This is a genomic window from Streptomyces sp. 71268 (assembly GCF_029392895.1).
Lineage (GTDB): Bacteria > Actinomycetota > Actinomycetes > Streptomycetales > Streptomycetaceae > Streptomyces.
This window is the reverse complement of record NZ_CP114200.1, coordinates 4656501-4771843: the sequence shown is the minus strand read 5'-3', so window position 1 is coordinate 4771843 and position 115343 is coordinate 4656501. Positions and strand designations below refer to the sequence as shown.

At 72.6% G+C, this 115343-nt stretch carries 97 protein-coding genes, 3 rRNA genes and 6 pseudogenes (1 of these 106 only partly in view); 48 read left to right on the top strand and 58 right to left on the bottom strand.

The window, feature by feature from the left end; genetic code table 11:
- The 4 genes from OYE22_RS18690 to OYE22_RS18675 all read left to right on the top strand — a co-directional run.
- Positions 1-189 carry the final stretch of a DUF488 domain-containing protein gene (locus OYE22_RS18690; protein ID WP_277321468.1) on the top strand. Its footprint begins 249 nt before the window's first position, so only the last 189 of its 438 coding nucleotides appear in the window; the start codon falls outside the window, past its left edge; it ends in the stop codon at positions 187-189.
- A 151-nt stretch (positions 190-340) separates the two neighbouring features.
- On the top strand, positions 341-937 hold the full coding sequence (locus tag OYE22_RS18685; RefSeq protein ID WP_277321467.1) for a helix-turn-helix transcriptional regulator: 597 nt from the start codon (positions 341-343) through the stop codon (positions 935-937).
- Between the two features lie 196 nt (positions 938-1133).
- Positions 1134-2063, top strand: coding sequence for a hypothetical protein (locus OYE22_RS33450; RefSeq protein ID WP_348652223.1), 930 nt, complete (start codon positions 1134-1136; stop codon positions 2061-2063).
- 234 nt (positions 2064-2297) lie between these two features.
- The gene (locus OYE22_RS18675) at positions 2298-2633 is read left to right on the top strand and encodes a DUF2516 family protein (RefSeq protein ID WP_176166184.1); all 336 of its coding nucleotides are present in this window, start codon (positions 2298-2300) and stop codon (positions 2631-2633) included.
- A gap of 162 nt (positions 2634-2795) precedes the next feature.
- Here OYE22_RS18675 and OYE22_RS18670 read toward each other — a convergent pair whose 3' ends face one another.
- Together OYE22_RS18670 and OYE22_RS18665 are read right to left on the bottom strand one after the other, a co-directional pair.
- Positions 2796-4067, bottom strand: a complete 1272-nt coding sequence (locus OYE22_RS18670) for a fused response regulator/phosphatase (RefSeq protein WP_277321466.1) — start codon at positions 4065-4067, stop codon at positions 2796-2798.
- A 568-nt stretch (positions 4068-4635) separates the two neighbouring features.
- Positions 4636-5826: an NlpC/P60 family protein gene (locus tag OYE22_RS18665; RefSeq protein WP_277321465.1), complete on the bottom strand. Its 1191-nt coding sequence runs from the start codon at positions 5824-5826 to the stop codon at positions 4636-4638.
- Positions 5827-6636: 810 nt separating this feature from the next.
- On the opposite strand from OYE22_RS18665, the gene pstS reads away from it, so the two are divergent.
- The 4 genes from pstS to pstB all read left to right on the top strand — a co-directional run bounded on the left by pstS (position 6637) and on the right by pstB (position 10905).
- Positions 6637-7755: a phosphate ABC transporter substrate-binding protein PstS gene (pstS, locus tag OYE22_RS18660; protein ID WP_277321464.1), complete on the top strand. Its 1119-nt coding sequence runs from the start codon at positions 6637-6639 to the stop codon at positions 7753-7755.
- A gap of 132 nt (positions 7756-7887) precedes the next feature.
- Complete coding sequence (gene pstC / locus OYE22_RS18655; protein WP_187063274.1) at positions 7888-8895, top strand: phosphate ABC transporter permease subunit PstC; 1008 nt, start codon at positions 7888-7890, stop codon at positions 8893-8895.
- A 97-nt stretch (positions 8896-8992) separates the two neighbouring features.
- Complete coding sequence (pstA, locus tag OYE22_RS18650) at positions 8993-10072, top strand: phosphate ABC transporter permease PstA (RefSeq protein ID WP_277321463.1); 1080 nt, start codon at positions 8993-8995, stop codon at positions 10070-10072.
- A gap of 56 nt (positions 10073-10128) precedes the next feature.
- A complete protein-coding gene (gene pstB / locus OYE22_RS18645; RefSeq protein WP_277321462.1) occupies positions 10129-10905 on the top strand; it encodes a phosphate ABC transporter ATP-binding protein PstB in 777 nt (258 codons plus the stop codon).
- A gap of 422 nt (positions 10906-11327) precedes the next feature.
- On the opposite strand, the gene OYE22_RS18640 is transcribed toward pstB, so the two are convergent.
- Complete coding sequence (locus OYE22_RS18640) at positions 11328-12326, bottom strand: inorganic phosphate transporter (protein ID WP_277321461.1); 999 nt, start codon at positions 12324-12326, stop codon at positions 11328-11330.
- Positions 12327-12332: 6 nt separating this feature from the next.
- Entirely contained in the window at positions 12333-12953 is a 621-nt protein-coding gene (locus OYE22_RS18635) for a DUF47 family protein (RefSeq protein WP_176162428.1), read from the bottom strand.
- Positions 12954-13248: 295 nt separating this feature from the next.
- Between OYE22_RS18635 and OYE22_RS18630 the strand changes: the two genes are divergently transcribed.
- Entirely contained in the window at positions 13249-13662 is a 414-nt protein-coding gene (locus tag OYE22_RS18630; protein WP_277324197.1) for a metal-sensitive transcriptional regulator, read from the top strand.
- A gap of 88 nt (positions 13663-13750) precedes the next feature.
- Here OYE22_RS18630 and OYE22_RS18625 read toward each other — a convergent pair whose 3' ends face one another.
- The gene (locus OYE22_RS18625) at positions 13751-13969 is read right to left on the bottom strand and encodes a hypothetical protein (RefSeq protein WP_277321460.1); all 219 of its coding nucleotides are present in this window, start codon (positions 13967-13969) and stop codon (positions 13751-13753) included.
- Between the two features lie 164 nt (positions 13970-14133).
- On the bottom strand, positions 14134-15117 hold the full coding sequence (locus tag OYE22_RS18620; RefSeq protein WP_277321459.1) for a hypothetical protein: 984 nt from the start codon (positions 15115-15117) through the stop codon (positions 14134-14136).
- A gap of 165 nt (positions 15118-15282) precedes the next feature.
- Here OYE22_RS18620 and OYE22_RS18615 point away from each other — a divergent pair, with 165 nt between their 5' ends.
- Positions 15283-15483 (top strand): hypothetical protein, encoded by a 201-nt coding sequence (locus OYE22_RS18615; RefSeq protein ID WP_277321458.1) that lies wholly within the window; start codon positions 15283-15285, stop codon positions 15481-15483.
- Between the two features lie 215 nt (positions 15484-15698).
- A complete protein-coding gene (locus tag OYE22_RS18610) occupies positions 15699-17300 on the top strand; it encodes an FAD-binding oxidoreductase (protein WP_277321457.1) in 1602 nt (533 codons plus the stop codon).
- Positions 17301-17379: 79 nt separating this feature from the next.
- Here the strand turns inward: OYE22_RS18610 and OYE22_RS18605 are convergent, their stop codons facing one another.
- Together OYE22_RS18605 and OYE22_RS18600 are read right to left on the bottom strand one after the other, a co-directional pair.
- Positions 17380-18132 (bottom strand): phosphatase PAP2 family protein, encoded by a 753-nt coding sequence (locus OYE22_RS18605; RefSeq protein ID WP_277321456.1) that lies wholly within the window; start codon positions 18130-18132, stop codon positions 17380-17382.
- Positions 18133-18425: 293 nt separating this feature from the next.
- On the bottom strand, positions 18426-19406 hold the full coding sequence (locus OYE22_RS18600; protein WP_277324196.1) for a bifunctional lytic transglycosylase/C40 family peptidase: 981 nt from the start codon (positions 19404-19406) through the stop codon (positions 18426-18428).
- Between the two features lie 372 nt (positions 19407-19778).
- On the opposite strand from OYE22_RS18600, the gene OYE22_RS18595 reads away from it, so the two are divergent.
- The 6 genes from OYE22_RS18595 to OYE22_RS18570 all read left to right on the top strand — a co-directional run bounded on the left by OYE22_RS18595 (position 19779) and on the right by OYE22_RS18570 (position 26389).
- Positions 19779-19985 (top strand): DUF397 domain-containing protein, encoded by a 207-nt coding sequence (locus OYE22_RS18595; protein ID WP_348652222.1) that lies wholly within the window; start codon positions 19779-19781, stop codon positions 19983-19985.
- A 380-nt stretch (positions 19986-20365) separates the two neighbouring features.
- Positions 20366-20674 carry a hypothetical protein gene (locus tag OYE22_RS18590; protein ID WP_176162433.1) on the top strand — a complete coding sequence of 103 codons (309 nt, stop codon included), beginning with the start codon at positions 20366-20368 and terminating at the stop codon, positions 20672-20674.
- A gap of 506 nt (positions 20675-21180) precedes the next feature.
- Entirely contained in the window at positions 21181-22059 is an 879-nt protein-coding gene (locus OYE22_RS18585) for a hypothetical protein (RefSeq protein WP_277321455.1), read from the top strand.
- Entirely contained in the window at positions 22049-23344 is a 1296-nt protein-coding gene (locus OYE22_RS18580) for a hypothetical protein (RefSeq protein WP_277321454.1), read from the top strand. Before OYE22_RS18585 ends, OYE22_RS18580 begins: the two co-directional genes overlap by 11 nt.
- 2 nt (positions 23345-23346) lie before the next feature.
- Positions 23347-24894 carry an SCO6880 family protein gene (locus OYE22_RS18575; protein ID WP_277324194.1) on the top strand — a complete coding sequence of 516 codons (1548 nt, stop codon included), beginning with the start codon at positions 23347-23349 and terminating at the stop codon, positions 24892-24894.
- A 10-nt stretch (positions 24895-24904) separates the two neighbouring features.
- On the top strand, positions 24905-26389 hold the full coding sequence (locus OYE22_RS18570) for an ATP-binding protein (protein ID WP_277321453.1): 1485 nt from the start codon (positions 24905-24907) through the stop codon (positions 26387-26389).
- Here OYE22_RS18570 and OYE22_RS18565 read toward each other — a convergent pair.
- The gene (locus OYE22_RS18565) at positions 26386-26556 is read right to left on the bottom strand and encodes a hypothetical protein (RefSeq protein WP_277321452.1); all 171 of its coding nucleotides are present in this window, start codon (positions 26554-26556) and stop codon (positions 26386-26388) included. The two genes, OYE22_RS18570 and OYE22_RS18565, sit on opposite strands and share 4 nt — an antisense overlap.
- Before the next feature lie 734 nt (positions 26557-27290).
- Here OYE22_RS18565 and OYE22_RS18560 point away from each other — a divergent pair.
- A pseudogene (locus OYE22_RS18560) lies at positions 27291-28178 on the top strand (hypothetical protein); the annotation flags it as partial.
- A 50-nt stretch (positions 28179-28228) separates the two neighbouring features.
- Here OYE22_RS18560 and OYE22_RS18555 read toward each other — a convergent pair.
- The 4 genes from OYE22_RS18555 to OYE22_RS18540 form a co-directional block, all read right to left on the bottom strand.
- Positions 28229-28765, bottom strand: coding sequence for a GNAT family N-acetyltransferase (locus OYE22_RS18555; RefSeq protein ID WP_277321451.1), 537 nt, complete (start codon positions 28763-28765; stop codon positions 28229-28231).
- Positions 28766-28871: 106 nt separating this feature from the next.
- A 5S ribosomal RNA gene (rrf, locus tag OYE22_RS18550) occupies positions 28872-28988 on the bottom strand.
- 74 nt (positions 28989-29062) lie between these two features.
- Positions 29063-32187, bottom strand: a 23S ribosomal RNA gene (locus OYE22_RS18545).
- Positions 32188-32508: 321 nt separating this feature from the next.
- Positions 32509-34035: ribosomal RNA gene (locus OYE22_RS18540) — 16S ribosomal RNA — on the bottom strand.
- Together the 16S, 23S and 5S rRNA genes form the textbook arrangement of a ribosomal RNA operon.
- Positions 34036-34812: 777 nt before the next feature.
- Between OYE22_RS18540 and trpS the strand changes: the two genes are divergently transcribed.
- Positions 34813-35940 carry a tryptophan--tRNA ligase gene (trpS, locus tag OYE22_RS18535; protein ID WP_277321450.1) on the top strand — a complete coding sequence of 376 codons (1128 nt, stop codon included), beginning with the start codon at positions 34813-34815 and terminating at the stop codon, positions 35938-35940.
- Positions 35941-36026: 86 nt separating this feature from the next.
- Here trpS and proC read toward each other — a convergent pair whose 3' ends face one another.
- The 4 genes from proC to OYE22_RS18515 form a co-directional block, all read right to left on the bottom strand.
- Positions 36027-36833 (bottom strand): pyrroline-5-carboxylate reductase, encoded by an 807-nt coding sequence (proC, locus tag OYE22_RS18530; RefSeq protein ID WP_277321449.1) that lies wholly within the window; start codon positions 36831-36833, stop codon positions 36027-36029.
- Between the two features lie 321 nt (positions 36834-37154).
- Positions 37155-39290, bottom strand: a complete 2136-nt coding sequence (locus OYE22_RS18525) for an MMPL family transporter (protein WP_277321448.1) — start codon at positions 39288-39290, stop codon at positions 37155-37157.
- 602 nt (positions 39291-39892) lie between these two features.
- Positions 39893-40183 (bottom strand): hypothetical protein, encoded by a 291-nt coding sequence (locus tag OYE22_RS18520; RefSeq protein ID WP_176162441.1) that lies wholly within the window; start codon positions 40181-40183, stop codon positions 39893-39895.
- Positions 40184-40197: 14 nt separating this feature from the next.
- The gene (locus OYE22_RS18515) at positions 40198-40710 is read right to left on the bottom strand and encodes a winged helix-turn-helix domain-containing protein (RefSeq protein WP_277321447.1); all 513 of its coding nucleotides are present in this window, start codon (positions 40708-40710) and stop codon (positions 40198-40200) included.
- A gap of 228 nt (positions 40711-40938) precedes the next feature.
- Here OYE22_RS18515 and OYE22_RS18510 point away from each other — a divergent pair, with 228 nt between their 5' ends.
- Positions 40939-41517 (top strand): nuclear transport factor 2 family protein, encoded by a 579-nt coding sequence (locus OYE22_RS18510; RefSeq protein WP_348652221.1) that lies wholly within the window; start codon positions 40939-40941, stop codon positions 41515-41517.
- A gap of 85 nt (positions 41518-41602) precedes the next feature.
- On the opposite strand, the gene OYE22_RS18505 is transcribed toward OYE22_RS18510, so the two are convergent.
- Positions 41603-42193, bottom strand: a complete 591-nt coding sequence (locus OYE22_RS18505; protein ID WP_277321446.1) for a hypothetical protein — start codon at positions 42191-42193, stop codon at positions 41603-41605.
- A 96-nt stretch (positions 42194-42289) separates the two neighbouring features.
- Between OYE22_RS18505 and OYE22_RS18500 the strand changes: the two are divergent.
- Together OYE22_RS18500 and OYE22_RS18495 are read left to right on the top strand one after the other, a co-directional pair.
- Positions 42290-43066 (top strand): annotated as a pseudogene (locus tag OYE22_RS18500) (serine/threonine-protein kinase); the annotation flags it as partial.
- Between the two features lie 112 nt (positions 43067-43178).
- Positions 43179-44624 (top strand): PQQ-binding-like beta-propeller repeat protein, encoded by a 1446-nt coding sequence (locus OYE22_RS18495; RefSeq protein ID WP_277321445.1) that lies wholly within the window; start codon positions 43179-43181, stop codon positions 44622-44624.
- A 145-nt stretch (positions 44625-44769) separates the two neighbouring features.
- Here OYE22_RS18495 and OYE22_RS18490 read toward each other — a convergent pair whose 3' ends face one another.
- Positions 44770-45126, bottom strand: coding sequence for an SH3 domain-containing protein (locus OYE22_RS18490; protein ID WP_277321444.1), 357 nt, complete (start codon positions 45124-45126; stop codon positions 44770-44772).
- A 139-nt stretch (positions 45127-45265) separates the two neighbouring features.
- Between OYE22_RS18490 and OYE22_RS18485 the strand changes: the two are divergent.
- Together OYE22_RS18485 and OYE22_RS18480 are read left to right on the top strand one after the other, a co-directional pair.
- Positions 45266-46081, top strand: a pseudogene (locus OYE22_RS18485) (serine/threonine-protein kinase); the annotation flags it as partial.
- Positions 46082-46421: 340 nt separating this feature from the next.
- A complete protein-coding gene (locus OYE22_RS18480) occupies positions 46422-47924 on the top strand; it encodes a PQQ-binding-like beta-propeller repeat protein (protein WP_277321443.1) in 1503 nt (500 codons plus the stop codon).
- A 48-nt stretch (positions 47925-47972) separates the two neighbouring features.
- Here OYE22_RS18480 and OYE22_RS18475 read toward each other — a convergent pair whose 3' ends face one another.
- Both OYE22_RS18475 and OYE22_RS18470 read right to left on the bottom strand, forming a co-directional pair.
- Positions 47973-48554 (bottom strand): hypothetical protein, encoded by a 582-nt coding sequence (locus tag OYE22_RS18475; protein WP_277321442.1) that lies wholly within the window; start codon positions 48552-48554, stop codon positions 47973-47975.
- Positions 48555-48744: 190 nt separating this feature from the next.
- Complete coding sequence (locus tag OYE22_RS18470; protein WP_277321441.1) at positions 48745-49314, bottom strand: hypothetical protein; 570 nt, start codon at positions 49312-49314, stop codon at positions 48745-48747.
- Between the two features lie 205 nt (positions 49315-49519).
- Between OYE22_RS18470 and OYE22_RS18465 the strand changes: the two genes are divergently transcribed.
- From OYE22_RS18465 to OYE22_RS18450, 4 genes are all read left to right on the top strand, one after another.
- Complete coding sequence (locus OYE22_RS18465) at positions 49520-50854, top strand: tetratricopeptide repeat protein (protein ID WP_277321440.1); 1335 nt, start codon at positions 49520-49522, stop codon at positions 50852-50854.
- Positions 50855-50911: 57 nt separating this feature from the next.
- Positions 50912-51169, top strand: a complete 258-nt coding sequence (locus OYE22_RS18460; protein WP_348652220.1) for a DUF397 domain-containing protein — start codon at positions 50912-50914, stop codon at positions 51167-51169.
- Positions 51170-51429: 260 nt separating this feature from the next.
- Positions 51430-52161, top strand: a complete 732-nt coding sequence (locus OYE22_RS18455) for a GntR family transcriptional regulator (RefSeq protein ID WP_277321438.1) — start codon at positions 51430-51432, stop codon at positions 52159-52161.
- A 183-nt stretch (positions 52162-52344) separates the two neighbouring features.
- A complete protein-coding gene (locus OYE22_RS18450) occupies positions 52345-52554 on the top strand; it encodes a DUF397 domain-containing protein (protein ID WP_277321437.1) in 210 nt (69 codons plus the stop codon).
- Between the two features lie 87 nt (positions 52555-52641).
- Here OYE22_RS18450 and cutA read toward each other — a convergent pair whose 3' ends face one another.
- From cutA to OYE22_RS18435, 3 genes are all read right to left on the bottom strand, one after another.
- Entirely contained in the window at positions 52642-52968 is a 327-nt protein-coding gene (gene cutA / locus OYE22_RS18445) for a divalent-cation tolerance protein CutA (RefSeq protein WP_277321436.1), read from the bottom strand.
- Between the two features lie 103 nt (positions 52969-53071).
- Positions 53072-54388, bottom strand: coding sequence for an MFS transporter (locus OYE22_RS18440; RefSeq protein WP_277321435.1), 1317 nt, complete (start codon positions 54386-54388; stop codon positions 53072-53074).
- A gap of 187 nt (positions 54389-54575) precedes the next feature.
- Positions 54576-55307, bottom strand: a complete 732-nt coding sequence (locus OYE22_RS18435) for a GntR family transcriptional regulator (protein ID WP_277321434.1) — start codon at positions 55305-55307, stop codon at positions 54576-54578.
- 248 nt (positions 55308-55555) lie between these two features.
- Here OYE22_RS18435 and OYE22_RS18430 point away from each other — a divergent pair.
- Together OYE22_RS18430 and OYE22_RS33445 are read left to right on the top strand one after the other, a co-directional pair.
- Positions 55556-56098: pseudogene (locus tag OYE22_RS18430) on the top strand (YbhB/YbcL family Raf kinase inhibitor-like protein); the annotation flags it as partial.
- Positions 56075-56590 carry an SRPBCC family protein gene (locus OYE22_RS33445; protein WP_348652273.1) on the top strand — a complete coding sequence of 172 codons (516 nt, stop codon included), beginning with the start codon at positions 56075-56077 and terminating at the stop codon, positions 56588-56590. The pseudogene OYE22_RS18430 and the gene OYE22_RS33445, both read left to right, overlap by 24 nt.
- An 80-nt stretch (positions 56591-56670) precedes the next feature.
- Here OYE22_RS33445 and OYE22_RS18425 read toward each other — a convergent pair whose 3' ends face one another.
- From OYE22_RS18425 to OYE22_RS18395, 7 genes are all read right to left on the bottom strand, one after another.
- Entirely contained in the window at positions 56671-57045 is a 375-nt protein-coding gene (locus OYE22_RS18425; RefSeq protein ID WP_277321433.1) for a DUF4190 domain-containing protein, read from the bottom strand.
- Between the two features lie 135 nt (positions 57046-57180).
- Positions 57181-59043 (bottom strand): dihydroxy-acid dehydratase, encoded by a 1863-nt coding sequence (gene ilvD, locus OYE22_RS18420; protein WP_277321432.1) that lies wholly within the window; start codon positions 59041-59043, stop codon positions 57181-57183.
- Between the two features lie 193 nt (positions 59044-59236).
- Complete coding sequence (locus OYE22_RS18415) at positions 59237-59881, bottom strand: TetR family transcriptional regulator (RefSeq protein WP_176162457.1); 645 nt, start codon at positions 59879-59881, stop codon at positions 59237-59239.
- Positions 59878-60723 (bottom strand): sugar phosphate isomerase/epimerase, encoded by an 846-nt coding sequence (locus tag OYE22_RS18410; RefSeq protein WP_277324191.1) that lies wholly within the window; start codon positions 60721-60723, stop codon positions 59878-59880. The genes OYE22_RS18415 and OYE22_RS18410 overlap by 4 nt, the downstream gene beginning before the upstream one ends.
- A 148-nt stretch (positions 60724-60871) precedes the next feature.
- A complete protein-coding gene (locus OYE22_RS18405) occupies positions 60872-61834 on the bottom strand; it encodes a Ppx/GppA phosphatase family protein (RefSeq protein ID WP_277321431.1) in 963 nt (320 codons plus the stop codon).
- 171 nt (positions 61835-62005) lie between these two features.
- Positions 62006-63112: a MerR family transcriptional regulator gene (locus OYE22_RS18400; RefSeq protein WP_277321430.1), complete on the bottom strand. Its 1107-nt coding sequence runs from the start codon at positions 63110-63112 to the stop codon at positions 62006-62008.
- Between the two features lie 3 nt (positions 63113-63115).
- Positions 63116-63859 carry a HEAT repeat domain-containing protein gene (locus OYE22_RS18395; RefSeq protein ID WP_277321429.1) on the bottom strand — a complete coding sequence of 248 codons (744 nt, stop codon included), beginning with the start codon at positions 63857-63859 and terminating at the stop codon, positions 63116-63118.
- A gap of 112 nt (positions 63860-63971) precedes the next feature.
- Here OYE22_RS18395 and OYE22_RS18390 point away from each other — a divergent pair, with 112 nt between their 5' ends.
- Positions 63972-64859 carry a hypothetical protein gene (locus OYE22_RS18390; protein ID WP_277321428.1) on the top strand — a complete coding sequence of 296 codons (888 nt, stop codon included), beginning with the start codon at positions 63972-63974 and terminating at the stop codon, positions 64857-64859.
- Positions 64860-64976: 117 nt separating this feature from the next.
- Here the strand turns inward: OYE22_RS18390 and OYE22_RS18385 are convergent, their stop codons facing one another.
- Entirely contained in the window at positions 64977-66785 is a 1809-nt protein-coding gene (locus OYE22_RS18385) for a sigma-70 family RNA polymerase sigma factor (RefSeq protein ID WP_277321427.1), read from the bottom strand.
- 399 nt (positions 66786-67184) lie between these two features.
- Here OYE22_RS18385 and radA point away from each other — a divergent pair, with 399 nt between their 5' ends.
- The 3 genes from radA to OYE22_RS18370 all read left to right on the top strand — a co-directional run bounded on the left by radA (position 67185) and on the right by OYE22_RS18370 (position 70826).
- Positions 67185-68597 (top strand): DNA repair protein RadA, encoded by a 1413-nt coding sequence (gene radA, locus OYE22_RS18380; protein ID WP_277321426.1) that lies wholly within the window; start codon positions 67185-67187, stop codon positions 68595-68597.
- A 117-nt stretch (positions 68598-68714) separates the two neighbouring features.
- On the top strand, positions 68715-69839 hold the full coding sequence (gene disA / locus OYE22_RS18375) for a DNA integrity scanning diadenylate cyclase DisA (RefSeq protein ID WP_176162463.1): 1125 nt from the start codon (positions 68715-68717) through the stop codon (positions 69837-69839).
- A gap of 456 nt (positions 69840-70295) precedes the next feature.
- Positions 70296-70826 carry a hypothetical protein gene (locus tag OYE22_RS18370; RefSeq protein WP_277321425.1) on the top strand — a complete coding sequence of 177 codons (531 nt, stop codon included), beginning with the start codon at positions 70296-70298 and terminating at the stop codon, positions 70824-70826.
- Positions 70827-70895: 69 nt separating this feature from the next.
- On the opposite strand, the gene OYE22_RS18365 is transcribed toward OYE22_RS18370, so the two are convergent.
- Both OYE22_RS18365 and OYE22_RS18360 read right to left on the bottom strand, forming a co-directional pair.
- On the bottom strand, positions 70896-71942 hold the full coding sequence (locus tag OYE22_RS18365) for a hydroxyacid dehydrogenase (protein ID WP_277321424.1): 1047 nt from the start codon (positions 71940-71942) through the stop codon (positions 70896-70898).
- Positions 71943-72417: 475 nt separating this feature from the next.
- Positions 72418-73290, bottom strand: a complete 873-nt coding sequence (locus OYE22_RS18360) for a hypothetical protein (protein WP_277321423.1) — start codon at positions 73288-73290, stop codon at positions 72418-72420.
- 464 nt (positions 73291-73754) lie between these two features.
- Between OYE22_RS18360 and OYE22_RS18355 the strand changes: the two genes are divergently transcribed.
- The 6 genes and pseudogenes from OYE22_RS18355 (at position 73755) to OYE22_RS18330 (ending at position 79891) form a co-directional block, all read left to right on the top strand.
- On the top strand, positions 73755-74831 hold the full coding sequence (locus OYE22_RS18355; RefSeq protein ID WP_277321422.1) for an A/G-specific adenine glycosylase: 1077 nt from the start codon (positions 73755-73757) through the stop codon (positions 74829-74831).
- A gap of 344 nt (positions 74832-75175) precedes the next feature.
- Positions 75176-75670 (top strand): annotated as a pseudogene (locus OYE22_RS18350) (SigE family RNA polymerase sigma factor); the annotation flags it as partial.
- A gap of 458 nt (positions 75671-76128) precedes the next feature.
- Positions 76129-76803 carry a hypothetical protein gene (locus tag OYE22_RS18345; protein WP_277321421.1) on the top strand — a complete coding sequence of 225 codons (675 nt, stop codon included), beginning with the start codon at positions 76129-76131 and terminating at the stop codon, positions 76801-76803.
- 8 nt (positions 76804-76811) lie between these two features.
- Complete coding sequence (cseB, locus tag OYE22_RS18340; protein WP_277321420.1) at positions 76812-77522, top strand: two-component system response regulator CseB; 711 nt, start codon at positions 76812-76814, stop codon at positions 77520-77522.
- A gap of 1 nt (position 77523) precedes the next feature.
- Positions 77524-78822 carry a two-component system sensor histidine kinase CseC gene (gene cseC, locus OYE22_RS18335; protein WP_277321419.1) on the top strand — a complete coding sequence of 433 codons (1299 nt, stop codon included), beginning with the start codon at positions 77524-77526 and terminating at the stop codon, positions 78820-78822.
- 181 nt (positions 78823-79003) lie between these two features.
- Positions 79004-79891: an NmrA family NAD(P)-binding protein gene (locus OYE22_RS18330; protein ID WP_277321418.1), complete on the top strand. Its 888-nt coding sequence runs from the start codon at positions 79004-79006 to the stop codon at positions 79889-79891.
- A 64-nt stretch (positions 79892-79955) separates the two neighbouring features.
- Here OYE22_RS18330 and OYE22_RS18325 read toward each other — a convergent pair whose 3' ends face one another.
- A complete protein-coding gene (locus tag OYE22_RS18325) occupies positions 79956-80156 on the bottom strand; it encodes a DUF397 domain-containing protein (RefSeq protein ID WP_277321417.1) in 201 nt (66 codons plus the stop codon).
- 12 nt (positions 80157-80168) lie between these two features.
- Positions 80169-80381, bottom strand: coding sequence for a helix-turn-helix transcriptional regulator (locus OYE22_RS18320; protein WP_277321416.1), 213 nt, complete (start codon positions 80379-80381; stop codon positions 80169-80171).
- 377 nt (positions 80382-80758) lie between these two features.
- Between OYE22_RS18320 and OYE22_RS18315 the strand changes: the two genes are divergently transcribed.
- Both OYE22_RS18315 and OYE22_RS18310 read left to right on the top strand, forming a co-directional pair.
- Positions 80759-82063 carry a hypothetical protein gene (locus OYE22_RS18315; protein ID WP_277321415.1) on the top strand — a complete coding sequence of 435 codons (1305 nt, stop codon included), beginning with the start codon at positions 80759-80761 and terminating at the stop codon, positions 82061-82063.
- 68 nt (positions 82064-82131) lie between these two features.
- Complete coding sequence (locus OYE22_RS18310; RefSeq protein ID WP_277321414.1) at positions 82132-82635, top strand: hypothetical protein; 504 nt, start codon at positions 82132-82134, stop codon at positions 82633-82635.
- A gap of 67 nt (positions 82636-82702) precedes the next feature.
- Here OYE22_RS18310 and OYE22_RS18305 read toward each other — a convergent pair whose 3' ends face one another.
- Positions 82703-83449, bottom strand: a complete 747-nt coding sequence (locus OYE22_RS18305; RefSeq protein ID WP_277321413.1) for a M23 family metallopeptidase — start codon at positions 83447-83449, stop codon at positions 82703-82705.
- Between the two features lie 737 nt (positions 83450-84186).
- Between OYE22_RS18305 and OYE22_RS18300 the strand changes: the two genes are divergently transcribed.
- Complete coding sequence (locus tag OYE22_RS18300; protein WP_277321412.1) at positions 84187-87492, top strand: NACHT domain-containing protein; 3306 nt, start codon at positions 84187-84189, stop codon at positions 87490-87492.
- Between the two features lie 163 nt (positions 87493-87655).
- Here the strand turns inward: OYE22_RS18300 and OYE22_RS18295 are convergent, their stop codons facing one another.
- On the bottom strand, positions 87656-90181 hold the full coding sequence (locus OYE22_RS18295; RefSeq protein WP_277321411.1) for an ATP-dependent Clp protease ATP-binding subunit: 2526 nt from the start codon (positions 90179-90181) through the stop codon (positions 87656-87658).
- Positions 90182-90725: 544 nt separating this feature from the next.
- Here OYE22_RS18295 and OYE22_RS18290 point away from each other — a divergent pair.
- Positions 90726-91385: an SCO3374 family protein gene (locus OYE22_RS18290; RefSeq protein WP_277321410.1), complete on the top strand. Its 660-nt coding sequence runs from the start codon at positions 90726-90728 to the stop codon at positions 91383-91385.
- Here OYE22_RS18290 and OYE22_RS18285 read toward each other — a convergent pair.
- From OYE22_RS18285 to OYE22_RS18235, 11 genes are all read right to left on the bottom strand, one after another.
- Entirely contained in the window at positions 91316-91651 is a 336-nt protein-coding gene (locus tag OYE22_RS18285) for an Lsr2 family protein (RefSeq protein WP_176162477.1), read from the bottom strand. The two genes, OYE22_RS18290 and OYE22_RS18285, sit on opposite strands and share 70 nt — an antisense overlap.
- Positions 91652-91811: 160 nt before the next feature.
- Positions 91812-92330 (bottom strand): amino-acid N-acetyltransferase, encoded by a 519-nt coding sequence (locus OYE22_RS18280; protein ID WP_277321409.1) that lies wholly within the window; start codon positions 92328-92330, stop codon positions 91812-91814.
- 9 nt (positions 92331-92339) lie between these two features.
- The gene (locus OYE22_RS18275) at positions 92340-92735 is read right to left on the bottom strand and encodes a BlaI/MecI/CopY family transcriptional regulator (RefSeq protein ID WP_277321408.1); all 396 of its coding nucleotides are present in this window, start codon (positions 92733-92735) and stop codon (positions 92340-92342) included.
- A 188-nt stretch (positions 92736-92923) separates the two neighbouring features.
- Positions 92924-93109 carry a hypothetical protein gene (locus OYE22_RS18270; RefSeq protein WP_277321407.1) on the bottom strand — a complete coding sequence of 62 codons (186 nt, stop codon included), beginning with the start codon at positions 93107-93109 and terminating at the stop codon, positions 92924-92926.
- 167 nt (positions 93110-93276) lie between these two features.
- Complete coding sequence (locus tag OYE22_RS18265) at positions 93277-94191, bottom strand: hypothetical protein (protein ID WP_277321406.1); 915 nt, start codon at positions 94189-94191, stop codon at positions 93277-93279.
- A gap of 914 nt (positions 94192-95105) precedes the next feature.
- Complete coding sequence (locus OYE22_RS18260) at positions 95106-95903, bottom strand: type III pantothenate kinase (protein ID WP_277321405.1); 798 nt, start codon at positions 95901-95903, stop codon at positions 95106-95108.
- Positions 95903-96946, bottom strand: a complete 1044-nt coding sequence (gene nadC / locus OYE22_RS18255) for a carboxylating nicotinate-nucleotide diphosphorylase (RefSeq protein ID WP_277321404.1) — start codon at positions 96944-96946, stop codon at positions 95903-95905. The genes OYE22_RS18260 and nadC overlap by 1 nt, the downstream gene beginning before the upstream one ends.
- Positions 96947-96948: 2 nt before the next feature.
- The gene (locus tag OYE22_RS18250; RefSeq protein ID WP_277324190.1) at positions 96949-98949 is read right to left on the bottom strand and encodes an L-aspartate oxidase; all 2001 of its coding nucleotides are present in this window, start codon (positions 98947-98949) and stop codon (positions 96949-96951) included.
- A gap of 107 nt (positions 98950-99056) precedes the next feature.
- Positions 99057-100202, bottom strand: coding sequence for a pantoate--beta-alanine ligase (panC, locus tag OYE22_RS18245; protein WP_277321403.1), 1146 nt, complete (start codon positions 100200-100202; stop codon positions 99057-99059).
- A complete protein-coding gene (locus tag OYE22_RS18240; RefSeq protein ID WP_277321402.1) occupies positions 100199-101167 on the bottom strand; it encodes a DUF2520 domain-containing protein in 969 nt (322 codons plus the stop codon). The genes panC and OYE22_RS18240 overlap by 4 nt, the downstream gene beginning before the upstream one ends.
- A 322-nt stretch (positions 101168-101489) precedes the next feature.
- Positions 101490-101906, bottom strand: a complete 417-nt coding sequence (locus OYE22_RS18235) for a hypothetical protein (RefSeq protein ID WP_277324442.1) — start codon at positions 101904-101906, stop codon at positions 101490-101492.
- 100 nt (positions 101907-102006) lie between these two features.
- Between OYE22_RS18235 and OYE22_RS18230 the strand changes: the two genes are divergently transcribed.
- The gene (locus OYE22_RS18230) at positions 102007-103101 is read left to right on the top strand and encodes a DUF5937 family protein (RefSeq protein ID WP_277321401.1); all 1095 of its coding nucleotides are present in this window, start codon (positions 102007-102009) and stop codon (positions 103099-103101) included.
- A 148-nt stretch (positions 103102-103249) separates the two neighbouring features.
- Here the strand turns inward: OYE22_RS18230 and OYE22_RS18225 are convergent, their stop codons facing one another.
- Together OYE22_RS18225 and OYE22_RS18220 are read right to left on the bottom strand one after the other, a co-directional pair.
- Entirely contained in the window at positions 103250-103927 is a 678-nt protein-coding gene (locus OYE22_RS18225) for a response regulator transcription factor (protein WP_176162488.1), read from the bottom strand.
- A 204-nt stretch (positions 103928-104131) separates the two neighbouring features.
- Positions 104132-105334 carry a sensor histidine kinase gene (locus OYE22_RS18220; protein WP_277321400.1) on the bottom strand — a complete coding sequence of 401 codons (1203 nt, stop codon included), beginning with the start codon at positions 105332-105334 and terminating at the stop codon, positions 104132-104134.
- Positions 105335-105602: 268 nt separating this feature from the next.
- On the opposite strand from OYE22_RS18220, the gene OYE22_RS18215 reads away from it, so the two are divergent.
- Positions 105603-106964, top strand: coding sequence for an SAM-dependent methyltransferase (locus OYE22_RS18215; RefSeq protein ID WP_277321399.1), 1362 nt, complete (start codon positions 105603-105605; stop codon positions 106962-106964).
- Between the two features lie 12 nt (positions 106965-106976).
- Positions 106977-108119, top strand: coding sequence for an NADH-quinone oxidoreductase subunit D (locus tag OYE22_RS18210; protein WP_277321398.1), 1143 nt, complete (start codon positions 106977-106979; stop codon positions 108117-108119).
- 113 nt (positions 108120-108232) lie between these two features.
- Here the strand turns inward: OYE22_RS18210 and OYE22_RS18205 are convergent, their stop codons facing one another.
- The 4 genes and pseudogenes from OYE22_RS18205 to OYE22_RS18190 all read right to left on the bottom strand — a co-directional run bounded on the left by OYE22_RS18205 (position 108233) and on the right by OYE22_RS18190 (position 112269).
- Positions 108233-109705, bottom strand: a complete 1473-nt coding sequence (locus OYE22_RS18205; protein ID WP_277321397.1) for a hypothetical protein — start codon at positions 109703-109705, stop codon at positions 108233-108235.
- Positions 109706-109838: 133 nt separating this feature from the next.
- A complete protein-coding gene (locus OYE22_RS18200) occupies positions 109839-110738 on the bottom strand; it encodes an ABC transporter substrate-binding protein (protein WP_277324189.1) in 900 nt (299 codons plus the stop codon).
- A gap of 171 nt (positions 110739-110909) precedes the next feature.
- A pseudogene (locus tag OYE22_RS18195) lies at positions 110910-111524 on the bottom strand (ABC transporter permease); the annotation flags it as partial.
- A gap of 4 nt (positions 111525-111528) precedes the next feature.
- Complete coding sequence (locus tag OYE22_RS18190) at positions 111529-112269, bottom strand: ABC transporter permease (protein ID WP_277321396.1); 741 nt, start codon at positions 112267-112269, stop codon at positions 111529-111531.
- Positions 112270-112428: 159 nt separating this feature from the next.
- Between OYE22_RS18190 and OYE22_RS18185 the strand changes: the two genes are divergently transcribed.
- The gene (locus OYE22_RS18185) at positions 112429-113589 is read left to right on the top strand and encodes a betaine/proline/choline family ABC transporter ATP-binding protein (RefSeq protein ID WP_277321395.1); all 1161 of its coding nucleotides are present in this window, start codon (positions 112429-112431) and stop codon (positions 113587-113589) included.
- 81 nt (positions 113590-113670) lie between these two features.
- Here the strand turns inward: OYE22_RS18185 and OYE22_RS18180 are convergent, their stop codons facing one another.
- From OYE22_RS18180 to folB, 3 genes are all read right to left on the bottom strand, one after another.
- Complete coding sequence (locus OYE22_RS18180; protein WP_277321394.1) at positions 113671-114159, bottom strand: DUF3180 domain-containing protein; 489 nt, start codon at positions 114157-114159, stop codon at positions 113671-113673.
- Between the two features lie 80 nt (positions 114160-114239).
- Positions 114240-114833, bottom strand: a complete 594-nt coding sequence (gene folK, locus OYE22_RS18175; RefSeq protein ID WP_277321393.1) for a 2-amino-4-hydroxy-6-hydroxymethyldihydropteridine diphosphokinase — start codon at positions 114831-114833, stop codon at positions 114240-114242.
- Positions 114830-115189, bottom strand: a complete 360-nt coding sequence (folB, locus tag OYE22_RS18170; RefSeq protein WP_232544128.1) for a dihydroneopterin aldolase — start codon at positions 115187-115189, stop codon at positions 114830-114832. Before folB ends, folK begins: the two co-directional genes overlap by 4 nt.
- Positions 115190-115343: the final 154 nt, after the last annotated feature.

The following is a 115343-nucleotide window of genomic DNA, read 5'->3' as shown; positions in this document are numbered from 1 at the left end:
GCGACGTACGAAAAGCGATTCCTGGACCTCATGGAGAACCGGTCCATCGAGAACGCCGGCCTACGGGACCTGGTCGACAACGCCGTCCTGCTTTGCAGCGAGGACAAACCCCACCAGTGTCACCGCCGGCTGGTCGCGGAGCACCTCGCCGAGCGTTGGGGCAGCGTCACCATCGAACACCTGGTGTGAAGTCGCGGACCGGTGATCAGCTCGCGAGCTGATCACCGGTCCGCATGGCACCGGCCTCCTGACGGCCCAGATCGGGGCCCCGCTCGTGCGACACGCCACTTTTGCAAGCGGTCGCTTGCAAAAGTTAGCGACGGGCGGCAGCATCGCAGGCATGGCAGCACTGAACGTCGGCAATCTCGGCGAGTTCCTGCGTGAGCAGCGGCGTACGGCCCAGCTCTCGTTGCGGCAGCTCGCGGACGCGGCGGGGGTGTCGAATCCGTACCTCAGCCAGATCGAGCGCGGGCTGCGGAAGCCGAGCGCCGAGATCCTCCAGCAGTTGGCCAAGGCGCTGCGGATCTCCGCCGAGACGCTGTACGTCCAGGCCGGCATCCTCGACGCGCGGGACCGGGCCGAGGCCGAGGTCACCAGCGCGATCCTGACCGACCCGACCATCACGGAGCGGCAGAAGCAGGTACTGCTCCAGATCTACGAGTCGTTCCGCAAGGAGAACGGCACCGAGTCGGGCCGCCCGACCAGCGCCGCCGACCACGAGGGCCCCGCTCCCGCCGCCCCCGCCGGCACCGCGCCGGAGGCCACCCGTGAGGGCATAGCCGACGCCGCGGACAGCGGCCCCCAGCACCGCGCGAGCGGCACACCCGACACCGACCCCGGCCCGCATCCGGACGCCACACCCCCGGGGGCGACCACCCCGGCACCGGCGCCCCCAAGACTCGGCGGGGCACAGCCCCACACCCCCGACGAGGCGTGAGCCGCCGACGGGGACGCCGACCCGACACACCCTGCACACCCGACCGGCCCGCAACCGCAACCCACAACCCGCAACCCACACAGGGGAACAAGGGAACAGCGGAACAGCAGCCGACACAGCAGCACAGCACCAACACGGCAGAACCGAACAGCACGGCAGCGCACCTTGCCCTGACCGATCCGGGAGGACACCCGTCATGGCCAGCACCGAAGATCTCCGCAAGCGCATCACCGACCCCACCCCGCTGTACGCCGTGGCCGGCGCCGCCGACCTCGCGGCCGAGAAGCTGAAGGAAGCCCCGGCGCTGTTCGACCGGCTCGTCGCCGAGGCGCCCGGGCGGATCGCGGCCGTACGGGACACCAACCCGAAGGTCGTCCAGGAGCGGGTCTCGCAGCAGGCGCAGCAGACCCAGGCCAAGCTGAGCGAGTTGCTGAGCGGCCTCGACACCGACCTCAAGAAGCTCCGCGAGACCGCCCAGGACCTCACGTTGCAGGGCGTGGGTCGGGTCGCCGAGTACGCGGTGCGCGCCCGTGACACCTACGACGAGTTGGCCGTACGCGGCCGGGGCGCCGTGCAGACGTGGCTGGGCGAGGAGTCCGACGAGGAGGCCGAGGCCGACGCGCCGGGCGAACTCGGCACGGCCCGGGACACGGCGCCGCCCCGTACCCGCCCCACCCACCGCATCGCCACCCCGCCGCCCGCCACCCCGGCTCGCCCGGCCCGCCCGGCCCGCCCCGCAGCCACCCCCGCGACCCCGGCCCCGGCCGACGGCGCGAAGGGCGGCGGGACGACGAAGGCGAACGGCACCGCGAAGGCCAACGGCAGCGCCGCGGCGAGCGCCGGCGGCACGACGAGCGCAGGCGCCCCCGCCACCACAGCGGACGCCACCACGAAGGACGGCACCGCCAAGGACGCCCCCGCCAGCGCCACGAGCGCCGGGGCCCCGGAGACCGGCGGCAGCGCGGACGGGACCCGTCCGACCGGTCAGCGGCCGGCGGCCCCGAAGCCGGCGCCCCCGGGCACGAACCCCAAGCCGAACCCGAACCCCGGTCCCGACGCGAGCGCGAACCCCAGCCCGAACGGCGACCCGACGGTGAGGAAGCCCGCGCCCAAGTCCGCGGAGTGACGCCCCGGCCCGCGCGGCCGAGGCGGATTCCCGGCCCGTCCGCGTCCCCGACCCCGTTGGCTCGACGGGGCCGGGGCCGCGCGCGGCGGGGCCGGCCGGGGGCGGGCGGGCGGGCAACGGTCTGGCGGCGGGCCGAGCGTGCCCCGCGTGCCCGTTCCGCCGTACGGGTACCGTTGCCGCTGACACGCCCGACGGAAGCGATGGACGCTCACTACATCTCAGGCGGTGGATGACGTGCTGGTGCAGGGATTCAACGAGATTTTCTACTGGGTCTCCTGGGGGTTGCTGCTCTTCAGCCTGTTCGCCTTCGTCGACTCGGCGATCCGCCGCGAGGACGCGTACCGGGCCGCGGACAAGCAGACCAAGCCCTTCTGGCTCATCCTGCTGGGCATCGCGACGGCGGCGAACCTGTTCCTGTCCGTCATGTCCTTCATCCCGATCATCGGGCTCATCGCGACGATCGTGTACATGGTGGACGTACGGCCGGCGCTGCGGCAGGTCTCCGGTGGCCGTGGTCGGCGCGGCGGCTCCAGCTCGGACGGCCCGTACGGCCCGTTCAACGGCCGCTGAGCCCACGCGCCACCCGCCGGCTCCCCCACGGACGCCAACTCCACCGTGAGCGCCGGCCCCCGGCCCGTCGCCGCCCTCGCGGCTTCGCCCGTCAGTCCCGGTCCACCACTACGCCACCACGCCGCTACGCCACGCCCCGACGCGGCGCCCCGCCGCGTCCGGTCACGCGCCGCCGCGATCCAGCAGCAGCACCGCCACGTCGTCCGTCAGCTCGCCGCCGTTGAGCTCGCGGACCTGCGTCACGGCCGCGTCCAACAGCGTCTCGCCCGACAGGCCGGCCGCCTGGAGCGCCCCGACGAGTTCGACCATGCCCTCCTCGCCCAGCCGGTCGCTGCCCGCGCCGACCCGGCCCTCGATGAGCCCGTCGGTGTACATCATCAGGCTCCACTCCGCGCCCAGCTCCACCTCCCGGCACGGCCAGCGCGCGCCCGCGAGCAGGCCGAGCGCGGGGCCGCCGTCCTCGTACGGAAGCAGGTCGGGGGCCTGCCCGTGGTGGGTGAGGAGGGGGGCGGGGTGCCCGGCCAGGTACAGCCCGGCGCTGCGGCCCTCGGGGTCGATGTCCACCGTGCACAGGGTGGCGAAGATCTCCTCGTCGTCCCGCTCGTGCTCCAGCACCTCCTGGAGCGTGCACAGCAGCGCGTCCCCGCTGAGCCCGGCCAGCGTCAGCGCCCGCCACGCTATGCGCAGCTCCACGCCGAGCGCGGCCTCGTCCGGGCCGTGCCCGCACACGTCGCCGATCATCGCGTGCACCACCCCGTCGGGCGTGCGCACCGTGTCGTAGAAGTCACCGCCGAGCAGCGCGCGGCTGCGCCCCGGGCGGTAGCGCGCGGCGAACCGCAGGTCGGAGCCGTCGAGCAGCGGCGTCGGCAGCAGCCCGCGCTCCAGTCGCGCGTTCTCCCGCGCGCGCAGCCGCGACTCGCTGAGCTGGCGGCGCGCGCGGTCGGCGCGCTTGCGCTCCACCGCGTACCGCACGGCGCGGCTGAGCACCCGGTCGTCCAGTTCGTCGCGGAACAGGTAGTCCTGGGCGCCGACCCGTACCGCCTCCGCGGCGCGCTCCGCGTCCTCCTCGGCGGTCAGCGCGAGCACCGCGTGGCCGGGGGCGATGCGCAGGACCTGGCGCAGCGTCTCCAGCGCGTCGACCCCGCCCTCGCCCGCCTCGCCGTCGTCGGGCCCCGGCAGGGCCAGGTCGAGGACGATGCACTGGGCCTCGTCGGTGAGCAGCCGCTCCGCCTCGGTGAGGTTACGGGCGGTCCGCACCCGCACCGGTTTGCCCTCGGAGTCCGTGAGTTCCGGCATCGCGAGCGCCCCGGCGGGGTCGTCCTCGATCACCAGCAGGCTGATCCCGGCGTCCGGCCGCGGGCCCGGCGGCGCCGGTAACGCGGCGGCCGATGCCTCTCGCTGGCGCGGCACGGGTACGTGTGCCGGTACGGGCATCGTTCCATTTCCTTGTCTCCCCCGAGACGCGTCGCGGTCCGCCCCTCACCATGCGCCTGGCCACCCGTCGCGGCCGGCCCATGGTGCCCGGCGCGTCGCGGCTGGCCCATGGTGTGGGGGGCCTCCGAGCCCGGTCGCCACCGCCCCGTCGGCCGCGCGAGGCGGGCGACGGCACGCGGGCTGCCGGGCCCCGGACGGCACGCGGCCGCCCGCCCCGGCCACGCGCCGCAACCGCTGAGTCGGAAGGGCCCGGTGTGCTTGCCGGGTGTTGCCAGGCGACCCTAGCGAACCCTGGCGGCACAACGGAATGCCACCCGGCCCGCTGGTCAGGGTCATATGCCGTGGCCCGTACGGGTATGGGTGGACCCCCGATCCGGCGGGTACACGCCAACGCCGAGTGGCCTGCCCACGGTCCCGGCCCGCCCGCGCCCCAGCGCGCCCACGCCGTGTCGCCCGCGCGCCCCGGGCTCACCCGCGTGGCCCAGCCCATCCGCACCCGAGTCCACCCACACGGCCCAGCCCGTCCGCCCGGCCCGGCGCCCCGCGCGGCCCGCCGCGCCCCGACCGGCTACTCCTTGGGCGCGCGCTCCCTGGTCTGCTGGTCCTTGGACGGCTGGCCCTTGGCGGGGCGCTCCTTGACCAGGTCGGGCGCCTGCTCCGTGGGGGCGTCGGGGCGGACCACGCCCAGGATCTCCATCGAGCCGGCGCCGGCCAGCGTCACGTTCCGGCCGGGGCGCGGGGCGTGCACGATGGTGCCGTCACCCACGTATATGCCGACGTGGCTCGCGTCCCGGTGGTAGATGATCAGGTCGCCCGGCCGCATGTCCTTGATGTCCACCTTGGGCAGTTGGCGCCACTGCTCCTGGGACGTGCGCGGGATGGTCTCGCCGGCCGCGCCCCAGGCCCGCAGCGTCAACCCCGAGCAGTCGAAGGTCTTCGGGCCCTCGGCGCCCCACTCGTACGCCTTGCCGATCTGCTCCGTGGCGAAGGCGACGGCCCGCTCGCCGGCCGGGGTCGCCTCGCCCTTGGCGTCCTTGACCGCGCCCGAACGCAGCCACTTGGCCTGGGCCCTGGCCGCCTTCTCGGCCTCCAGCTCGCGCAGCCGCTCGCGCTCCTTCGCGGCGAGCTCGGACTCCAGCTTCTTCGCCGCGTCGAGCTTGGCCTTGATGTCCTTGCGCGCGGCGTCCCGCTGCGTGCGGGACTGTTCGAGCCGGGCCCACTTGGCGCTCGCGTCCTTGGCGTACCGGTCGAGGTCGGCCTGGGTGCGGGCCAGGCTGCCGAGCACGCCCTTGGTGGCGTGCTGGCCCTTGCGGGCGAGCGCCACGCCGTCGAGGAAGCCCTCCGGGTCGGCGTTGAGCCACACGCGCGCCTCGGGCGACATGCCGCCGCTGCGGTACTGCGCCCTGGCCATGGCCCCGGCCTGTCTGCGCAGCGCGGCCATCTCCCGCTGCGTCGCGGCGATGGACTTCGCGATGCGGTCGAGTTCCTTGCCCTGCTCGCGCTGTCGCTCCTGCGCCAGGTTGTACGCGTCGGTGGCCCGCTCCGCCTCGCGGTACAGGGCCTCGACCCGGCGGTGGACCTCCGCGAGTTCCTTGGCGCTCCTGGGCTTCGGCTCGTCGGGGGCCGCGTGCGCCACCCCGGGCGTCGCCAGTATCCCGGCTACCGCGCACACCAGGGCCGCGGCCCGCGCCGCCCCGCGCCCACGGCGCGGCTCGCCGCGCACGCCCGTACCCCGCTCCCGCGCCTGCTCCCGTCGCACCGGTCGGCCTCCGTTTCCCCGCGATCACCCGGACCTACTGATACGTAACGCCGGATCGTGCCACGTCACGCCCCCAAACGACAGGGGTGTGGAAAAACCCCACCAAGGGCCTGCCCACCTTCCCCCACACGGGCCACCCCAGGCCCAGCCACCCCACCGCCGCCCCCGCCCGGCCACGCGACCTCGCCCTCGTACCGGACCGCGCACGACCGGCTGTAACACGGCCGCGTACGGCCGCGTACGGCTCCGCGTCGTCCTCGTACGGCCGCGTACGACTCCGTACCGACCGCGCACGGCCACGCCACGACCCAGCACAACCGCGCACCCCCCGCCCGCCGCCCGCCCCGCCTCCGCGCCCCGCCCCCGCGCCCTCGTACGACTCGGCCGCCGCCCGCGCGAGCACACCCGGTCCACCCGACCCACCCGCCCACCGCGTCGCGCTCCACCCCAGGAGTTCCGGTCCCAACCACCCCATCCGCACGCTCACGCCCCACTACGCCACCAGCGGCACACGACTACACAAGCACCCCCGCACCACCAAATGACCAGCTCAGCACCGTTGATTTACCCCCGCCATCAGCTTCTCCGGGTAAGCCACCACACCGATGGGTGAGGTTCACCCTCCGTTCACTCACGCCCATTGGCGGCTTCACCTGATCTGCCTAATTTCGGCCTTACACAGTGCGAGTCGCACCAACCAATGGGCGTCGCGCCAGGCAGGTGCCGCGTACTGACGTAGTCCTGTCACCGACATCGACTCTCTCTTCGCACGCCGTCCCCACCGGCGGCTTCTGGAAGGAACTCCCGAAAGTGAAGCTTCAGCGCAAGAACCGGCTTCGCGCCATCGCCGCCGGTGCTCTCGCCGTCTCCGGCGCCCTGGTCCTCACGGCGTGCGGCTCGGACGACAACAGCGGCGGGGACGGCGAGAAGAAGTCCACCGGGGCGATCAAGTGCGACGGCAAGGGCAAGATCCTCGCCTCCGGTTCGTCCGCGCAGCGTGACGCCATGGACCTGTGGGTCAAGGACTTCGGCAACGAGTGCAAGGACATCAGCGTCAACTACAAGGGCACTGGCTCGGGCGCTGGCATCCAGGAGTTCCTGCAGGGCAAGACCCAGTTCGCCGGCTCCGACTCGGCGCTCAAGCCCGAAGAGGTCACCGCGTCGAAGAAGGTCTGCAAGACCGGCCAGGGCATCAACCTGCCGATGGTCGGCGGCCCGATCGCGATCAGCTTCAACGTCTCCGGCGTGGACAAGCTGACGCTCGACGCCGAGACCGTCGCGAAGATCTTCGACTCGAAGATCACCAAGTGGAACGACGCGGCGATCCAGAAGCTCAACCCGGACGCCAAGCTGCCCGACCTCAAGATCCAGGCGTTCCACCGCTCGGACGACTCGGGCACCACCGACAACTTCACCAAGTACCTCAAGGCCGCCGCCCCCTCGGCGTGGCCCTACGAGCCGGCCAAGGCGTGGGCGGGCAAGGGCGGCCAGTCCGCTGACGGCTCCTCTGGTGTCGCCGCGCAGGTCAAGCAGGTCAACGGCGCGATCTCGTACTTCGAGCTCTCGTACGCCGCCTCCAACGGCACCAAGACCGTCGACCTGGACACCGGCGCCGACGCCCCGATCCCGGCCACCGTCGAGAACGCCTCCAAGGCCATCGCCGAGGCGAAGATCGTCGGCACCGGCAAGGACCTCGCGCTGAAGCTCGCGTACGACACCAAGGCCCCGGGCGCGTACCCGATCACCCTGGTCACGTACGAGATCGCCTGCGACAAGGGCAACGACGCCGGCAGCCTGGCGGCCCTCAAGTCCTTCCTCGGCTACACCGCCAGCGAGGCCGGCCAGGGCTCGCTGAAGGAGCTGGGCTTCGCCCCGCTGCCGCCCGAGGTCGCCACCAAGGTCCGCGACACCGTCACCACCCTCTCCTAACCCCGAGCGCGGCTGGTCCCCGGTAGCTCGCACCCCAGGTGGGCGTGCGGCACGACAACGGGGGCCAGCCGCGCCTTCCGGTGCACCGCCGCGCCAGGAGCCGCACCCGGGCTCCGCAGACCGGAGAAACACATGGACATAACACCCACCTCCCCCACCAGCCCGCCACCCGAGAAGCAGCCGCCGCTCGCGGTGGACAAGGTGAGTTCGGGCAAGGCCACCCGGCCCGGTGACCGGATCTTCCTCGGCCTCTCCCGGGGCTCCGGCATCACCCTGCTGGTCGTCATGGCCGCCATCGCGCTCTTCCTGACCGTCCGGGCCGCCTCGGCGCTCAGCAAGAACGAGGGCAACTTCCTCACCACCTTCGAGTGGAACGCCGACAGCGCGGAGCCCAGCTTCGGCATCGCGGTCCTGCTCTTCGGCACCGTCGTCAGCGCCATCATCGCGATGATCATCGCGGTCCCGGTGGCCGTCGGCATCGCCCTGTTCATCTCGCACTACGCCCCGCGCGCCATCGCCGCGCCGCTCGGCTACGTGATCGACCTGCTCGCCGCGGTCCCCAGCATCGTCTACGGCCTGTGGGGCGCGCTCTTCCTGGTGCCGCACCTCGAAGGGCTCTACAAGTGGTTCGACGACTACTTCGGCTGGACCGGCATCCTGGCGTACAACGACGGCACGCCCCGTTCGCTGTTCACCATCGGCATCCTGCTCGCGATCATGATCCTGCCGATCGTCACCAGCGTCAGCCGTGAGGTCTTCCTCCAGTCCCCGAAGATGCACGAGGAGGCGGCGCTCGCGCTCGGCGCGACCCGCTGGGAGGTCATCCGGATGTCGGTGCTGCCCTTCGGCCGCTCCGGCATCATCAGCGCCTCCATGCTCGGCCTCGGCCGCGCGCTCGGCGAGACGATGGCCGTCGCCACGGTGCTCTCCACCAGCTTCGACATCCAGACCAGCCTGCTCGACGGCGGCGGTGGCACCATCGCCCAGAACATCGCGAGCGGCTTCAAGGAAGCCAGCGACGACGGCCGCGACGCGCTGATCGCCTCCGGCCTGGTCCTCTTCCTGCTGACCCTCGTCGTCAACGGCGCCGCCCGCCTCATCGTCGCGCGCCGCAAGGAGTACTCGGGGGCCAACGCATGAGCCACGCCCCCCTGGCCCCCCAGACGCAGACGCAGACAGACCAGCTCGCCGCACCTTCGCGCCGTGTGGCCGGAGAGATCATCGAAAGGTGCGGGGCATGAACGACATCATGGTCGACAAGACCTCCGACCTCGCCAGCGCTCCGAAGGCCTCGACGCTGCGCCAGCCGCGCCTGCCGGCCTGGGCCCCGATCGGCCTGGTCGCCCTCTCGATCCTGCTCGGCTGCGGCATCGGCGTCGCCGCCAACCTGGACAGCAAGATCCAGTGGGGCCTGATATCGGCCGTCCTCTTCGTGGTCATCACCTTCGCCCTCACCGCCAAGGTGGAGGGCAAGCGGCAGGCCAAGGACCGGCTGGCCACCAGCCTGGTCTGGGTCTGCTTCCTGCTGGCGATCGTCCCGCTGGCCTCGCTCATGTACGAGACGATCGACCGCGGCTCCAAGGTCCTCGACGGCGCCTTCCTGTCCCACTCGATGAACGGCGTGCTGACCACCCAACCGGGCGGCGGCATCTACCACGCGATCATCGGCACCCTGGAGCAGGTCGGCATCGCCACCCTGATCGCCGCCCCCATCGGCCTGCTGACCGCCGTCTACCTGGTGGAGTACGGCCGGGGCAAGCTCGCGAAGGCGGTCACGTTCTTCGTGGACGTCATGACCGGCATCCCCTCGATCGTCGCCGGTCTGTTCATCCTCAGCCTGTGGATCATCATCCTCGACTTCGACTACTCGGGCTTCGCCGGCGCCATGGCGCTGGCCATCCTGATGATGCCGGTCGTCGTCCGCTCCACCGAGGAGATGCTCAAGCTCGTCCCGAACGAGCTGCGCGAGGCGTCGCTGGCGCTCGGCGTGCCCAAGTGGCGCACCATCCTCAAGGTGGTCCTGCCGACCGCGATCGGCGGCATCACCACCGGCGTCATGCTCGCCATCGCGCGCATCGCCGGTGAGACGGCGCCGATCGTCCTGCTGGTCTTCGGCGAGAAGGTCATCAACAACAACCCCTTCGAGGGCGCCCAGTCGTCGCTGCCGTTCTACATCTACGAGCAGTGGAGCCTCGGCAACGAGGCGTCGTACGACCGCGCCTGGGCGGCAGCCCTCGTGCTGATCGCCTTCGTCATGATCCTGAACCTGGTCGCGCGCGGCATCGCCCGCTGGAAGGCCCCGAAGACCGGCCGCTGAGGCCCCGTACTCCGGCTCCGCCGCCGCGGGGTCGACGTAGAAAAGAAGTGATTCACATGGCCAAGCGCATCGACGTCAGCGGCCTCACCGCGTACTACGGCTCGCACAAGGCCATCGAGGACATCTCGATGACCGTCGAGCCCCGCTCCGTGACCGCCTTCATCGGCCCCTCGGGCTGCGGCAAGTCCACCTTCCTGCGCACTCTCAACCGCATGCACGAGGTCACCCCCGGCGGCCGGGTCGAGGGCAAGGTGATGCTGGACGACGAGAACCTGTACGGCTCCGGCGTCGACCCGGTCTCCGTGCGCCGCACGATCGGCATGGTCTTCCAGCGCCCCAACCCGTTCCCCACCATGTCGATCTTCGACAACGTGGCGGCGGGCCTGCGCCTGAACGGCTCGTACCGCAAGAGCGAGCTGAACGACATCGTCGAGAAGTCGCTCAAGGGCGCCAACCTCTGGAACGAGGTCAAGGACCGGCTGAACAAGCCCGGCTCCGGCCTCTCCGGCGGTCAGCAGCAGCGCCTGTGCATCGCCCGCGCCATCGCGGTCGAGCCGCAGGTCCTGCTGATGGACGAGCCGTGCTCGGCGCTCGACCCGATCTCCACCCTCGCCATCGAGGACCTGATCGGCGAGCTGAAGGAGCGGTTCACGATCGTCATCGTGACGCACAACATGCAGCAGGCGGCCCGCGTCTCGGACCGTACGGCGTTCTTCAACCTCGCCGCCGTCGGCCAGCCCGGCAGGCTCATCGAGATCGACGAGACGGAGCGGATCTTCTCCAACCCGTCCGTGCAGGCCACCGAGGACTACATCTCCGGCCGCTTCGGCTGACCGGCCCGACGCCCGCCCCGAGGTACGCGCCACGGGGCGGGCCGAGCAAGAGCAGCTTTGCGGTGCTGCATGGCGGTGCCACCGCAAGGCGAAGGGTCCGCCCCCTGGCTCCCGGGGGGCGGGCCGCACCATCCCCGGGCCGCGCACCGGCGTACGACGCGCCCCCCGCCGGCCCGAGAGCCCCGGCCCAAGCACTGTCGAGCCCCGTCGAACCCCACCGCCGCCCAGCCGGATCGCGCCCCGCGCATACCGGGCCGGGCGCCGAGGAGAGACGGGCGGTAGGCAGAACGGCCGCGGGCCCCCGCGACGCCTGTCGCGAGGGCCCGAAGAAGTCCGAGGCAGTCGCCCGAAGGGGCGGGCCGCGTCCGCTGGGCCGTACGCCACTGCGGGCGTCGGTCGGCCCGAGAGGCGGGCGAGGTGGATCAGCCGAAGGCCAGTTGCACGATCCAGTAGCTCACGGCGGCGACCATCGCCGCGGCCGGCATCGTGATGAACCAGCCCAAGATGATGTTCTTGGCGACGCCCCAGCGGACCGCGTTGACCCGTTTGGTGGCGCCCACGCCCATGATTCCCGAGGTGATCACGTGCGTCGTGGAGATGGGCGCGTGGAACATGAAGGACGCGGTGTACATCACCGAGGCCGCGGTCGTCTCGGCCGCGAAGCCCTGCGGCGGGTCCAGCTCGATGATCCGGCGGCCCAGGGTACGCATGATGCGCCAGCCGCCGGCGTACGTGCCGAGCGAGAGCATCAGCGCGCAGACGATCTTCACCCAGACCGGGATCGGGTCGCCCGAGTCCTCGACGTCGGCGATGACCAGGGCCATCACCACGATGCCCATCGTCTTCTGGGCGTCCTGGAGGCCGTGCCCGAGCGCCATGCCCGCCGCCGACACGGTCTGCGCGATGCGGAAGCCGCGCTTGGCCTTGTGCGGGTTGGAGTTCCGGAACATCCACATGATCGCGACCATCACCAGATAGCCGAGGATCAGACCGACGAACGGCGAGACGAACATCGGGATGACGATCTTCTCGATCACCCCGGACCAGATGACATCGATGCCCCCGGCGAGCGCCGCGCCGACCATGCCGCCGAACAGGGCATGCGAGGACGAGGACGGCAGGCCGAAGTACCAGGTGACGAGGTTCCACGCGATCGCCCCGACCAGCGCGGCAAAGAGGATGCCCATCCCCTTGTCGCCTTCGGGCGTCTGGATCAGCCCTTCACTGACGGTCTTGGCGACCCCGCTGCCGAGGAAGGCTCCGGCGAGGTTCATCACCGCGGCCATCGCCAGCGCGGCGCGCGGCGTCAGCGCCCGGGTGGAGACCGAGGTGGCGATGGCGTTGGCGGAGTCGTGGAAGCCGTTCGTGTACGTGAAGAAGAGCGCGACCCCGATGGTCACGACGAGCGCGAAGGTGTCCACCGGGGGTCAGGACTCCTTGACCGCGATGGTCTCGACGGTATTGGCGACGTGCTCGAAGGCGTCGGCCGCCTCCTCCAGCACGTCCACGATCTGCTTGAGCTTGAGCACGTCCATCGCGTCGTACTTGCCGTTGAACAGATGGGCCAGGAGCTTGCGGTGGATCTGGTCCGCCTGGTTCTCCAGCCGGTTGACCTCGATCCAGTACTCCGTGAGGTTGGTCATGGTGCGCAGGTTCGGCATCGCCTCGGCCGTCAGCTCGGCGGCCCTGGCCAACACCTCGATCTGCTGCTCGACGCCCTTGGGCAACTCCTCCACCTGGTAGAGGACGACCAGGTCAACGGCCTCCTCCATGAAGTCCATGATGTCGTCGAGCGACGAGGCGAGGGTGTAGATGTCCTCGCGGTCGAACGGCGTGATGAAGGACGAGTTGAGCTGGTGGAAGATCGCGTGGGTCGCGTCGTCGCCCGCGTGCTCCGCCGCCCGCATGCGCTCGGCGATCTCGGCCCGAGCGGAGGAGTCCGCCCCGAGCAGTTCCATGAGGAGCTTGGAGCCGGTCACGATGTTGTCCGCTGACGCGGCGAACATGTCGTAGAAGCTCGTCTCCCTGGGGGTCAGACGAAAGCGCACTGGGGCATCCTCTGGGTGCAGCGGATTCGGTCTCGTTGATGCTAGGCACAACATCCGGCCATGGCTAACCGGCATTCCACCAGTGTCGCCTATCGGGCAGAGTGCCTATAACGGGGCCCGGCCGCCATCAGCTCCATTCGGTACCATGTACCCCGTAGGGGTATATGAGGCTCTCACCGGTCGAAAGGACGCCATGACGACGACGGCAGCCGACAGCGGGGCCGCCCGCGGTGGCGACCAGCCCCAAGCTCCCAGCGACGCCCTGCCCGCCGCCACATCAGCCGAAACCGGCGAGATCACGGCGGCGACGCAGGTCACAGTGTCCCGCGCCGACGGGGCCCCCGACCAGACCCGTGACACCACCTCGTCCTGCGCGGGCCATGCGAGCGAGGTCACAGCCGACGCCGCCCCGGGCAGCCCGCCCGGACCCCACGGCTACACCAAGCAGCGCGACCAGCACCTCAAGCGGCTGCGCCGGATCGAGGGGCAGATCCGTGGCCTGCAACGGATGGTCGACGAGGACGTCTACTGCATCGACATCCTCACCCAGGTCTCGGCCAGCACGAAGGCGCTGCAGTCCTTCGCGCTGCAACTGCTCGAGGAGCACCTGCGGCACTGCGTCGCGGACGCCGCGGTGCGCGGCGGCGAGGAGGCCGACACCAAGGTCGCCGAGGCCACGGCCGCCATCGCCCGGCTGCTGCGCACCTGATCCGGGCCGCCTGACCGGCCCGCCGCCCGCCCGCCGGCCAGTCGGCGACCGGCGCGCGCCGCGTGGGTCACCGGCCGCGCCGAGCGGCTCAGGAAGCGCTGTGGTCGTGGCCTCTCTCGTGCTCGCGAGCCGGCTCAGAAGTGGCGAGATTTGATCGGTCCACATGGACGCGGAGCACGGCGTCGATGTGGTCCGCGCTCATCCGCTCCCCGGCCACGCTCGACGCGGCGATCATCAACTCGCCGTACAGGTCGATCTCGACGAGGGCCACATGGTCCGAGACCGACGACCTCTGACGCGCCACCATGTGTGTCACCTCCTCCGAACCCGGGCCCGCCGGCCGCTCTGGTCGCCGCTCTGACCGCCGGACCTCTCGCCGGCCGTGTCGCCAGCGTTCCAGCGTAGGGACAGGCACACACCGCGCACATGGCACGGATGGGTCATTTCCATGGGCCGAACCCGTTCGCGGAGCTAATTCTTCGGCGAATCGACCGTACCCGCGTAGATATCCGCGGGCTTGGGAGGTCGCAGCGCGACCGCCGCGCCAAACGCGTACAACTCGGTCGTGGAGACCACGTCCGTCTCCCGGCGTTGCCCACCGGCGGCGTTGGTCATGGTGAACCGGTGCCGGATCTTCCGCAACCGGCCCTGCGCGTCGAGGAAGGCGTCGAAGCGCACCGCGTCGGTGGCGAACCCCCGCGCCGCGGCCCGCAGCACGCCGCGGGCGTACGGCTCCGCGGCGCGCGCCGCCGCCTCCAGGTCGGCGACGCCACGGTAGTGCCGCACCCCGCCGCGCGCCGGCGCCCCGCGCCCGACGACGCTCACCTGCCGCGCGCCGCGCAGGAGTTGGGCCGCCACCAGCGGGTCGGTCGCGCCCCCGGTGACCAGGTTGCCGTCCGCGACCCGGGTGCTGTCCACCCGCACCCAACGGTCGTCGGGCACCCCCGCGCCCCGGTTGAACAGGAACAACTCGGCGGGCGCGAGGAGTTCGGTGATCGGCTCGTGCTCGTCGTCGCCCACCGCGTCCTTCGGCAGGTGCACCCGCAGCCGTCCCATCCGCTCGACGAAGTCGTAGCCGCCGCTGCCCTGGATGGCGACCCGGGTCGCGCCGGCGGCCGTCTCCACCGACGTGCGCACCCGGGCGCTACCGGCCCGCGCGAGCGCCCCCGCGGCCTCGCGCAGTGCCGCCGGCGCGGCGCCCACCTCCCGCTCGGCGGGCTCGTCGGAACCGGTGGGCTCCGCCCCCGGGGCACCGCTCGGGCCGCTGTCGATGTCCCACTCGTCGGCGACGCGCTCCTGGGCCAGCCCCTCGCCGGCCTCGTCGGGTTCGGCGCGCGACGAGCATCCGGCCGTGGCCACCAGCGTGACCACGAGGCCGCCCGCCACGACGGCGGCCGCGCCACCGCCGCACCTGTGCCGCCGCACCGACATCCGGACCGATCCCTGGACCCTCATCGACGTCCGACCCCCTGACCGTTGTCGCGCCCGTGTCCCGCGCGTCGCGCCGCGCCCCGCGTACCGCACCGGACACAGCGCGGGCCGGGCCGTCATGACGACGGTGAAATATGTTCCGTTCAACGATCGCCCCTGAGGGCCGTCACGGCCGGGTAGCGTGGGTACGTGCTTGACTCGGGCTCCGACATACACGAGACGACCACCACCGAAACGGGCGCCTTCTGCCTCGCCCGCTGCTCCTGCGGCTGGTCAGGCCCCGCACGCAGAGCCCGCTCGCGGGCTCGTACCGACGCCGACGAACACCGCGCGACACAGGCGGCACAACCCGTTCCCTCCGTTCCCGCTCCCCGCCACACCGGTCACTGACAGCGCATCGAGGCCACCTCGGGGCGCGCCGACCAACCGCGCGCGCCCCCCTCTCGGCCACCCGGCCCCCCGCCCCGCCCTTCCCGCGCACCCCACACGTGGCCGAGAATGTCATGGCCATGACCCTCATGTCGTGGCCACGCCCGCCGTCACGGAACCACCGTCCGTCGTACGCCCTCTGCGTAGAGGAGACCCACATCGAGAGGGAGGGCAGGATGGACAGGCGCACACTGCTGGCCGCCGGCACCGGACTGGCCGTGGCGGCCGCGGGAGCCGTCGCCTGCGACGACAAGGCCGGCACTCCCGCCCCGAGCAGCGAGGGCGGCGCCCCGCGAACCACCCCGCGCGAGGCCGCCCCGCCCGCCACCACCTCGGCATCTTCCCGCGCCGGCAAGCCCCGGGCCGCCGACTGGACCGCGCTCGGCAAGGGGCTGCGCGGCGGCCTGATCCGCCCCTCCGACGCCGACTACGCCCAGGCCAGGCAGCTCTACAACACCCGCTTCGACCACCAACGCCCGGCCGCCGTCGCTTACGTGGCGCACACCTCCGACATCACCGAGTGCCTGGCCTTCGCCCGACGCCACGGCACCCCGCTGGCCATCCGCAGCGGCGGCCACAGCTACGCCGGCCACTCCGGCGGCACCGACCGACTGGTCATCGACGTCTCCCGGCTGCGCACCATACGCACCGGCGCCGGCACCGCGACGATAGGCGCCGGCGCCAAGCTCATCGACGTCTACACCAGCCTCGCCGCCCACGGCGTCACCATCCCCGCCGGCTCCTGCCCCACCGTCGGCATATCCGGCCTCACCCTCGGCGGCGGCCACGGCGTGGTCTCACGCGCGTACGGACTCACCTCCGACAGCCTGCTCGGCGCCACCGTCATCACCGCGGACGGCAAGGCGGTGCGCACCGACAAGGACCGGGAGGCCGAGCTGTTCTGGGCGCTGCGCGGCGCGGGAAGCGGCAACTTCGGCGTCGTGACCGAACTCCGCTTCCGTACCCACAAGGCGGCGGCCGGCGTCAGCGCGTACCTCACCTGGCCCTGGTCGAAGGCCGCGGCCGTACTCCGCGCCTGGCAGGCGTGGGGCCCCACGCAGCCCGACGAGATCTGGTCCGCGCTGCACCTGTCCGCCGCGCCCGGCCGCACCCCCACCGTCTCGCTCAGCGCGTTCTCCCTCGGCACCTACGGCGACCTGCAGAACGCCCTCGACCGGCTCGCCGACGCGGCCGGCGCCAGCGCGAAGAGCGTGAGCCTGCGCCGCCGCGGCTACCTGGACGCCATGCGCGGGTACGCCGGCTGCGCCACCAGCTCCACCACCCAGTGCCACCTGTCCGGCACGACCCCGGGCCGCGAGGCGACGGGCGCGCTGCGCCGCGAGACCTACGGCGCTCGCTCGGACTTCTTCGACCGCTCCCTTAACCAGCAGGGCGTCCGCGCCCTGCTCGACCAGGTCGAGCGGTACGGCCGGGGCACCGGCGGCGGCGCGGTCACCGTCGCGCTCACCGCCCTGGGCGGCGCGGTCAACCGCGTCGCCCCGCTGGCCACCGCCTTCGTGCACCGCCGGTCGCGGATGTTGGCGCAGTACACCGCCTCGTGGCCGGCGGGCCGCACGGGCGCCGCGCAACTGGCCTGGCTGGACGGCGTCCACGCGGCCATGCGCCGGCACGCCTCCGGCGCGGCCTACCAGAACTACGCCGACGCGGGCCTGAAGAACTGGCGCACGGCCTACTACGGCGCCGCCGCCAACCGGCTCACCGCCGCGAAGAAGCGTTACGACCCGAACCGCCTGTTCACCTTCGGGCAGGCGCTGTAGGGCGGGACACAGCACTGGGCCCGGCGCCCACGGGTCGTGTGGGGCCGGGCCAGTGCGTTCGTGCCGGGCCGGCGGGCCGTCAGGCCGCCAGGTCGCTGTCGCGCCGTTTGTCGGTGACCGGTGTGACGGCGGGGCCGCCCGGTCCGCGCTGGGTCACCGGTCCGGCCGCCTCCACCGCCGAGCTGCCGGCCCTGGCCCGCACCAGCCAGCTCCCGCGCGAGTTGGCCACGGTCGTGGCCAGCGGGGTCAGCAGCATCATGGCCAGCGGGGCGAGCAGCAGCGTCACGGCCGTACCCAGCGCGAAGCCGCCGACCACGTCGGTGGGGTAGTGCACGCCCATGTAGATCCGGCAGAAGCCCGCGAACAGCGCCACGACCAGCGCGAAGACGCCGTACTTCCGGTTGACCATGAAGATGCCCACGGCGATCGCCGCCACCAGCGTGGAGTGGTCGCTCACGAACGAGTAGTCGCTCTTGCCCGCCACCAGCACCTCAAGCTCCTGCGGGTGGTCGACGAAGGGGCGGGGGCGCTTGACGAAGCCTCGGATCGGGATGTTGGCCAGCAGCGCGATGCCGGCCGCGAGCGGCGCCCACACCAGGCCGGCGACGGCACTCGCCGCGTCGGAGCGCTTGCGCGCGCTCCACCAGGCGCCGAGCAGCAGCGCGAGCAGGCCGAAGACGACGCCGAACTCGCCGATGAACTCCATTAGACGGTCGCACCAGTGCGGCGCGTCCTCGGCCAGGCCGTTGATGTCGTAGAGCAGGCTGACATCCGGGTTCGACCCTTCCCTGACATCTGCTGCCAGGGGGGACCCCAGTGTGAGTCCAGCCATCTGCCGCGGCCCCTTATCTCTTGCCCGTCACGCCCGTCGCTGCAAGCAACCGGCCGCCCCCGCGGTCCTCAACCAAGTGTGCTGCTATTCCACTCGAAGAAAACGCCCGTGTGGGGCAACGCGTTCCACTCTCCACCCAACGATCACCAGGACGTTATCGAAGGGTGACCCATCGTCGCAGCTCAGAAAGACGGCATCACGGAGAGTTCCAGCCACGCTACACCTCAGCGAACCCCGTTGATCGGCTTCCGCTCAGCGCGCCAGCCCCGTCAACGGAAGGGGACCGCCCCATCTCAGGCTTCGCCATTCCGCGGCCCGGGGAGCGCTTTTGCGCCATCTTTGGTGACCCGGGTCGCCCCGATGTAGTCCGGCGTATCGATCGGGTCGTAACGGATGACCGCCCCCGTGTACGGAGCATTGATCATCTTTCCGCCGCCGACGTAGATCCCCACGTGGTGGATGGAGCGCGGGTCCTGCAGGTCGTACGCGAAGAAGACCAGGTCACCCGGTTGCAGTTCGTCGCGGCTGGGGTGCGGCCCGGCGTTCCACTGGTCGTTGGCCACGCGCGGCAGCTCGATGTCCACCGAGGCGTAGGCGGCCTTCGTCAGCCCGGAGCAGTCGAACCGCCCGCCGTCGGCCGCCGTGCCGTTGCCGCCCCACAGGTAGGGCTTGCCCAGTTGCCGCTGCGCGAAGTAGATCGCGGCCGCCGCCTGCCTGGACGCGGCGACGGGACGCTTGGGCGCCGCGAAGCTCTTGGCGAGCGTGGTGATCCGCTGCACGTAGTTCTGGGTCTCGTTGTACGGCGGCACCCCGCGGTACTTGACCACCGCGTACGAGCCGGCGTTGTAGGAGGCCAGCATGTTGGCCGTGGGGTCGCCCGGCACGTCCTTCACGTACTTGGCCAGCGCGCAGTCGTAGGCCGCCGCCGAGGGGATGGCGTCCGCGGGGTCCCAGATGTCACGGTCGCCGTCGCCGTCGCCGTCCACCCCGTACGCCGCCCAGGTGCCGGGGATGAACTGCGCCAGCCCGCGCGCGTTGGCCGGGCTCACGGCCTTGGGGTTCCAGCCGCTCTCCTGGTAGAGCTGCGCGGCGAGCAGCGCCGGGTTGATGGCGGGGCAGCGGTTGCCGTGCTTCTGCACGAGGTCCACGTACGCGGCCGGAACGGTGCCCTCCGCGAGCTCCACGTCACCGGCGGAGCCGCCGCTCGTGGCCCTGCTCGCGATCATGTACGTACCGAGAACGAGGAGCACGACGAAGGAAAAGGACAGCCCCATACTGATGCTGACACCGAGCCAGACCTTCTTACCCACCGGGCCATCCTCCCCCATCCGGCCCCAACCGGGCGCTCCACGGACGTGATTCGCACGGTACGACGAGGGCCCCCGACTTGGCGAGAGGGCACCTGACGCCCCGACGCGCACCGCGGACGCGGGCGGTCGCGCGGCGCACGGGCCCGGGGGCGGTGACGGCGTACGGGGCCGGATGGTGGGCGGCGCGGACGGCCGGTGGGCGACCACCGCCCCAGCCCGCGCGACTACAGTCCACCGTGCGGCCACCCACCGCGACATGAGGGCGCGACCGGGCGAGATGGCGGCCTCACCCCCTGTCACCACCCCGTCGGCACACGCGACAAGGACGACCACGCGATGGACATGAACCAGCTGGACTGGCAGCGCGCCGTACCGGAAGGGGAGGACCCGCCCGAGTTCCTCGAGGTGGCCGCGGGGCCCGACGGCCGCGTCTACCTCCGGGAGAGCCGCGACCGGGACCAGGTGGTCGTCACCACCCGGGCCAAGTGGGACGCGTTCATCAAGGGCGTCAAGGCGGGGGAGTTCGACGACTTCGTGGAATGAGGCGGGCCGTCGGATAGCCGGGAGCGCAAGCGGGTACACCCGTAGACGCACCGGGCGGAGGCCACCATCCGCCGCCCGCACCCGCGTTGGCCGCGCTCCCACCCGGGACGCTTCCTCCACGGACAACCACAACTCCATTGCCGTCCGCCACCGAGCGTGATACGCAGAGTGACGACCACCCATCGGGCTGACACGTCTTCGAGCCGCGTTTGTACGGTTTGACCGCAGGTCAGAACGGTGAAGCCCAGATCCGATACGAGATCCGCCAAGAAATGCCGCCAAATCGACATGCGACAGTGGCAACTTCGGCGAAGATAGAGACTGACCCGTGCCGCACGGTAAGGCGGTACACAACTACCCATAAGGGGCGGTGAGTTCACATGTACTTGGCAGCCGAAAAAGGCGACATCACCACCATCATCGGCGGAATCGCCCCCGACTGGGGGCCTTTCGGGAGCTTGGGCAACGAAGCGCGCATCATGATCGAGGTCGTGATGGCCGTGTCCATCTTGCTGTGCCTCGGCATCGCGATCTGGGGCGCGGCCAAGCAGCGCATCGGCGCCACGGCCCTGCGCGACACGTTCAGCGCCGAGCAGGGCAAGGGGCTGATCGTCGCGGGCCTGACCGGCGTCTTCATCATCGGCTCGCTCGGCACGCTCTTCACCATCGTGTACGGCATGGCCGTCTAGGCCGCCGGCCTCCGCCCCGCGCGGACGCGCGCCCGCCGTCCGCACCGCCGCGCGGCGTACGAGCCCACACCCAGCCCGTACGCCGCGCGAGCCCACCCGCCCTCATCCCGCCCGACCGTTCCACGCATACGAGCCCCTTCGCTCGTCCCTCCCCTCCCCACGAGGCCGCAAGCTGATGCCCACACCTCCAGGCCACTCGGACCGCCACCCGCGCTCCCCGCGGCCCGGGCGGGACAGGCGACAGCCCTACCGCGCCGTCGCTACTTCGACCTCCCGCCTCTCCCCCGGTCCCGCTGCTGAGGTTGTGTCAGCCTGATGTGCACTCACACCATCGCCCCCGCGCCCCGCCGCGCCCCGCTACCGTCGTACCCGGGCGCCGCGAGAGCGGCGGACGAGACGACGGTCAGCACGGCGACACGCGGGCGGGCCACCCGCCGCGGGGCGGGCGCGGCCGGGCTGCGGCGCGCCGCGGAGACCGAGGCCACGGGCGAAGGGGCGGGCGCGCGATGAGTCCCCAGGGCGATGATCACTACGACTCGTACGGCGGCGACCACGGCCCCGCCGGCACCGACGGGCGGCTGACCCGCACCCGACTCCCGGACGGCGACGGCGACGCCTTCGGCGCCGGCCGCCGCCCTCGCCCCACCGCCAAGCCGAGCCGCAGCCTGCTCACCGTGGTGACCGTGGTCGTCCTCCTCATCGCGGCCATCGCCTTCGCGAACCGCGGCGGCGGCGACTCCGACGACGGCAACGGCGGCGGCTCGGGCGACACCAAGGGCAACCAGGCCCGGTCCACCGCCCCCACCGGCGAACGCCCCGTCAAGGGCAAGGACACGGCCACGGGCATCGCCACCGGCTTCCCCCGCACGGAACAGGGCGCCCAGAGCGCGGCGGCGAACTACGCGGTGGCTTTGGGGTCGGTCGAGATGTACTCCCAGGACACCCGGCACGCCATCGTGAACACGGTGTACGCCCCGGAAGTGGCCGCCGCCCGGCAGGCCCCGCTGGACAAGGTGTACTCCGGCGAGAAGCTCCGCACGGCCATCGGGCTCGACGCGGACGGCAAGGCGCCCGAGGGAATGACGTTCGTGTGCCGCAGCAACCCGATCGGCACCAAGATCGTCGACTTCAAGGGCAACACCGCGAGCGTGGCCGTCTGGTACTCCACCCTGGTCGGTTTGGCGGGCGAGGACTCCAAGTGGCCCGTCACCGAGGGCTGGTACACCAAGACGTTCGAGCTCAAGTGGATCGACGACGACTGGAAGGTCACGGACTACCAGCAGCAGGACGGGCCGGCACCCGTCGGCCGGGACCAGACCGCGTCATCGGCTGAGGAGATGGCCGATGCCGTCCAGAGGTTCGGAGGGTTCACCTATGCCCGCTAAACGTCGCCGCTCCCTCACCCTGGCCGCGCTGTTCACCCTGAGCCCCACCGCGGTCCTGCTACTCGCCACGCGCGCGACCGCTGAGCCGACTCCGAAGCCGTCGGCGAGCGACGACGGGCACTGCGATGAGTACCCGGACGAGCTGAAGGACCTGTGTGACGACAACGGCGGAGGGGGCTCCGGCCCGGACGACCCCACCGCCCCCATCGACCCCGCCGCCTCCCTCGCCAGGTCCTGCGCCAAGGCCGCCTCCTGGCTCGTCGGCAAGCTCTCCGACATGGTCAACGAGACGGCGGGCGTCGACTTCACCAACGAGACGTTCCTGCGCCAGTACGCGATCGTTTTCGCCGCCTCCACCGTGCTCACCCTCCTCCTGTGGCTGCTCGCCGTCGCCAAGCGGGCGATCCGTGGGGTGCCGTTCATCGAGGCGATCACCGAGGCCATCGGGTTCCTCTGGCTCACCGTGCTGGCCTCGGCCTTCACGCCGCTGGTGCTCTACACCGTCGTGTCGGCCACCGACGCCGTCACGGAAGTGATCGCCACCGGCACGGGGGCCGACAACGACGCGTTCTTCGGCTCGTTCGCCGACGCGCTCAAGAAGGACGAGGACATCGGCGGCGGGCCGATCATGCTCATCGTCGTGTCGCTGGTGACCATCCTCGCGGCCGGCGTGCTCTGCCTCGAACTCGTCATCCGCGCCGCCCTGCTCTACGTCGGCGCCCTGCTCGGCACCGCCGTCTACGCGGGCCTGGTCGACAAGAACATGTGGGGCCACGTCCGCCGCTGGGCCGGGCTCATGATCGCGGTCATCCTGGTCAAGCCGGTGATCGTCATCGTGCTCGGGCTCGCCGGAGCGCTCTCGGGGGACGAGGGGCCCGACGCGTTCTCGGCCGTGGTCTCCGGCCTGTCGATCATCATCCTCGCCATCTTCGCGAGCGCCATGATCTACCGCTTCGTGCCCGGCTTCGGTGACGAGATCATCAACAGCCGCAACGCCAGCAGCGACGCCGCGTCGCGCCAGGCCGCGGCGATCGTCAGCTCCCCCGCCGCCCTGGTCAAGCAGGGCATGAACGCCCACAGCAACCGCGCCGTCGGCACGCCCATCGGCGGCGGCTCGTCCCAGCCGCGCCCCGCCAACCCCGTCTCCGGCGGCGTCGCCGCCCACAGCGCGCGCGGCGGTGACTCCGGCGGGGGCGGCAACCGCGCACCCGCCACCCCGGCGCCCCGCGCCCAGAACCGCAACACCAGCAATACCAGCAACACCTCGGGAGGTGACCGGCGTTGACGATTGAGGCCCAGTCCCACCCCATCGCGCCCCGCCGTACGTATCTGATCGGTCGGGCGCGCCCGAACGCGATCGTCGGCAAGAACCGCGAGACGGGCGAGATCGCCCTGATCATCGCGGGCGGCTTCATCGGCATGATGTGCGGGTTGCTCGTGCCCGTCCTGATGCTGCGCATCATCACCCTGGTGGGCTTCCCCGCGCTGGCCCTCGGCGCGGTCTACGTCCCGTACCGGGGCCGCACGTTCTACAAGTGGTTCGAGATCAACCGCTCCTACCGCCGCATCACCCGCCGCGGCGCCACCTACCGCTCGGCCGTCGCCGAGGCCGGCACCCGCCTCGACGGCCGGGAGGTCGAGGTGGGCCCCCCGCCCGGCATCGGGCACATCAACTGGCTCGCGGCACCCTTCGGGCCCGACGAGATCGCCGTCCTGCTGCACGCGGACCGGCGCACCGTCACCGCCGCCATCGAGATCGAGGGCCCCGGCGTGGGCCTGCGCGACAGCGAGGACCAGGAGGCGCTGGTCGACCGGTTCGGCACGCTGCTCAAGCACGTGGCCAACGGCGACGGCTTCGTGACCCGCCTCCAGATGCTCGCCCGTACGCTTCCCGCCGACCCCGACGCGCACGCCAAGGACGTCGAACGGCGCGGCGACGCGAACTCCCCGGAGTGGCTCAAGGACTCCTACGACCAGCTCCAGTCGATGGTCTCCACCTCGTCCGAGCAGCACCGGGCCTACCTCGTCGCCTGCATGCACTACACCCGCGAACTGTCCGCCGAGGCCCAGGCCATGGCCCGCGCCTCCCGACACAGCGGCAAGCGCATCGACCGCGACGCGGGACTCGCCGTCGTCATGGCCCGCGAGCTGACCGACATCTGCGCCCGACTCGCCGAGGCCGACATCCGGGTCCGCCAGCCCCTCGGGCAGAGCCGGCTGGCCTCGCTCGTGCACTCGATGTACGACCCCGACCACCCCATCGACCACATCCAGGCCATGACCCAGCGCAACGCCTGGCCCGCCGAGCTCGACGCCATGGAGCCCACCTACCTCCAGGCCAAGACCCGCGAGTCCAGCACCCGCGCCCCCTGGTGCCACGCCACCGCCTGGGTCAAGGAGTGGCCGATGACGCCCGTCGGCGTGAACTTCCTCGCCCCGTTGCTGGTGCACACCCCCGACGTGATCCGTACGGTCGCGGTCTGCATGGACCTGGAGCCCACCGAGCTGGCCATCGAGCGGATGCTGACGGAGAAGACCAACGACGAGGCGGAGGCCAGCCGCCAGGCCAAGATGAACCGCACCGTCGACCCGCGGGACATCGCCGCCCACGGCCGCCTCGACCAGCGCGGCGACGACCTGGCCAGCGGCGCGGCCGGCGTCAACCTCGTCGGCTACATCACGGTCTCCTCCCGCTCGCCCGAGGCCCTCGCCCGGGACAAGCGCACCATCCGCGCCTCGGCCGGCAAGAGCTACCTCAAGCTGGAGTGGTGCGATCGCGAACACCACCGGGCCTTTGTGAACACCTTGCCGTTCGCCACCGGCATCCGACGATAGGGGCTGCGCCGTGGTCGATCCGATGGGCGTCATCACCGAGGCCTTCACCAGTTTCGTCTTCGGGAAGGTGGAGACGACACGGCTGCCCGTGCGCACCTCCACCGGCCAGGCCCAGGCCGTCTACCTGCCCACCGCCGCGCCCGGCCTCGGCGACTCCGGCGTGATCATCGGGCGCGAGGTGTACTCCGGCAAGGGGTACATCTACGACCCGTTCCAGTTGTACGGGCAACAGTTGCCCGCCCCGCACTGGCTGGTGCTCGGCGAGTCCGGTAACGGCAAGTCCGCCCTGGAGAAGACGTACGTACTGCGCCAGTTGCGGTTCCGGGACCGGCAGGTCGTGGTCCTCGACGCGCAGGGCGAGGACGGCGTCGGCGAGTGGAACCTCATCGCCCAGCAGCTCGGCATCACGCCGATCCGCCTGGACCCGATGGCCGCCCTCGACGGCGGCATCCGGCTCAACCCGCTCGACCCGTCGATCACCACGACCGGCCAGCTCGCCCTGTTGCGCACCATCATCGAGGTCGCGATGGGCCACGGCCTCGACGAGCGCGCCGGCTTCGCGCTCAAGGTGGCGCACGCGTACGTCAACCAGACCGTCACCGACCGGCAGCCGGTGCTCACCGACATCGTCGAGCAGCTGCGCCACCCGGAGCCGGACTCGGCCGAGTCGATGAACGTGGACCTGGACGACGTACGGGCCTGGGGCCTGGACGTCGCGCTGGTCCTGGACCGACTGGTCGACGGTGACCTGCGCGGCATGTTCGACGGGCCGACCACGGTCGGCATCGACCTGGACTCGCCGCTGATCGTCTTCGACCTCTCGCACATCGACCGCAACTCGATCGCGATGCCGATCCTGATGGCGATCGTCGGCGTGTGGCTGGAGCACACCTGGATCAGGCCGGACCGCAAGAAGCGCATCTTCCTGGTCGAAGAGGCGTGGCACATCATCAACTCGCCCTTCGTGGCCCAGCTCTTCCAGCGACTGCTGAAGTTCGGCCGCCGGCTCGGCCTGTCCTTCGTCGCGGTCGTCCACCACCTGTCCGACGTGGTGGACGGCGCCGCCGCCCGCGAGGCGGCGGCCATCCTCAAGATGGCCTCGACCCGCACCATCTACGCCCAGAAGGCCGACGAGGCGCGCGCCACCGGCCGGGTGCTCGGCCTGCCGAGGTGGGCCGTGGAGATCATCCCCACCCTCACTCCCGGCATCGCCGTCTGGGACGTCAACGGAAACGTTCAGGTCGTCAAGCACCTGATCACCGAGGCCGAGCGCCCGCTGGTCTACACCGACCGCGCCATGACCGAGGACTCGCTGACCGCCGCGCTGGCCGCCGAGGCTGAGGCCGAGGCCCGCGCCGCCGAGGCCGTCGAGCAACGACTCGCCGAGGAGGGGCTCGCGGGCGGGCCCGACGGGTACGGCGGCTACGACAGGTACGGTCCGTACGCGCCCTACGGCCCACCCGCGTCCGGCGCGTCCGAGTCCACGGTGGCCTAGGCGATGGCGGACCCGAGGCGGGACCGCGCGCCGGAGCGCGGCATTCCGGACGGCTTGCTCATCGGGGCGCTGCTGTTCCTGATCGGGCTGGTGGTGCTGACCTGGACGGCCACCGGCCTGGCCGGACTGCTCGCGCACGGCGCCTGGCCGGAGAACGTGTCGTTCATCCGCACCCCGCAGGCCGCACGGCACCTGGTGCAGGACCCGGGGGACCTCGCCACGGCCTGGCCGCACACCCCCGAGGAACAGCTTTCGGGGTACGGGCTGTTCTGGGGCCTGTTCATCAGCGAGGTCCTCGTCCTGCTGGTCATCGCGGTCTTCGTGATCGGTACGGTCGCCCGGTACCGCCTGATGCGGGCCCGCCGCGCCGCCGACCGCCGCCAGGCCGCCGAGGAGCGGGCCCACGCCCCGCGCCCGCAAGAGCCCCAGGACACCGCCCCGAGCACCCGCCCCGCGGGCCCCGTCGAGGCGGCCCCGGAGCCGTACGCCGCACCGGCCGAGCCCGCCGCTGGGCTGGCCGCTGGGCCCGCCGCCACGCCCGACCCGCAGCCGCCCATCGACCCCGCGGCCTACTTCACGGCCATCTTCCCGAGCCCACAGCCCGCCCCCCGCACCCTCTCAGCCAGCCGCCTCCACGGCCCAGCCGGCCGGCGCCAGCGGCCACGCCCAGGAGGCCGCACCTCAGCCACCGCCGGCCCAGGCCCCGGTCCAGGCCCCGGCCCCGGCCTCCGGGACGGCCACCGAGGCCGCGCCCGCGGCTCCCACGGCATCCGGGGCCCACTCCTCGCTCCCGTACGGCGCCGCCGCGCCCGGTGGTGTGCCCGCGCAGCGCGACGGCGCCTGGCCGGGCGCCGAGCCCCCGTCGCGGGTCCGGTACGGGAGCGCCGCCGAACGTCAGGACGCCGCCCTGCACGCGATCCTGGAGGCGGCCGGCCCGACGCTGGTCACCAGCAGCGACGCGACGCTGTGGGCGGAGACGACGGGGACCCGCGCCAAGCTCGGCCCGGTGCACGTCTTCGACCCGAGCCACCTGTTGGACACGCCGGCCCGCCTGCGCTGGAACCCCGCCAGCGGCTGCGAGGCGCGGGAGGTCGCCGCGGCTCGCGCGGTGGCGCTGCTGGCCCCGGTCCGGCCGGTCTCGCTCATCGACTCGGCGACGGCGGACGCGGCGGAGACGCTGCTGCGCTGCTGGCTGCACGCGGCGGCGGTGGACGGCCGCCCGTTCCGCCAGGTGCACCGCTGGGCCCAGGGCCACTCGGCGCACGAGCCGGTACGCGTCCTGCGGACCAACCCGAAGGCGACCAGCGGCATGGCCGGCGAGCTGGAGTCGACGCTGACCGCGCACCCCGAGCGCCGCGACATGGCCCAGGAGCTGACGGCCCGCGCCCTGGCCGCGCTGTCCTCGATCCACATCCGGGACGCGTGCAACGCCAGCCGCGCCGACGCCCTCGCGCTGGAGTCGTTCGTCGGCGAGGGCGGGACGCTGTACGTGGTGGGCGAGTCGCTGGAGAACCCGCGCACGCAACCGGGCGCGATGCCCCTGCTCACCGCGCTGGTCGCCAGCGTCGTCGAGCACGCCCAGCAGACGGCCAAGCGCTCCCCCGGCGGCCGGCTGGACCCGCCGCTGACACTGGTGCTGGACGACATCGCGGGCGTGGCGCCGTTCCCCGCGCTACCCGAGCTGATGACGGGCGGCCCGGCACAGGGGCTGGAGGCGCTGGCCCTGATGCGCTCGCCGGAGCAGGCACGGGCCCGCTGGCCCCGCACGCACGGCAGCCTGGTGTCCTGAGACCCGGCTGCACGGCTCGTCGGCCACTCCGGGCCCGTGCTGCGGCCGGTCTACGGTCGGTACAGGGCCAGCTCGTACTCGGTCTCCTCCGGCCGGTTCGGGTACGGCATGGTCTCGCCGGTCTCGGCGAATCCGAGCTTGGCGTAGAAGGCGCGGGCGCGCTCGTTCTGCTCGTGCACCCAGAGCCGTACGCGTTCGACATGGAATTCGGGCAGCTCCCAGGACCACTCCAGAGCGGTGCGGAACAGTTCGCCGGCGAGCCCGGTGCCACGGCACTCGGGGCGGGTGTAGACGCCGACCAGGTGGGTTTGTGCCCGGTCCCGCTCGACCAGCACGACGGCCATGCCCGCGAACGGCTGCTCGGCCCCCGGACCGTCGCCACCGATCTCGGCGACGAAGGTCTTCAGTTCCTCCCCGGCTGCGCCCTGCTCGGCGCGCTTCTGCCAGAACGAGTCCGGCTCCTGGACCGCCCGCTCGTACGTCTCCACGAAGGCGACCCGCGCCACCGGATCGGCGAGTGCGGCCAAGCGCAGTTCCTTGAGAAGAGGCCACTCGTCGCTCTTGATTCCCCTGACCACGTAGCTCATGGCCACAGGATCGCAGTACGGAGCGGGCTTCTCCAGAACTTTTCCGTCAAACGCAGAAGAGCCTTGTTACGGATCGAAATCCGTAACAAGGCTCTTCTCACAAGGAGTTCGGCGGCGTCCTACTCTCCCACAGGGTCCCCCCTGCAGTACCATCGGCGCTGAAAGGCTTAGCTTCCGGGTTCGGAATGTAACCGGGCGTTTCCCTAACGCAATAACCACCGAAACACTATGAAATAAACCAACCAGGCAATGACCACGGTCGTTATTTCAGAACCAACACAGTGAACGCGAGCAACTGAGGACAAGCCCTCGGCCTATTAGTACCAGTCAACTCCACCCCTTACGAGGCTTCCATATCTGGCCTATCAACCCAGTCGTCTACTGGGAGCCTTACCCCATCAAGTGGGTGGGAGCCCTCATCTCGAAGCAGGCTTCCCGCTTAGATGCTTTCAGCGGTTATCCCTCCCGAACGTAGCCAACCAGCCATGCCCTTGGCAGAACAACTGGCACACCAGAGGTTCGTCCGTCCCGGTCCTCTCGTACTAGGGACAGCCCTTCTCAAGACTCCTACGCGCACAGCGGATAGGGACCGAACTGTCTCACGACGTTCTAAACCCAGCTCGCGTACCGCTTTAATGGGCGAACAGCCCAACCCTTGGGACCGACTCCAGCCCCAGGATGCGACGAGCCGACATCGAGGTGCCAAACCATCCCGTCGATATGGACTCTTGGGGAAGATCAGCCTGTTATCCCCGGGGTACCTTTTATCCGTTGAGCGACGGCGCTTCCACAAGCCACCGCCGGATCACTAGTCCCGACTTTCGTCCCTGCTCGACCCGTCAGTCTCACAGTCAAGCTCCCTTGTGCACTTACACTCAACACCTGATTGCCAACCAGGCTGAGGGAACCTTTGGGCGCCTCCGTTACCCTTTAGGAGGCAACCGCCCCAGTTAAACTACCCACCAGACACTGTCCCTGATCCGGATCACGGACCCAGGTTAGACATCCAGCACGACCAGAGTGGTATTTCAACAACGACTCCACACACACTGGCGTGCATGCTTCACAGTCTCCCACCTATCCTACACAAGCCGAACCGAACACCAATATCAAGCTATAGTAAAGGTCCCGGGGTCTTTCCGTCCTGCTGCGCGAAACGAGCATCTTTACTCGTAATGCAATTTCACCGGGCCTATGGTTGAGACAGTCGAGAAGTCGTTACGCCATTCGTGCAGGTCGGAACTTACCCGACAAGGAATTTCGCTACCTTAGGATGGTTATAGTTACCACCGCCGTTTACTGGCGCTTAAGTTCTCAGCTTCGCCAACCCGAAAGTCAGCTAACCGGTCCCCTTAACGTTCCAGCACCGGGCAGGCGTCAGTCCGTATACATCGCCTTACGGCTTCGCACGGACCTGTGTTTTTAGTAAACAGTCGCTTCTCGCTGGTCTCTGCGGCCACCCCCAGCTCACACTGTAAAAGTGATCACCAGAAATGGCCCCCCTTCTCCCGAAGTTACGGGGGCATTTTGCCGAGTTCCTTAACCATAGTTCACCCGAACGCCTCGGTATTCTCTACCTGACCACCTGAGTCGGTTTAGGGTACGGGCCGCCATGAAACTCGCTAGAGGCTTTTCTCGACAGCATAGGATCATCCACTTCACCACAATCGGCTCGGCATCAGGTCTCACCCTCATGTCATCCGGATTTACCTAGACGACGGGCTACACCCTTACCCCGGGACAACCACCGCCCGGGCTGGACTACCTTCCTGCGTCACCCCATCACTTACCTACTACTACCTTGGGTCAGCGGCTCCACCACTCCCCTCAACTCCGAAGAGATCAGGGCGGCTTCACGGCCTTAGCATCAGAAGATTCAGTATTGGGCGCTTCAAAGCGGGTACCGGAATATCAACCGGTTGTCCATCGACTACGCCTGTCGGCCTCGCCTTAGGTCCCGACTTACCCTGGGCAGATCAGCTTGACCCAGGAACCCTTAGTCAATCGGCGCACACGTTTCCCACGTGTGAATCGCTACTCATGCCTGCATTCTCACTCGTGAACCATCCACAACTCGCTTACGCGGCTGCTTCACCCGGCACACGACGCTCCCCTACCCAACCCAACCTCCGTTAGGAGTACATGCTGGATTGACACGACTTCGGCGGTACGCTTGAGCCCCGCTACATTGTCGGCGCGGAATCACTTGACCAGTGAGCTATTACGCACTCTTTCAAGGGTGGCTGCTTCTAAGCCAACCTCCTGGTTGTCTCTGCGACTCCACATCCTTTCCCACTTAGCGTACGCTTAGGGGCCTTAGTCGATGCTCTGGGCTGTTTCCCTCTCGACCATGGAGCTTATCCCCCACAGTCTCACTGCCGCGCTCTCACTTACCGGCATTCGGAGTTTGGCTAAGGTCAGTAACCCGGTAGGGCCCATCGCCTATCCAGTGCTCTACCTCCGGCAAGAAACACACGACGCTGCACCTAAATGCATTTCGGGGAGAACCAGCTATCACGGAGTTTGATTGGCCTTTCACCCCTAACCACAGGTCATCCCCCAGGTTTTCAACCCTGGTGGGTTCGGTCCTCCACACGGTCTTACCCGCGCTTCAACCTGCCCATGGCTAGATCACTCCGCTTCGGGTCTTGAGCGTGCTACTCCAACGCCCTATTCGGACTCGCTTTCGCTACGGCTCCCCCACACGGGTTAACCTCGCAACACACCGCAAACTCGCAGGCTCATTCTTCAAAAGGCACGCAGTCACGACCACCAAGAACAAGTCTCGATGGCGACGCTCCCACGGCTTGTAGGCACACGGTTTCAGGTACTATTTCACTCCGCTCCCGCGGTACTTTTCACCATTCCCTCACGGTACTATCCGCTATCGGTCACCAGGGAATATTTAGGCTTAGCGGGTGGTCCCGCCAGATTCACACGGGATTTCTCGGGCCCCGTGCTACTTGGGAGTCGTACAAGCAAGCCATAGATGTTTCAGCTACGGGGGTCTTACCCTCTACGCCGGGCCTTTCGCATGCCCTTCGCCTACACCTACGGTTTCTGACTCACCCGACGACCGGCAGATCATCGAAGTACGATCCCACAACCCCAACCACGCAACCCCTGCCGGGTATCACACATGACTGGTTTAGCCTCATCCAGTTTCGCTCGCCACTACTCCCGGAATCACGGTTGTTTTCTCTTCCTGCGGGTACTGAGATGTTTCACTTCCCCGCGTTCCCTCCACATACCCTATATATTCAGGTACGGGTGACAGCCCATGACGACTGCCGGGTTTCCCCATTCGGACACCCCCGGATCAAAGCTCGGTTGACAGCTCCCCGGGGCCTATCGCGGCCTCCCACGTCCTTCATCGGTTCCTGGTGCCAAGGCATCCACCGTGCGCCCTTAAAAACTTGGCCACAGATGCTCGCGTTCACTGTGCAGTTCTCAAACAACGACCAGCCACCCGTCACACACCACAACCGTGATGCTGCACCGGGGCCGGCAACCGAAGACACAACCTCACGGCCGTACCCTCAGACACCCAACAGCGCGCCCAATCCTGACTCTCCACCACAGCTCGCGTTCCACGCCTCAGAAGAGGCAGTACTAGCAAACCGTGCCAGATCGTCACGATCGAATAGTCAACGTTCCACCCATGAGCAACCAGCGTCGAACACTCGCCGACGAACTGGCTCTTGGACCACCAGGTAAGACCTGGCAGCCAAAGTGCTCCTTAGAAAGGAGGTGATCCAGCCGCACCTTCCGGTACGGCTACCTTGTTACGACTTCGTCCCAATCGCCAGTCCCACCTTCGACAGCTCCCTCCCCAAGGGGTTGGGCCACCGGCTTCGGGTGTTACCGACTTTCGTGACGTGACGGGCGGTGTGTACAAGGCCCGGGAACGTATTCACCGCAGCAATGCTGATCTGCGATTACTAGCGACTCCGACTTCATGGGGTCGAGTTGCAGACCCCAATCCGAACTGAGACCGGCTTTTTGAGATTCGCTCCACCTCACGGTATCGCAGCTCATTGTACCGGCCATTGTAGCACGTGTGCAGCCCAAGGCATAAGGGGCATGATGACTTGACGTCGTCCCCACCTTCCTCCGAGTTGACCCCGGCAGTCTCCTGTGAGTCCCCATCACCCCGAAAGGCATGCTGGCAACACAGAACAAGGGTTGCGCTCGTTGCGGGACTTAACCCAACATCTCACGACACGAGCTGACGACAGCCATGCACCACCTGTACACCGACCACAAGGGGGCGACCATCTCTGGCCGTTTCCGGTGTATGTCAAGCCTTGGTAAGGTTCTTCGCGTTGCGTCGAATTAAGCCACATGCTCCGCCGCTTGTGCGGGCCCCCGTCAATTCCTTTGAGTTTTAGCCTTGCGGCCGTACTCCCCAGGCGGGGAACTTAATGCGTTAGCTGCGGCACGGACGACGTGGAATGTCGCCCACACCTAGTTCCCAACGTTTACGGCGTGGACTACCAGGGTATCTAATCCTGTTCGCTCCCCACGCTTTCGCTCCTCAGCGTCAGTATCGGCCCAGAGATCCGCCTTCGCCACCGGTGTTCCTCCTGATATCTGCGCATTTCACCGCTACACCAGGAATTCCGATCTCCCCTACCGAACTCTAGCCTGCCCGTATCGAATGCAGACCCGGGGTTAAGCCCCGGGCTTTCACATCCGACGCGACAAGCCGCCTACGAGCTCTTTACGCCCAATAATTCCGGACAACGCTCGCGCCCTACGTATTACCGCGGCTGCTGGCACGTAGTTAGCCGGCGCTTCTTCTGCAGGTACCGTCACTCTCGCTTCTTCCCTGCTGAAAGAGGTTTACAACCCGAAGGCCGTCATCCCTCACGCGGCGTCGCTGCATCAGGCTTTCGCCCATTGTGCAATATTCCCCACTGCTGCCTCCCGTAGGAGTCTGGGCCGTGTCTCAGTCCCAGTGTGGCCGGTCGCCCTCTCAGGCCGGCTACCCGTCGTCGCCTTGGTAGGCCATCACCCCACCAACAAGCTGATAGGCCGCGGGCTCATCCTGCACCGCCGGAGCTTTCCACCACCAACCATGCGATCGGTAGTCATATCCGGTATTAGACCCCGTTTCCAGGGCTTGTCCCAGAGTGCAGGGCAGATTGCCCACGTGTTACTCACCCGTTCGCCACTAATCCACCACCGAAGCGGCTTCATCGTTCGACTTGCATGTGTTAAGCACGCCGCCAGCGTTCGTCCTGAGCCAGGATCAAACTCTCCATGAATGCCTCCGGGATATCCCGGCAAACACACACGATAAGAGCGGAACACCGACCGGAATAAGATCGATGTTCACAGCGTCCTCGCTGTGTCGCCCCCCAACCCCGTAACGGTGCTGGGAGGACTTTTCAAAGGAACCTCGCCCCCACAGTGTGTGGGAGACGGGGTATCAACATATTTGGCGTTGACTTTTGGCACGCTGTTGAGTTCTCAAGGAACGGACGCTTCCTTCGGTCCCGTTTCACCGGGCCCTCTGGGCGCTTCCCTTCGGTGTTTCCAACCTTACCAGATCTTTTTTCCTGCCGTTTCCGGTCGGAATTTGTTTCCGGTCCCCTGTTGGAGCGGGGTTTGTTTCGCGCCTTCCGGCGTGGTCACTACTTTAGCGGATTTCCCCCGGGCTTCATAATCGAAGCTTTCGAAACGAATTCCGGCATGCCGAAATCCATCCCAGATTGGGAGAGTCGTGCGGTAGTGGTGTGCCGCCGGTGCGGCGCGAGGTGCTGTCGCGGTGTCCAGGTGGATCGCGCGGCAACCCGGAGAACAGTACATGACGCTCTGACGCGTCTCAAACCCATGGCGGCGTCCCTCGTTCGAGGAGTACCGTCGACGGCGTGACTACGCGCGTACCTACCCAGTGGTGGCCCGCCTGACGGCGGACCAGACCCTGTGCGTACGCGCACCAACGGCCGCCGGATCCGGCGGCCGTTCCGCGTTGTCGAAGCTCCGCTTCGCACCCCGGCCGGCCGGGGACGGCGGCTCCGATCCGGTGGGAGACACCGGGGATGACGGAGAACGCGGAGATGACGGACATGACGAGCACCGCCGAGGCCCCAGTGGGGGCGGTGGCCGCGGCTACCGCCGCCGAGCCGGTCGCGGTCGCTGACGCCGGGCACGGCGTACCGGCTCCGGCGCGGGTGCGGATCTTCAGTGGGGTGAAGCCGACGGGGCACCTCACGCTCGGGAACTACCTGGGGGCCGTGCGGCGGTGGGTCGCGGAGGACCAGCACCGGGCCGACGCGCTGTTCTGCGTGGTGGACCTGCACGCGCTGACCGTGGAGCACGATCCGGCGCGGGTGCGTCGGCTGAGTCGGCAGGCCGCGACGCTGTTGCTCGCGGCCGGTCTCGATCCGGAGCTGTGCACGGTGTTCGTACAGAGCCACGTGGACGAGCACGCGCGGCTCTCGTACCTCATGGAGTGCCTGGCGTCCGACGGTGAGATGCGGCGGATGATCCAGTACAAGGAGAAGGTGGTGCGGGAGACGGCGCGGGGCGGGAGCGTGCGGCTGTCGTTGCTGACGTATCCGGCGCTGATGGCGGCCGACATCCTGGCGTACGGGACGGACGAGGTGCCGGTGGGGGACGACCAGGCGCAGCACGTGGAGCTGACGCGGGATCTCGCGCGGCGGTTCAACCAGCGGTACGGGGCGGTGTTCACCGTGCCGCGGGCGGTGCACCCGGCGGTCGCGGCGCGGGTGATGGACCTCCAGGACCCGACGGCGAAGATGGGCAAGTCGCACGCCGAGACCAGCGGGATCGTCTATCTGCTGGACGAGCCGGACGTGGTGCGCAAGAAGGTGATGCGGGCCGTGACGGACAGCGGGTCGGAGGTGCGCTACGACCGTGAGGCGCAGCCGGGGGTGGCGAACCTGTTGGACGTGCTCGCGGCGTGCGCGGGTGGGCGGCCGGCCGAGCTGGCCGAGGGGTACGCCTCGTACGGGGCGCTGAAGAGGGACGTGGCCGAGGCCGTGGTGGAGACGTTGCGGCCGGTGCGGGAGCGGCATGCGCGGCTGTGCGCCGAGCCGGGTCGGGTGGACGCGGTGTTGCGGGCGGGTGCCGAGCGGGCGCGGGCGATGGCGCGGCCCCGGGTGGACGCGGCGTACGCGGCGGTCGGGCTGTTGCCGCCGGCCTGAACGCGCGGCCGTCCGAGCCCGGCCGGGGTTGCCCCTCCTCCTCGTAAGCGTACGGAGGTGGCGACCCGGCCGGGGCAGGCGAGCGGTCAGGCGCCCGAGGCCAGCTCGCGGCTGCGGTCGCGGGCCGCTTCGAGGGCGGCGATCAGGGCGGCGCGTACGCCGTGGTTCTCCAGTTCGCGGATGGCGTTGATGGTGGTGCCCGCGGGCGAGGTGACGTTCTCGCGGAGCTTGACCGGGTGCTCGCCGCTGTCGCGGAGCATCACGGCCGCGCCGATCGCCGCCTGGACGATGAGGTCGTGGGCCTTGTCGCGGGGCAGTCCGAGCAGGATGCCCGCGTCGGTCATGGCCTCGACCAGGAAGTAGAAGTACGCGGGCCCGGAGCCGGAGAGGGCGGTGGCGGCGTCCTGCTGGGACTCGGGGACGCGGAGGGTCTTGCCGACGCCGTTGAAGATCTCCTCCGCGTGGGCCAGGTGCTCCTCGGTGGCGTGACTGCCGGCGGAGATGACGGACATGGCCTCGTCCACCAGGGCCGGGGTGTTGGTCATGACGCGGACGACGGGGGTGCCGGCGGCGAGGCGTTCCTCGAAGAACGCGGTCGGGACGCCGGCCGCGCCGGAGATGACCAGCCGGTCGGCGGGCAGGTGCGGGGCCAGCTCGGCGAGGAGCGTGCCCATGTCCTGGGGCTTGACGGTGAGGATGAGGGTGTCGGCGGACCTGGCCGCCTCGACGTTGCTGACCGCCTCGACGCCGTGGCGCTCGCGCAGCTCGGCGGCGCGCTCCGGTCGGCGGGCCGTGACCAGTAGCCGGGCCGGGGACCAGCCGCCACGGATCATGCCGCTGAGCAGTGCCTCGCCGATCTTTCCCGTGCCGAGCACGGCGACCTTCTGCGCCATGGTGCGCTCACCTCATCCAGTGCGGTCCGGGCTCCCGTGTGACGCGGAGTCCGGTGCGGTACGGAGCCGGGCGGAGGGGTTGGCTCCGCCGGCGGCGTTCGTCGGCATCCTCGCATCGGGGCGGCGGCGACGGGGTGGGTGTCCGGGTGGCGGTACGGGTGGTGGGGTGGCGGGCGCCGGCTCGGCCGGGGCGTGGGGGCGCGCCCCCACCCGGTGACCGAGTGGGGGCGCGCCCCCGCGTGCGGGCCGCTGCCGGCGGGAGCCGGGGCGCGGGGAGGGCGGGGGCGCGCGGTGGTGGGGCGCGGAGGTGTGGGCGCGGGTTCACGCGCCTTCGTGTGCCGCCTCGCGCGGGTGGGCCGTGGGCGGGGGCGGGGAGTGGGGCGAGGCGGCGCGGCTCAGGGCGCCGGGCCACCAGACCTTCGGGCCGATGTCCAGGGCGAGGGCCGGGACCAGGACGGTGCGGACGAGGAAGGTGTCGAGCAGCACGCCGACGCCGACCAGCACGCCGAGCTGCGCCATGGTGACCAGGGGCAGGACCGCGAAGACCGCGAAGGTCGCCGCGAGCACGATGCCCGCCGAGGTGATCACGCCGCCGGTGCCGATGAGGCCGGCGAGGACGCCACGGGCGTGGCCGAGGCGCTCGGTCTCCTCCCGTACCCGGGTCATCAGGAAGATGTTGTAGTCGATGCCGAGCGCGACGAGGAAGACGAAGCCCATCAGCGGGGTCGACCAGTCCATCGCGGCGAAGTCCAGGACGTGCTCGAAGAGCAGGTGGGACGTGCCGAGGGCGGCGAAGTACGAGACGACCACGGTGGCCAGGAGCAGCAGCGGGGCGACCAGCGAGCGCAGCAGCCAGACGAGTACGGCGAGGACGACGAGCAGCACGATCGGGATGACGGTGGTCAGGTCGCGGTCGGCGGCGCGCTCGGTGTCGACGGCCTGTGCGGTGGTGCCGCCGACCAGCGCGTCCGCGCCGTCGACGGCGTGCACGGCGTCGCGCAGCGCGTCGACGGTGTCCTTGGCGGCGTCGCTGTCCGGGGCGTCCTTGAGGACGACGGGGAAGGTGGCGAGTTCGTGGCCGCCGGTACGTACGGAGTCCTGCGGCTGGCCCACCGACGCGACGCCGGGCACCTTCTCCGCCGCGGCCCTGACCTGGGCGAGTCGGCCGCCGTCGGCGCGGGTGACGACGTCGGCGGGGTCGGAGGCGCCGGAGGGGTAGTGCGCGGACAGGCGTTCCTGGGCGACGACCGAGTCGGGCTTGTCCTGGAACATCTCCGCCTGGCTCAGGCCCATGGTGATGCCGAGCGCGCACAGCGCGAGGGCGCCGGTGAGGCCGAGCGAGGCGAGCCAGGCCCGGCGCGGGCGGCGGGCGACGGCGGCGCCGATCGCGGCCCAGGGGGTGCGCCCGGTGCGCGTGGCGGTGCCGTGGCGCGGGATGAACGGCCAGAAGACCCAGCGGCCCGCGATCACCAGCAGCGCCGGCAGCACGGTGATCATCGCGACGAAGGCGCAGCCGACGCCGACCGCGCCGACCAGGCCGAGCGAGCGGGACGAGTTGATGTCGGCGAAGGCGAGGCAGGCCAGGCCGATGGCGATGGTGCCGGCCGAGGCGAGGATGGCGGGCCCGCAGCGGCGCAGGGCGATGGCCATGGCCTGGTGCCGGTCGGCGTGCTGGTGGAGTTCCTCGCGGTAGCGGGCGATGAGCAGCAGGGCGTAGTCCGTACCGACGCCGAAGACGAGCACCATGAGGATGCCGGCGCTCTGCGGGTCCACCGGCAGTCCGGCGTGCCGGGCGAGCAGGTAGGTGGTGACCTGCGTGAGCACCGCGCCGAAGCCGACCGCGAGCAGCGGGAACAGCCACAGGACGGGGCTGCGGTAGGTGATCAGCAGCAGTGCCGCGACCACCGCGCCGGTGATGATCATGAGGGTGGAGTCGAGGGAGTCGAAGACCTCGACGGTGTCGATGAGGGAGGCGGCCGGGCCGCCGACCTCGGTGGTGAGGCCCGGTGGCGCGTCGGCGTCGGCGATCTCGCGTACCGCGTCGACGTCGTCACCCAGGCCGTCGTCGCCGGCCAGCGGGACGGTGGTGATCAGGGCCTGGCCGTCGGTGGAGGGCTCGGCCCGGGCGACCCGCTGACCGTCGGCCGCCAGCTCGGCGAACCGCGCGCGGTCGGCGGCGACCTTGGCGCGGTCGGCGGCGGTGAGGCCGCCGTCGCGGGTGTAGACGGCGACGGCGGCGGTCAGCTCGTCGGCCCTGAACTTCTCCAACTCGGTGTTGACCTGGGCCGATTCGGCGCCGCTCGGCAGGAAGGCGTTCGGGCCGTCCTCCTCGACGTCGCCGAGCTTGCCGGCCAGGGGCCCGAGGGCGACCGCGAGGATCAGCCAGGCCACCAGGACGACCCATTTCGAGCGGCGTCCGCCGGGGAGGACGGGGAGCCGCTTGCTCCACGCGGGCATGGGTGATCTCCTTCGGAGTGGGAGTGAGTTGTGCGAGGGGCTCGCGGAACATCGCTCCGTGCAGGGCGTGTGGCCGGGAGTGCAGTCCCGGCCACACGTCGTATCGGGGCACGGAGAGCGGGGTGCGCGGCGCGCGGGCGCGGTGTGCGGGTGTGCGCGGTGTGCGGGGCGCGGGGCGCGGTGTGCGGGGCGCGATGTGCAGGTCGCGGTCCCGGATCGCGGCGCGCGGGTCGTGGGCTACGGGTTATGGGTTACGGGGTGTGCGGTGCCAGTGCGCGGTGTGGTTGCTGGTGGCCACGTGGGCCGGTGGGGCGCGGGGGCGTTCGGACGCGCGTGACCGGCGCCTGGGCGGGCGGCGGGCGGGCGGACAGACGGAGGTGAGGCGAACGGCCGCCGCGCGTAAGGACGTTGGGTGGTCGACGTTGGGCTGTCGGCGCCTCGGCTGGTGGCGTTCGGGGCGCGCGGCCGGGCGGTCCGGAGGCTCGGCAGGGCGGCGCGTACGGCCCGTGGGGCCGGGGCCGGGGGTCCGGGGCCGGGGGGCCGGGGGCGTACGGCCTCGGGGGCGGGAGGCGCGAGGGCCAGGTGGTGGGCCCGGGGCGGCGTTACTCGATCTCGCGCATCATCTTCTCCATCGCGGCGAGCGACGTACGGGCCTGGCTCAGCTCGTCCAGGGTGCGGCGGTGCAGTTCCGTGTTGTCCTCCAGCAACTGCGCGTACTTGCCGGCCAGTTGCCTGTACTGCTCCTCGCGCGCGGCGAGCATGCGGGCCCGCCAGGTGGCGGCGATCTGCCAGACGATCACGATGAGCAGCAGGAAGACACCGCCCGCGCCCACCGCTCCGACCCAAGCTTCGGACGCGTCGTCCGCGGCGAGTGTCACCATCTCCTCGTTCACTGCGCTTCTCTCTTTCACGGATTCGCGGACCGCCTGGCGCGCGCGGCGTCCACGGAGTCGGGTCGGTCGGCGTCGTCGGGCTGCCCGGCGTCGGGTCGTACGGAGTCGGGTGGTGTGGCCTCCGGTCCGGCCGCGGCGGGCGGGTCGGGCTCGGGGGTACGGCGGCGCCTGCTTCGGGGGGTGGCTTCCGGGGCCGGCTCCGCCGCCGCGCCCGCCTCGGTGAGCGAGGCCGCCGCGGCCGCGACGGCCTCGGGGGTCAGGCGGTAGACGAACGGCGCGACCTCGAAGAACTTCATCGCCTTGCCGTCCTCCGACAGCTCCAGCGAGCCGACCACCAGTCCCGCGGCCTCCAGCCGCTGGAGGTGCATGTGCAGCAGCGGGCGGCTGATGCCGAGGTCCCGGGCCAGCCGGCTGACGTAGTTCCGGCCGCCGGTGAGCGCCTGGATGATCCGCATGCGGTGCGGATTGCCGAGCGCGCCGAGGATCTTCAGCAGTTCGTCTCCGGTCGGGACTGGGGCCGAGCCCATCTCGAACCTCTCTTGCTGTGTTGTGTTCTTACACTGACACCCCGGCCAAACACCTGTCAAAGGAAACTGACACATGCCGGGGTGACCTAGGGACATCTGGGGGTCGTCTCAGGGTTTCCCCCGATGGTCCCGCCTCCCGCGCCCGCGCCCGCAGGCATGACCAGGCAGGAACCGACATGACCTGGCAGGTAATCGACGGGGCGGCGGCCAGCCGGCAGGCTCTGCCGTATGACGACGAAGACGAACACCGCGAACCACGCCGCCAGCACCGACGCCATCCCCACCAGCGCCGACGCCTCCCCCGCCAGCACCGCTGCCCCCGCCAGCACCGGTACCGCTCCCGCCAGCGCGCCCGCCGCCGCCGAAAGGGCCGCGGAGACGGAGCGGACGCGGGCCGTCGTGGCGGAGTACCTGCGCCGGGTGGCCGACCCCGAGCAGGGGCCGGAGGAGATCGCCGCCACGTACGCGGAGGAGGTGGACTGGCAGATCGCCCCGAACCCGGCCGTGCCGTGGATTCGGCCGCGTTCCACGCGCGCCGACGTCGTCGGGCACTGGGTCGAGTTGGCGGCGCACACGGTGCCGGAGGCGGGCGGCGCGACGATCGACGCGTTCCTGGTCGACGGCGCGGACGCGGTCCTCACCGGCCACCTGCACGGCACGGTGCGGGCCACCGGGAAGTCGTTCCACTCGCCGTTCGCGCTGCGGCTGACCGTCGCGAACGGGGAGATCGTCCGGCACCACATCTACGAGGACAGCCTGGGCATCGCCGCCGCGTGCACCCCGGACCGGGCCGAGCCCACCGCGTAGCGGCACCGCCACGACCGACGGCGCGACCGACAGTGCGACCGACGGCGCGACAGCACCGCGCGCCTTGGGGGCGGCGCCGGCGCGCTCAGCGGCGCTTGCGCTTCTTGGCGCGCGCCGCGGGGTTTCCCGTACGGGTGGCGCGCAGCCGCTCGTGCCGGATCTTGGCCGCCTCGTACTCGGCCCGGTACCGCTTCTCGCGCGGGGCCTCGACCAGGCTGCGGCAGAAGTAGGCGAGCAGCACGCCCACGAAGCCGATGAGCTTGATGCTGCGCATCGACTTCTCGCTGGCCGCCTCGTCGCCGCGCTCGGCACGGTCCCGCCGGCCGCCGCGCCGGCCGTCGCCCGAGCCCAGCTCCTCCATCGTGCGGCCGAAGGCGAGCGCGCTACAGATCGCGAGGGCCACGATGACCATGAGGTTGACCAGGCCGCCGGCGTCCGAGATGGCCACCCCCTGGTACGCGAAGACCAGCAGGAACGTGCCCACGGCGGCGGCCAGCAGGGTGCCGAGCGAGAAGCCGACGCGGCGCAGCGCGTACCCGCCGTCGTGGTGCACCCAGGTGGTGCCGAAGAACCAGATCGAGTCCGGCTCGGGCCCCGCGTCGGCGCCCGCCGCGGCCTGCACGCCTTTCTCGCCGGGGGCTTCGGCGCCCGTGTCGGGCTGCTGCTCATCGCTCATACCGCCGATTATCGCGGGTTGGCGGGTTCGGTCACTCAGTGGCCTCGCGCGACGTCTAGGCTTTTTGCTCAAACGCGCGTGCGAGGAGGTGGGGCGGTGTCGCTGGGCGTCGGTGATCCGGAGGCGGTCGGGGAGTACCGGCTGCTCGACCGTCTCGGCTCCGGCGGCATGGGCGTCGTCTACCTGGCCCGCGCCGCCTCCGGCCGGCAGGTCGCCGTCAAGGTGGTGCACTCCCAGTTCGCCGAGGACGAGGAGTTCCGCGACCGGTTCCGACAGGAGGTCGCGGCGGTCCGGCGGGTGAGCGGGGCGTACACGGTGCCGGTGGTGGACGCCGACCCGGACGCCGAGCGGCCCTGGATGGCGACGCTGTACGTGCCGGGCCGCACCCTCGCCGAGGAGCTGACCGAGCGGGGGCCGCTGGGCGCGGCGAGACTGCGGCGGCTCGCGCTCGGGCTCGCGGGGGCGCTGGGCGACATCCACCGGGTGGGCGTGGTGCACCGCGACCTCAAGCCGGCCAACGTGCTGATGGCCAAGGACGGGCCGCGCGTCATCGACTTCGGCGTCTCGCGCGCGGCCGACGACCAGGCGCTGACGGTGACCGGGCGGGTGCTCGGCACGCCGCCGTTCATGTCGCCCGAGCAGTTGAACCGGCCGCGCGAGGTGACGGCGGCCTCCGACGTGTTCTCGCTCGGCGCGCTGCTGGCGTTCGCGGCGACGGGGTACGGGCCGTTCGACGCGGACAGCCCGTACCTGACGGCCTACCGGGTCGTGCACGAGCCGCCCACGCTGGACGCGCTGGCGCGACCGCTGCGCGACGTGGTGGAGCGCTGCCTGGCCAAGGACCCGGTCCGGCGGCCCGGACTCCCGGAGCTGGTGGAGGCGTTCACGGAGCTGCCCACCCGAGGCCCGGTGCGCGTCCCCGCGCGCGGCGCGGCGGGTGGTGCGGCGGTAGGCGGTACGGCGAGCCGGGCGGCGGGGGGGCGCGGTGGCGGACGGCGCGTCGCCGCGCGGCGGTGGGGCGGTCGGGGCGGCAGGCAGCGCGGACCGGACGGTCGGCACGGGCCGGGCCGGCAGCGAGGGGGCGGCGGGTGGCGCGGCCGGGGGCGCGGAGGCGGGTGGCGGTGCCGGGCGCGCCGGTGGGCTGTTGCGTTGGCCCCGGGGGCGCTGGCCACGGCGGGTCCTCGGGTCCCTCGCGTCGCTGACGGCGCTGGGCCTCGGCTGCGGGGCGTTCCTGCTGTTCGGGCCCGACGACGGCGTGCGCACCAGCGGCCCGGTGGGCCGTGGGGTGCGGGCCGCGGCGCTGCCGGACGGCTGGCGGCCGTGGGAGGTGGCGCTGCACCCGAGCGGGGTCACGCCGAAGGCGGGCCCGGCCGGCTCCGCCGGGCTCGGCGAGGTCTTCGACCCCCAGTGCGTCGCGCGCGGGACCCGGCTGTTCTGCGGCGGCATGGGCTTCCCCACGGTCCGGCTCGACGCCCGCTCGGGGCGGCTCGACTGGCGCACCGACGCGCTGAGCGACCCGGCGGAGATGGCGAGCGGCAGTCAGCCGATCGGCGTGCGCGGCGGGCTGGTCTTGGTGCACGACTCGCCGAGCGAGGGGAGCACGCGGCTGGTCGCGCTCGACGCGGAGAGCGGCGCGGAGGTGTGGTCGCGGGAGGTGAGCGACTCCGCCGAGGCGGCGATAGCCGGCGACCTCGTGCTCGACAGCGCCCCGGGGGACGGCGCCATCACCGCCCGCCACACGGCCACCGGCGAGGTGCGCTGGTCCTACCCCGTACCGCCCGGGCAGGAGTGCTCGCCGGCCGGGCACGCGGGTCTGCCGTACGCGTTGTGCTGGGCGGAGGACGGAGAGAGCGACACGACGCTGGTGCGCCGGCTGGACCGGGCGAGCGGGGCGCCCACCGAACTCGCCCGCCTGCGCAACGTGGACGAACCGCTCGGCACCGACGGCCGCGACCTGCTGTTCCTGCGCTACCAGGAGCGCGACGGCGCCCCGTACCAGAGCCTGGTGCGACTCGACGCGGTCACCGGGAAGCCGCGCGAGGTGCGGATGCCGCGCCTGGCGCTGGGGCACGGTTCGCTCGCCGGCGGACGGCTGTTCTTCGTGCAGAGCAGCGGCCGGGTCACGGCGGTCGACCCGCGCAGCGGCCGGACGCTGTGGAGCAGCATGTCGGACGTGGAGCGGCTGGGCCTGCCTTCGGTGTCGACCCGCGAGCACACGGTCTACCTGTGCAACGGCAGCGGTCGCGTCCTCGCGCTCGACCTGCGCGACGGCGGCGAGCGCTGGCAGACCGGGCCGCGCAGCGCCGACAGCGGCTTCGGCATGTCGATGGAGACCAGCGCGGTGTTGCGGGTGGACGGGGCGCTGGTGGCCTCGGCCTCGGACGGCACGCTGTTCTCGGTCGACCCCAACTCCCCTGACCCGGGCCGCTGACGCGCTCTCACGGCGCGGACACGGGCCCGGCCCGAGCCGCCAACGGCGCGGCGCCCGCCGCCGCGTGCGGGCGGTGGCGGGCGCCTGGCTGGTGTTCCCGCGTACGGCCGGCCGACCCGGGTCGGCTGGTCCGTCTGCTCTGGGGTCAGCCGCAGGACGGAGCGACGTACCCGTCGCTGCCGGTGCGCACGTACGCGTCCGAGACGTACTCGCCCGGCGCGATGCTGTCCCAGATGCTGGACGTGCCGTACGGGCCGTTGACGGACTGGCCCCGGCGCTGGCAGCGGATGCGGACCCGCGCGTCGTAGGCCAGCACCCGTACCACCGGGCTGGTGGTGGTCGGGCCGCTGCGGACGTTGACCCGGTAGCCGGGCGCGACCGGGTACGTGGCCTCACCGGCGGCGACGACCCCGCCGGCCGCGCCACCGCCGCCGACGGTCGCGGCCGCCGTCGCCACCCCCGCGGCCTCGTGCCGCGACGCGTCGTTCTCTTCCGTGGCCATATGGCCCCTCCCCCGTTGAGCGATTTGTACTGAGACATGCTGAGACATGCGCAGGTTAGCTTGCCTCAACTGTCCCGTACGCGCTATCGACTAAGCTCCGTGAGCCGCATGTGCGGACGAATTCACGGGGGTGGGGGGAATGCCGCCGCTGCGTAGCGCGGGGACAGGCCCGGAAGCGGAAGGTCCGCAATATGCGGGGCAGTACCGACTGGAGGCACGACTTGGCTCCGGCGGCATGGGCGTGGTGCATCTGGCCAGGTCACCGTCGGGAATGCGGCTTGCCGTAAAGGTCGTACACACAGAATTCGCCGCCGACCCGGAATTTCGGGCGCGATTTCGCCAAGAAGTCATGGCGGCACGGAGAGTGAGCGGCGCTTTTACGGCCCCCGTGGTGGACGCCGACCCTAATGCCGAACGGCCGTGGATGGCCACGCTGTACATTCCCGGGCCCACCCTCGCCGAGCACGTGAAGCGGAATGGGCCGCTGGCCCCGGACGAGGTGCGCCGTCTCGCGGCCGGGCTCGCGGAGGCGCTGCGCGACATCCACCGGGCCGGCGTGGTCCACCGCGACCTGAAGCCCAGCAACGTGCTGCTGGCCGCCGACGGGCCACGGGTGATCGACTTCGGCATCTCGCGGCCGTCCGACAGCGATCTGCGCACCGAGACGGGCAAGTTGATCGGGACGCCGCCGTTCATGGCGCCGGAGCAGTTCCAGCGCCCGCGCGAAGTGGGGCCCGCGGCCGACGTGTTCACCCTCGGCTCGGTCCTGGTGCACGCGGCGACCGGGCGCGGCCCGTTCAGCTCCGAGAGCCCGTACATCGTGGCCTACCAGGTCGTGCACGACGAGGCCGACCTGGACGGGGTCTCCCCCGACCTGCTGCCGCTGATCCGCAGTTGCCTGGCCAAGAACCCGGCGGACCGGCCGACGCCCGACGGGCTCATGTCGGCGCTGCGCGCGGGCGGGCACGGCCCGTTCGTGCCGCTGTCCACGCCGCGCGCGGCGCAGCCGCCGGGAGCGCCGCGGGTCCCCTTCCAGCGGGCGCCCAGCTCGTTGGAGCGCGACATCGCGGCGGCGGGCGCGGACGCGTTGCGGCTCGCCGCCGGGGGGTGAGGGCGGGGGCGGGGGCGTTGAGGTCGACGCCGCCGACCCGGGGTCGGCCCCGGGCCCGAGCGGGGCCGGGGCGGAGCAGGACACGCACATCAGGGCCGCCTCGCCCGGCGCGGACGGACGCGCCCACCCGGCCGAGGCCGGTGGCCCCGAGGCCACCGACGAGGGCGAGCACGGCGCGGGCCCCATGTTCATCGACGCGTGGCCGGTGGCCGGCGGGTCGGAGGCCGTGGGACCGGAGGCCGGCGTCCCGGAAGCGGGCCAGCGGGAGGGCGAGCGGGGGCCGGGCGCGGCGCGGGGTGGCGAACGCGCGGCCCCGGGCCGAGCCCACGCGGCGCGCCGGCCCGGCGTGCTCGGCCGGCTCGCCCGCACCGGCCGCCCGACCCGGTGGGTGGCCGCGGCGGTGGCGCTGCTCGTGGTGCTCGGCGCGGGCACGGTGTGGACGCTGCGCCAGGTCGACGACTTCGGTTCGACCTCCGACCCCGACCGGCGGGCCGCCGCCGGCAGCACCTGGCGGCCGTGGCGGATCACGCTGCGCGACGCGGCGGGGCTGCCCGCGCCGCAGGGCGACGACGCGCGCATGGCGTACTGCGCCTACGGCAAGGGCGCGCTGTACTGCGCGCAGCGGGGCATCGCGGCGGCCCGGGTCGAGTTGGGCCGTGGCCGGGTGACGTGGTCGACGGCCGGTCCCGGCGCCGGCGCGGCGGACGGGCCGGACCGTACGAGCGACGCCACCCTCAAGGACGCCGACGCCCCCGCGACGGAGGGCCCCGGCCAGGGCGGGGACCAGGAGGGCGTGCCGTCGGCGCCGGTGTTCGCGGCTGGCCTGGTGCAGACGCTCTCCCCGGACGGCACCCGGCTGACGGCCCGCGACCCGGCGAGCAAGCGGCAGCGGTGGACGCGCGAGGTCTCCGCGTACGGCGGCCGGGTCTACCGCGCAGGCGACTCGGTGCTCCTGGTGGCCGCCGACGGCACGGTCACCTCCATCGACGCGGCCACCAACCGCCAACGCTGGAGCCACCGCGTGGCCAGCCACGAACTGCCGGTCTTCACCGCGTTCGGTGCCGGCGGACGCGGCTTGGCGTACGCGGTCAGCACCGCCCCGGACGGTGCGCGCACCCGGGTCAGCGCGGTCGATCCGGCCACCGGGGACGTGCGCTGGACCCGCACGCTGACCGGCAACCTCACCCCGGTCGGCGAGGGCGCGAACGGCGTGGTGCGGTTCGCGGCCAGCGACATCGAGTCGCGCACCACGGCGGTCGTACGCTACGACCCGGCGCGCCTCGACGAGCGACGGGTGCCGCTGACGGCCCCCCTGCACGCGGCGAGCGTGGTGGCCAGCGACGAGGTGGTCTACCTGCTCGGCTACGACGGCGGGTTGGTCGCCGTGGACACCCGTCCCGGCGCGCCGAAGGCCCAGCCGTGGCGACTTGAGACCTCCGTCAGCAACGCGTCGCCACTGGTCGCCGCCGGCGACCGGCTCTACTTCTCGGCGGCCGACGGTCGCCTGTTCGCGGTGGACGGCGTACGCGGCGAGCTGCTGGGCCAGACCCCGCCACGCCCCGGCCGCGCCAAGAGCGGCTACCTGGACCGCATGCCCACGCCGGTCGCCGCGGAGGGCAAGGTCTTCGCGGCGGCACCGGACGGCTCGGTCTTCGCGGTGGACGACCGGGTTCCGTCGCGGTGGTGAGGGCGCGGGGCCTTGCGGCCCAGCGCCCGGTTACCGGTTCAGCCGGGGTCAGCGCGGTCGACGGTTACCGGTCACCGGTTGCCGGTTGCCGGTTGCCGGTTGCCGGCTGAGCCGGGTCAGCGCGCGGTCGAAGACCCGCGACCAGCCCTGGTCCGCGCGGGCCAGCACGACGACGGCGAGCAGGCGCAGGGCGGGGGCCACGGCCCGCAGGGTGGGCACCCAGTCGGTGCCCCGCGGGCCGTGGCCCGCACCACGCGGGTGCGTGTCGGCGGCGCTCGTGGCGGGGTCGCTGGTCTCGGCGTGGCGAGCGGGGTCACTGGTCTCGATGAGGTCGACGGAGCCGGCGGGGTCACTGGTCTCGGTGAGGTCAGTGGTGGCGGAGGTGACCAGCGTGAACCGGGCGTGCCCGGTCGCGTCCCGGTGCTCCGCCATCCAGGCGTCCACGGCGTACGGCGTGCGCGCCGGGCGCGCGGCGGCGGCGCACGGGCCCTGACCGTCGCCGAGGCAGTGGGCGGCGTACCGGGTGCTCGGGCCGTACGCGGTCCAGTGCGGCGGCGGTACGAGGGCTCCGCTCATCTGGTTCATCTTGTTCGCCTTGTCCTTCTTGTTCGTCTGACTCATCTCGTTCATCGCGGCTGGGACTCCTTGCGTGCGAGGCGGGAGAGTGCGGCGCGGAGCGCGTCGACGGTGGAGGGGTTCGTGTTCTCGGCGTGGGCCCAGCGCCGGTGGTGGGTGGCGGGGCGGCAACGGCAGGCCGCCAACTCGGCCGCCAATGAGGGCACTTCGGCGTGGCCCACCCACCCCCCATCCACCACGAGGATCAGCCGCACGGGGCTCCCCGGGGTGGTGCGCTGCCGGTGGGCGTCCCCCGGATTGGCCGGCCGCCAGACCAGCAACTCCACGCGAGCGCGCGCACGTCGGTCAGGCCCAGCCCGCAGTCCACGGGCGCCTTGCCGTTGGTCGTCATGATCCCGGCGTCCACGCATCCGTCCACCCAACAGAAACTGCCGGGCCCGACGAGCGCGTCGAGGGTGACCTGTACGCGTTCGGGGTTGGGCACGGGCCGACCCTGGTCCGGCGGCTCCCGGTCGAACAAGCTGGCCTCGTAGGCGTACTGGAACTCCGCGTCCGTGACGGCCTCCCACCCACAGGCGGGGTCGGACAGGCGAGCGTCGGCGAGGAAGAACCGGAGTACGACCCCGGCGACGGTCCGCACGGTGTGCTGGCCGGTCAACACACGTGCGCGCGAGGCGGGCCGCTCGCGGCGGGGCGGCCGACTGCTATCCGCCGGCGGTACGTCGCGCGGACGCTGGGCCCGGCGCTGCGGCTGGCTCGGCGGCGGGGCGGTGAGTTGGGCGTCGGCGGGGGGCCGGCGTTCGGGGTGGGTCATTGGTGATGCTCCCATCCCGTGCGGGGGTACCCGGAGCGAAGGGTTGAGCAGGGGGACACGGCTGTCTGCCTCCATCAGGTGGTCCGCCTCAGGACGCGATGCGCGCCTGTGCTCTAGGCAACTGACCGACTACAGACAGCGGTACCGTGCTCTGCACGGCCAGCTTGAAGACCTTTAAGTGGATCACCACAGGGGGCTGATGCCAGTGGGCACACCCAAGCCGAACGCGTCCCTCGCCCGGCTCTACCGCGAGACCGGTTGGACGCTGCGCCAGTTCGCGCAGCACGTGAATCGCCTGGGAACCGAGCGGGGCACTCCGCTGCGCTACCGCGAACCCTCAGTTCATCAGTGGCTCAACGGCACCTTGCCGAAGGAGGAAGTGCGCTCCCTGATCCTGGAGGCCCTTTCTCGAAAGCTCCACCGACCCGTCACCCGGCGCGACGCGGGATTTCCGGCCCCGGCAGAGCCGGGCATGGGAACAGGCACCGTCGAGGGGCTTGTCGACCTCGGCCGACAGGACTTTGACCCGTCCCGGCGCAGTGTCATAGGGGCGAGTCTTTTCTCGGTAGCCGTCACCGTGCCCAACTGGCAGGACGTGGTGGCTCGCATGGAAGCGGCCCACACCGGCCAGCTACGAACCCTAGGGATGTCCGACGTCAACACCGTCGTGGCCATGACGGAACGCCTTTCGGAACTGGACGATCAGTTCGGCGGGCGTCACGCCCGCCCCATGGCCGCCGCGTTCCTGGTCAACACCGTCGCCCCCTATCTCAGGGCCGACGCCCCGGCGGCTGTTCGCAAGGCGATGATGTCGGCCGCGTCCGACCTCTGCTACCTCACGGGCTATATGGCCGTGGACGAGGGACTTGAGGGGCTCGCGCAGCGGTACTACGTCAAGGCCCTGGAGTTGGCGGGTGCGGCCGAGGACTATCTGACGTACTGCACCACGCTGCGGGGAATGAGCGTCCAGGCGGTGGACCTCGGGCACGGCCGAGAGGCGTTGCGGCTCGCCGATGCCGCCGCGGCCGCGTCGCCGCAGGCCGGGCCACGGATGCGAGCCTTCCTCGCCGGCCAACAGGCACACGCGGCAGCCCAGACGGGCGATCGGGCGCGCGCCCTGCACCATCTCAAAGAGGCCGAATCGGCCATGGAGAAGGCCGAGAGCCGCGAGAAGGCATTCGGTTCCTATGACCCCGCGTCACTGCACTATCACATCAGCCATGTCAGCCATGAGTTAGGCGACTTCTCCGAAGCCGTCAAAGCCATGCGGACTTCGGACAGGCTGAGTGATGAGGTCTATCGGCGATCCCGGGTCAAGGAACGGGCCACTCTCGCCGAGTTCCAGCTCAAACTGGGGCACCTGGAGGCCGCGTGCGCGACATGGTCGGAAGCTCTGGACGAGTACCCACTCGTCCAGAGTGGGCGCGTGGACCGCCGTATGCAGACCATGCTGGCCGCAATCCGCCCCCACCTGAAAAACCCCGTCGCGCGGGCGCTGAATGAACGCGCACGAACGATGATTCCCAACGCGGCTGCTTAGCCACCGAGTTACCAAACGCGTCATCCAACCTGTCGCGGGTCCACGCTCAACCGAAAGATGCTCCGCAAGCGGCGAACACCACATACCGAGAGCGAGGTACGAACGATGACCCACACCGGAGATGACAGGTGGGTGAGTTCGACACACAGCACGGCGAACGGGCAGTGCGTTCAGTGGGCTCCAGCACGCGCAGCCGCCACCCGCACCGTCCCGGTCCGGGACTCCAAGGATCCCCAGGGCCCCACCCTCGCCTTCGAGGCGGCAGCGTGGGTGTCGTTCATCGACGCGATCAAGGCAGGCGATTTCGACGCCTAGTCGCGCACACCCAAGCCCCCTGTAGCGCCCACACCGTGCGCGGCGGGGGGCCTTGTCTGCCAGGGAGCCTGCGGCCCACCCCTCATGGCGCCGGCCGTTCACGTCAAGCGCACGCCAACGCTCTGGGTGACCATTCGGCTACGGAGCCGGTACCGTGCTGTGCGCGACGGCATCGTCGCCGAGTTGCCCGGCATCGCACATCGCCGTACGTCGCCGTACGTCGGTACAGGTGCTCAGCGACACCGCCAGGGAGTGCAGCAATGCCACGTGCGCAGAAGACCTTCAGCGAGATCGCCGACCACTACCGGGAGCGAATCCTCTCCGGTGCCCTGGAGCCCGGCTCCAGGCTGCCGTCGAGCGAGGAGCTGTGCGGGACGTGGGGCGTCACGACGGCCACCATCGGCCAAGCGCTCCAGGCCCTGGCCGTCGAGCGCTACGTCCGCACGACGCCACGGGGAACCTTCGTCGCCGACGAACCTCACTGGGCGCTGACACCCCGGGACCGCCTGGCCCGAGTCCAGCAAGCAGGCACCTTCCTGGCAGCGGGCGAAACGAGCATCGTCCTGGCAGCGGAGCTGGTCCGCTCACCGCTCTACGTCGCCGAACTCTTCGACCTCGATGAGGGTGCCCAGGTGGTACGCCGCGAGTGGGTCGCCGGACGCGGGTCCACGCGTACCGCGTACGCCGTGACCTGGTACCCCGCCGCCTTCCTCGCGGTGGCCCCCGAACTACTCAACACCGCTCCGGGGCGGAACCACACCATCACCAACAAGGTGCTGGAAGCCACGAAGCGCACCATCACCCACGCCCGCGACGACATGCACGCCCGGAACGCGAACGCCCGCGAGGCCAATCACCTTGGCGTGCCGGTGGGTTCGACCATCATGGCCGGTGCTCACCGTTGGTCCGACGAGGAAGGCGTGATCGAGTACGGCGAGTGGTGCCTGCCGAAGCTGTTCACGATCGGCTACGAGTACCGGCCGACCCCCTGAGGCGACCCCGCTTGCACGGTGACGGAGACTCGGGCCGTACACCGCTCATCGTGGCCACGCGGAGGCTGTTCGTCGGCGAGCATGTGGTCGAGCATGGAAAGCAGGTCGTCATTCGGCAGCAGGCGCACGCTCGTTCAGGGCAGATGCTCGGGAGAACAACCAGGCGCGGGAAGAGAGGCACGCATGGATGCCGGTGGGGTCGTCGGCTGGGTGAAATCCTCGTACAGCGGCGTCGAGAACGCCTGCGTGGAATGGTCGCCGGACCACTTCGCGTCCTACGGCACCGTTCCGCTCCGGGACTCCAAGGACCCGGGCGGGCCTGCCCTCGCCTTCGACGCGGCGGCATGGACGTCGTTCATCAACGGGATCAAGGCCGGCGACTTCGACGCCTAGCCTGAACAGACCAGCCCTCGTCCGGGCACAAGTCCGCGCGCGAGGGCCCTCGTGGAACGGCGCGCGTCCTGCCCCAGGGCGGCAGCCCTACCCCTCCATCGCCGTCACCTCCTCAACCCACCGCAGACACCCCGCCGCCCCCGCCTCCACGCGGACGGCCACCAACTCCGGGCTCTGCCACGGGTGGGCGGCGAGGAGGTGGCGCTCCAGTTCGGGGTAGCGCGCGTTGGTGGTCTTCAGCAGCAACTGCCACTCCTCCCCCTCACCGAACTCACCGTCATGCCAGAACACGGACGTGGCGGGGACGACCTGAGCACCGGCTGCCAGGCGGGCCCGAACCGCTGACCGGGCCAGCGCGAGGGCCTGCTCGCGAGTGGGGGTTGCCGTGGACACCTGGAGGACGTTGGTCGTCATGCGGCCGAGCCTAGGTCGACGCCACCCACCGCCCCCACCTCGGCCGATCGGACCAGCGCGCACACCGAGGGCCATCCCCCCGAAGGCACCCGCCCGCCCCACCTCACGCCTCCGCCCCACCCTCCGGTTCCGACCGGGCCGCAAGGCCGGTCCGGTCCGTGCGGAGGGGGCGGGAGGTCAGGCCCAGGAGGCCGGTGCCGACGAGCAGGGTCGCGCACGCGGCCGTGATGACGGTCGGGCCTTCGAGGTCGGCGAGGGTGCCGAGCAGGTTGTTCATGAGGAGCAGGGCGAGGCTCTGGACGAGTACGAGCACGGCCTGCACCCGGGACAGGTGGCTGTCCGGCGTCGCGGTGAGGATCAGCGGCGCGATGTGCGCCGAGAACACCCCGTTGCCGACGCCTATGACCACGGCGGCGGCCGTCGCCGTCGCCACGTCGGGCGCGAGGGCGAGGGCCAGTACGCCCAGACCGGCGGCCATCAGTCCGCCCGCTGACAGGAGGCCGGGCCGGCCCAGCGGGCCGCGCCGTACGACCACCGCGGTGACGGCCACCATGCCGATCCCCTGCGCTCCGATGACCAACCCCGCCGCGCCCGCGCCCCACTCCTCCTGGCGGGCGAGCAGGGGAAGGAGGAGGGGGACGACGGGCAGCAGGAGGCCGGCGGCGGCGCCGGTGAGGCACAGGCCGGGACGGAGTACGGGGTGGGAGAAGGACACCCGCACGCCGTCCACGGCGTCCTTGAGGAGGCTGGACGGCTCGGTGGCTGAAACGTGGTGCCGCGGGCGGACGACGACGAGGACGGCCAGGGTGAGGGCGAAGGTCACGGCGTTGACCAGGGCGGCGCCGGCCAGTCCGGCGAGGCCGACGAGTACGCCGCCGAGTGGGCCGCCGCCCATGTTGACGACCTGGCCGCCGATCTGGCGGAGGGACAGGGCCCGAGGGAGCTGTTCCTTCTCCACCAGGCGCCGTGGCATGGAACCGGAGGCCGGTAGGTAGAAGGCGTCGACGACGCCGACGGCTATGCCCGCCGTGATGAGCAGGGCGGGCGGGGCGCCCAGGTGGTAGGCGACCGCGGCCAGGACGAGGGAGAAGGCCAGCATGGCCGCGTCCCCCGTGATCAGGACGCGGCGCGCGCTGACGCGGTCGCTGACCGCGCCCCCGATGAGCAGCAGGAGGACGCGGGGCAGCGTGATGGCGCTCAGGGTCAGGCCGGCGACCATGCCGCCGTGTTCGCTGGCGGCCCAGCCGAGGGCGAAGCAGAAGACCGAGTTGCCCGCCAGGGACACCAGGATTCCGGCCAGCCACAGCAGGTACGACCGGGGCAGCCGGCCGGGCTCCCGCGCCGCGTCGGCGAGTTGGTCCCCAGCGGCGTCGGGGGGTGGGGCGGCGGGGCGCGCCAGTTTCTCGTCAGGTGCTGACACCGAGCACCCCCGGTTTCGTCCTGCTGGGGAGAGAGATCACAGAGCGCACCGTCTCAGACGGCACTGACAACGGGGGTCTTCCGGCCGCCACCCCGGGGCCTCCGAAGCCTTCGCCCCGAAGCCTTCGCCCCGGGCGTACGTCAGGCCCGCCGCCCGGCCTCCCCCGCGCCCCCTCCCTGGCGAAGGCTCAGCTACGCGCGGCTGTCCCGCCGGCGCCCTCAGCCCCGCCGTCACCCCGGCCCCCGCCGTCGCGCAGCGCCGCCGCCGTCAGCGTCAGGTGGCGGGCCAGCACCTCGGCCGCCGTGTCCGCGTCGCGGGCCAGCGCAGCCTCCTCCAGTTGGCGGTGTTCGCCGATGCCGTCGCGGGTCGGGTCGCGGTGGGCCGACCAACGGCGGGCGAGTTCGCTCGCGGTCCACATGCGGTCGAAGGTCTCCAGGAGGACGGGGTTGCCGCAGCCCTCCAGGAGGGTGCGGTGGAAGAGGCGGTGGGCCTCGGCCCAGGCCGCGGTGTAGAACTCGCCCTCTCCCGGCGCGTACACCGGGGTGCGAGCCAGGCGGTGGTGGGCGGCGCGGACCCGGGCCTCCCAGTCCACGTCACCGCGCTCGACGGACATGCGCAGCACGACGGGTTCGACGGTCCGGCGGGCCTCCGCGAGCTGCTGCCAGCGGCGGTCCGAGAAGGCGGGGACGGCGAAGCCGCGGTTGGGCAGCCGGTCGGCCAGCCCCTCGCCCACCACCCGGACCAGCGCCTCGCGCACGACGGCCAGGCTCACGCCCTGCTCCTTGGCCAGGTCCTGCGGCTTGAGGGCGTCGCCGGGGGCGTACCGCCCGCGCATGATCGCGTCCCGCAGGTGGGCGTAGACCTGCTCGGAGAGCATCTGCTTCCCGGACGGGGCGGGGGTGGGGGCCGGATGCGTCATGGGGGCAGCTTAGACGATTCCAGCGATAATCGATTATTGCTGTTATGGTCGATCACGTTGCCGGATGTGCCCGAAGCCGCCCCCGTGACGCCGGCGCGCGTTCGCGGAGTACGTACCGACCGCGCCCCCGCCGACCACCGGCCACCGGCCACCGGCCACCGGCACGCTCCACGCGACCCACACGACCCAGCAGAGCCCAGCCCGACCCAGGAAAGCCGGGCCCAGTCCGGCCCCGAAAGGAGCGCCCCGTGCGCGCCCACACCTCCCCCACCCGCCTCCCCGAGCCGGCACCCACCGCCGGCTTCACCCTCACCAGCAGCACCGTGAGCGACGGCGCCCCCTGGCCGCCCGAGCAGTACTCCGGGATCTTCGGCGTGCCCGGCGGCGGGGACGTCTCCCCGCAGTTGTCCTGGCGCGGCGCGCCGGAGGGGACCCGGAGCTACGCCGTCACCGTGTACGACCCCGACGCCCCCACCGGGTCCGGGTTCTGGCACTGGGCGGTGGCCGACATTCCCGCCGATGTCACCGAGTTGCCCGAGGGCGCCGGCGACGCGGCGGGCTCGGGCCTTCCCGCCGGCGCCTTCCAGCTCCCCAACGACGCCCGCGCGGCCCGCTTCGTCGGCGCCGCCCCGCCGGCCGGGCACGGCGCGCACCGGTACGTCATCACGGTGCACGCCCTCGATGTCGCCTCCGTCGGTGTCGCGGCCGACGCGACGCCGGCCGCGCTCGGCTTCGCCATGGCCGGCCACACCCTCGGCCGCGCGACCCTGACCGCCACCGGCTACACGCCGGGCGCGCCCAGCGGCCCCGAACGGGTCGAGGTCTCCCGGCTCGTCCCCGCCCCCGCCTCCGCCGTCTTCGCGGTGCTGGCCGATCCGGCGGGCCATGTGGACATCGATGCCTCGGGCATGTTGCTGGGCGCCGATGGCGGGCCGGTCACGGCGGCCGGCGACCGGTTCACGGTGCACATGGACCGGGAGGCGCTCGGGGACCGGCCGCTGGGCAGGTACGACGTCGAGGTGGTCATCACCCGGTTCGCGCCGGATGTGGAGATCGCCTGGACCGTCGAGGGCCGGCGCGTCCGGCCGCACGTGGGGCACGTCTACGGCTACCGGCTGGCCCCGGCCGACGGCGGCACCCTCGTCACCTCGTACCACGACTGGTCCGAGGTCGCCGAGGAGTGGCGGCGGCGCCTCGTCTTCCCCGTGGTCCCGGAGTCGGCCCTGCGGGCCACCCTCGGCATCCTGGAGCGTACGGTCCGACGACGGAGCACCGGCGCCTGACCGTACGCCCCAACCCCCCTACTCAGTCTCGCTGTTGACGTTCCCCCGACTCCCCGGGCCGGCCGCCGGGCGCGAGTGGCTCAGTACCTCGCGTTGAGGAAGAGGGCGAAGAACATCACGGCCGTGAGCGTCCCGACGCCGACCCAGCCGAGCACGAGGCCGGCGGTGGCCATGCCCCCGCCGCCCTCGCCCCGCTCCCGGATCTGGTTGCGGGCCACGTAGCCGAAGATCAGCGCGAGGATGCTGCCGATCCAGTAGAGCCACAGGATGCCCAGCACCATGGACGCGACGGCTAAGCCGTTGGTCCGTTGGGGCACCACGTAGTACGGGGGGTGGCCGGGCCATCCCGTGGGCGGTTGCCCCGGTTGCCCCGGTGGCGTCGGGGTGGTCTGCGGGTTGGTCTGGTAGGGGTTCGGGCCGCCCTGGTACGGGTTCGGGCCGGGTGGTGTCGTCATGGTGGACCTCCTCAGTGGCGCGAGCGTAGCCGGACGCTGACACGCTGTAGCCGGGAGGGGTCGCGTACGCGAAGGAGGCGGCGGCCCGCCGGGCCGCCGCCTCTCTCCGTGTCAACGCGCGGGCGCGCCGCCGCGTCAGCCGCCCAGCAGGCCGACGTCCCGCACCGCGCCCTTGTCCGCGCTGGTGGCCATCGCCGCGTACGCGCGCAGCGCCTGGGAGACCTTGCGTTCGCGGGCGGCCGGGCGGTAGCCGCCCAGGCGCTCCAGGAGGGCCGTGCGGCGGGTGGCCAACTCCTCGTCGGAGACCTGGAGTTGGATGGCGCGGCCGGGGATGTCGATACGGATCAGGTCGCCGTCCTCGACGAGCGCGATGACGCCGCCCGAGGCCGCCTCGGGGGACGCGTGGCCGATCGACAGGCCCGAGGTGCCGCCGGAGAAGCGGCCGTCGGTGACCAGGGCGCAGGTCTTGCCGAGGCCCCGCCCCTTGAGGAACGAGGTCGGGTAGAGCATTTCCTGCATGCCGGGGCCGCCCTTGGGGCCCTCGTAGCGAATGACGACGACGTCGCCCGGCTTGATCGCCTTGGTGAGGATCTTGTCGACGGCCTCCTCCTGCGACTCGCAGACGACGGCCGGACCCTCGAAGGTCCAGATCGACTCGTCGACGCCGGCGGTCTTGACGACACAGCCGTCCGGGGCGAGGTTGCCGCGCAGCACGGCGAGGCCGCCGTCGGCGGAGTAGGCGTGCGCGGCGTCGCGGATGCAGCCGTTCGCGGCGTCGGTGTCGAGCGTGTCCCAGCGCTCGGACTGCGAGAACGCCTCGGCGGAGCGCTTGCAGCCGGGCGCCGCGTGCCACAGCTCGATGGCCTCCTCGCTGGCCGAGCCGCCGCGCACGTCCCACTTGTCCAGCCACTCCTTGATGCTGGCCGAGTGGACGGTGTGCACGTCCTCGTTGAGCAGCCCGGCGCGGTACAGCTCGCCGAGGATGGCGGGGATGCCGCCGGCGCGGTGCACGTCCTCCATGTAGTACGTGCCGCCGGGCGCCACGTTCGGGGCGACCTTGGCCAGACAGGGGACGCGGCGCGAGACGGCGTCGATGTCGCCCAGGTCGTAGTCGGCGCCGGCTTCGAGCGCGGCGGCCAGCAGGTGCAGGATGGTGTTGGTGGAGCCGCCCATGGCGATGTCCAGGGCCATGGCGTTCTCGAACGCGGCGTGGGTGGCGATGTTGCGCGGCAGCACGCGCTCGTCGCCCTCGCCGTAGTAGCGCCGGGTCAGCTCCACGACGGTGGCGCCGGCCCGCTCGTACAGCTCCTTGCGGGCGGTGTGGGTGGCGAGCACCGAGCCGTTGCCGGGCAGGGCCAGGCCGATGGCCTCGGCGAGGCAGTTCATCGAGTTGGCGGTGAACATGCCCGAACACGAGCCGCAGGTGGGGCAGGCGTTCTCCTCGATGCGGAGGATGTCCTCGTCGGAGACGTTCTCGTTGACCGCGTCGCTGATCGCGTTGACCAGGTCGAGCTTGCGGACGGTGCCGTCGACCAGGGTGGCCTGGCCGGCCTCCATCGGGCCGCCGGAGACGAAGATGGTGGGAATGTTCAGGCGCAGCGCCGCCATCAGCATGCCCGGGGTGATCTTGTCGCAGTTGGAGATGCAGATCAGGGCGTCGGCGCAGTGCGCCTCGACCATGTACTCCACCGAGTCGGCGATCAGGTCGCGCGAGGGCAGGCTGTAGAGCATGCCGCCGTGGCCCATGGCGATGCCGTCGTCCACGGCGATCGTGTTGAACTCGCGCGGCACCGCGCCCGCCGCCTTGATCGCCTCGCTCACGATCCGGCCCACCGGCTGGAGGTGGGTGTGGCCGGGCACGAACTCGGTGAAGGAGTTGGCGACCGCGACGATCGGCTTGCCGATGTCCTCGCTCGCTACCCCCGAGGCCCGCATCAGGGCGCGGGCGCCCGCCATGTTGCGGCCGTGGGTGACGGTGCGGGACCTCAGCTCGGGCACGGTGCTCACTCCCTGGTGATGCCTTGGCGCGTACGCCGCTGCGTACGTCGGGGCCTGCGTACGGTGTCGTACGAGCCTACGCCCACCCTCCAAGATCCGGACGGCTTTCCCGCGATGTGAGACGGGCCGGCCGGTGGTCGAGGGGGCGCTCGCGCGGTGGTCGCGGCGGGTGGGGCCGGCGGGTGGGGCCCGGTCAGGCGGCGGGGGCGTCGAGCGGGTCGGGGCCGGTCAGCAGGCGCTGCACGCCCGGCGCGACCAGGGCGATCACGTGCTCCGGGTCGGCGTCCGCCAGCGGCCTCATCTTGATCACGTACCGCAGCAGCGCGATGCCCACCAACTGGGCCGCGGCGAGTTCGGCGCGCAGCCTCGGGTCCGGGACACCCAACTGGGCGGCGACCCGCGCGACGAGCCGGCTGGAGACCAGGTCGCGGAAGACGGCCGCCGCCGCCTCGTTGCCCACGGCCGAGCGCACGATCGCCAGCAGCGGCTCGCGGTGCGTCGGGTTCTCCCAGATGCCGAGGAAGAACCGGGCCAACCGCTCCCCCTGCTCCTCGTGCGGGCCGGCGAGCAGCATGTCGGGGGCGCGCAGGGCGGGCTCGAAGGCCCGCTCGATGGCGGCGGCGAACACCTGGTCCTTGGTGCCGAAGTAGTGGTGGACCAGGGCCGGGTCCACGCCGGCGCCCTTGGCGATGCCACGGATGGACGCCTTGTCGTAGCCGCGCTCGGCGAACTCGCTGCGCGCCGCCGCCAGGATGCGGTCGCGCGCCGCCGGTTCGCCGCCGGCCGCGGCGCGGGCCGGGCGGCCCCGGCGGCGGGGCGCGGCCAGGCCCTCGCTCATGATCCGGTCATCCGGTCGTCGCGGTCCCCCGGCACCCGGTGCGGCCGGGACGGCGACGCCAGGTGCAGCCGGGTGAAGGCGAGCGCCTCGGCGAGGTCGGCCTCGCGCTCGGCGCTGGACATCGCGCGCCGCGTGTTGACCTCGACGACGACGTGGCCGGTGAAGCCGTTGCCGGCCAGCCGCTCCAGGAGCGCGGCGCACGGCTGGCTGCCCCGGCCCGGCACCAGGTGCTCGTCCTTGCCCGAGCCCGATCCGTCGGCGAGGTGGACGTGGGCCAGCCGGTCGCCCATCCGGTCCACCATCTCCAGCGCCTCGGTGCGGGCGGTGGCGGTGTGCGAGAGGTCGACCGTGAAGTGCCGGTAGTCGTCCTTGGTGACGTCCCAGCCGGGCGCGTAGGCGAGCATCTCGCGGTCGCGGTAGCGCCAGGGGTACATGTTCTCGACAGCGAACCGCACGTCGGTCTCGTCGGCCATCCGCCAGATGCCGCTGACGAAGTCCCGGGCGTACGAGCGCTGCCAGCGGAAGGGCGGGTGCACGACCACGGTGGAGGCGCCGAGCCGCTCGGCCGCGGCGCGGGCCCGCTTGAGCTTGACCCACGGGTCGGTGGACCACACCCGCTGGGTGATCAACAGGCAGGGCGCGTGCACGGCCAGGATCGGCACCTGGTGGTAGTCGGACAGCCGGCGCAGCGCCTCGATGTCCTGGCTGACCGGGTCCGTCCAGACCATGACCTCGACGCCGTCGTATCCCAGGCGCGCCGCGATCTCGAAGGCCGCCGCCGTGGACTCCGGGTAGACGGAGGCCGTGGACAGGGCGACCTTCGCATCCGGGATGCGCACCACTGGCTCTGGCTCTGTCACGAGGGACAGCGTACGGCGTGTCGCCACTCCGGCAGCAGGCTGCCTGGCCGGGGCGGTACGGACCGGGCCCCGGAAACGACCGCACTGGCGGGGGGCGTGGGAGCGCGGCCGGCCGGGGTCGGGCGCGTGCTCAGGCGGGCGGGAGCTGGCCGAGGGCCGGGCGCTCGGCGGGGAGGTGGTCCAGGCGGCGCAGGATCACGCCCTCGCGCAGCGCCCAGGGGCAGATCTCCAGCTCGTCGACGTCGAAGAGGTCCATCGCGGCCTCCGCGACCAGCGCCCCGGCCACGAGCTGCCCCGCCCGGCCGGCGGAGACCCCGGGCAGTTCGGCGCGCTCGGCCGTCGGCATGGCGGCCAGCCTGGAGACCCAGTCGGCGAGGGCCGCGCGGCTCAGCGCGCGCTGGACGTACAGCCCCTCGCCCGAGCGCGCCGCGCCGGCCAGGCGCGCCAACTGCTTGAACGTCTTGGAGGTGGCCACCACGTGGTCGGGCCGCCCGAGCCGGCTGAAGTCGCCGACGACGTGCGCGATCTGGGCCCGCACATGTCGCCGCAGGGCCCGCACGTCGTCCGTGTCCGGCGGGTCGCCCGGCAGCCAGCCGGCGGTGAGCCGGCCCGCGCCGAGCGGCAGCGAGGCCGCCGCGTCGGGCTCCTCGTCCATGCCGTACGCGATCTCCAGCGAGCCGCCGCCGATGTCGAGCACCAGCAGCCGCCCGGCCGACCAGCCGAACCAGCGGCGCACCGCGAGGAAGGTCAGCCGCGCCTCCTCGTCGCCGGTGAGCACCGCGAGCCGCACGCCGGTCTCGGCCGCGACGCGGGCCAGCACCTCGTCGGCGTTGGTCGCCTCGCGCACCGCGGAGGTCGCGAACGGGAGCACGTTCTCGCAGCCCTTGTCCTCGGCCGCCTGGAGCGCGTCGGAAATCACCCCGATCAGCCGGTCGATGCCGTCGCCGCCGATCGCGCCGTCCGCGTCGAGCAGCTCGGCCAGGCGCAATTCCGCCTTGTGGGAGTGCGCGGGCAGCGGCCGGGCACCGGGGTGCGCGTCCACCACCAGGAGATGCACCGTGTTCGAACCCACATCCAGGACACCGAGTCTCATGGCCAGAACGCTACTGTGCGCTGCTGGCGGGGTGCCGGGGGGCCGGTCACGAAACGGCTCGACCGGTCGCGGTACGGCGACGGGCAGCGGGGCGGCGGAAGGAGCCCGCGCACCCCGAACCCCGTGCCGGACGCGGGCGTTGACGGCTGCCGGCCGTCCGGCGGCCGCCCGTCACCGCGCGCCGCGCAGCCGCAGGACGTACGTCGCGGTCAGCGCGACGGCGCGGTCCGCGTCGCGGGACAGCTCGCCGAGGACGCGGGTCGCCGTCGGCCCGGGCACGGCCGCCAGCGCCTGGGTGAGCCGGCCACGCGCGGGGCCGGGCGTGGCGGCGTCGGCGAGGCGCTCGGCCAGGGCGGCGGCGATCCGCTGCGCCACCCCGGCGTCGCTGGCCAGGGCGCCGAGCGCGTCGGCCGCGCCGGTGTCGTCCCGCCCCGCCACGACCAGGTCGACGAGCGCGGGGACCGCGTCGGCCTCGCCCCGCGCGCCGAGCGCGAGGGCCGCGTGCCCGCGGACCACGGCGTCGGGGTGGCCGAGCGCGGCCCGCAGACGGGCGGCGGCCTCCTCGCCGGGCAGCTCGGCCAGGGCCCGTACGGCGCGCTCGCGCACCGCCGCCACCGGCGCGGCCAGGCCATCGGCCAGCAGCGCTGGAGCGCCGTGGCCGAGGCCGCCGGCCTCGTCACCGTGGCCGCCGCCGTGACCGTCGTGGGGGTCACCGCCGCCGTGACCGTTACCGTCGCCCCCGTGGCCGTTACCGCCGGCGCCGCTGTGGGCCAGCGCCCAGCGCAGGGCCCCGGCCACGTTCGGCTCGCTCTCCCGCAGCACCGCCTCGACCAGGGCCTCCACCGGCACCGGGACCTCGTCGGCCACGGTGAGGGCCGCGCGCTGGCGCGCACCGGCGCTCGTGGAGCCCAGCGCCTGGAGCAGCGCGACGACCCGGAGGACGTCCTCCCAGTCGGCGGGGCCCGCGGCCTCGATCCGGCGCAGCCGGGTGAGCAGTTCGGTCTCGGCCGCGATGCGCTCGCGCGTCGCGGCGACGAGGTCGCCGACGATCGTCGCGGGCGCGAAGTCGGGGTCGTCGAGCGCGCGGCCGATCTCCCGCAGCGACATCCCGAGCGCCCGCAGGCTCTCGACGTGGAAGATCCGCCGGATGTCCGCGTCGGCGTACTCCCGGTAGCCGGCGCCGGTCCGGCCCGAGGGCCGCACCAGGCCCAGCGACTCGTAGTGCCGCAGCATCCGGGCGCTGACCCCCGACCGCCGTGCCACCTCGCCGATCAACACGCCCTAACCTCCCTCCCGCCCCCGCTGGTCCCGCTGACCTCGCTGGCCCCGCTGGTCCGGCGGGTCCTGCCGGCCCTGCCGCCCCGCCTGGCCGAGGTCGCCGAGGGCCACGACGCGTTTCGCCTCCTCGATCGCGAACGCGAACCCGGCGTCCGGATCGCGCAGCAACCGCTCGGTGGCCAGCGCGTGCGCGCGTACCTCCGCGTCGGCGGCCACCGCCGCGGCCCGCAGCGCCGGCACCGCCGCCTCGCCCAGTGTGACCAACGCCCGGCTCAGGCTCAGCCGCGTCTCGCGCCCACCGCGCCCGAGCTGCGTCGCCAGCGCGGCGGCGAGGTCGGGCTCCTCGCCCTCCGGTACGAGCACGACGGCGGCCCGCCAGGCGCTGCGCGCCACCTCGTCGTCGGCGTCGGCCAACAGCGCCCGGGTGAGGGCCGGCCACGCCCGCCGGTCCCCGATCTTGGACAGCGTGTGCAGCGCCTGCGAACGCGCCCGGGCGCGCTCCGAGCGGAGCTCGCGGACCAGCCTGGGGAGCGTCACGGACGCCGGATGCCGGGTGAGTGCCCAGGTCAGGGCGTCGCGGACGAAGAACTCGGGCTCGCTCGCGCACCGCTGGACCAGCGTGTCGACGCAGCCCACGTCGGGCGTCGTACCGAGTGCCAGCGCGGCCCGCAGGCGCACCGACGCGTCGTCGTCCTCCAACCCCCGCAGCGCCCGCGTCAGCTCCGTCGTCGGTCTCCGTGTCGTCATCGGGACCACCTCCTGGGCACGGAGTGAAGACCTTGTCACCGTGGCAAGGTCAAGCGGCGACGGGGGCACCCGGGCGGTCGGGAACGCCCGCCGTGGCGCATACGCTGGAGTCGTGCCAAAGACGAAAAAGGCGAAGCAGGACAAAGCGCCAAAGCAGGGGTCGAAGAAGGCCCGCAAGACCGCTCCGCAGGACGCGCCGTCCGCCGGGCTGGCCCTGGCTGACGAGGTGGGCCTCGACTTCCCCCGGGCGTGGGTGGAGTTCCCCGACCCGGCCGACGACGAGCAGGTCTTCCGGGTCGACCTGACCTGGCTGACCTCCCGCTGGAGCTGCGTCTTCGGCCAGGGCTGCCAGGGCATCCAGGCCGGCCGGGCGGACGACGGCTGCTGCACCCTTGGCGCGCACTTCTCGGACGAGGACGACGAGGCGCGGGTGGCCGGGCACGCCGCGCGGCTCACGCCGGACATCTGGCAGTTCCACGACGTCGGCACGCGCACCGGCTGGGTGCAGAAGGACGACGACGGGGAGCGCCAGACCCGCCGCTACGAGGGCTCGTGCATCTTCCAGAACCGCCCCGGCTTCGCCGGCGGCGCGGGCTGCTCGCTGCACATCCTCGCCCTGCGCGAGGGCCGCGAGCCGCTGGAGACCAAGCCGGACGTGTGCTGGCAGCTCCCCATCCGCCGCACCTACGACTGGGTGGACCGGCCCGACGACACCCGGGTGCTGGTCGTGTCGATCGGCGAGTACGACCGCCGGGGCTGGGGCCCGGGCGGCCACGACCTGCACTGGTGGTGCACGTCGGCGACCTCGGCGCACGGCGCCGGGGACCCGGTGTACGTCTCGTACCGGCCCGAACTCACCGAGCTGATGGGCAAGGAGGGGTACGCGAAGCTGGTCGAGCTGTGCGAGGCCCGGCTCGCCGCGCAGCTCCCGATGGCCCCGCACCCGGCCGACCCGGCCCCCGCCCCCGCGCCGGAGGCGGCCCGGGGCACCGCCGGCTGACGCCGCGCCCGGGCCGGGCCACCGCCCGGCCCGCGCCGCCACCCCGTACGCTCCGCGGCCTCCCCGGCGCGGCCAGGCGCCTCGCGGCGCCGGGGGTGTGCCGCGTTCGCGCCAGGGCTACGGGGACGGGCTCGCGGGCTCCGTCGGGGTCGGGGCCGGTTCGCTGGGCGTGGGTGTCGGGGTCGGCGTGGGCGTCGGCTCGGGTGGCGTGGGGCTCGGGTCGGGGCCGCTGCCCTGGCCGATGCCCTGGATGGTGACCACCGATCCGGACGGGGCCACCGAGACGTGCGCCGTCCAGGGGCCGGCCGGCTCCAGGTCCCGATCGACGGACGCGGTGATCGTCAGCGACTCGCCCGGCCGCAGTTCGCCCGCGCTCTGGCTGAGCCGCAGCCACGGCGCGTCGGACGTCGCCGACCAGCGCACCGGGCCGCCGCCGGACGCGCTCAGCGTGATCAGAGTGGTCTCCTCGCCCGGCTGGGCCGTCACCGTCAGGTGCCCGGGCGCGGGCGCGGGCCGGCTGGTGCCGGGCTCCGGGCGGTCGGTGCTCGGCTGGGTGGCCGGGTCCCGCGACGGCACGCGGTCGGTGGGGCGCGGGTCGCCGCGCCGCTCCTGCCGCGCGCGCTCCTCGGCGCGCTCCCGGTCGGGCGAGCGCCGGCCCGCGTCGGCGTCGGGCTGGTTGCCCCGCGCGTGCCCCGCCTCCTCGTACGGCTGGCCACCGAACTCGTCCCGCTCGGACGCCGAGACCCCGCCGTTGGCCTGGCTCTCGCCGGTCAGCGGGGCGCCCCGGTAGGCGGCCCACAGCGCCAGCACCGGGGCGGCCACCACGGTCGCCACCACCGTCGTGGTCACCGCGCGGCTGCGCAGCCGCGCGCGCCGGGCCGCCCGGTCCTTCGGGTCGATGGGGAAGCCGCGCCGGTCGAACCGGGGCCAGGTGGCCGCGGACCGCGTCGGCCGGCCGCGCAGCGCGCACTGCATCGCGGCGCACACCGCCGGCCGCGGCGCCTCCAGGATCGGCAGCGCGGCCGGCGCCGCGGCCGTGCCCGGCCAGGGCCCGCCGGCCGTGGCGCGCTCGGCGGTCCTGCGGCACTGGCCGCAGTCGTCCACGTGGCGGACGAGTTCGCGGCGCAGCGCCGCGGACAGCAGCACCTGCGCGTCGCCCGCCAACCGCGAGACGGTGGGACAGCGGCCGAGTTCGACCACCGCGAGCGCCGCGCGGGTGCGCTCCACCTCGCAGGCCGCGCTGGCGATCAGCGCCCGGGTGTCGTCCGGGTCGAGCCCGATGACGGCCGCGACCTCGTGCGGCGAGAGCTGGTGGCGCACCGCGAGTTCGAGCGCCTCGCGCTGCTCGGGGGTGGTGCCGGCGGCCTCGGGCCAGGCGAGCGCGGCCAGGTCGCGGCGGCGCTGCGCGGGGGCGGTGGGGGCCTGTACGGGGTGCGCGGGACGGGCCCCGCCGCGCGGCGGGGCCCCGCCCGCCCGGGACTCGGCGAGCGCCCGCAGACAGGCCCAGCGGGCGAGCGCGTACAGCCACGGGCGGCGCAGCCCGAGGTCGGTGCTGGGGGACCGCTTGGCGTGCCCCGGGGCCCTGGCCCGCCCGGGCGGCACGGAGAGTTCGGGCGCCATGGGGGGTGTCATCGGCGACGGCACGGTCATCTGGCGCGCCGGGTCCGCGCCGCCGTCCTTGGCCGTGAACCCGGCGGCCCGGCCGCGCTGCCGCCGCCGCTCCGCGACCGCGAGCGCGTCACCGAGGGCGACGGTGGCGGCGTCGTGGTCACACAGCACGGACAGGCAGTACGTGAACAGGCCGTCGAGGTAGGGCTCGTAACACGCGGGAGGGCGCTCGACGGCGGTACGGGGGGCGCGCGCGCCGCGTCGTTGTGCGCGGTGTGCGCCGGTGGGATGCGTGGGGTGCTCGGACCTGCTGCTCATCACCTGGCGACGGTAGGGGGATCACACCGGGTCACCCGCCTGCCACGGGGACCTTTAACTCGTACGGGTGACCATCTCCCTCGAAAGGGGACAAGATTCTCGCTTTACGTCATTCCCGGGGCCCGACCTTGACATATGCGTCTGGCCCGTTCGCTTTCCATGGTTTTCCTTGGCCCGCCCCCGCCCCGGCCCGGTTCCCCCCGCCCGCCGGGCCGGTCGCCCGCCGCCACGGCGCGGCCGGAGCTGGCGGCCGGCGGCCCGGACGCCTCGCACTCCCGTTCCCCACCCGCCCCCACGTCGGTCCCACCCCCGGCCCGACCGCCCCGCCACCGGCGCGCGCCCCCGCCGCGACCCACTCCGGGCCCGGGAGTGTCAGACCGCACCGTTACGGTGATGCGCATGGCCACCCGTAGTACGCGCACGCCCGCCAAGGACCGCCCCTCCTACCGCTGTAGCGAGTGCGGCTGGACCACGGTCAAGTGGCTCGGCCGCTGCCCCGAATGCCAGGCGTGGGGGACGGTCGAGGAGTTCGGCGCGGCCCCCGCGGTGCGCACGACGGCGGCCGGCCGGGTCACCACCGCCGCGCTGCCCATCGGCCAGGTGGACGGCCGGCAGGCGACGGCGCGCGGCACCGGCGTCGACGAGCTGGACCGGGTGCTCGGCGGCGGCCTGGTGCCCGGCGCGGTCGTGCTCCTCGCCGGCGAGCCCGGCGTCGGCAAGTCCACGCTGCTGCTCGACGTGGCCGCCAAGGCGTCCTCCGACACCCACCGCACGCTCTACATCACCGGCGAGGAGTCCGCGAGCCAGGTCAGGCTGCGGGCCGACCGGATCGGCGCGCTCTCCGAGCACCTGTACCTGGCCGCCGAGACCGACCTGTCCGCCGTCCTCGGCCACCTCGACACGGTCAAGCCCTCGCTGCTGGTCCTGGACTCGGTGCAGACCGTCGCCTCGCCCGAGATCGACGGCGCGCCCGGCGGCATGGCGCAGGTGCGCGAGGTCGCGGGCGCGCTGATCCGCGCGTCCAAGGAGCGCGGCATGGCCACGGTGCTGGTCGGCCACGTCACCAAGGACGGCGGCATCGCCGGCCCCCGGCTGCTGGAACACCTGGTGGACGTGGTGCTCAGCTTCGAGGGCGACCGGCACGCGCGGCTGCGCCTGGTGCGCGGCATCAAGAACCGGTACGGCGCGACGGACGAGGTCGGCTGCTTCGAACTGCACGACGAGGGCATCACGGGCCTGGCCGACCCGTCGGGCCTCTTCCTCACCCGCCGCGCCGAACCCGTACCGGGCACCTGTCTGACCGTCACCCTGGAGGGCCGCCGCCCGCTGGTGGCCGAGGTGCAGGCGCTCACCGTGGACACCCAGATCCCCTCGCCCCGGCGCACCACGTCCGGCCTGGAGACCTCGCGCGTGTCCATGATGCTGGCGGTGTTGGAGCAGCGCGGCCGGATCAGCGCGCTCGGCAAGCGCGACATCTACAGCGCCACCGTGGGCGGCGTGCGACTCACCGAGCCCGCCGCCGACCTGGCCGTCGCGCTCGCCCTGGCCAGCGCCGCCAGCGATACGCCGCTGCCGAAGAACCTGGTGGCCGTCGGCGAGGTGGGCCTGGCGGGCGAGGTCAGGCGGGTGACGGGGGTGCAGCGAAGGCTCTCCGAGGCGGCCAGGCTGGGCTTCACGCACGCGCTGGTGCCAGGCGACGCGGGCAAGATCCCACCCGGTATGCGCGTGCTCGAAGTGGCCGACATAGGCGAGGCGCTGCGCGTTCTGCCGAAGCGACCGCGCCGCGAGGCGCCCCAGGCCCCCCGCGAGTAGCCCGGGCGCCGGTAGACTTTGCCCTGGTCTCGCCCGCACGCCCGTACGTACCCAACTCTACGTACATCCGGCAGGGCGGCCTGCGGCACCGACCAGATCTGGCGACGGAGGAGTGCAGTGGCAGCCAACGACCGGGCGACAGCTCCCGGCAGGGCCGGGGGAAGCTCCGGTTCCGATCGTCTGATGCGCGCCTCCCTCAGCGCGGTCGCGCCGGGCACGGCGCTGCGCGACGGCCTGGAGCGCATCCTCCGCGGCAACACGGGCGGACTGATCGTGCTGGGCATGGACAAGACCGTCGAGTCGATGTGCACCGGCGGCTTCGTCCTCGACGTCGAGTTCTCCGCGACCCGACTGCGCGAGCTGTGCAAGTTGGACGGCGCGCTGATCCTCGACAAGGACATCACCAAGATCGTGCGCGCGGGCGTGCAGCTCGTGCCCGACGCGTCCATCCCGACCGAGGAGACCGGCACCCGGCACCGCACGGCGCAGCGGGTCTCCATCCAGGCGGGCTTCCCCGTCGTCTCGGTCAGCCAGTCGATGCGGCTGATCGCGCTGTACGTGGACGGCCAGCGCCGCGTCCTGGAGGACTCGGCCGCGATCCTGTCCCGGGCCAATCAGGCGCTGGCCACCCTGGAGCGGTACAAGCTCCGCCTCGACGAGGTCGCGGGCACGCTCTCGGCGCTGGAGATCGAGGACCTGGTGACGGTCCGCGACGTCACGGCGGTCGCCCAACGCCTGGAGATGGTCCGCCGGATCGCCACCGAGATCGCCGAGTACGTGGTCGAGCTGGGCACCGACGGGCGGCTGCTCTCCCTCCAGTTGGACGAGCTGATCGCCGGCGTCGAGCCGGAGCGCGAACTGGTCGTACGGGACTACGTGCCCGAGCCGACCGCCAAGCGCTCCCGCACGGTCGCCGACGCGCTCGCCGAACTCGACGCGCTCACCCACCCCGAACTCCTCGAACTGCCCATCGTCGCCCGCGCGTTGGGCTACAGCGGCTCCCCCGAGACGCTCGACTCCGCGGTCTCCCCGCGCGGTTACCGCCTGCTGGCCAAGGTGCCCCGGCTGCCCGGCGCCATCATCGAGCGCCTGGTGGAGCACTTCGGCGGCCTCCAGAAGCTGCTGGCCGCCAGCGTGGACGACCTCCAGATGGTCGACGGCGTCGGCGAGGCCCGCGCCCGCTCGGTCCGCGAGGGCCTCTCCCGCCTGGCGGAGTCCTCGATCCTGGAACGGTACGTGTAGCTCGCCGCTGGGCCGCTCGCGCGCTGGGTAGCGGCTTGACCTGTCGTCTTCGGGGTTTCCCCCGGGGCCTCTGGTTGTCTTCGGGGTTCGCTCGGGGGTCTCTGGCGGGGTTCGTTTGAGGTCGCCTGGCGGGATTTCCTTGGGGTCGCCTGGCCGGGTGGCGAGCCTTGTGGCGTGGGCGAGGGGGCGGCTTTCTTGAGCGGGGGTGCCGCTCGTGGCGGTCCGGGGGCTCCGCGTCCCAGGGATGTGCCTCGCTCGGAGGGCGGGGTGTTCGCTGGTGGGCGCGGTCGTCATCGTGGTCGCGGTCGGGGCGGCTCAGGGTTGTGCGTAGCACCCCGGTACGACGCTCGTACGGCTCGGGTGCCATCGGAAGGTGGGGCCGTCCCCCCGTCGTCTGACGGTGAATCACCGCCTGGTCCGATGTGCGGTGGCCCGGTTCGCGGTCAGGATGGGGGCATGTCGATCGCGACCGTTCCCGCTTCCGCCACGGTGCTGGCCCCAGCACCCCGGTGGGCCCGACGCCGCGCGCATGCCATCGCGCTGTGCGCCGTCCCCTCCGGGCTGTGGCGCGTCGCCATGGCGTTCGGGGTCTACGTCGGCTACAGCGACCGGGTGCTGCGCGAGGAGTTCGCCATCCCGGGCTGGGGCATCGCCTGTGTCCTCGGCCTGTCCCTGCTCATCGTGGTGGCGTCCCTCGTCCCGCTGTTGCTGGTCGGCGAGCGGCGGCGGGTCCGGCACCCGGGGGCGCTCGCCGCCCTGGCCTGGAGCGCGTCGGCGGCCCTGGTGCTGGGGGCGATATGGCAACTCGCGGTCGCCGGTTCCGTCCAGAGCCAGACGCTCATGACGAGCGAGACGGCTGAGGCCGTCTGGGCCGTGGCCTTCGCCCCGCTGTTCGCGATACCCGTCCTGACGACCGCGGTGACCTGGGTGGCCTGGTCGTACGCCCAACGGCTGCGGGCCGCCGAGCCGCGCGACCGGGTGGCGTAGCGCGCGCCGCGCCTCCGTCACGGCCGTCGCCGGGCGGGCGTGGGGCGGCGGGTCGGCGGGTCGGCGGGCCTACGCCAGGTACGCCGCGCGCTCGGGCGGCACCGCGTGGGCGAAGCCCTCGCCGCGCGCCCAGCGCCGCACCTCGTCGACCGCCACCGCCGCGAGCCGGCGCAGCTCCGTGCCCTGGGAGCCGGCGATGTGCGGGGTGAGCAGGGCGTTCTTACAGGTCCACAGGGGGTGGTCGGGCGGGAGTTGGTCGGGTTCGGTGACGTCGAGCACGGCCCTGATGCGACCCGCGAGCAGCGCCTCGGTCAGCGCCTGCTGGTCCACCACCGCGCCGCGCGCCGTGTTGATCAGGGTCGCGTCCGGGCGCAGCGCGGCGAGGAGTTCGCGGCTGACGAGACCGCGTGTCTCGGGGAGCAGGGGCGTGTGCACGCTCACCACGTCGCTGGCCGCGAAGAGTTCGGGGAGGTCGACGGCGCGGGCGCCGAGGGCAGCGGCCTGCTCGGCGCTCACGTACGGGTCGTAGAGGAGGACGTGCAGATCGTGCGGGCGGAGGAGTTCGATGACGCGGCGACCGGTGAGGGAGGCGCTGAGGATGCCGACGGTGCGCTGGTAGTTGCCCTGTTCGGGGCCCGCGTACTGCCAGTGCTCGCGGGCACGGGCGGCGCGGTAGTCCCGGGCCGATTCCAGGACGCCCTTGTTGGCGAGCAGGATCATGGCGAGCGTGTACTCGGCCACCGGGAGCGCGTTGGCCCGCGCGGCGGACGAGACCTCGATGCCGCGCCGCCAGCAGGCGGCGCCGACGTGGCCGCGTACCGAGCCGGCGGTGTGCACGATGGCCCGCAGGTGGGGCGCGGCGGCGAGCACCCGCTCGTCGATGGGCGGGCACCCCCAACCGGTGATGAGCAACTCGGTGTCGGCCAGCACCCGGCGGGCCCGCTCGGTGGTGAAGTCGGCGAGGGCGGGCGGCGGGGTCAGGTCGGTGAGTTCGGCGAGGGCGGCCAGCGCCGCCGCGTCGAGCACGCCGTCGGCCGCCTCGGGCGCCATCGCGAGCGCGGCGCGCGGTCGTACGGTGTCGGCGGGGCGCCCGGTGGACGCGTGGGCGGTCTGCATGGGGCTCCGGTCTCCTGCACTCGCGCGGGCCGGCCGGGGGGGAGGGCCGGCGCCGCCAGATCGTACGGGTCGCCGCCGCCGGCCGGCCCGCGCGACGCTGACCATCCGGTTTCGACTCGGCCCGGCCCGACGTCGGCCGGGGGCACGCGCCAGTCCGGGTGTCGCGCTGGTCGGCAGCGTGGCCGGGGGGCGGGGGCTTGGCCCGGGCCGGAGTGCGGCGCCGGGCCAGGAGCGTGGCCCTGGCCCGGAGCAAGGCCCCGGGTGAGGCGTGGACCTCGCCGGGGGCAGGGTCCCGGCTGGGGGCGGGGTCCCCGCTGGGGGCTGGGTCCCCGGCCGGGTGGCCGGGCCGGGTGACACCGGGCGGGGTGGCGCGCCGGGCGAGACGGCGCGCCGGGCGCGCGACGCGCCCGGCGGGGCGGGGGTGGAACGGGAGGGTGGGGCGGGAGGGGGCGGGGGGCCGGGGAGGGGGGCCCCCTCAGTCCTTGGCCAACACGAACGAGACGCGGGCCGTGCCGAGGCCGTCCACCTTGGCCTCGACCAGGTAGGTGCCGGCCGGTGCGGCCTGGACGCCGGAGGGGGACGCGCAGTTCTCGTGCGTGACCTTGCGGTCCCACTCCACGGTCCGCTTGATCGCGTCGTCGCCCGGCACCCGCACCATCGAGGTGGCGTTGCCGCTCGGGCAGTCGTCCGAGGCCCAGACGTGGTCGTCCGCCGCGTCCGTGATGGTGAGCGAGGCCGCCGCGCGGCCAAGGTCCACCTTGCAGGCGCCGTCGCCGGAGTTCTTCACGGCCAGCTCGAACTTCGGCTTCTCACCGGGCTCGTAGGAGTTCCTGAGGCTGCGCAGCGTCAACTCCACCGTGCCCGCCTCGCAGTCGGCCAGCGTCGAGTCGGAGGGCTCAAGGGCGCCGTTGCCGACACCGAGCCCGCCGGCCGCGCCGGTGGTGCCGCTGCCGCCCGAACCACCCGTGCCGCCCGAGCCGCCACCGGCGTTGCCGCCGGAACCGCCCGTGCCGCCGCTGTCGCCCGTACCACCAGAGCCGCCGCTGTCGCCGGAGCCGCCAGAGTCACCGGTGCCGCCGGTTTCCTTCTCGTCGTCCGACTCGTCGCGTCCGCCCGGCCGTTGGTCGTTGACGGGTCCGGACGAGGACGGCCCCGGCGTGATCGTGCTGGCCGTGTCACCGCCGCTGGGGCCCTTGGCGTCGTCCTTGCCGCCGCCGTCGTCGCCACCCAGGCCCACGGCCCAGATGACGAGTAGGACGAGCAACGCGACCAGGGACAGCGCAACTGCCCTCCGCCGCCAGTAGATGGAGGAAGGGAGCGGACCGATCGGATTGCGCAGAGATCCCACGCGGAAACTCTACGAGAGATCCGTTAGGAGACCCGCCAGTACCCGCCGCATTCCGGACCGACTTTTCTCATCATCTGCCCGGAGACGGCTTTCCGGGCGCACTTTTTCGCGCACCGGGGCCCCTCGCGGTCCGCGACCCCGGCCACCCAACGCGTTCCGTACGGCGCGCCCCAGCCGCCCAACGCGCTCCGTACGACACTCCCCGACCACCCGCCGGGCCCCTACGACACGCCCCGAGCACCCACCAGACTCCTTACGCCGCCCCCAGCCACCCACCAGCCCCCGGCCTCGCACCCCGACCACCCACCAGCCCCCACGCCACACCCCGACCACCCACCAGCCCAGCCTCCACGCCGCGCCCCGGGCCGTCGCGCGGGTGGTCCGTACGGCCCTCGCGGCTCACCCGGGCGCCCGGCGCGGGCCGTTTCGTCGCGAGCCGGGGGCGTGCCAGGATCGTTGGTGCTATGACTGCCACGCCCGCGCCATCCGTCGAAGCCTCGCAGCCGGCCGAGTGCGCCCCCGAGTCCGCCGAGCACGCCCCCCAGACACCGCAGCCCGCGCACCCACCGCGGCCGGTGACCGCCGCCCGCGCCGACGCCGAGCCACCCGCCGCCGCGTCACGCGCCGCCGAGCCGGCCGCCGCCGAAGCGGCCGAGCCGCCCGCCTCGGCCACCGCCCTGCACACCGCCGTCAACGCCTGGTTCGAGACGCACGCCCGCGACCTGCCCTGGCGGCGGCCCGAGGCCGGGCCGTGGGGGGTGATGGTCAGCGAGTTCATGCTCCAGCAGACGCCGGTGAACCGGGTGCTGCCGGTCTACGAGCAGTGGCTGGCCCGTTGGCCGCGCCCCGCCGACCTCGCCGCCGAGCCGCCCGGCGAGGCGGTCCGCGCCTGGGGCCGGCTCGGCTACCCGCGCCGCGCGCTACGGCTGCACGCCGCCGCGTCCGCGATAAGGGAGCGGCACCTGGGCGACGTACCGCGCGAGCACGCGCAGCTCCTCGCGCTGCCCGGGGTCGGCGAGTACACCGCGGCGGCCGTGGCCTCCTTCGCGTACGGGCAGCGCCATCCGGTGCTCGACACGAACGTGCGGCGGGTCTTCGCGCGCGCCGTCACCGGCAAGGAGTACCCGCCGAACGCGACCACCGCCGCCGAACGCAAGCTCGCCCGCTCGCTCCTCCCCGCCGACCAGGCGACCGCGGCGCGCTGGGCCGCGGCCACGATGGAGCTGGGCGCGCTGGTGTGCACCGCCCGCTCGCCCGAGTGCGGCCGGTGCCCGATCGCCGAGCGGTGCGCCTGGAAGCTGGCGGGTTCGCCGGCGTACGAGGGGCCGCCGCGCCGTGGACAGACGTACGCCGGCACCGACCGGCAGGTGCGCGGCAAGTTGCTGGCGGTGTTGCGGGAGGCGACCTCGCCCGTGCCGCAGGCGGAGCTGGACCGGGTGTGGCACGAGCCGGTGCAGCGGGCCAGGGCGCTGGACGGGCTGGTGGCCGACGGTCTCGTGGAGCCGCTCGCCGGTGGCGTCTACCGGCTCCCGCAGACCTGAGCCCCTCAGCCCCTGAGCCCCTGGGCCAACGGCCGACCGGGCCCGCGCCCCCTCCCCCTCTCGGCCCCGCACCCACTCGCCCGCGCCCCCGCACCCGCCCGCCCACCGGACCCACGCCACGCACCCGACCGACCCCCGACGGGGCGGCGCTGCGTAGGGCGGCGGGAGCGTTCCGTGACGTGTGGGGCGCCTGGCGGCCGCTGTTACACAACCTATGGGTAGCTGTGCACGGACGGCAGTGCTGGCGTACGGAATGCCGCAACAGCGCCTCCGTAGGTTCCTCGGTAACAGGCCACATGACCAGTGGCGTGACGTGGGGAACACCGGGGAATGGAGGCTGCGCTATGGCCAGCAGCGGCGAGGTACTGGACTTCGAGGACTACGTTCGCAACCGGCAGGACGCCCTGCTGCGCAGCGCCCGTCGGCTGGTCCCGGACCCGATCGAGGCCCAGGACCTCCTCCAGACCGCGCTGGTGCGCACCCTCGGCCGCTGGGACGGGATCGCCGACAAGTCGCTCGCCGACGCCTACCTGCGCCGTGTCATGATCAACACGCGTACGGAGTGGTGGCGGGCCCGCAAGCTGGACGAGGTGCCCACCGACGAGCTGCCGGACGCGCGGGTCGAGGACGGCACCGAGCAGCACGCGGACCGGGCTTTGCTGATGGACATCCTGTCCTGTCTGGCGCCGAAGCAGCGCAGCGTCGTCGTCCTGCGACACTGGGAGCAGATGAGCACCGAGGAGACCGCGGAGGCGCTGGGCATGTCGACCGGCACCGTCAAGAGCACGCTGCACCGTGCTCTGGCACGGCTGCGCCAGGAGTTGGAGAGCCGTGACCTGGACGCCGCCGCGCTGGAGCGCGCGGATCGGCGCGGCACGAGCGAGCCGGCCGGCGCGGCCAGCACCACCCCAGCGACCAGTAGTACTCGGGCCGGCGCGAACGCCCGGATCAACGGCGGCCCCGGCGTCGCCCGCCCCGCCGCTGCCCGTACGCGGACCGACGCCCGCCCCCAGGTCGGTGCCCGCCGCCCCGTGACCGCCGCCCCGGCACCCGCCGCCACCCGGCCCGCCACGCACACCGCCGCCCGCCCGGCCCCCCGCGCCGTCCCGCTCGGTGGCGTGGTGCGCCAGCGGCAGCCGCTGGGCGAGCGCCCGGGCCGTGCCCCGGAGCGGACCGCCGCCCGCGCCGAGCGCCCGATGGTCCCGGTCGGCGCCGTGAGCCCCGTGGGCGCGGTCGGTGCGACCCCCGGCCACGGGCACGAGGACCGCCGCCAGCTCCACGATCGGGGGCAGGCCAGGTGCGCGGCCTGAGAAAGCCGGCTCCCAGCAGAACCGCCCTGTTCACCGGGGGTGCGGTCGCGGCGCTCGCCGCGACCGTCGGCCTGGTGTTGGCAGGGTGCAACTCCGCCAGCGATGGCGTGCGCAAGGAGGGTCAGGCGCAGCGGGACACGGTGACGCGCGAGTCGAAGCCCTCAGCGGTGCCGACGATGGAGGCGTCCCCGGTCAAGGTGGACGCCGTCGCGCTGGTCAAGAGCGACCCGAAGGTGAACGCCGACCTCAAGCGGAACCTCAAGCCCTGCGTCAAGGACGAGTACCCGATCGACGTCAGCTACGGAAAGCTGACCGGCGCCTCCACGACCGATGTCGTCGTCAACGTCATGACCTGCGGTGACGGCTTCGGCATCGGCTCGTACGTGTACCGCAAGAGCGGCGAGGACTACAAGAACGTCTTCCTCGCCGAGCAGGCGCCGGTCTACATCGACATCGAGAAGAACGAACTGCGCGTCACCCAGCAGGTCTACGACTCGGGTGACGCGCTGTGCTGCCCATCGGGCGAGGATGTCATCCACTACCGCTGGTCCGACGAACGTTTCACCGAGACCGGGCGCACGCACACGGACTTCAACAAGACCGTGGAAGACGACGACGCGGATGACGACGAGTTGCCCAGTGACGACGGAACGGAAGGCTGACGGCGACCGTGGCGGAAACACATGTGCTCTTCGTCGAGGACGACGACGTGATCCGCGAGGCCACCCAGCTCGCGCTGGAACGGGACGGCTTCGTCGTCACGGCGGCGCCCGACGGGCTGACGGGCCTGGAGCGGTTCCGGGCCAACCGGCCGGACATCGCCCTGCTGGACGTGATGGTGCCGGGCCTGGACGGGGTGAGCCTGTGCCGGCGGATACGCGATGAGTCCACCGTCCCGGTGATCATGCTGTCGGCGCGCGCCGACAGCATCGACGTGGTGCTCGGCCTGGAGGCCGGCGCCGACGACTACGTGACCAAGCCGTTCGACGGCGCCGTCCTCGTCGCCCGCATCCGGGCCGTGCTGCGCCGCTTCGGCCACGCCAGCGGGCCCGGCGGCGCGAGCGGCGCGCCCCCCTCCGACGCGGCGCCCGTCGAAGGGCCGTTGCGCTTCGGTGACCTGGAGGTGGACCCGGAGGGCATGGAGGTCCGCAAGGCGGGCACGCCGGTGGCGCTGACGCCGACCGAGATGCGGCTGCTCCTGGAGTTCTCGGCGGCCCCGGGCACCGTCCTCTCCCGCGACCGGCTGCTTGAGCGCGTGTGGGACTACGGCTGGGGCGGCGACACCCGGGTCGTGGACGTGCACGTGCAGCGGCTGCGCGGCAAGATCGGCCAGGACCGGATCGAGACGGTCCGCGGCTTCGGCTACAAGCTCAAGGGCTGACGTGGCGAGGCTCGCGTTCCGTACCGGGTTGCGCTGGAAGGTCAGCCTGGCCATCGCCTGTGTCGGCGCCCTGATCGCCACCTCGCTCAGCCTCGTCGTCCACAACGCGGCCCGCGCGTCCATGCTCGACAACAGCCGCGACGTGATGGACGACCGCGTGCAGGCCGCGCAGCGGTTCTACGAGTCCACCCGCCGGCTGCTGTTCCAGGCCAAGATCGACGACCCCGACCTGCCCGTGCAGCTCAAGGAGGAGGCGGCGCGCGGCCTGCGGGCCACCTACCTTCAGGACAACGGTTCCGGCGCGCCCGAGGTGTGGGCCTCGGTGCCGGTCAGCAACGGCCGGGTGCTGTCGGTGCACGGCCAGTTCCAGGACCGTTTCGCCGTCCTGGACGAGCTGGACCGGGTCCTGGTGGTCGGCTCGCTCGCCGTCGTGCTCGGCGGCGTCGCGCTCGGCGTCCTCATCGGCGACCAGCTCTCGCGCCGGCTGCGCAAGGCCGCGGCGGCGGCCCGCAAGGTCGCCGAGGGCGACGGCGACATCCGGGTGCGGGACCAGATCGGCGGCCGGGTGCGGGACGAGACCGACGAGCTGGCCGGCGCGATCGACAGCATGGCCGACGCGCTGCGCCAGCGCCTTGAGGCCGAGCGCCGGGTCACCGCCGACATCGCGCACGAGCTGCGCACCCCCGTCACCGGGCTGCTCACCGCCGCCGAACTGCTGCCGCCGGGCCGCCCGACCGAACTCGTACGCGACCGCGCCCAGGCGATGCGGACGCTGGTCGAGGACGTGTTGGAGGTGGCCAGGCTGGACGGCTTCGCGGAGCGCGCGGAGCTGGAGGACATCGCGCTCGGCGAGTTCGTCGCGCGACGGGTGCGGATGGTGGCACCGGAGGCGCGGATCTCGGTCGTACGGGACGCGTACGTGACCACCGACCCGCGCCGGCTGGAGCGGATCATCGGCAACCTGCTGGCCAACGCCGCCAAGCACGGCAAGCCGCCGTTCGAGGTCACCGTCGAGGGCCGGATGATCCGGGTCCGCGACCACGGGACCGGCTTCCCCGAGGAGTTGCTCAGGGAGGGCCCGAGCCGTTTCCGCACCGGCGCCAGCGACCGCGCCGGCAAGGGCCACGGCCTCGGCCTGACCATCGCCCAGGGCCAGGCCAGGGTCCTCGGCGCCCGGCTCACCTTCCGCAACGCGGAGCCGACCGCGGAGGGGGCGGAGGGCGCGGTCGCGGTGCTGTGGCTGCCGGACTCCGCGCCGACCAACACGGGCAGCTTCCCGATCATCCACGTACCGGACTGAGCGGCGGCCGGCCACGTACGGGCCGGGGCCGGCCATCAGCGTACGGAACCGAGCGCCGGTCGGGGCGCCCGCCCGCGGGTGGCGGTGTGACAGGTGGCGCCCCCGCCCGCGTCGCGTACCGCTCGGCAGCCCGCCGCGCGCACACTGGCAGTCACCGCACGCGAGGAGAGGACACCACGCCATGCCCCCAGTGATCGCCGTCAGTGGCGCGACCGGCCACGTCGGCGGGCTCGTCGCCCGCCGGCTCGCCGACGCCGGTGTCGAGCAGCGCCTGCTCGGCCGCGACCCGTCCAAGCTGCCCGAGCTGCCGGGGGCGGTCGCCGCGCCGCCCGCCGAGTACGGGGACGCGGAGGCGATGCGGGCCGCCGTCGACGGCGCGGACACGCTGTTCCTGGTGTCGGCCAAGGAGAGCGCCGACCGGGTGCGCGAGCACATCACCGCCGTGGACGCGGCGGTGGCGGCGGGCGTGGAGCGGATCGTGTACGTGTCGTTCCAGGGCGCCGCGCCCGACGCCACGTTCACCTTCGCCCGCGACCACTGGCACACCGAGCGCCACATCCGTGGCCTGGGCGTGCCCTTCACGTTCCTGCGCGACAGCTTCTACCTCGCCGCGTTCCCCGCGATGACCGGCGCCGACGGGGTGATCCGCGGACCGGCCGGCAGCGGCCGGGTCGCGGCCGTGGCCCACGAGGACGTGGCCGGGGTCGCCGCCGCCGTGCTGACCACCACCGACGGCAGGCACGACGGCGTCACCTACGACGTGACGGGCCCGGCCGCGCTCACCCTCGCCGAGGTCGCCGACGAACTGAGCCGCGCGACCGGGCGCGAGGTGCGCTACGTCGCCGAGACGCAGGAGGAGGCGTACGCGTCCCGGGCCGGCTACAACGCCGCGGCCTGGGAACTCGCGGGCTGGGTCAGCTCGTACGAGGCGATCGCCAGCAACGAGATGAGCGCCGTCTCCGACGTCGTCCCCCGCCTCACCGGCAGCCCCGCCCGCTCCCTGGCCGACTACCTGCGCGAGCACCCGAACAGCCTGCGGCACCTGCTGCCGCGGGGCGGGGACGCCTGAGTCGCACCCGTACGCGCGAAGGCCCCCGCCGGCGCGCTGGCGGGGGCCCGTCGTAGTGGTGAGATCAGGCGCCGAAGTCGCCGGCCTTGACGCCCGCGACGAAGGCGGACCAGGCCGACACGTCGAACTGCAGCGCGGGGCCGTGCGGGTCCTTGCTGTCACGGACCGGGACGGCGCCGGTGGCGGCGACGCGGCCGGGGGCCCACTCAACGCACTCGCCTTGACCGCCGCTGTAGGACGACTTCACCCAAACCTGTTCCGTCATGACGAGAACTCCTCAGCGATGCGACGGATGAGCTGGACAGAGCGTCTCGGCGAAGTGCTCGGAGCCGAAGAGGGTTCCGCTTTCCACCCGCACCACGTACGTACGCTCGTACCCCGCCTCCGTGGCCAGTTCCAGCTGGGTCATCCCAGCGTGTTCACGGGCGTGCCGCACCTCGCTCCCGAAGAACGCACGGGCGTCCTGGTATTGGCCTTCCTCACACTCCATGCTGAGCCCTTCCGTCGCGCGGCCGGTTCGCGTGTCGGCCTGGCTTTCGGCCGCTCGCCCGGTCGACGGTATGGAGGGCGGCGAGCGACTGTAAGGGGTTGATCACGATTGGTGATCATCTGATCGAACGCTGACGGATCGGCCGCCCCCGCGTCGCCCAGCGCTGCCGCAAACGCGCCAAATCCGCTCGCCAAAAGCGACCTGTACACGCCATTTACCTATAGGGTGACCTGCGACGAAGCCATCTTTTGGCGCGTCAAGACCGCTATGGCGATGGCCGGAACCCGGCCGTCGAGTGTTCAGGGGGACATCACCACATGCGTTCCATACGCACGCACTCAGCAGATTCCGCAGATCCCGCAGGTTCCGCCGATTCCGTGGAGCCGACCCAGTCCGCCGCGTCCGGGCGGGCGCGCCGGGCCCTGCCCAAGGCGCTGGTGGCGGTCGCGCTGCCGCTGGCGCTGATGACGGGCGGCAACGCGGGCGCGGTGGCCAGCCCGGTGGCCGACGGGGACCGGCACGGCGCGGGCCAGGCTCGGACCAGTGACCAGAGTGGCGTCGCGCCGAGCGCGGGCTACCGCTTCAGCGCCGACCAGGGCCGCTTCCTGACCAAGGCCGGCACGGCGCCGAAGGCGCTGCGGCACATCAAGGGCGCGGCCACCGACTTCACCGTCCTGAAGGGCACCGGCGACGACGGCCCGACCCTGGCCGGCACGACGCTGGCCGGCAGCGCCGGCAGCGCCGACAGCCGTTCGGCGCGCGCCGCCTGGGCCGCCAACGACGAGTTCGTGGACCTGTCGTGGCCCGGCGTGGCCGGCGCCGCCCCGTACCAGGTCTTCCGCGACGGTGAGCTGATAGCCACCATGCGGGGCACCAGCCTGCGTGACACCCAGGCGCGCCCGGGGGCCGCCAGCGAGTACCGCGTCACGACCACGGCCAAGGCGCCGGCGAGCGAGTGGACGGACAGCGAGCGGGCCGCGTTCCGCAAGAGCGGCGAGGCGCCGCTCAACGGCCACACCTGGAGCCTGAACGTCCAGGTGCCGACCGACTCGCAGCCGGCCGCGCTGGAGCGGGCCGCGCTGGCGGCGGAGGCCAAGGCCAAGAAGTACCACTCGACGACCATCCGCTACCGCACCTTCATCCGCAGCAAGTGGGTCACGGCGCCGGTGGGTTGCAAGTACACCAAGGGTTACAAGTACGCGGGTGACAACCGCGGCTTCAGCAAGGCGGACAACAAGAGCCACCGCACCGACCTGACCGGCACGGTGTACTGGAACGGCGGTTCCTCGTGGGGTGCGCACATCGGCACCACGCACGTCTACAAGACGAACGGCAAGTTCGTCGCGAAGAAGACCGCGAGCAAGAAGAAGATGTCGTTCCGCGTGATGTCGCAGAACTCGAAGTCGGCCCAGGTGCGCGGTATCACCGAGGCCGGTAACCCGTATTGCGGCGTCGGCAGCATTTCCGGTTACTACAACGCCCGGATCAGCCGTAGCGGCGACTTCTACATCTCCGGCCGGCACAAGCAGATGCCCGACCACGAGATCATCATCAGCGGATTCACCCTGTCCCCGATGAAGACGTACACGAAGTTCCTGCACACCGCCAAGCAGGCCAGCCCGACCTGCCTGTTCAAGCCGGCCTGCCCCGCGGCTACGATTGGCAACAACGGCGGATACTAACGGCGGCCGCGACGGAATCGCGCGGTAGGAATACCGTCCGTCCGACGCCCTGACGATAGGCACGACCCATGAGCGCACCCCCGGCCAAGGCAACCGCGTACGCCATAGCGGCGACGTTCGTTCCCTGGGCGGTGGGTGCGCTCCTGTCGTTCGTCCTGATCTACGCCGGCGGCTACCCCGACGACGAGGGCGAGAGCTCGTGGGAGACGTTCTCCGGCGACTGGCTCAGCGGCTGGGCGCTGGCCTTCCCGGTGCTCGCCGCGCTGCTCGTCGGCGCGCTCGCGTGGGCCCGGCCGACGCCGCACCGGTGGCTGGTCGCGACCCGCAACACGGTCGTGTACGCGGGCGTGCTGCTGGTCGTCAGCGTGATCCGGTTCCTGTCCGACGGGGCGGGGCAGGCCGTGGACTACGCCTTCGTCACGCTGCTCATCGCGCTGTTCACGCTCCAGTTGCCGCTGTGCGCGGCACTGTCCGCGGCCCTCGCGGGCCCGCTGCGGATCGTGACCGACGCCGACGACGACGCTGCCGCCGGCCCCGGCGCTGACGTCACGGGGGAGCCCGCGACGCGTTAGCGCACGCACGCGAGCGGCGGCCGGTCTCCGTGGAGACCGGCCGCCGCTCGCGTCGTTCCGTGGGTGATCAGCCCACGTGCGCGCCGTGGCCGCGCAGGAAGCCCAGCGGCTCGATGCCGGAGCCGTAGTTCGGGCCGGTGCGGACCTCGAAGTGCAGGTGCGGGCCGGAGGAGTTACCGGTGTTGCCGGACAGGCCGATCGCCTGGCCCCGGTCCACGGTCTGGCCCACGTTCACCTTGATCTTCGAAAGGTGCGCGTACTGGGTGTACGTCTGGCCCTTGTGCTTGATCACGATGGCGTTACCGTACGCGGGACCGTCGCCGCCGCCGTTGGGGCCGGCCTTGATCACGGTGCCGCCGTGCACGGCCTTGACCGAGGTGCCGGTGGAGACGGCGAAGTCCTGGCCGGAGTGGCCGTGGGCCCAGCGGGCACCGCCGGCCGCGAACGGGGCGCTCAGCGGCGCGTCGCCGACCGGGGCGATCCAGGAGGAGGCGTTCAGCGGGGTGCGCTTGGAACGGTCGGCGCGCTTGGCCTTGCCGTGCCCCTTGTCCCGCTTGTCGGCCTTCTTCTTGCCGTGCTTCTCGTCCTGCTTCTTGTCCTTCTGAGCGGCCTCGGCCTGCGCCTTGGCCTGCGCCTGAATCGACTTCTCCAGCGAACCGGCCGAAGCCACGGCGAACACGTCGGACTGCGGGGTCGCTGCCAGCGCCACCCCGGTCCCCAGCGCGAGCGAGCCGCCCAGCCCCACGGCCAGTACGGCGGCGCGGGTGCGCAGGACCGACTTGTTCGCGTGGGTGGCCTTGGTGTGCTGCGTCATACGGAACTACCTCCGGGGAAATCCAGGGAATGAATTGATCCCGACTTTGAATCGTCTGCGTTCGCCGGGATCGCCCTACCTTGGTAACCCGGGAGCGAAATCCTGCCAAGGGGGGTCCCACTCGCCTTCCTACTATCCGATCTCGTAACGAAAGCCGGGGAATTTCGACCCTTCCCGGCCGTGGATGATCACCCGTAAAGACCATCCGGATAGTCGGCGAGAGGCATGGGGAACTGGCCCGCGACCGTCACACCGGGCATTTTCCGGGGTTTTTCCGCGCCGACTCCCCGGTGGCGGAACGGCCCGGGGCCGGCCCTCGCGAAGGGCCCGTCCCCCACGGGCCGAAAGTCCCGAGCGGCCCCTGCCACCGCCCGCTATCGCGCCTAGTAGGCCGAAAGGGGCCTGTGCCCCATGTCACCGGGCAGGCCATCGCCCACCGCCCCACGCGGGCCTGGTGACCTGGGCGTTGGCCTGCCCGCTCCGGGACCAACGGCCCCCGCCCGCAGTAGCCTGAGCACCGGCCGGGCGGACCCGGGCAGGGCCCGGGCAGGCGCCCCCGTACGGGAGCGGGGCGCGGGCCGTACGGGAGCGGGGCGCGGGCCGTACGGGAGCGGGGCTCGCGGGCGTACGGGAGCCAGGGTGGCGGCCCGTACGGAAGCGGGCACAGGGGCCGCGCGAGGCCCGGGGCGGGCTTCCGGCGGGGCCTGGGCGGGGGAAGAGGAACGGGGACGGGGAACGTGGAGCCAACGGTCATCGGCACGCGGCTGGCGTCGAGCGCCATCGTGCCGCTCATCAGGAAGCTGTTCGTGGCCCAGGGACCGGGCGCCGGCCTGGTGGACCGGCCGGTACGCGTCTCCGGGCTGGTCTCCTTCCACGGCGAGAAGCGCACCCTCACCGAGCCTGACCTGCGCAAACTCGCCGCCGAGCTGGTCCGCCGCACCGTACGCTCCGCCGGCTCGCACGAGCGCCCGGTGGACCCCGCCGAGGAGCCGGCCGTCGTGGACGCGCTGACCCGCACCCTGCACGGCCTGGGCGACCTCACCATCAGCGACGTGGAGGCCGTACGGATCGGCCCGCGCGCCCTCGCGCGGCGGCTCCGGGAGGCCGCCTCCCTGGGCGAGGACCCCGTAGCGCACCTAAGCGCCGGCGCCACCGCCCTCCACGACACCGTCCTGGAGACTGCCTGCCTGCACATGCTGCACTTCTTCACGCAGCGTTCCAGCTTCGTCGCGCACACCCTGGTGCGGCAGAGCGAGCAGTTGTCCGAGCTGGTGGCGAAGGTGGACGCGCTGATCGAGCGCAACCCCACGCACGCGGCGACCGACGTGCGCTTCGACGAGCGGTACGCGCGCTACGTCACCCGCAAGCACGGCACCCTCACCATCTACGGCATCGACCTCACGGCGTCACCCGACCGCTGGCCGCTGGACGCCACGTACCTGAGCCTCCAGGCCACGCGCTCGGCCGCCACCCGACGCGAGGCCCACCGCCAGGCCATCACGCGCTCCCTGAGCTACCGCCTCGACCCCGACGAGGTGGCCCCCGAGGCCGAGCCGGAGGAGCCGTACGCCCCCGAGCTGCCCCTCCCCGCCGACCAGGCCCTGGCCGACCGGGACCGGGTGCTGGTGCGCGGCGTGGCGGGCTCCGGCAAGACGACGCTGGTGCAGTGGCTGGCGGTGGTCGCGGCCCGCCGGCAGTACGACGACCGCCTGGTCCACCTCTACGGCCGCGTCCCCTTCGTCCTCCCGCTGCGCACCCTGACCCGTGGCGGGGAGCGGCTGCCCACGCCCGGCCGGTTCCTGGCCGCCGTCGGCTGCCCGATCGCCGACGCGCAGCCGGACGGCTGGGCGGACCGGGTGCTGGCCGACGGTCGTGGCCTGGTCCTCGTCGACGGCATCGACGAGATCCCCGAGAGCGAGCGCGAGCAGACCCGCCGCTGGCTGCGCGACCTGCTCGACGCGTACCCGGACAACCTCTACCTCGTCACCTCCCGCCCCTCCGCCGTGCGCGAGGACTGGCTGGGCCAGGAGGGCTTCGACGAGCTGACCCTGTCGCCGATGGGCCGCGACGAGGTGGCCGCGTTCATCAACCGCTGGCACACCGCCGCCCGCGACGGCGCCTCCGACGAGGTCGCCGACCGCCTCGACGCGTACGAGCGGTCGCTGCTCACCGCCGTCCGCACCAAGCAGGACCTCGGCCGGCTGGCCACCAACCCGCTCATGTGCGGCCTCATCTGCGCCCTGCACCGCGACCGCCGCGGCTACCTCCCGCACGGCCGCAAGGAGCTGTACGACGCGGCCCTGTCCATGCTGCTCGCCCGCCGCGACCGGGAGCGCGACATGAGCGGCCCGTACGGCATCGAGCTGCACGAGGAACCGCAGGTCCAGCTCCTGCAACGGCTCGCCTACTGGCTCATCCGCAACGGTCGCACGGAGTTGGACCGCGACCGCGCCGAGCGCATCATCGCCGAGGCCCTGCCCGCGGTCCCGGCCGCCGCCGCCCAGGGCGACGCGCCGGCCATCTTCCGCCACCTCCTCCACCGCAGCGGCCTCCTCCGCGCCCCCGGCCCGAACGCCGTGGACTTCGTCCACCGCACCTTCCAGGACTACCTGGGCGCCAAGCGCGCGGTCGAGGAGTGGGACATCGGCCTCCTCATCGACCACGCGGCTAACGACCAGTGGGAGGACGTCATCCGCATGTCGGTGGCCCACGCCCGCCCGCGCGAACGGGTCGAGCTGCTACGGGAGTTGCTGCGGCGGGGCGACGAGGCGCCCGACGCGCGCACCCGGATGCGCGTCCACCTTCTGGCACTGGCCTGCCTGGAGCACGCGACGGAGGTCGACCCAGGCGTACGGGGCGAGGTGGAGGAACGTACGGCGCGGCTGATCCCGCCCGCCACCAACGCGGCGGCGCGGCAACTGGCGGAGGTCGGGCCGCTGGTGCTCGAACTACTGCCGGGTCCGGACGGCCTGTCGGAACGGGAGGCCACCCGCGTCGCCACCACGGCCTCCCACATCGACTCCGACGCGGCCATGGCGACACTGGCCCGCTTCAGGGACCACGACTCGATCTCCGTACGCTCCCAACTCGTCTGGGCCTGGCACCGGTACGACACGCAGCGCTACGCGGACGAGGTCATCGCCCACCTCAAGCCCGAGGGGCTGTACTACGTGGCGACCTCGGCCGAGGAGTTGCGCGCGCTGGACGCGCTGGGCGGCCGTCCCAAGCTGGAGACGCGCGGCGACGTGGACCCGGAGGTGGTGGCCTGGTACGTACGCCGCCACCAACTCACCCACCTGCGGATGCGGGGCAACACCCTGCTGGACGGCCTGGGGTTCCTGGCCGGACAGCGCGAGCTGATCAGCATCGATCTCGCGGACTGCCCATCCGTCCGCGACCTGGGCCCCGTTGGCGCGCTACCGTCACTGGAACTCCTCGTTCTCGGGCTGCTCTCCGCGCAGGCGGACATTGACCTGAGCCCGCTCCGGTCACTGCCCCGCCTGCACTCGCTCGACATTAAGTGGCCGTGGGGCACGACGTGGCACCTGGCTCAGTGGCCACTGGACGCCCCGCTGCGCGCCCTGAACCTCTCGATGCTCCCCCGATCCGCCGACGGCGTCGCCGACGTGCGACGGTGGGCCCTGCTACGGCAGTTGGTGCTCGGCCAGAACAGCCCGGAGAGCGCCGCCGAGTGGGACGCGATCAGCTCCCTCGGCCACCTGGAGTACCTGGACGTCACGGTCCACTCGCTGACCCTCCTGGAACCGCGCCACGTCCTGCCCACGGTCCACCGGCTCGCAGTGGACCCCGCCCACCACGGCGAGCCCTTCTTCGACGCCCGCGCCCTGACCGTGCTGCCCAGCTCCTTCCCGGAACTCCGCTGGCTGGACCTGAGCAACGCCTTCGTGCCGAACTCGGGACTCGACCTCACCCCTCTGGCCGGCCTCCCCCACCTCACCACCCTCCACCTCCCCCCGGGCACCCGCCTCGCCGGCACCGAAACCCTCCGCCCCGACCTCCTGCCACCCGGGTACGGCCCGTGACGGCCGACCCCGTCCCGCCCACCGACCCCACCCCGGCGGCGGGGCCGCTCGCGAAGGTCGACACCGGCCCGCGCGGCGCGAGCCGGGCGGGCACGCGAAAGCCCGCCCCGGGTTCCGCCGAAGCGGGCCCGGGGCGGGCTGGGTGCCGGGGTACGGCGACTGCTTACGCTTCCTTCGTCAGGTTCGGGCCGCCGCCCGCTGCCGACTCGACCGGAGGCGTGTCGGGCAGGGCCGTCTTCTCCTCGCCGCGGAAGGTGAACTTCTTCGCGTCACCCTCGCCCTCGACGCCGACGACCACGATGTGACCGGAGCGCAGCTCGCCGAAGAGGATCTTCTCCGACAGCGTGTCCTCGATCTCCCGCTGGATCGTCCGACGCAGCGGCCGGGCGCCGAGGACCGGGTCGTAACCCCGCTTGGCCAGCAGCGACTTGGCGTCCGCGCTGAGCTCAAGGCCCATGTCGCGATCCTTCAGGCGCTCGTCCACCTTGGCGACCATGAGGTCGACGATCTGGATGATGTCTTCCTCGGTGAGCTGGTGGAAGACCACGGTGTCATCGACACGGTTGAGGAACTCGGGCCGGAAGTGCTGCTTGAGCTCCTCGTTGACCTTGTTCTTCATCCGCTCGTACCCGGTGCGGACGTCGCCCGCGGCGGCGAAGCCGAGGTTGAAGCCCTTGGAGATGTCCCGGGTGCCGAGGTTGGTCGTCATGATGATGACCGTGTTCTTGAAGTCCACGACCCGGCCCTGGGAGTCGGTCAGCCGACCGTCCTCCAGGATTTGCAACAGCGAGTTGAAGATGTCCGGGTGGGCCTTCTCGACCTCGTCGAAGAGGACGACCGAGAACGGCTTGCGGCGCACCTTCTCGGTGAGCTGGCCGCCCTCCTCGTACCCCACGTAGCCGGGGGGCGAGCCGAACAGCCGGGACACCGTGTGCTTCTCGCTGAACTCCGACATGTCGAGCGAGATGAGCGCGTCCTCGTCACCGAAGAGGAACTCGGCGAGGGTCTTGCTCAGCTCCGTCTTACCGACACCGGACGGACCGGCGAAGATGAACGAACCGCCGGGACGCTTCGGGTCCTTGAGGCCCGCCCGCGTACGCCGGATGGCCTGCGAGAGCGCCTTGATGGCGTCCTTCTGCCCGATGACGCGCTTGTGCAGCTCGTCTTCCATGCGCAGCAGCCGGGAGGACTCCTCCTCGGTGAGCTTGAAGACCGGAATGCCGGTGGCGGTCGCGAGGACCTCGGCGATCAGCTCCTCGTCCACCTCGGCGACGACGTCCATGTCGCCGGCCTTCCATTCCTTCTCGCGCTTCGCCTTCGCGGCCAGGAGCTGCTTCTCCTTGTCGCGCAGCCCGGCGGCCATCTCGAAGTCCTGCGAATCGATCGCGGACTCCTTCTCGCGGCGCACGTCGGCGATCTTCTCGTCGAATTCGCGGAGGTCCGGCGGAGCGGTCATCCGGCGAATGCGCATCCGGGAGCCGGCCTCGTCGATGAGGTCGATGGCCTTGTCCGGCAGGAAGCGGTCGGAGATGTAGCGGTCGGCGAGCTGGGCCGCGGCCACCAGGGCGGCGTCGGTAATGGAAACGCGGTGGTGCGCCTCGTACCGGTCGCGCAGGCCCTTGAGGATCTCGATGGTGTGCGGCAGCGACGGCTCCGCGACCTGGATCGGCTGGAAACGGCGCTCAAGGGCCGCGTCCTTCTCCAGGTGCTTGCGGTACTCGTCGAGCGTGGTGGCGCCAATGGTCTGGAGCTCGCCACGGGCCAGCATCGGCTTGAGAATGCTGGCGGCGTCAATCGCGCCCTCGGCGGCGCCGGCACCCACCAGGGTGTGCAGCTCGTCGATGAACAGAATGATGTCGCCGCGCGTGCGAATCTCCTTGAGCACCTTCTTCAGGCGCTCTTCGAAGTCACCGCGGTAACGGGAACCGGCGACCAGCGCACCCAGGTCCAGGGTGTACAGGTGCTTGTCCTTGAGCGTCTCGGGCACCTCGCCCTTGACGATGGCCTGCGCCAGTCCCTCGACGACCGCCGTCTTACCGACGCCGGGCTCACCGATGAGGACCGGGTTGTTCTTGGTGCGGCGCGAAAGCACCTGCATGACCCGCTCGATCTCCTTCTCGCGCCCGATGACCGGGTCGAGCTTGGATTCGCGGGCGGCCTGGGTGAGATTGCGACCGAACTGGTCCAGGACAAGGGACGTCGAAGGCGTGCCTTCGGCGGGGCCGCCGGCCGTGGCGGCTTCCTTGCCACCGGAGTAACCGGAAAGCAGTTGAATGACCTGCTGCCGGACCCGGTTCAGGTCGGCCCCGAGCTTCACGAGGACCTGGGCTGCGACGCCCTCACCCTCGCGGATCAGGCCGAGCAGAATGTGCTCCGTGCCGATGTAGTTGTGCCCGAGCTGAAGGGCTTCGCGGAGCGAGAGCTCCAGCACCTTCTTGGCACGGGGGGTGAAGGGGATGTGGCCGGACGGGGCCTGCTGGCCCTGACCGATGATCTCCTCCACCTGCTGCCGGACCGCCTCGAGCGAAATCCCGAGGCTCTCCAGGGCCTTAGCGGCGACACCCTCACCCTCGTGGATCAGGCCCAGGAGGATGTGCTCGGTGCCGATGTAGTTGTGGTTGAGCATCCGGGCTTCTTCCTGAGCCAGGACGACAACCCGCCGCGCGCGGTCGGTGAACCTCTCGAACATCGTTAATCGCTCCTCAGAGCGGTCAGAAAGATCGGGGACGATCCCCTCCCTGTCCTTCCGCAGCTTAGTCCCGCAAGCAGGGACCGCTCATTCCAACTGCCGACACCCGGGATCTCCCCCACTAGCGATGGGGAGGGATTCCAGCCCCGAACAGCCGGCACCTGCTCCAACCCGATGGTGCGAGACGATGTTCCCGCAGGCCAAGCTTCTACGCACACCGCCACTACGCCGATGGCGAACGCGCCGCTGTCCCGGCCGCCGGGCCGCCCCTTCCCACTAGGTCTGTCTTACCCTCACGCACTGACACTCCATGCCGCGCGACCCGGTTCCATCCGCTACGGGCGAACAACCTCGCGCCTCCGCGAAGCCTCGATCTCCGCTCGCACACCCCGAGCCGCGCACAGAAAGTGACTCCATGTCAACCGAGCGTAACCCCTCGCTCCCCCGACGGGTTGCCCCGGACATGGCTTCCCCCGACCGGACAACGGTGGCACCCGCCCCGCCGCGCACCCCCCGTGCGCCCCGTACGACACCGGGCGCGCGCGTGCCCTGGCGCGCGGTACGCGAGTGGTACGAGCGCGAGTTGGGCTGGCCGACGGCCCCGGCATGCGAGGGCCCGGTCGAGTTGCTGACCGGGCTCTGTTTCGACGTTCTGGTGCTGCCCGCCGACGCGGGCGGCGCGGTGCTCGACCGCGTGTCGCACACCGGTCCCGTGGCCGTCCACGGGCCCACGATGTACTTCCTCGTCGCCCCGGGCGGCGCTGACGAGCTGCCCGGGCTGCTCGACTGGTGGGACTGGGGCGGCGTACCGCTGGAGCTGACCGCGCTCGGCGCGGGTGGCCGCATGGCCGCCCCCGTCCCCGCGGCCCTCGGCGGCCACGGCTTGCCGGAGGCCGCCACCTGGGTGCGACCCCCGAACCCCGGCCGCGGGACGAGCGGGGCGTTGCCGTCCCTCGGCCTCCGGTGCGGGGAGGGAGTCCGAGGGGCCCACGGCCTTCCCGACGGTGCGGGAGAAGACGGCTTTCGGGGCGACGCCGACGCTCCGGACCTGGTCCGACTGGTCAGCGCCGCGGCGACGGAGTGCCACCGGGCCCGACTGCTGCGGTGCGTGCGGCGTGGTAGTGACGGCCGGACTCAGCCGTTGGCCTTCTCGTACGCCTCACGCACGGTGGCGGGCACGCGACCGCGGTCGTTGACCTCGTAACCGTTCTCCTTCGCCCAGGCACGGATCTTCGCCGTGTCCTGGCTGCTGCTCGCACCCGCGCGCACGCGCCCGCGACCACCCGCGGCACGGCCACCGGTACGACGGCCGCTCTTGGTGTACGGCTCAAGAGCGGAGCGAAGCTTGTCGGCGTTAGCCGTGGTGAGGTCGATCTCGTACGTCTTGCCATCCAGCGCGAACGTCACGGTCTCGTCGGCCTCGCCACCGTCGAGGTCATCGACAAGAAGGACCTGAACCTTCTGTGCCATTGAGGATTCCTTTCACGGATAAGGGATTACGAGGCATTAGCAAACCGCTTTTCCCGAGAAAACACAAACCCCCAGCGAAGGTTCGGCTACGCATCCGCGTGGGAACACTCCGTCGCGGAGCTATGTGATAGGTGAGCGATTCGGACATAGGGGCCCGCGATCACAGTTGCAGAAGCATCCGACTGTTGCCAAGGGTGTTCGGCTTCACCCGTTCGAGGCCAAGGAACTCAGCGACGCCCTCGTCATAGGAACGGAGCAGCTCGCTGTAGACATCGCCGTCCACAGGCGTCTCCCCGATCTCTACGAAGCCATGCTTGCCGAAGAACTCGACTTCGAAGGTGAGGCAGAAAATTCGCCGAACGCCGAGCCATCGCGCCGTCTGCAACAGCTTGTCCAGTACTTGGTGTCCGATGCCGCAGCCGGACAGGTCCGGGCGCACGGCCAGAGTGCGCACCTCGGCCAGGTCTTCCCACATCACGTGGAGCGCGCCGCAGCCAATGACCTCGCCATCCTCGTCCCGCTCCGCTACCCAGAACTCCTGGATGTCCTCGTAAAGCGTCACGGTCGCTTTGTCGAGCAGGATGCGCTCGCCGACGTACGTGTCGATGAGACGCCGGACGGCGCGAACATCGGAGGTGCGGGCGCGGCGGACGGTGACGGCTTTTGATAGCGGGGACATGGCCGGACGCTATCGCCCTGCTTCACCGCTCGCCCCGCCGGGCCGGTCGAGTTGCACCACCCGCATGGCATCGCGCAGGGCTTCCCGCTGGCCTTCGGACATCATCCCGAAGAAGGCCACGAGCGCCGCCGCGGGGTTGTCACTGGCGGACCACGCTTCGTTCATGAGTGCGGCGGCGTAGGCGGCCCGGGTGGAGACGGCCTCATATCGATAGGCGCGACCTTCCGCCTCCCGTCGCACCCAACCCTTCTGGTGAAGGTTGTCCAATACCGTCATGACGGTCGTGTACGCGATGGAGCGTTCCTGCTGAAGGTCTTCCAACACTTCTCGGACGGTGACCGGGCGGTTCCACTTCCACACCCGCGTCATGACCGCGTCTTCCAGCTCTCCCAATGGTCGAGGCACACTCGAATAATAGTGGGAGATGTCCTATTTGCCCGACTGGTAAGCGGGAAAAAGGGCGCACGTTCCGGCCATTCGGCCCGGTGCGTACGCCCGGAGCGGGCCCACCGAGCGTGGACCCGCGGGGTCAGCGGCGGCCGCCCGGCCGTGGTCGGGGAACCGCGGTGGCGGCGCGGCGGAACGGGGCGGGCTCAGGCGCCCTGGCCCTCCGGCACGCCGTCCTGCTTGGCCGATTCGGAGCGCACCAGCGCGGCGTCCACGGCGGCGTCCTCCTTGCTCTTGTTCGCGCCGCCCTGGCTCTTCACGATCGTCTTGATCAGCGCGACAAAGGCCACGGCCATCACGGCGGGCGGGACCAGCGCGGAGACGTAATCCATGAGTGTCGGCCTCCCTGTGCTTGAGACCTCCAGGTTACGGGGTGCCCCCGGGCCGCCCCGACAGGGGCCGGCACATCCGGCGTACGACCCCCGCCCGGCGGCCCGGACGGGAGCGGCCCCGCGAGGGCTCGCCGGGCGCGCGGGCAGGGCGTGCGCCGGGGCGCGGGTCAGGCCGAGCGGGCCGGCAGCAGGGCGGGCAGGCGGTCGTCGGCGGGCGGGGCCGGGGTCGGCGCGGACGCGGGACGCTTGGGCGGGAAGACCTCGCCGGGCGTGGGCACCGGGCGGCGCGGCGTGCTCGGCTCGGGCCCGCCGGGGGGCCGCCTGACCGGCCCGGGCGCCTTGTCCGGGGAGTGGCCCGGGGACTTGCCGGGGGCCTTGTCGGGTGCCTTTCCCGGCGCCTTGTCGGGGGACTCGTTCGCGGGCCCGTCCGGCGTGTCGCCCACGTCCACGCGCGCGTCCAGCGAGGGGTGGCCGCGTCGCGGGCGCGGGGCGTGCGGGCGGGCCGTGACCGGGCCGGCCGTGGGGCGTGGAGCGGTCGCCCTGCCGCCCGGCAGGGCGACCAGGCGGGCCCGTACCTCCATCTCGGCCAGCCACTCGCAGCGGCGCAGCAGGGTGGTGCGCCGGCGCGTCTCGGCCGGGCTCGCCGGGGTGGCGCACAGCGCGCGCAGGGCGACCAGGTCCGCGGCGCACGGGACGTAACCGGCCGCGACGGCGCTCGCCAGTTGCTCCAGGTAGCTCACGGCGGCGCCGGGCAGGGCGGCCCGGTAGCGGGCGAGTTCGGCCAGCAGGAAGGCGCGGAGCCGGCCGCCCTCCCGCGCCGCCTCGTCCACGCCCTGGGCCAGCCGCAGGAACTCCCGCACCTCCTCGTCCCGGTCCGGCCCCGGCGCGCTCCGCTGGCCCGGGGCGAACGGGACCCGCTCCCCGTCCGCGCCGTGGGCGGCGCGTGCGGGGCCGGGGGTGATGGGGGCGGCCTTGACGGTGGCGGCGGACGGTTCGAGCGCGAGCGCGAGGGCACGTCGCAGTACGCGCAGCTCGTCCGCGCTGAACGCCATGCCGCCTCGCGATCCATAGGGCGTGGGCATGGCACGACTTTAAGTGCTAAGCGGACAAATGTCGCTCAGTACGCCATACCAGGGCGCGCCCTCCGCCATACGGCCGCCGCCCCCGCGCCAGGGCCCCGTCCGCGCGCCCGCCCCTGCACCACGGCCTCGCGCACACGCCCGCCCGCGCGGCCTGCCGGCCCTGCCGGTCCCGCCTGTCCCACCCGTCCCGCCATGGCCGGGGTACGCGGGCAGCGCGCACCCCGTACGCCCCGCCGCACGGCCCGCGCCGCCCCTCTCACCTGCGGCGATGTGCCCGCATGAGACCCGTACACCACACGCGCCCGGCGCGGCTCGCGTCCCGCGAGCGGTGCGCGCGTGCGTTGTTCGCGTGGTGCGTCGGATGGCCGGATGGCTGGTTACGCCCCTCGATACGCCGCAGTTCGCGCCTTCGCGCGCCGGAGTGCGCCTATCGCCGCGTAGTCGTTTCGTAACCCGTTGGCAATCACAGAGTGCAATCGCGACTTGCAAAATCTGTCATCACCGATCAGATCTGAATAAGGTCGCGCTGATTCGCGCTTATGCGCACGGTTTCCAGCGCGTAGAGAGCGGCCGAGTGAGGACTACGGCAATGGGAGCGGAATTCTCGGTACGGGCGCGCGTCGCGTAGCCGGTGAAGTCGCGGGTACTAGGACGGATTCGCCGAGTGCCGGTAGCGGGGCACGGGACGCGGCGCCGTGGCGGGCGGCCAGGATATGTCCCGGTGGTGGTTCGGATAGGCGGCCGAACCGGAGGCGTGGGCGGGCCCCGGGCAAGCGCGGGTGGGCCCGGTGAACGCACACCGTGGGCGCGGGCCACCCGCGCAGGACCGGACCATTGCGACCACCGGGAAAAGCACATCCGGAATGCGCCGGAGCCCGCGCGCGAGAGGCGCGCGGGCCCCGGCGGCGAGACCGTCAGATGCGCGAGACGTTGCGTTCGTACACCAGGCGCAGCCCGATCAGAGTCAGCCAGGGCTCGTGCTCGTCGATGACCGACGCCTCGCCGAGGACCAGCGGGGCCAGGCCGCCGGTGGCGATGACCGTGACGTCGTCGGGGTCGTCGGCCAGCTCGCGGGCCATACGCGCGACGACGCCGTCCACCTGGCCCGCGAAGCCGTACAGGATGCCGGACTGCATCGCCTCGACCGTGTTCTTGCCGATGACGCTGCGCGGCCGGGCCAGTTCGATCTTGCGGAGCTGGGCGCCCTTGACGCCGAGCGCCTCCACGGAGATCTCGATGCCGGGGGCGATGACGCCGCCGACGTACTCGCCGCGCGCGCTGACCGCGTCGAACGTCGTCGCCGTGCCGAAGTCCACGACCACGCACGGCCCCTCGTACAGCTCCACCGCCGCCAGCGCGTTGATGATCCGGTCCGCGCCGACCTCCTTGGGATGGTCCATCAGGATCGGCACGCCGGTCTTGACGCCCGGCTCCACCAGCACGGCCGGCACGTCGCCGTAGTAGCGGCGGGTGACCTCGCGCAGCTCGTGCAGGACCGAGGGGACGGTGGAGCAGATGGCGATGCCGTCGATGCCGTCGCCCAACTCCTCGCCGAGCAGCGGGTGCATGCCCATCAGGCCGTGCAGCAACACGGCCAGCTCGTCCGCGGTGCGGCGGGCGTCGGTGGAGATACGCCAGTGCTCGACGATCTCCTCGCCGTCGAACAGGCCGAGGACGGTGTGCGTGTTGCCGGCGTCGATGGTGAGCAGCATCAGCCCTCCTCTCGCAGGTCAAGGCCGATGTCGAGGATGGGTGACGAGTGGGTGAGGGCGCCGACCGCGAGGTAGTCGACGCCGGTTTCCGCGTACGCGCGGGCGTTTGCCAGGGTGAGCCGGCCCGAGGACTCCAGCTTGGCGCGGCCGGCGACCAGGGCGACCGCCTCGCGGGTCTGCTCCGGCGTGAAGTTGTCGAGCAGGATCAGCTCGGCCCCCTCGGCGAGTACCGGCTCGATCTGGTCGATGCGGTCCACCTCGACCTCGATTGGCAGCCCGGGGAAGGCGTCCCGTACCGCCGTGAACGCCGCCGCGACGCCGCCCGCCGCCACCACGTGGTTGTCCTTGATCAGCGCCGCGTCCGACAGGGACATTCGGTGGTTGACGCCGCCGCCGCAGCGGACCGCGTACTTCTCCAGGGCGCGCAGGCCGGGGGTGGTCTTGCGGGTGTCGCGGACGGCGGCGCCGGTGCCCTCCAGCGCGTCGGCCCAGGCGCGGGTCGCGGTCGCGATGCCGGACAGCCGGCACATCAGGTTGAGCGCGCTGCGCTCGCCGGTGAGCAGGTCGCGGGTGCGGGTGCGGACGGACAGCAGCCGGTCGCCCGGGGCGACCCGGTCGCCGTCCTCGGCGTGCCGCTCGACCTCGAACGCGTCGGTGCACACCACCGACAGGATCGCCTCGGCGATGCGCAGGCCGGCCACGGTGCCCGCCTCACGGGCCGTGAAGTCGCCGGTGGCGACCGCGTCCTCGGGGATGGTCGCGACGGTGGTGACGTCCACGCCGCGATCGAGGTCCTCCTCGATCGCCACGTGCGCGATGTCCTCGACCTGCACCGGGTCGAGCCCGGCCGTGACCAGCAGCGCCGCGAGGTCGGGGTCGAGCCCGCACTCCAGCGGGTCCAACTCGTACGCGCCGTCGGCGGCGCCGCAGCCGCAGCCGTCGCCGCAGCCGCCGGTCTCCCCCGCCCCTCCGGCGGCTGCGGAACCGCCGGTCGGCGACAGCGGGAGGTCCACTGGGCGCGGCTTGTCGTCGGGAGTGCTCACGGTCACGACTCCTGGGTGGGCTCGTTGGTGCTGACGTCGTCGGCGGGGCTGGGGGACGGGCCGGGCGCGCTCGCGGCCGCGGGCGGGTCCGGGACGGCCGCGCGGTCGGGGCCGGGGCTGGTTTCAAGGCCGGGGCCGGGGCCGGTTTCGGTGCCGGGGCCGGTCTCGGGGCCGTGGTGGACGGGCGGGAACGCCGTGCCGGCCGTGGCGTGGACCGCGAGGGTACGGTCCGGGCGCAGGGTGACCATCAGGTGCCGGGCCCAGGCGGCGTCGTCCCGGTCCGGGCGGTCCTCGCGCCAGTGGCAGCCCCGGGTCTCGGCGCGCCGCAGCGCGGCGGCCACCAGCGCCCGGGCGACCAGCAACAGGTTGGTCGCCTCCCACGACTCGACGCCCGGCTCCGCGGTCTTGCCGTCGACCTCCAGGGCCCGCGCGGCGTCCTCGTGCAGTCGGTCGAGCTGCTCGGCGGCCCGGCTCAGGGTCTCGGCCGAGCGCAGCACTCCGGCGCCCGCCGTCATGACGCGCTGCACCGTGAAGCGGGCCTCCGGCGCGAGGAGCGGGGTGGCCGCCGGCGCGTCGGCGCGGGCGGGAGCGGGCTCAGGCGCGCCGGCGCGCGCGCTGGCCGGGGCCGGCTCGGGCGGGGCCTGGCTGGGGGCGGTCTGGCTGCGGGCCGGCTGGCCCGGGGCGGCCTGGGGCGCGGCGGCGGGCGCGGCGAGCTGCGTGGCGATGTCGGCGGCCATCCGCTCGGCGAAGACCAGACCTTCGAGGAGCGAGTTGGAGGCCAGCCGGTTGGCGCCGTGGACGCCCGTGCAGGCGACCTCTCCACACGCGTACAGGCCCGCGACCGTCGTACGGCCGCGCAGGTCGGTCCGCACGCCGCCGCTGGCGTGGTGGGCGGCGGGCGCGACCGGGATGGGCTCGGTCACCGGGTCGATGCCGTGCGCGCGGCACGCGGCGAGGATGGTGGGGAAGCGCTGCTCCCACATGGCCGCGCCGAAGTGCCGGGCGTCCAGGAACACGTGGTCGGCGCCGCGCTCCATCATCCGGCGCATGATGCCCTTGGCGACGATGTCGCGCGGCGCCAGCTCCGCCAGCTCGTGCTGCCCGACCATGAAGCGGGTGCCCTCGTCGTCCACGAGGTACGCGCCCTCGCCGCGCACCGCCTCGGAGACCAGCGGCTGCTGCCCCTCTGCCTCCGGGCCGAGCCAGAGCACCGTCGGGTGGAACTGGACGAACTCCAGGTCCGAGACCTCGGCCCCGGCCCGCAGCGCGAGCGCGACGCCGTCGCCGGTGGAGACGGGCGGGTTGGTGGTGGCCGAGAAGACCTGGCCCATGCCGCCGGTGGCCAGCACGACCGCCCGCGCCCGCACGGCCCCGACGCCGTCCCGCCGGCCCTCCCCCATGACGTGCAGGGTCACGCCCGCGGCCCGGCCGGCCTCGTCGGTCAGCAGGTCGAGGACGAGGGCGTTCTCGATGGTCTCGACGCGACCCCCGCCCGGCGCGGCGCCGGCCGTCCCGGGCGTGCCGGCCGCGCGGACGGCGTCCACCAGGGCGCGGGATATCTCCGCCCCGGTCGCGTCGCCTCCCGCGTGCACGATGCGGCGGCGGTGGTGGCCGCCCTCGCGGGTGAGCAGGATCTCGCCGGTGTCGGCGTCGCTGTCGAAGCGGGCCCCGGTGCCGATCAGCCGGTGCACGGCGCCGGGCCCCTCGGTGACCATGGCGCGCACGGCCCGCTGGTCGCAGAGCCCGGCGCCGGCGACGAGCGTGTCGGCCTCGTGCTGCTCGGGGGTGTCCCCCTCGCCCAGCGCCGCGGCGACACCGCCCTGCGCCCAGCGCGTCGAGCCGTCGTCCAGCCGGGCCTTGGTGACGACGGTGACCGAGGCGCCCGCGGCGGCGCAGCGCAGCGCGACCGTCAACCCGGCCACGCCGGAGCCGACGACCACCACGTCGGCGTCGATCGCCCACCCGGGCGCGGGCGCGTGCAGCCGCGGGCCCGCCCCGGGCACGGGCGCGGGCCCACCGGGCGCGTCGGCTGCGGTGGCGGTGGCGGCCGCGTCGGCGGCGGCCGCGTCGGCGGTGCTGGGCGCGGCGGACGCGCCGCGTTCCGTACGCGTCATGGTCTGGCTCCCCGCTGCGCGAACTCCAGGCGGACGTTGTCGATGAGGCGGGTGGCGCCGACCCGGGCGGCGACCGCCAACACGGCCTCGCCCGTGAAGTCGTCGCCGACCTCGGTGAAGTCGGCCGGGTCCACCAGGGCCAGGTAGTCCAGGACCAGCGGCGGCTCGTGGTCGGCCGCCTCCGCCAACACGGCCCGCGCGGCCCGCCGCACGAGGTCGGGCAGCGGTGCCGTCGCGGACCCCGGCGCGGCGGCGGTCAGGGCGATCCCGGCGGGCGCGCCCGTCGCGGGTGCGGCGGCTGTGGGTGCGGCGGCCGTGGTTCCGTCCGCCGTGGTGGCGTCGGTCGCGGTGACGTCGGTCGCGGCGACGTCCACGGCGGGGGTGTCCGTCGTCGGTGCGCCCGGCGCGGGGTCGGCGGTGGCCGGTGTGGGCGCGCCGTTCGCGGCGGCCAGCGCGTCACGGCCGGCGAACAGCGCCCTGGACAGGGCGAGGGCCGTGGTGCGCTCGGCGGGCGCCAGGTAGCGGTTGCGGCTGGAGAGGGCGAGGCCGTCCGCCTCGCGCACGGTCGGGACGCCGACGACGCGGACCGGGAAGTTCAGGTCAGTGACCATGCGCCGGATCACGGCGAGTTGCTGCGCGTCCTTCTCGCCGAAGAACGCCACGTCGGGCCGGGTGAGGTGGAGCAGCTTGGCGACGACGGTGAGCACCCCGTCGAAGTGGCCGGGCCGGGACGCCCCCTCGTACCGCTCGCCCATCGGGCCCGCCGTGACGCGCACCTCGGGCTCGCCGCCCGGGTACACGTCCCGCACGGGCGGCGCGAGGACGATGTCGGCGCCGGCCTCCGCCGCCAGCTCCAGGTCCGCCTCCAGCGTGCGCGGGTAGCGGTCCAGGTCCTCGCCCGCGCCGAACTGGAGCGGGTTCACGAAGACCGTGACCGTGACCAGGCCCTCGTCGCCGACCCGGGCCCGGGCGGCGCGGATCAGCGAGGCGTGCCCCGCGTGCAGCGCGCCCATCGTCATCACCACGGCCGTCCGGCCGGGCGTCGCGTGCGGGGTCAGCGCCTCGTCGTAGTCGCGGACGCTGGTGCACAGCTCCACGTCGGGGCCGCCGGCGCCGGCCTCGCTCCACCGTCGCGGGCTCATCGGTCGCCTCCACTCGTACCGTTCGCACTGCTCGTGCCGTCGCCGCCGGGCGGCCCGTCCTCGTCCTGGTGCGCGAGCACGCCCAGCAGGTCCTCGGCCAGCTCCGGCTTGAGCAGGCCGTGCGCGAGCGCGCGGTCGGCCGTCGTACGGGCCATGGCCAGATAGCCGGGCACCATCTGCGGCGCGCGCCGGCGCAGTTCGGCCACGTGCGCCGCGACCGTGCCCGCGTCACCGCGCGCGACCGGGCCGGTCAGCGCGGCGTCGCCACCGCGCAGCGCGTTGTCCAACGCCGCGCCGAGCAACGGGCCGAGCATCCGGCCCGGCGCCGCGACGCCCGCCTCCTGAAGCAGCTCCCGCGCCTGGGCGACCAGCGTGACCAGGTGGTTGGCGCCGATGGCCAGCGCCGCGTGGTAGAGCGGGCGGGCCTCCTCGGCGATCCACTCCGCCTCGCCGCCCATCTCGATGACCAGCGCCTCGGCGGCCAGCCGCAGCTCCTCGGGCGCGGTGACGCCGAACGAGCAGCCCGCGAGCCGCTCCACGTCCACGGCCGTGCCGGTGAACGTCATCGCCGGGTGCAGCGCCAACGGGAGCGCGCCCGCGCGCAGCGCGGGGTCGAGCACGCCCGTCCCGTACCGCCCCGAGGTGTGCACCAGGAGCTGTCCCGGGCGCACCGCGCCGGTCTCGACCAGGCCCTCGACCAGGCCGGGCAGCACGTCGTCGGGGACCGTGAGCAGCACCAGCTCGGCGCGGGCCAGCACCTCGGCGGGCGACACGAGGGGCACGTCGGGCAGCAGCTCGGCGGCCCTGCGCACCGAGGCGTCGGAGACGCCGGACGCGGCCACCGGGCGGTGCCCGGCCAGCCGCAGCGCGGCGGCGAGCGCGGGCCCGACGCGGCCCGCGCCGACGACTCCGACGGTGAGCCGGGCGGGCCTGTCCTGGGGGTCTGGGAGGTGGGGTGGATTCACGGAGCGACGGCCTTCCGTTCCAGTCCGCGAGGGGTACCGGACGATTGAGCGCCATGCTACGCGAGTGCCCACGGCCGTCCCCTGGTGTGCCCAGAGCCTGTGGATAACTCCCCGCGCCGCACCGCCCGCCGCCACCCACACCCTTCACACCCCGCGCCCACCCGGCCCCGTCCCCGCCCCTGACCCGCCCCCGTTTCCGCCACCGTGCCGCACCCGTCCCCGCCCCCACCCGCCGCGCGCGGGTCCTACGGGCCCTCCGTGGGACGTACGCGCGACGTACGGGGACATGCGGGGCGGTGTACGGACGTACGGGGCGACCCGGCTACTCGGCCGGCCGGCGCCGCGCCCCCGCGTCGCACAGGTCGCGCTCCGGGGCCGCCGCCCGGGCGTCCTGCCCGGTGGCGGTGGTCGCGCCGGCGGCCGTGCGGCGGGGCGCCGGGCGGGCGGGTTCCGTACGCACCGGCGCGGTCGCGGCGGGCGCCGGCGTGTGGCGAGCGGCCGTGCTGCCCCGGCTCGTCGCGGGGTGCAGCCAGCGGGTCAGCGTGGCGCGCGCGGCGCTGAGCAGGCGGGGGGCCAGGCCGTGGCCGATCGCGCGCTCCGCGACCACGGCCTGGAACCTGCGGTACTCGCGCACCTCACCCGCCACCCGCCAGTCGTGGCGGCCGGGTGCGGGCGGCGCGGGCACGCCCTGCTGTGCGCTGCGGTAGAGGTCCAGTGCGTACTGCTGCGTGATGTCCATGGCCCCAACCCTGCGCCGGCCCGGCCGAGCGCGTCGCTTCGATTGACGAAGGCCGTCAAGTGTGCGCTGAGCTGGGCCGCGGACAGGGCACAGTAGGTCTGTGAGCGTCACCATCGACATCGCGGGCCTGCCCCCGGAACGCATCGCCTTCGCCCCCTCGCCCCTGGCGGAACTGGGCGCGGCGCTGCACGCGCTGTCCGAGCCCGCCCACCACCCGGGGCTGCACAACTGGACCACCGCCACCGCCTGCGCGCTCAAGCCCGACCTGGCCGACCGGCTCCAGGAGGCGGACTTCCTGTGGCGCACCACGCGCTCCGACATCCTGCTGCCGCCCGACCCCGGCGCGACCCTGGCCGAGGACTTGGACCGGCTGGACCAGATGCCGGAGGAGGAGTTCGTCACGGCCGCTCTGGAGATCTCCTGCGCGGCCAGCTACGGGCGCGCCCGGCCGAGCCCGCTGCACGACCCGTACGAGCGCGACCGCACCAGGGAGCGGGCGGCGGCGCGCGGCCCGTGCCAGGCGGCGTTCGTGGAACGGGTGCTGGCCGACCCGCCCGCCGTACGCGCCTGGCTGCGCCGCCTCTTCGAGGACTGTGAGCAGGCGTTCTTCGGGGACACCTGGCAGCGCGTACGGGTGCAGCTCGCCGCCGACGCCCGGCACAAGGCGGAGGTGCTGCGGCGCAGGGGCCTCGCCGAGGCGCTGGCCGAGGTCTCGCCGGCGCTCACCCTCGACACCGAGCGGCAGCGCATCGTGGCGGACAAGTTGGCGACGGGTCAGACGACCGCGCTGCAACCGGGCGAGCGGGCCGGCATCACCTTCGTGCCGACCGCGTTCGGCTGGCCGCACCTGCTGGTCCTGCACGCCCCGGGCTGGAAGCCCGTCGTGCACTACCCGGTGGGCTCCCCGGAGTTGCCGCGCCCGCAGGCGCTTGAGCTGGTGCAGCGGCGGCTGGACGCGGTCTCCCACCCGGTGCGCATGAACCTGTGCCGGACGCTCTCCCGTGGCACGCACACCACCGGCGAGTTGGCCAACGCGCACGGCATCACCGCGCCCGAGGTCTCGCGGCACATATCCGTGCTGAAGAAGGCTGGCCTGCTGACCACCCGCCGGCGCGGCCGGTACGTGCTGCACCAGCTCGACCTGGCGTCCGTGGCGCGCCTCGGCTCCGACTTCCTGGAGGCCCTGCTGCGCTGACCGGGCCGCCGCGCTGACCGGGCGGCCGCGCGAACGCCCCCCACCGCGCGGCCCGCCCGCTCCCGCGCCGCCCGCCAACGCGCCGCCGCCCGCCCGCCGTGCCGGGCGGCAGCCGGTTCCCGCCGCCGCGCCGGCCGCCCCGTACCGGCTACTGCGCCGTTCCGCCCGCGCGCACCAGGCCCGTCTCGTACGCCAGCACCACCACCTGCACCCGGTCCCGCAGGCCGAGCTTGGTCAGGATGCGGCCCACGTGGGTCTTCACGGTCGCCTCGGAGAGGACCAGCCGCGCCGCTATCTCGCCGTTGGACAGGCCCTGCGCGACGAGCATCATCACCTCGCGCTCCCGCTCGGTCAGCTTGCCGATCTCGGAGCGCTCCGCCTCGGCGGCGCCGCTGCTCGGCAGCATCGGCGTGAACCGGTCGAGCAGCCGGCGCGTCGTGCTCGGCGCGACCACCGCGTCGCCGCTGTGCACGGCGCGGATGGCGGTGAGGAGTTCGGCGGGCGGCACGTCCTTGAGCATGAAGCCGCCCGCGCCGGCCTTCAGCGCCGAGAACGCGTACTCGTCCAGGTCGAAGGTGGTGAGTATCAGCACCTTGGGCGCGCCCTCGGCACGACAGATACGGGCGGTGGCCTCCACCCCGTCGAGCCGTGGCATGCGGACGTCCATCAGCACGACGTCCACCTCGGTGCTCCGCAGCACCTCCAGTGCCTCAAGGCCGTCGCCGGCCTCGGCGACGACGTCCATGTCCGGCTGGGCCGCCAGCACCATGCGGAAACCGGTCCGCAGCAGGGCCTGGTCATCGACGAGCATCACGCGAATCGGCATCGGTCCGGTTCTCTTTCTTCAGGCGGGGCGGTCTGGGACGGAGCGGAAGCTGGGTGAGGCGAGGCGGTGTGGGTCGGGTGGGGTGGCGCGGGAGCCGGTGCGGCACGCGCGCGGTGCGGGCCCGGGGCCCGGGCGGGACGGCCGTCGGAGTCGCGCGGTGGCCGTCGGAGCCAGGGAAACCGTACGCGCGCCGACCACCGCCACTCACCTCGACGGCTTGAGCGGCAGCACCGCGCTGACCCGGAAGCCGCCACCGCTGCGCGGCCCCGCGTCGAGCCGGCCCCCGACCATCCCGACGCGCTCCCGCATGCCGATCAGGCCGTGGCCGAGCCCGTCGGCGCCGCCCGCCTCGTACAGCTCGCGGCCGGCGCCTCGGCCGTCGTCCTCGATCAGCAGGTCGAGTTCGGTGTCGGCGTAGCTGAGCCGGACGGTCGCCCCGGCGTGCTCCCCGCCGTGCTTGCGGGTGTTGGTCAGCGCCTCCTGCACGATGCGGTACGCGGTCAGTTCCACGCCACTGTCCAGCGGGCGCGGTTCGCCCGCCACCTTGAAGTCGACCGGGAGGCCGGCGCCCCGCACCTGCTCTATGAGGTCCGTGAGCTGCTCGACGCCGGGCTGTGGCACGTACTCGCCGCCCTCGCTGCCCTCGCCGGTGCGCAGCACGCCGAGCAGCCGGCGCATCTCGGCCAGCGCCTGCCGCCCGGTCCCCGAGATCGTCTCCAGGGCCTGCTTGGCCTGCTCGGGCGCGGCGTCCAGGACGTACGCGGCGCCGTCGGCCTGCACCACCATGACCGACACGTTGTGCGCGACGACGTCGTGCAGCTCGCGGGCTATTCGGGCGCGCTCGCCCGCGACGGCCACCTTCGCCTGTGCCTCCCGCTCCCGCTCCAGGCGCGCGGCGCGCTCCTCCAACTGGGCGTAGTACGCGCGGCGGGTACGGATCGAGTCGCCGAGCACCCAGGCCAGCGCGAAGGGGATCGTCATGAAGGCCACGGAGACGACGCTCTGCCACTGGGTCTGGGTCTGAGCCTCGGGCGGCCAGCGCAGGGCGGCCATGGTGGGCGCGCACAGGCCGCCCACCAGTCCCAGCCAGGAGGCCCAGCGGGCGCCGTTGGCCGCGCAGGTGTAGATGACCACCAGCATGGCGAAGTCGGCCGGGTTGATCCCCACGTCGGTCGCGAGCTGGAGCACCCCCACCGCCGCGACCACCAGCAGCATCTTCTCCGGCGCGCGCCGGCGCAGCGCGGTGGCCGCGCACAGGACCGCGCAGAGCACGGCGGCCACCAGGCGCACCTCGCGCCCCATGCTCTCCTCCACGACCCAGAGCAGGGCGAGGCCCGCCAGCATGACAGCCCAGAAGCTGTCCACACCGGTGGGGTGCCTGCGGAGGAAATCGTAGAGACGTTGCACGTCACCCAGCGTAGGCAGGGGAAGTGTGTGCAGGGGTCAACCGGACGGTCGATCCGGTACGGCCCCGCGTACTCCCCAAGGTGGAGACCGACCACCCGGTATGCTCCCGCGAGATCCTCCCAGCGCGACAACGCCCCAGGTCAGCGGCGGAGCGGACGAGTTGGTGAGCCCTGCCTGCCCCGGGGGCCCAGGATGGTCGTGCCAGACCGGACAGCCGGCGCGACGACAGCCGAAGAGGAAGACGGGAGCATCGGTGGAGGGCAGCGGCATGACACGGGGACCCGGAACGGCCGACGACGGGGCCAGCGGGGCCAAGGGTCCTCACGAGGCCGGCAGGGCCCACGGAGCTGGCGGCACCGGGCCGGCGGGCGCGGGCGCCCGGACGCCGTCGAGCCCGCCCCCGCCGGGTGCGCCGTCCGGGCGTACGGGGTGGCGGGCCGCCGCCGAACGGGCGCTGTACGGGCCGGGCGGCTTCTACCACCGCCCCGAGGGCCCGGCCGGCCACTTCCGCACCTCCGTGCACGCGTCGCCGCTGTACGCGCGGGCCGTCGCCACGCTGCTGGCCCGCGTGGACGCCGCCCTGGGCCACCCCGCCGAACTCGCCCTCGTCGACGTCGGCGCCGGCCGCGGCGAACTCCTCACCGGCGTACTGGGCGCCCTGGGGACGTTGGAGACACCGGGCGTCGCGGCGGGCGCGGCCGGCCTCGCGGAGCGACTGCGCCCGTACGCCGTCGAGCGCGCGCGGCGGCCGGCCGGGCTCGACCCGCGCGTCGAGTGGCGCGCGGAACTGCCCGCGCCCGGTTCGCTGACCGGCCTGCTGATCGCCAACGAGTGGCTGGACAACGTGCCGGTGGACGTGGTCGAGGCGGACCCGGACGGCGTGCCGCGCCGGGTACGGGTGGCCCCGGACGGCACGGAGGAACTGGGCGAACCGGTCACGGGGGCCGACGCCGCCTGGCTCGCCGACTGGTGGCCGTGGCCACGGGAGGCCGGGCCCGGACCGCACACCGGCCCCGTACGGGAGGCCGCGCCGATGCCGGAGGCCGGCCCCGGACCGGAACCCGGTTCGCGGGCCGAGCACGGGGCACGAGCCGGGTCGCGGGCCGAGCCCGGAGCGCGGGCCGAGGTGGGGGCGCCCCGGGACGCCGCCTGGGCGCGCGCCGTGCGCGGTCTGGACGCCGGGCTCGCGGTCGCCGTGGACTACGCCCACACCCGCGCGGCCCGCCCCCCGTACGGCACCCTCACCGGCTTCCGCGACGGCCGCGAGGTGCGCCCCGTGCCGGACGGCTCGTGCGACCTGACCGCCCACGTCGCGCTGGACGCGTGCGCGGCGGCGGGCGCCCGGGCGGCGCGCGCGGGGACCCCCGTGCTGCACACCCAGCGGGACGCCCTGCGCGCGCTCGGCCTCGCCGGGCGGCGGCCACCGTTGGCGCTGGCCAGCACCGACCCCGCCGGCTACCTGCGGGCCCTCGGGCTGGCCGGCGAGGCGGCCGAGCTGACCGACCCCGCGGGGCTCGGCGGCTTCGGCTGGCTGTGCCAACCGGTGGGCCCCCTCGCCGTCGCCGACGTCCTCCCGCTCCCGGCCCCGGTCCCGCCCCGGGACGGGTCCGGGCCGCCGCGGGCGAGCTGAGAGACTGGGCCCATGACGGAGACGACAGTCGGCATCGGCGGGGCGGCGGAGAGCACCGACATGGTGCTCAACATCGGGCCGCAGCACCCGTCCACGCACGGCGTGCTGCGCCTGCGGCTGGTGATCGACGGCGAGCGGATCGAGCGGGCCGAACCGGTCATCGGCTACATGCACCGGGGCGCCGAGAAACTGTTCGAGGCGCGCGACTACCGCCAGATCATCATGCTCGCCAACCGGCACGACTGGCTCTCCGCCTTCTCCAACGAGCTCGGCGTGGTGCTCGCCGTGGAGCGGATGCTCGGCATGGAGGTGCCCGAGCGCGCCGTGTGGACCCGCACCCTGCTCGCCGAGTTGAACCGGGTCCTCAACCACCTGATGTTCCTCGGCTCCTACCCCCTGGAACTCGGCGGCATCACGCCCGTCTTCCACGCCTTCCACGAGCGGGAGCAGCTCCAGGCGGTGATGGAGGAGATCTCCGGCGGCCGGATGCACTTCATGTACAACCGCGTCGGCGGCCTCAAGGAGGACCTGCCCGCCGGCTGGCTCGGCCGCGCCCGCGCCGCGGTGGCCGAGGCCCAGTCCCGGATGGACGTGTACGACAACCTCGTCCTCGGCAACGAGATCTTCCGTGGCCGCACCCGCGACGTGGGCGTGCTGTCCGAGCGGGCCGTGCACGCGTACGGCGTCAGCGGCCCGATCGCCCGCGCCTCCGGCGTCGACTTCGACCTCCGCCGGGACGAGCCGTACCTCGCGTACGGGCAACTGCGCGACACGCTGCGCGTCGTCACCCGGACCGAGGGCGACTGCCTGGCCCGCTTCGAGTGCCTGCTCGACCAGACGCACAACTCGCTCGATCTCGCCGAGGCCTGCCTCGACCGGATCGCCGATCTCCCGCCGGGTCCGATCAACCAGCGGCTGCCCAAGGTGCTCAAGGCCCCCGAGGGCCACACGTACGCCTGGACCGAGAACCCGCTCGGCCTCAACGGCTACTACCTGGTCTCCAAGGGCGAGAAGACCCCGTACCGGCTCAAGCTCCGCTCGGCCTCTTTCAACAACATCCAGGCGTTGACGGAGCTGCTGCCCGGCACGCTGGTCGCCGACATGGTCTCCATCCTCGGCTCGCTGTTCTTCGTCGTCGGCGACATCGACAAGTAGCCCGGACGACCGGACGCTCCTCACACCCGAAAACCCGAAAGGGGCCCCGCCACGGGGGCCCCTTTCGAGTTTCCGGTCTCCGAGCGCTCTTGGCGCGCGGCGCGCGGCGAGCCTTACGAGATGGCGCCGCGCAGCTCGGCCAGGTCGATCTGCTCGGTCTCGTCGTGCACGGTGAGGTCGATGACCCCGTCGTCCGCCGCGTTCGCCGTGGCGGAGGTGGTCGCGTCCTGCTCGTGCGGTGCGTCGTGCGCGTCCCGCGCGTGCGCCGCGTGGTCGGCGATGGCCTCGGCGCCGACCACGTCCGCGAGGTCGTCCTCCAGCGCGCCGGCACGGCGGGCGGCGGGCGCCCCCGACTCGTTGCCGAAGAAGTCGAAGCCGCCGACCGCCCGCGACGCCGGGCGCCACTGCGGGGCGGTCTGCGCCGGCTGCGGCACCACGGCCGCGGCGAGCGGAGCCGCGACGGGCCCCGCGAGCCCCGCGACGCCATCGGCCCGACCGTGCTCGGCGGCCGCGGTGGCTTCGGCGGTCTCCGTGGCCTCGGTGGTCTCAGTGGCCTCGGTGGCCCGCGCGTCGTCCCGTACGTCGGCGGCGTCGGCGGTGTACGCGGTGTCGCCGGGAGCCACCGCCGGGCCGGCGTCAGCCTCGGCCACGGCATCGACATCCCCACCGGCATCGACATCGGCGGGAACGTCGGTGGCGGGCACGTCAGCGGATGCGGCGGCGGCGTCGTTCTCCACCGCGTCCGCCGCCACGACGTCCACCGTGGCCTCCGCCGTCACCAGGCCGGGGGCGCCATCCACGCCGGCCGCCACCCGCCCGGCCTGCTCGGCCGGCGCCGCCTGCTCAGCCGGCTCGGCACTGGCCCCCGTGGCACCCGTCGCCACGTCGGCAGTCGCCACGCCGTCCGTCACCGCGCCATCCGTCACAGCATCAGCCGTCACCGCGTCAGCCGCGCGCTGCGCGGCCGCGTTGCGGGCGAGGTCGCGCAGGGCCACGGCGGCCCGCTCGTACACGGCGGGCTGGAGGAGGCCGGTGAGCCGCATGGTCGGTACCCCGCCGGCCGCGGCCGCCCGCTCCCGGCCGGCGGCGGGCCGGGCGGCGTCGGCCCGGGCGCCGCGCGCGGCGGCCACGGCCGCGACGGCCGCCGCGGCTCCCGAGGTCTCCACCACGTCACCCTCCTGCGCGGCACCCATGGTTGACGGGGTGCCAAGGGCGAGGCGGCGGCGCTCCTCCAGCGTCCGGGCGCGCTCGGTCTCGGCGGTGGCGTACCGGCGGAGCAGCGCCGCGTGCTCGTTGCGCAGCCGGGCGAGTTCGGCGCGCTTGGCGCGCAGCTTCGCCTCCAGCTTGGTGCGCGCGCCACGGGCCCGCTCGGCGTCCGCCTCCAGCTCCGCCACGCGTTCCTCGGTCCGCCACTCGTCGCGCAGCCGGGCGCGGTTCAGGTCCGCGAGGCGCTTGTCCGCCGCGCTGTCCCAGCGGCGCAGCAGCACGGCGCCGACGATCGCGGCCACCGCCGCGGCCGTGGCCAGCGAGCGGACCAGCAGGGGTTCACCGACGAGCCACGCGGCCGCGGCGCAGGCGGTTGACACACCCGCGACGGCCAACGGTGGGAGCAGCCGGTGCAGAGGCAGGGAATGACGATGGCGTCCACGTGGCATGGCCTGAAACTTACCGTGCGTACGTCGCGTCGCGCTGCCCGCCCCGCGATCTGTTCCCTCCCGGTTACTTGGTGAGCAATCCCTTCTTCTCCAGGTAGTCCTTGGCGACATCAGCGGGCTTCTCCCGTTCGGCATCCACCGCGCGGTTCATGTCGGCCAGGTCCTGGGTCGTCAGAACCCGGGTGAGCTTGTCGAGTACGGCCGCCAACTTGGCCCCACCGGCGTCCTTCGCGTTGACGACGGGAAGGACGTTGTCGGCGTTTTGCAGGCCCTTGTCGTCCTGCAACAGAACGAGCCCGAAATCCTCCAGTGTGGCGTCCGTCGTCGTGGTCAGCAGCATGTCGTCGGTGCCGTCCTTGACCGCCTGCTTCGACTGCACCGTGCCCACGCCCTTGGGGTCGACGTCGGTGACGTTGATGCCGTACGTCTTCTTCAGCCCGGGCGAGCAGAACGGGCGCTGCACGCATTCGTCGCCCGCGGCCAATTTGATCTTGAGATTGGAGGCGCCGAGATCCGAGAGAGTGGTCAGATCGTGCTTCTCGGCGAACTCCTTGGTCACCGCGAACGCGTTCTGGTCGATGGCGTCGCCGGCGGAAAGCACCTTGAGTCCGCGCGGTTCGGCGAGCTTCTTCAGCGCCGCGACGGTCTTGTCCGTGTCGTCCGAGGCGACGGGATTCTTCGCCGGCGCGTCCGGGCCGTTCTCCTTGGCGTTGAGGAATTCGGCGAGCGTGGCGGCGTATTCCGGGACCACGTCGATCTGGCCCTTCTCCAGAGCCGGCTCGTACAGCTCGCGGGCCTTGAGTGGCTGGATCGAGGCGGAGAAGCCGGCGTCGTCCAGTATCTGGGCGTACAGCTCGGCCATGATCTTGAACTCGGTGAAGCCGGCCGCCCCGACCACCACCGTGCCCTTGCCCCCGCCGCCCCTGGCGGACGAGTCCTCCAGGCTCCTGCCCCCGTACCCGATGACGACCGCGGCGAGCGCGACGATCGCGGCCGTGCCGCCCGCGGCGAACTTCACCGCCGTCGCCGGGGCCACCCGGTCCTCCGCGCGCCGCTCGCGCTCGGCGCGCCGCCTGGCCGCGCGGACCGCCGCCGGCAGCGGGCTCAACAGCCGCTGGGCGACCACCAACACGCCCTCGACCAGCAGCGCGAGCCCCGCCACCAGCACGGCGCCGGCGACCACCTGGCCGGTGTTGTACGTGTTGAAGCCGGCCGTGATGATGCGGCCGAGTCCGCCGCCGCCGGGCAGCGCCGCCAGCGTCGTGGTCGCCACCACCTGCACGGCGGCCGTCCGCAGCCCCGTCATGATCAGCGGGAAGGCGAGCGGCAGCTCGACCCGGCCCAGCAACTGCCAGCCGGACATGCCCATGCCGCGCGCCGCCTCGACCACGTCCCGGTCGGCCTCGCGCATCCCGACGTACGCGTTGGTCAGCAGCGGCGGCACCGCGAACAGCACCAGGGCGATGATGGTCGGCACGTCCCCGTGCTTGCCCAGCGGCGTCAGCATCAGCACCACGAGCACGGCGAAGGTGGGCACCGCGCGGCCGGCGTTGGAGATGTTGACCGCGAGCGCGCCGCCCTTGCCGATGTGGCCCAGGTAGAGCGCGACGGGCAGCGCGATGGCGCAGGAGATGGCCAGGCACACCAGGGTGAGGTACAGGTGCTCGCCGAGGCGGTGCCAGACGCCGCTGGTGCCCGCCCAGTTCGCGCCGGTCGTCAGCCAGTCCCAGGCGCCGGTGATCTCGTCCATGTCCTCAGCCCGCCTTCGCGGCGCGCGCCACGCGCCGGGTCCCGATCCGCCTGCCGGCCCCGCCACCTGACTCCCGGGCCCGCGCCCGGTTCCAGGGCGTCAGCAGCTTCTGCACGCCGAGCAACAGCACGTCGGCGACGATCGCGAGGGCGACGCAGATGGCGGACGCCGTGAGCACCTGGGCCTTGAAGAAGCTGTCCATGCCGTCGTAGATGAGGTTGCCCAGGCCGCCGAAGCCGACGATCGCGCCGACCGTGGTCAGCGAGATGGTGGAGACCGTCACGATCCGCACGCCCGCCATCAGCGCGGGCAGCGCGAGCGGCAGCTCCACCTCGAGGAGCAGCCGCCCCTGCCCGTACCCCATGCCGCGGGCCGCCTCGCGCGCGTCGGCCGGCACCGACTCGAGGCCGGCCAGGATGTTGCGCACCAGGATGGTGAGCGAATACAGCACGAGCCCGGTGACCACCACCGCCGCCGAGACCCCGAACACCGGCATCAGCAGCGCGAACATGGCCAGCGACGGCACCGTGTACAGCACCGTCGTCAGCCCGAGCACCGGGCCGGCCGCGGCCCGCCAGCGGCGCGCGAGCAGCGCCAGCGGGAACGCCACCAGCAGCCCGATGGCCACCGAGACGGCGGTGATCCACACGTGTTGCACCGTCGCGTCCGTCAGCTCCTGGCTCCGCGTGCGCACGTACTCGCCGCAGATCCACTCGTTCGCCGCGAGACAGCCCTTCGCACTCATGACCGCCTACCTCCCCCGCCCGTGCCGGTCCCATGCCCGGCGCGTCCCGCCCGCGCCGGTCCCATGCCTGGCGACCCTAACCCCGGGCACTGACAATCGAGCCAGACCGCCACGAGAGCGCAATATGTTCTTCAACGACTACGGCGACAATGGGGACCCATGATCCGCTTCGAGCACGTCAGCAAGCGTTACGCCGATGGCACCACCGCGGTCGCCGACCTGTCCTTCGAGGTCGCGGAGGGGGAGCTGGTCACGCTCGTCGGGCCGTCCGGGTGTGGCAAGACCACCACGATGAAGATGGTCAACCGGCTCATCGAGCCGTCCAGCGGGCAGATCTTCCTGGACGGCGAGGACATCGCGACGATCGACCCGGTCCAGCTCAGGCGCCGGATCGGCTACGTCATCCAGCAGGTCGGCCTCTTCCCGCACAAGACCGTCCTGGAGAACACGGCCACCGTGCCGCACCTGCTCGGCTGGCAGCGCGGCCGGGCCAGCGAGCGGGCCGCGGAACTGCTCGACCTGGTCGGCCTCGACCCGTCGGTGTACGGCGACCGCTACCCCGACCAGCTCTCCGGTGGCCAGCGCCAGCGCGTCGGCGTGGCCCGCGCGCTCGCGGCCGACCCGCCGGTGCTGCTGATGGACGAGCCGTTCGGCGCGGTGGACCCGGTCGTGCGCGAGCACCTGCAGAACGAGTTCCTGCGGCTCCAGGAGCAGGTGCGCAAGACGGTGCTGTTCGTCACGCACGACATCGAGGAGGCGGTGCGGCTCGGTGACCGGATCGCGGTCTACGGCGCGGGGAGAATCGAGCAGTTCGACGCCCCGGCCGCGGTGCTCGGCTCGCCCGCCACGCCGTACGTGGCCGACTTCGTCGGCGCCGACCGTGGCCTCAAGCGGCTCACGGTGACCCCGATCGAGCCGGGCGACCTGGAGCAGCCGCCGGTCGTGCACCTGACGGACCCGCTGCCGAAGGCCGCGGCCCGGCTCGCGGCCGAGGGCGCGCGGTGGGCGGTCGTCCTGGACGACCAGGACAACCTGCACGGCTGGATCGTGGCGGACGCGGCGGCAGCGGCCGGCGGCGGGACCGTGGGGGAGCACGCCCGCCGCATGGAGGCGTGGCTTCCGGTCGGCTCCTCGCTCAAGCGGGCGTTCAGCACCATGCTCCAGCACGACGCGGGCTGGATCGCGGTCCTGGACGGCGACCGGTTCCTCGGCGTCCTCACCCCGGCCAAGCTGCACGAGGCGCTGCGCCGCTCCATCGACGCGGACGCCCAGGACATCCCGCGCTCGGACGTCGAACTCCAGACGGTCGCCGACGCGTAGCGCCCCGAGCGGGGCGTACGGCGCCCGCGCGGGCCGGGCTCCCGCCCGCGCGGGCGTGGTTCCGGGCCGCGCGGGCGGGCGTCAGGCCCGGGCCGCGCCGCGCGGGTCGGTGTCGTCGTCCTCCGGGAGCTTCAGGACGCGCTCCAGGAAGAACGCCACCGCGACCACGGCCGCCCCGGCCACCACCGAAGCGGCGGCGTAGATCGCCTGGTCGCGGCGGGCCGGTACGTCGAGTTCGTTGAGCAGCAGGAACAGGCCGACGCCGCCGTACATCCCCGAGACCAGCGCCGCCACCAACGCGCTGGCCTGACCGAAGACCACCGCCCGGGCCGCCACCAGCGGGTCGACGCCCTTCGCGCCGGGCCGCCGCTCACGCTGGGCCTGGAGCCGGGAACGCATCGACAGGGCCGTCGCGCCCAGCACCACGGCGATCAGGGCCAGCACGACGGGGGCCGCCAGCGGCACGCTCGGCAGGGTGCCGAGGGAGTCCCAGAGCCGGGCGCCCGCCCACGACAGGACGCCGGCCGCGAGAAAGAGACCGACCAGTACCCCGATCCGAAGTTGCTTCACCGAGTGGTCGCCCCTCATCGTCGCTCTACCGCCCTTCCACCGGCGCCGCCACCCACGCGCGGCACCAGCTACCTCAACGCCTACTCAGGCAGCCGCAGTTCCAGGTCGACACGCGGCACCACACCGCCACGATCCACCCGCGCCAGCAGTTCGGCGACCGGCCCCCGCCCCGGAACGACCGCCTCCGGCTCCACGTCGTGCCACGGTACGAGAACGAAGGCGCGCTCGTGGCAGCGCGGGTGCGGAAGGGTGAGCACCGGGTCGTCGGAGACGACGTCCTGGTAGGTCACGATGTCCACGTCCAGTGTGCGCGGTCCCCAGCGCTCGTCCCGCACCCGCTCGAAGGCCTCCTCAAGGGCCTGGCCGCGATCGAGCAGCGAGGTCGGGGGCAGGGTGGTCTTCACCAGCACGACGGCGTTGAAGTACGTGGGCTGCGACCCCGACTCCACGCCCCACGGCTCGGTCTCGTAGACCGGGGAGACCGCCTTGACGCGCAGGCCGGGCGTGTCCTCCAGGGCGTCGACCGCGCCCTGCAGGGTCTCCAGGCGGTTGCCCAGGTTGCTGCCGAGCGAGATCACCGCCCACTTCGGGTTGGACAGGGTCACGTCGGCGGCGTCCACCTGTTCCACCACGGAGGAGGGGACGGGCTGCACGGTCGGGTCGCTGCTGCTCATACTCGGCTCCGCGTGATGGTAATGGTCACGTCGTCAAAGGGAACGGTGATCGGGGCTTCCGGCTTGTGCACGACGACCTCCACCTCGCGCACCGCCGCGTGCTCCAGGCACTTCTGGGCGATCCGCTCCGCGAGCGTCTCGATCAGGTCCACCGGCTCCCCCGCCACCACGGCCACGACCTCCTCGGCCACGACCCCGTAGTGCACGGTCTTCGTGAGGTCGTCGTCGGCCGCCGCCGGACGCGTGTCCAGGCCGAGCACCAGGTCCACGACGAAGGTCTGACCCTTCGCGCGCTCCTCGGGGAACACGCCGTGGTGCCCACGGGCCGTCAGGCCGCGCAGCGCGACACGATCCACACGAATCACTCCTGCTGGTCGTCGGTGCGGACGGGCACCGACCACGGCCGGCGCGCCACCCTGGCTGCCTGGGGCTGTCATACCCCCGTTATCGAATCTACCTGCGAGCGCCGACAGCGCCCGCCCTCGGGGGCTATGGACAGCACGGCGTCCA

Excerpts from the sequence above, each read along its gene's own strand:
- OYE22_RS18600 (WP_277324196.1), bottom strand. The coding sequence starts at position 19,406 with ATGGGGCTGTCCTTTTCCTTCGTCGTGCTCCTCGTTCTCGGTACGTAC.
- OYE22_RS18610 (WP_277321457.1), top strand. The coding sequence starts at position 15,699 with ATGGACAGGCGCACACTGCTGGCCGCCGGCACCGGACTGGCCGTGGCG.
- proC (WP_277321449.1), bottom strand. The coding sequence starts at position 36,833 with ATGGCGCAGAAGGTCGCCGTGCTCGGCACGGGAAAGATCGGCGAGGCA.
- OYE22_RS18385 (WP_277321427.1), bottom strand. The coding sequence starts at position 66,785 with ATGAGCAGCAGGTCCGAGCACCCCACGCATCCCACCGGCGCACACCGC.
- OYE22_RS18505 (WP_277321446.1), bottom strand. The coding sequence starts at position 42,193 with ATGAGCGATGAGCAGCAGCCCGACACGGGCGCCGAAGCCCCCGGCGAG.
- OYE22_RS18270 (WP_277321407.1), bottom strand. The coding sequence starts at position 93,109 with ATGGATTACGTCTCCGCGCTGGTCCCGCCCGCCGTGATGGCCGTGGCC.
- OYE22_RS18490 (WP_277321444.1), bottom strand. The coding sequence starts at position 45,126 with ATGGCCACGGAAGAGAACGACGCGTCGCGGCACGAGGCCGCGGGGGTG.
- radA (WP_277321426.1), top strand. The coding sequence starts at position 67,185 with ATGGCCACCCGTAGTACGCGCACGCCCGCCAAGGACCGCCCCTCCTAC.
- OYE22_RS18235 (WP_277324442.1), bottom strand. The coding sequence starts at position 101,906 with ATGGACATCACGCAGCAGTACGCACTGGACCTCTACCGCAGCGCACAG.
- OYE22_RS18590 (WP_176162433.1), top strand. The coding sequence starts at position 20,366 with ATGTACTTGGCAGCCGAAAAAGGCGACATCACCACCATCATCGGCGGA.
- OYE22_RS18365 (WP_277321424.1), bottom strand. The coding sequence starts at position 71,942 with ATGCAGACCGCCCACGCGTCCACCGGGCGCCCCGCCGACACCGTACGA.
- OYE22_RS18455 (WP_277321438.1), top strand. The coding sequence starts at position 51,430 with ATGCCACGTGCGCAGAAGACCTTCAGCGAGATCGCCGACCACTACCGG.
- OYE22_RS18215 (WP_277321399.1), top strand. The coding sequence starts at position 105,603 with ATGACACGGGGACCCGGAACGGCCGACGACGGGGCCAGCGGGGCCAAG.
- panC (WP_277321403.1), bottom strand. The coding sequence starts at position 100,202 with ATGAGCCCGCGACGGTGGAGCGAGGCCGGCGCCGGCGGCCCCGACGTG.
- OYE22_RS18285 (WP_176162477.1), bottom strand. The coding sequence starts at position 91,651 with ATGGCACAGAAGGTTCAGGTCCTTCTTGTCGATGACCTCGACGGTGGC.
- OYE22_RS18330 (WP_277321418.1), top strand. The coding sequence starts at position 79,004 with ATGCCCCCAGTGATCGCCGTCAGTGGCGCGACCGGCCACGTCGGCGGG.
- OYE22_RS18325 (WP_277321417.1), bottom strand. The coding sequence starts at position 80,156 with ATGACGGAACAGGTTTGGGTGAAGTCGTCCTACAGCGGCGGTCAAGGC.
- OYE22_RS18510 (WP_348652221.1), top strand. The coding sequence starts at position 40,939 with ATGACGACGAAGACGAACACCGCGAACCACGCCGCCAGCACCGACGCC.
- cutA (WP_277321436.1), bottom strand. The coding sequence starts at position 52,968 with ATGACGACCAACGTCCTCCAGGTGTCCACGGCAACCCCCACTCGCGAG.
- OYE22_RS18460 (WP_348652220.1), top strand. The coding sequence starts at position 50,912 with ATGCTCCGCAAGCGGCGAACACCACATACCGAGAGCGAGGTACGAACG.
- OYE22_RS18370 (WP_277321425.1), top strand. The coding sequence starts at position 70,296 with ATGTCGATCGCGACCGTTCCCGCTTCCGCCACGGTGCTGGCCCCAGCA.
- OYE22_RS18295 (WP_277321411.1), bottom strand. The coding sequence starts at position 90,181 with ATGTTCGAGAGGTTCACCGACCGCGCGCGGCGGGTTGTCGTCCTGGCT.
- OYE22_RS18395 (WP_277321429.1), bottom strand. The coding sequence starts at position 63,859 with ATGACGACACGGAGACCGACGACGGAGCTGACGCGGGCGCTGCGGGGG.
- OYE22_RS18310 (WP_277321414.1), top strand. The coding sequence starts at position 82,132 with ATGAGCGCACCCCCGGCCAAGGCAACCGCGTACGCCATAGCGGCGACG.
- folK (WP_277321393.1), bottom strand. The coding sequence starts at position 114,833 with ATGAGCAGCAGCGACCCGACCGTGCAGCCCGTCCCCTCCTCCGTGGTG.
- OYE22_RS18405 (WP_277321431.1), bottom strand. The coding sequence starts at position 61,834 with ATGAGACTCGGTGTCCTGGATGTGGGTTCGAACACGGTGCATCTCCTG.
- OYE22_RS33450 (WP_348652223.1), top strand. The coding sequence starts at position 1,134 with ATGGCCAGCACCGAAGATCTCCGCAAGCGCATCACCGACCCCACCCCG.
- OYE22_RS18415 (WP_176162457.1), bottom strand. The coding sequence starts at position 59,881 with ATGAGCGAGGGCCTGGCCGCGCCCCGCCGCCGGGGCCGCCCGGCCCGC.
- OYE22_RS18565 (WP_277321452.1), bottom strand. The coding sequence starts at position 26,556 with ATGAACGACACGTTCTCCGGCCAGGCGCCGTGCGCGAGCAGTCCGGCC.
- OYE22_RS18555 (WP_277321451.1), bottom strand. The coding sequence starts at position 28,765 with ATGAGCTACGTGGTCAGGGGAATCAAGAGCGACGAGTGGCCTCTTCTC.
- OYE22_RS18470 (WP_277321441.1), bottom strand. The coding sequence starts at position 49,314 with ATGACCCACCCCGAACGCCGGCCCCCCGCCGACGCCCAACTCACCGCC.
- OYE22_RS18475 (WP_277321442.1), bottom strand. The coding sequence starts at position 48,554 with ATGAACGAGATGAGTCAGACGAACAAGAAGGACAAGGCGAACAAGATG.
- OYE22_RS18190 (WP_277321396.1), bottom strand. The coding sequence starts at position 112,269 with ATGAGTGCGAAGGGCTGTCTCGCGGCGAACGAGTGGATCTGCGGCGAG.
- pstB (WP_277321462.1), top strand. The coding sequence starts at position 10,129 with ATGGCCAAGCGCATCGACGTCAGCGGCCTCACCGCGTACTACGGCTCG.
- trpS (WP_277321450.1), top strand. The coding sequence starts at position 34,813 with ATGACGGAGAACGCGGAGATGACGGACATGACGAGCACCGCCGAGGCC.
- OYE22_RS18185 (WP_277321395.1), top strand. The coding sequence starts at position 112,429 with ATGATCCGCTTCGAGCACGTCAGCAAGCGTTACGCCGATGGCACCACC.
- OYE22_RS18435 (WP_277321434.1), bottom strand. The coding sequence starts at position 55,307 with ATGACGCATCCGGCCCCCACCCCCGCCCCGTCCGGGAAGCAGATGCTC.
- OYE22_RS18580 (WP_277321454.1), top strand. The coding sequence starts at position 22,049 with ATGCCCGCTAAACGTCGCCGCTCCCTCACCCTGGCCGCGCTGTTCACC.
- OYE22_RS18280 (WP_277321409.1), bottom strand. The coding sequence starts at position 92,330 with ATGTCCCCGCTATCAAAAGCCGTCACCGTCCGCCGCGCCCGCACCTCC.
- OYE22_RS18515 (WP_277321447.1), bottom strand. The coding sequence starts at position 40,710 with ATGGGCTCGGCCCCAGTCCCGACCGGAGACGAACTGCTGAAGATCCTC.
- pstC (WP_187063274.1), top strand. The coding sequence starts at position 7,888 with ATGGACATAACACCCACCTCCCCCACCAGCCCGCCACCCGAGAAGCAG.
- OYE22_RS18425 (WP_277321433.1), bottom strand. The coding sequence starts at position 57,045 with ATGACGACACCACCCGGCCCGAACCCGTACCAGGGCGGCCCGAACCCC.
- OYE22_RS18305 (WP_277321413.1), bottom strand. The coding sequence starts at position 83,449 with ATGACGCAGCACACCAAGGCCACCCACGCGAACAAGTCGGTCCTGCGC.
- OYE22_RS18685 (WP_277321467.1), top strand. The coding sequence starts at position 341 with ATGGCAGCACTGAACGTCGGCAATCTCGGCGAGTTCCTGCGTGAGCAG.
- OYE22_RS18260 (WP_277321405.1), bottom strand. The coding sequence starts at position 95,903 with ATGCTGCTCACCATCGACGCCGGCAACACGCACACCGTCCTCGGCCTG.
- OYE22_RS18450 (WP_277321437.1), top strand. The coding sequence starts at position 52,345 with ATGGATGCCGGTGGGGTCGTCGGCTGGGTGAAATCCTCGTACAGCGGC.
- pstA (WP_277321463.1), top strand. The coding sequence starts at position 8,993 with ATGAACGACATCATGGTCGACAAGACCTCCGACCTCGCCAGCGCTCCG.
- OYE22_RS18625 (WP_277321460.1), bottom strand. The coding sequence starts at position 13,969 with ATGGTGGCGCGTCAGAGGTCGTCGGTCTCGGACCATGTGGCCCTCGTC.
- OYE22_RS18670 (WP_277321466.1), bottom strand. The coding sequence starts at position 4,067 with ATGCCCGTACCGGCACACGTACCCGTGCCGCGCCAGCGAGAGGCATCG.
- OYE22_RS18225 (WP_176162488.1), bottom strand. The coding sequence starts at position 103,927 with ATGCCGATTCGCGTGATGCTCGTCGATGACCAGGCCCTGCTGCGGACC.
- OYE22_RS18480 (WP_277321443.1), top strand. The coding sequence starts at position 46,422 with ATGTTCATCGACGCGTGGCCGGTGGCCGGCGGGTCGGAGGCCGTGGGA.
- OYE22_RS18605 (WP_277321456.1), bottom strand. The coding sequence starts at position 18,132 with ATGGCTGGACTCACACTGGGGTCCCCCCTGGCAGCAGATGTCAGGGAA.
- OYE22_RS18265 (WP_277321406.1), bottom strand. The coding sequence starts at position 94,191 with ATGCCCACGCCCTATGGATCGCGAGGCGGCATGGCGTTCAGCGCGGAC.
- OYE22_RS18595 (WP_348652222.1), top strand. The coding sequence starts at position 19,779 with ATGGACATGAACCAGCTGGACTGGCAGCGCGCCGTACCGGAAGGGGAG.
- OYE22_RS18355 (WP_277321422.1), top strand. The coding sequence starts at position 73,755 with ATGACTGCCACGCCCGCGCCATCCGTCGAAGCCTCGCAGCCGGCCGAG.
- OYE22_RS18525 (WP_277321448.1), bottom strand. The coding sequence starts at position 39,290 with ATGCCCGCGTGGAGCAAGCGGCTCCCCGTCCTCCCCGGCGGACGCCGC.
- OYE22_RS18210 (WP_277321398.1), top strand. The coding sequence starts at position 106,977 with ATGACGGAGACGACAGTCGGCATCGGCGGGGCGGCGGAGAGCACCGAC.
- OYE22_RS18620 (WP_277321459.1), bottom strand. The coding sequence starts at position 15,117 with ATGAGGGTCCAGGGATCGGTCCGGATGTCGGTGCGGCGGCACAGGTGC.
- OYE22_RS18320 (WP_277321416.1), bottom strand. The coding sequence starts at position 80,381 with ATGGAGTGTGAGGAAGGCCAATACCAGGACGCCCGTGCGTTCTTCGGG.
- OYE22_RS18585 (WP_277321455.1), top strand. The coding sequence starts at position 21,181 with ATGAGTCCCCAGGGCGATGATCACTACGACTCGTACGGCGGCGACCAC.